The sequence below is a fragment of the Allorhodopirellula solitaria genome, assembly GCF_007859855.1.
GTDB classification, from domain to species: Bacteria; Planctomycetota; Planctomycetia; order Pirellulales; family Pirellulaceae; genus Rhodopirellula; species Rhodopirellula solitaria.
The window spans coordinates 576,021-691,363 of record NZ_SJPK01000001.1 but is presented as its reverse complement, the minus strand read 5'-3'; the positions used below and the strand labels follow the sequence as shown (position 1 = coordinate 691,363).

85 protein-coding genes (2 of these 85 cut by a window edge) are annotated in these 115,343 nt (G+C 58.2%); 43 read left to right on the top strand and 42 right to left on the bottom strand.

Annotated features, from left to right (window positions below):
- The 5 genes from CA85_RS02645 to glgB (CA85_RS02625) form a co-directional block, all read left to right on the top strand.
- Positions 1-275, top strand: the 3' portion of a protein-coding gene (locus CA85_RS02645; protein WP_146389714.1) for a DUF6384 family protein. It extends 157 nt beyond the left edge of the window; 275 of the gene's 432 nt are visible here — the last part of the coding sequence; its start codon lies off the left edge, out of view; it ends in the stop codon at positions 273-275.
- A 63-nt stretch (positions 276-338) separates the two neighbouring features.
- Entirely contained in the window at positions 339-1,760 is a 1,422-nt protein-coding gene (locus CA85_RS02640) for a hypothetical protein (protein ID WP_246112430.1), read from the top strand.
- Positions 1,761-1,765: 5 nt separating this feature from the next.
- Entirely contained in the window at positions 1,766-3,028 is a 1,263-nt protein-coding gene (locus CA85_RS02635; RefSeq protein WP_146389712.1) for a 1-acyl-sn-glycerol-3-phosphate acyltransferase, read from the top strand.
- Between the two features lie 115 nt (positions 3,029-3,143).
- Positions 3,144-4,601: a cytochrome c gene (locus tag CA85_RS02630; RefSeq protein ID WP_246112429.1), complete on the top strand. Its 1,458-nt coding sequence runs from the start codon at positions 3,144-3,146 to the stop codon at positions 4,599-4,601.
- A 37-nt stretch (positions 4,602-4,638) separates the two neighbouring features.
- Positions 4,639-6,612 carry a 1,4-alpha-glucan branching protein GlgB gene (gene glgB, locus CA85_RS02625; protein ID WP_146389711.1) on the top strand — a complete coding sequence of 658 codons (1,974 nt, stop codon included), beginning with the start codon at positions 4,639-4,641 and terminating at the stop codon, positions 6,610-6,612.
- A gap of 376 nt (positions 6,613-6,988) precedes the next feature.
- Here the strand turns inward: glgB (CA85_RS02625) and CA85_RS02620 are convergent, their stop codons facing one another.
- Both CA85_RS02620 and CA85_RS02615 read right to left on the bottom strand, forming a co-directional pair.
- Entirely contained in the window at positions 6,989-8,344 is a 1,356-nt protein-coding gene (locus tag CA85_RS02620; RefSeq protein WP_146389710.1) for a DEAD/DEAH box helicase, read from the bottom strand.
- A gap of 98 nt (positions 8,345-8,442) precedes the next feature.
- Positions 8,443-9,453 carry an ABC transporter substrate-binding protein gene (locus tag CA85_RS02615; protein ID WP_146389709.1) on the bottom strand — a complete coding sequence of 337 codons (1,011 nt, stop codon included), beginning with the start codon at positions 9,451-9,453 and terminating at the stop codon, positions 8,443-8,445.
- Between the two features lie 830 nt (positions 9,454-10,283).
- Here CA85_RS02615 and CA85_RS02610 point away from each other — a divergent pair.
- The 8 genes from CA85_RS02610 (at position 10,284) to CA85_RS02570 (ending at position 25,509) form a co-directional block, all read left to right on the top strand.
- Positions 10,284-14,057 carry a translocation/assembly module TamB domain-containing protein gene (locus CA85_RS02610; RefSeq protein ID WP_146389708.1) on the top strand — a complete coding sequence of 1,258 codons (3,774 nt, stop codon included), beginning with the start codon at positions 10,284-10,286 and terminating at the stop codon, positions 14,055-14,057.
- A 189-nt stretch (positions 14,058-14,246) separates the two neighbouring features.
- Positions 14,247-15,311, top strand: coding sequence for a CNNM domain-containing protein (locus tag CA85_RS02605; RefSeq protein WP_146389707.1), 1,065 nt, complete (start codon positions 14,247-14,249; stop codon positions 15,309-15,311).
- A 728-nt stretch (positions 15,312-16,039) separates the two neighbouring features.
- A complete protein-coding gene (locus CA85_RS02600) occupies positions 16,040-17,275 on the top strand; it encodes a DUF1559 domain-containing protein (protein ID WP_146389706.1) in 1,236 nt (411 codons plus the stop codon).
- A 64-nt stretch (positions 17,276-17,339) separates the two neighbouring features.
- Positions 17,340-17,525 carry a hypothetical protein gene (locus CA85_RS02595; protein WP_146389705.1) on the top strand — a complete coding sequence of 62 codons (186 nt, stop codon included), beginning with the start codon at positions 17,340-17,342 and terminating at the stop codon, positions 17,523-17,525.
- A gap of 15 nt (positions 17,526-17,540) precedes the next feature.
- Positions 17,541-19,316, top strand: a complete 1,776-nt coding sequence (locus tag CA85_RS02590) for a sulfatase-like hydrolase/transferase (protein WP_246112428.1) — start codon at positions 17,541-17,543, stop codon at positions 19,314-19,316.
- Positions 19,317-19,400: 84 nt separating this feature from the next.
- Positions 19,401-21,773, top strand: coding sequence for a glycosyl hydrolase family 95 catalytic domain-containing protein (locus CA85_RS02585; RefSeq protein WP_146389704.1), 2,373 nt, complete (start codon positions 19,401-19,403; stop codon positions 21,771-21,773).
- Between the two features lie 1,080 nt (positions 21,774-22,853).
- Positions 22,854-24,341 (top strand): vWA domain-containing protein, encoded by a 1,488-nt coding sequence (locus CA85_RS02575; protein ID WP_222435387.1) that lies wholly within the window; start codon positions 22,854-22,856, stop codon positions 24,339-24,341.
- Entirely contained in the window at positions 24,334-25,509 is a 1,176-nt protein-coding gene (locus CA85_RS02570) for an ARPP-2 domain-containing protein (RefSeq protein WP_146389702.1), read from the top strand. Before CA85_RS02575 ends, CA85_RS02570 begins: the two co-directional genes overlap by 8 nt.
- 146 nt (positions 25,510-25,655) lie before the next feature.
- On the opposite strand, the gene CA85_RS02565 is transcribed toward CA85_RS02570, so the two are convergent.
- From CA85_RS02565 to CA85_RS02545, 5 genes are all read right to left on the bottom strand, one after another.
- Positions 25,656-27,152: a DUF1559 family PulG-like putative transporter gene (locus CA85_RS02565; protein ID WP_146389701.1), complete on the bottom strand. Its 1,497-nt coding sequence runs from the start codon at positions 27,150-27,152 to the stop codon at positions 25,656-25,658.
- Between the two features lie 4 nt (positions 27,153-27,156).
- Positions 27,157-28,644: a hypothetical protein gene (locus CA85_RS02560; protein WP_186774695.1), complete on the bottom strand. Its 1,488-nt coding sequence runs from the start codon at positions 28,642-28,644 to the stop codon at positions 27,157-27,159.
- 8 nt (positions 28,645-28,652) lie between these two features.
- Positions 28,653-29,246: a hypothetical protein gene (locus CA85_RS02555; RefSeq protein WP_146389699.1), complete on the bottom strand. Its 594-nt coding sequence runs from the start codon at positions 29,244-29,246 to the stop codon at positions 28,653-28,655.
- A complete protein-coding gene (locus CA85_RS02550; protein WP_186774694.1) occupies positions 29,233-29,748 on the bottom strand; it encodes an RNA polymerase sigma factor in 516 nt (171 codons plus the stop codon). Before CA85_RS02550 ends, CA85_RS02555 begins: the two co-directional genes overlap by 14 nt.
- 283 nt (positions 29,749-30,031) lie before the next feature.
- Positions 30,032-30,883, bottom strand: a complete 852-nt coding sequence (locus CA85_RS02545) for a hypothetical protein (protein ID WP_246112427.1) — start codon at positions 30,881-30,883, stop codon at positions 30,032-30,034.
- A gap of 30 nt (positions 30,884-30,913) precedes the next feature.
- Here CA85_RS02545 and CA85_RS02540 point away from each other — a divergent pair, with 30 nt between their 5' ends.
- The gene (locus CA85_RS02540; RefSeq protein WP_246112426.1) at positions 30,914-31,504 is read left to right on the top strand and encodes an AlkZ-related protein; all 591 of its coding nucleotides are present in this window, start codon (positions 30,914-30,916) and stop codon (positions 31,502-31,504) included.
- A gap of 124 nt (positions 31,505-31,628) precedes the next feature.
- Here the strand turns inward: CA85_RS02540 and CA85_RS02535 are convergent, their stop codons facing one another.
- Complete coding sequence (locus CA85_RS02535) at positions 31,629-33,059, bottom strand: arylsulfatase (RefSeq protein WP_146389696.1); 1,431 nt, start codon at positions 33,057-33,059, stop codon at positions 31,629-31,631.
- Between the two features lie 198 nt (positions 33,060-33,257).
- On the opposite strand from CA85_RS02535, the gene CA85_RS02530 reads away from it, so the two are divergent.
- Positions 33,258-34,106, top strand: a complete 849-nt coding sequence (locus tag CA85_RS02530; RefSeq protein WP_146389695.1) for a sialate O-acetylesterase — start codon at positions 33,258-33,260, stop codon at positions 34,104-34,106.
- A gap of 168 nt (positions 34,107-34,274) precedes the next feature.
- Here CA85_RS02530 and CA85_RS02525 read toward each other — a convergent pair whose 3' ends face one another.
- From CA85_RS02525 to CA85_RS02505, 5 genes are all read right to left on the bottom strand, one after another.
- The gene (locus CA85_RS02525) at positions 34,275-35,639 is read right to left on the bottom strand and encodes an outer membrane protein assembly factor BamB family protein (RefSeq protein WP_146389694.1); all 1,365 of its coding nucleotides are present in this window, start codon (positions 35,637-35,639) and stop codon (positions 34,275-34,277) included.
- 2 nt (positions 35,640-35,641) lie between these two features.
- Complete coding sequence (locus CA85_RS02520) at positions 35,642-37,396, bottom strand: redoxin domain-containing protein (protein ID WP_146389693.1); 1,755 nt, start codon at positions 37,394-37,396, stop codon at positions 35,642-35,644.
- A 139-nt stretch (positions 37,397-37,535) separates the two neighbouring features.
- A complete protein-coding gene (locus CA85_RS02515) occupies positions 37,536-40,505 on the bottom strand; it encodes a DUF1559 family PulG-like putative transporter (RefSeq protein WP_146389692.1) in 2,970 nt (989 codons plus the stop codon).
- Positions 40,506-41,075 (bottom strand): hypothetical protein, encoded by a 570-nt coding sequence (locus CA85_RS02510; RefSeq protein WP_146389691.1) that lies wholly within the window; start codon positions 41,073-41,075, stop codon positions 40,506-40,508.
- The gene (locus tag CA85_RS02505; RefSeq protein ID WP_146389690.1) at positions 41,059-41,550 is read right to left on the bottom strand and encodes an RNA polymerase sigma factor; all 492 of its coding nucleotides are present in this window, start codon (positions 41,548-41,550) and stop codon (positions 41,059-41,061) included. The genes CA85_RS02510 and CA85_RS02505 overlap by 17 nt, the downstream gene beginning before the upstream one ends.
- Before the next feature lie 351 nt (positions 41,551-41,901).
- On the opposite strand from CA85_RS02505, the gene CA85_RS02500 reads away from it, so the two are divergent.
- Positions 41,902-43,467, top strand: coding sequence for a DUF805 domain-containing protein (locus CA85_RS02500; RefSeq protein WP_146389689.1), 1,566 nt, complete (start codon positions 41,902-41,904; stop codon positions 43,465-43,467).
- Positions 43,468-43,826: 359 nt separating this feature from the next.
- Here CA85_RS02500 and CA85_RS02495 read toward each other — a convergent pair whose 3' ends face one another.
- The 5 genes from CA85_RS02495 to CA85_RS02475 all read right to left on the bottom strand — a co-directional run bounded on the left by CA85_RS02495 (position 43,827) and on the right by CA85_RS02475 (position 48,537).
- Complete coding sequence (locus CA85_RS02495) at positions 43,827-44,516, bottom strand: ABC transporter ATP-binding protein (RefSeq protein WP_146389688.1); 690 nt, start codon at positions 44,514-44,516, stop codon at positions 43,827-43,829.
- The gene (locus tag CA85_RS02490) at positions 44,517-46,076 is read right to left on the bottom strand and encodes an efflux RND transporter periplasmic adaptor subunit (protein WP_146389687.1); all 1,560 of its coding nucleotides are present in this window, start codon (positions 46,074-46,076) and stop codon (positions 44,517-44,519) included. It lies immediately after the preceding gene.
- 3 nt (positions 46,077-46,079) lie between these two features.
- Entirely contained in the window at positions 46,080-46,610 is a 531-nt protein-coding gene (locus CA85_RS02485; RefSeq protein WP_391564837.1) for a hypothetical protein, read from the bottom strand.
- Between the two features lie 27 nt (positions 46,611-46,637).
- Entirely contained in the window at positions 46,638-47,792 is a 1,155-nt protein-coding gene (locus CA85_RS02480; RefSeq protein ID WP_146389685.1) for an ABC transporter permease, read from the bottom strand.
- 346 nt (positions 47,793-48,138) lie between these two features.
- A complete protein-coding gene (locus CA85_RS02475) occupies positions 48,139-48,537 on the bottom strand; it encodes a hypothetical protein (protein ID WP_146389684.1) in 399 nt (132 codons plus the stop codon).
- A gap of 263 nt (positions 48,538-48,800) precedes the next feature.
- Between CA85_RS02475 and CA85_RS02470 the strand changes: the two genes are divergently transcribed.
- From CA85_RS02470 to CA85_RS02450, 5 genes are all read left to right on the top strand, one after another.
- Entirely contained in the window at positions 48,801-49,295 is a 495-nt protein-coding gene (locus CA85_RS02470; RefSeq protein WP_146389683.1) for a hypothetical protein, read from the top strand.
- A 20-nt stretch (positions 49,296-49,315) separates the two neighbouring features.
- The gene (locus CA85_RS02465) at positions 49,316-50,794 is read left to right on the top strand and encodes a sodium:solute symporter family protein (protein ID WP_146389682.1); all 1,479 of its coding nucleotides are present in this window, start codon (positions 49,316-49,318) and stop codon (positions 50,792-50,794) included.
- A 117-nt stretch (positions 50,795-50,911) separates the two neighbouring features.
- Entirely contained in the window at positions 50,912-51,976 is a 1,065-nt protein-coding gene (locus CA85_RS02460) for an aspartate/ornithine carbamoyltransferase family protein (RefSeq protein WP_146389681.1), read from the top strand.
- A 36-nt stretch (positions 51,977-52,012) separates the two neighbouring features.
- Complete coding sequence (gene asnB, locus CA85_RS02455) at positions 52,013-53,935, top strand: asparagine synthase (glutamine-hydrolyzing) (RefSeq protein ID WP_146389680.1); 1,923 nt, start codon at positions 52,013-52,015, stop codon at positions 53,933-53,935.
- A 1-nt stretch (position 53,936) separates the two neighbouring features.
- The gene (locus tag CA85_RS02450) at positions 53,937-55,169 is read left to right on the top strand and encodes a Zn-dependent hydrolase (RefSeq protein WP_146389679.1); all 1,233 of its coding nucleotides are present in this window, start codon (positions 53,937-53,939) and stop codon (positions 55,167-55,169) included.
- A 507-nt stretch (positions 55,170-55,676) separates the two neighbouring features.
- Here CA85_RS02450 and CA85_RS02445 read toward each other — a convergent pair.
- Together CA85_RS02445 and CA85_RS02440 are read right to left on the bottom strand one after the other, a co-directional pair.
- The gene (locus tag CA85_RS02445; RefSeq protein WP_146389678.1) at positions 55,677-56,036 is read right to left on the bottom strand and encodes a hypothetical protein; all 360 of its coding nucleotides are present in this window, start codon (positions 56,034-56,036) and stop codon (positions 55,677-55,679) included.
- 52 nt (positions 56,037-56,088) lie between these two features.
- Positions 56,089-56,274 carry a hypothetical protein gene (locus CA85_RS02440; RefSeq protein WP_146389677.1) on the bottom strand — a complete coding sequence of 62 codons (186 nt, stop codon included), beginning with the start codon at positions 56,272-56,274 and terminating at the stop codon, positions 56,089-56,091.
- 267 nt (positions 56,275-56,541) lie between these two features.
- Between CA85_RS02440 and CA85_RS02435 the strand changes: the two genes are divergently transcribed.
- Complete coding sequence (locus CA85_RS02435) at positions 56,542-57,288, top strand: cysteine hydrolase family protein (RefSeq protein WP_146389676.1); 747 nt, start codon at positions 56,542-56,544, stop codon at positions 57,286-57,288.
- Positions 57,285-59,615, top strand: a complete 2,331-nt coding sequence (locus CA85_RS25560; RefSeq protein ID WP_146389675.1) for an exo-beta-N-acetylmuramidase NamZ domain-containing protein — start codon at positions 57,285-57,287, stop codon at positions 59,613-59,615. The genes CA85_RS02435 and CA85_RS25560 overlap by 4 nt, the downstream gene beginning before the upstream one ends.
- A 472-nt stretch (positions 59,616-60,087) precedes the next feature.
- Here the strand turns inward: CA85_RS25560 and CA85_RS02425 are convergent, their stop codons facing one another.
- The 6 genes from CA85_RS02425 to efp all read right to left on the bottom strand — a co-directional run bounded on the left by CA85_RS02425 (position 60,088) and on the right by efp (position 68,194).
- Complete coding sequence (locus CA85_RS02425) at positions 60,088-61,014, bottom strand: hypothetical protein (protein WP_146389918.1); 927 nt, start codon at positions 61,012-61,014, stop codon at positions 60,088-60,090.
- A 118-nt stretch (positions 61,015-61,132) separates the two neighbouring features.
- On the bottom strand, positions 61,133-63,337 hold the full coding sequence (glgB, locus tag CA85_RS02420; protein WP_146389674.1) for a 1,4-alpha-glucan branching protein GlgB: 2,205 nt from the start codon (positions 63,335-63,337) through the stop codon (positions 61,133-61,135).
- 93 nt (positions 63,338-63,430) lie between these two features.
- Entirely contained in the window at positions 63,431-64,156 is a 726-nt protein-coding gene (locus CA85_RS02415) for a ribonuclease H family protein (protein ID WP_146389673.1), read from the bottom strand.
- Between the two features lie 680 nt (positions 64,157-64,836).
- Positions 64,837-66,219, bottom strand: a complete 1,383-nt coding sequence (locus CA85_RS02410) for a hypothetical protein (protein WP_146389672.1) — start codon at positions 66,217-66,219, stop codon at positions 64,837-64,839.
- Positions 66,216-67,550, bottom strand: coding sequence for a B12-binding domain-containing radical SAM protein (locus CA85_RS02405; protein ID WP_246112424.1), 1,335 nt, complete (start codon positions 67,548-67,550; stop codon positions 66,216-66,218). Before CA85_RS02405 ends, CA85_RS02410 begins: the two co-directional genes overlap by 4 nt.
- Positions 67,551-67,624: 74 nt before the next feature.
- Entirely contained in the window at positions 67,625-68,194 is a 570-nt protein-coding gene (gene efp, locus CA85_RS02400) for an elongation factor P (protein ID WP_246112423.1), read from the bottom strand.
- 33 nt (positions 68,195-68,227) lie between these two features.
- Between efp and epmB the strand changes: the two genes are divergently transcribed.
- The 7 genes from epmB (at position 68,228) to CA85_RS02365 (ending at position 76,108) form a co-directional block, all read left to right on the top strand.
- A complete protein-coding gene (gene epmB, locus CA85_RS02395) occupies positions 68,228-69,352 on the top strand; it encodes an EF-P beta-lysylation protein EpmB (RefSeq protein WP_246112422.1) in 1,125 nt (374 codons plus the stop codon).
- A gap of 119 nt (positions 69,353-69,471) precedes the next feature.
- Positions 69,472-71,103 (top strand): ABC transporter permease, encoded by a 1,632-nt coding sequence (locus CA85_RS02390; RefSeq protein ID WP_246112421.1) that lies wholly within the window; start codon positions 69,472-69,474, stop codon positions 71,101-71,103.
- A gap of 52 nt (positions 71,104-71,155) precedes the next feature.
- Positions 71,156-71,959: a hypothetical protein gene (locus CA85_RS02385; protein WP_146389669.1), complete on the top strand. Its 804-nt coding sequence runs from the start codon at positions 71,156-71,158 to the stop codon at positions 71,957-71,959.
- Positions 71,960-72,255: 296 nt separating this feature from the next.
- Entirely contained in the window at positions 72,256-72,765 is a 510-nt protein-coding gene (locus CA85_RS02380) for a FixH family protein (protein ID WP_146389668.1), read from the top strand.
- A 495-nt stretch (positions 72,766-73,260) separates the two neighbouring features.
- Entirely contained in the window at positions 73,261-73,452 is a 192-nt protein-coding gene (locus tag CA85_RS02375) for a hypothetical protein (protein ID WP_146389667.1), read from the top strand.
- A gap of 312 nt (positions 73,453-73,764) precedes the next feature.
- The gene (locus CA85_RS02370) at positions 73,765-75,618 is read left to right on the top strand and encodes an alpha-amylase family glycosyl hydrolase (protein WP_246112420.1); all 1,854 of its coding nucleotides are present in this window, start codon (positions 73,765-73,767) and stop codon (positions 75,616-75,618) included.
- Positions 75,608-76,108, top strand: a complete 501-nt coding sequence (locus CA85_RS02365) for a nucleoside deaminase (RefSeq protein WP_146389666.1) — start codon at positions 75,608-75,610, stop codon at positions 76,106-76,108. The genes CA85_RS02370 and CA85_RS02365 overlap by 11 nt, the downstream gene beginning before the upstream one ends.
- A gap of 8 nt (positions 76,109-76,116) precedes the next feature.
- Here the strand turns inward: CA85_RS02365 and ccoS are convergent, their stop codons facing one another.
- The 9 genes from ccoS to CA85_RS02320 form a co-directional block, all read right to left on the bottom strand.
- A complete protein-coding gene (gene ccoS, locus CA85_RS02360) occupies positions 76,117-76,269 on the bottom strand; it encodes a cbb3-type cytochrome oxidase assembly protein CcoS (protein WP_146389665.1) in 153 nt (50 codons plus the stop codon).
- A 5-nt stretch (positions 76,270-76,274) separates the two neighbouring features.
- A complete protein-coding gene (locus CA85_RS02355; protein WP_146389664.1) occupies positions 76,275-78,776 on the bottom strand; it encodes a heavy metal translocating P-type ATPase in 2,502 nt (833 codons plus the stop codon).
- A complete protein-coding gene (locus tag CA85_RS02350; protein ID WP_146389663.1) occupies positions 78,773-79,627 on the bottom strand; it encodes a sulfite exporter TauE/SafE family protein in 855 nt (284 codons plus the stop codon). The genes CA85_RS02355 and CA85_RS02350 overlap by 4 nt, the downstream gene beginning before the upstream one ends.
- 10 nt (positions 79,628-79,637) lie before the next feature.
- On the bottom strand, positions 79,638-80,522 hold the full coding sequence (locus tag CA85_RS02345; RefSeq protein ID WP_146389662.1) for an alpha/beta hydrolase: 885 nt from the start codon (positions 80,520-80,522) through the stop codon (positions 79,638-79,640).
- Between the two features lie 133 nt (positions 80,523-80,655).
- Positions 80,656-81,267 (bottom strand): HAD family hydrolase, encoded by a 612-nt coding sequence (locus tag CA85_RS02340; RefSeq protein WP_146389661.1) that lies wholly within the window; start codon positions 81,265-81,267, stop codon positions 80,656-80,658.
- A complete protein-coding gene (locus CA85_RS02335; RefSeq protein ID WP_146389660.1) occupies positions 81,264-82,544 on the bottom strand; it encodes an NAD(P)/FAD-dependent oxidoreductase in 1,281 nt (426 codons plus the stop codon). The genes CA85_RS02340 and CA85_RS02335 overlap by 4 nt, the downstream gene beginning before the upstream one ends.
- A gap of 45 nt (positions 82,545-82,589) precedes the next feature.
- Positions 82,590-84,242, bottom strand: a complete 1,653-nt coding sequence (locus tag CA85_RS02330) for a putative manganese-dependent inorganic diphosphatase (protein ID WP_146389659.1) — start codon at positions 84,240-84,242, stop codon at positions 82,590-82,592.
- The gene (locus CA85_RS02325) at positions 84,239-84,814 is read right to left on the bottom strand and encodes a flavoprotein (RefSeq protein WP_146389658.1); all 576 of its coding nucleotides are present in this window, start codon (positions 84,812-84,814) and stop codon (positions 84,239-84,241) included. The genes CA85_RS02330 and CA85_RS02325 overlap by 4 nt, the downstream gene beginning before the upstream one ends.
- Positions 84,811-85,746: a sugar phosphate isomerase/epimerase family protein gene (locus tag CA85_RS02320; protein ID WP_146389657.1), complete on the bottom strand. Its 936-nt coding sequence runs from the start codon at positions 85,744-85,746 to the stop codon at positions 84,811-84,813. Before CA85_RS02320 ends, CA85_RS02325 begins: the two co-directional genes overlap by 4 nt.
- A 172-nt stretch (positions 85,747-85,918) precedes the next feature.
- Between CA85_RS02320 and truA the strand changes: the two genes are divergently transcribed.
- Positions 85,919-86,803: a tRNA pseudouridine(38-40) synthase TruA gene (truA, locus tag CA85_RS02315; RefSeq protein WP_146389656.1), complete on the top strand. Its 885-nt coding sequence runs from the start codon at positions 85,919-85,921 to the stop codon at positions 86,801-86,803.
- Positions 86,804-86,916: 113 nt separating this feature from the next.
- Here truA and CA85_RS02310 read toward each other — a convergent pair whose 3' ends face one another.
- The 3 genes from CA85_RS02310 to CA85_RS02300 form a co-directional block, all read right to left on the bottom strand.
- Positions 86,917-88,104, bottom strand: coding sequence for a ribonuclease D (locus tag CA85_RS02310; protein ID WP_146389655.1), 1,188 nt, complete (start codon positions 88,102-88,104; stop codon positions 86,917-86,919).
- Positions 88,105-88,192: 88 nt separating this feature from the next.
- The gene (locus CA85_RS02305; protein ID WP_246112419.1) at positions 88,193-89,860 is read right to left on the bottom strand and encodes a sodium:solute symporter family protein; all 1,668 of its coding nucleotides are present in this window, start codon (positions 89,858-89,860) and stop codon (positions 88,193-88,195) included.
- Positions 89,857-90,204 (bottom strand): DUF3311 domain-containing protein, encoded by a 348-nt coding sequence (locus tag CA85_RS02300; protein ID WP_146389654.1) that lies wholly within the window; start codon positions 90,202-90,204, stop codon positions 89,857-89,859. The genes CA85_RS02305 and CA85_RS02300 overlap by 4 nt, the downstream gene beginning before the upstream one ends.
- Positions 90,205-90,361: 157 nt before the next feature.
- Between CA85_RS02300 and CA85_RS02295 the strand changes: the two genes are divergently transcribed.
- The 6 genes from CA85_RS02295 to CA85_RS02270 all read left to right on the top strand — a co-directional run bounded on the left by CA85_RS02295 (position 90,362) and on the right by CA85_RS02270 (position 100,144).
- Complete coding sequence (locus CA85_RS02295; protein ID WP_146389653.1) at positions 90,362-92,170, top strand: SLC13 family permease; 1,809 nt, start codon at positions 90,362-90,364, stop codon at positions 92,168-92,170.
- 283 nt (positions 92,171-92,453) lie between these two features.
- Entirely contained in the window at positions 92,454-94,931 is a 2,478-nt protein-coding gene (locus CA85_RS02290; protein WP_146389652.1) for a DUF1553 domain-containing protein, read from the top strand.
- A 3-nt stretch (positions 94,932-94,934) separates the two neighbouring features.
- Positions 94,935-96,416 carry a DUF1501 domain-containing protein gene (locus tag CA85_RS02285; RefSeq protein ID WP_222435386.1) on the top strand — a complete coding sequence of 494 codons (1,482 nt, stop codon included), beginning with the start codon at positions 94,935-94,937 and terminating at the stop codon, positions 96,414-96,416.
- A 177-nt stretch (positions 96,417-96,593) separates the two neighbouring features.
- Positions 96,594-97,985: a hypothetical protein gene (locus CA85_RS02280; protein ID WP_146389651.1), complete on the top strand. Its 1,392-nt coding sequence runs from the start codon at positions 96,594-96,596 to the stop codon at positions 97,983-97,985.
- A gap of 475 nt (positions 97,986-98,460) precedes the next feature.
- On the top strand, positions 98,461-98,988 hold the full coding sequence (locus CA85_RS02275) for a shikimate kinase (protein WP_146389650.1): 528 nt from the start codon (positions 98,461-98,463) through the stop codon (positions 98,986-98,988).
- Between the two features lie 172 nt (positions 98,989-99,160).
- Positions 99,161-100,144 (top strand): SDR family NAD(P)-dependent oxidoreductase, encoded by a 984-nt coding sequence (locus CA85_RS02270; RefSeq protein WP_146389649.1) that lies wholly within the window; start codon positions 99,161-99,163, stop codon positions 100,142-100,144.
- 18 nt (positions 100,145-100,162) lie between these two features.
- Here the strand turns inward: CA85_RS02270 and CA85_RS02265 are convergent, their stop codons facing one another.
- The 4 genes from CA85_RS02265 to CA85_RS25555 all read right to left on the bottom strand — a co-directional run bounded on the left by CA85_RS02265 (position 100,163) and on the right by CA85_RS25555 (position 105,594).
- Positions 100,163-101,617: an anti-sigma factor family protein gene (locus tag CA85_RS02265; RefSeq protein WP_146389648.1), complete on the bottom strand. Its 1,455-nt coding sequence runs from the start codon at positions 101,615-101,617 to the stop codon at positions 100,163-100,165.
- The gene (locus CA85_RS02260) at positions 101,614-102,384 is read right to left on the bottom strand and encodes an RNA polymerase sigma factor (RefSeq protein WP_246112418.1); all 771 of its coding nucleotides are present in this window, start codon (positions 102,382-102,384) and stop codon (positions 101,614-101,616) included. The genes CA85_RS02265 and CA85_RS02260 overlap by 4 nt, the downstream gene beginning before the upstream one ends.
- 86 nt (positions 102,385-102,470) lie before the next feature.
- Positions 102,471-104,648 (bottom strand): protein kinase domain-containing protein, encoded by a 2,178-nt coding sequence (locus CA85_RS02255; RefSeq protein ID WP_146389647.1) that lies wholly within the window; start codon positions 104,646-104,648, stop codon positions 102,471-102,473.
- A 61-nt stretch (positions 104,649-104,709) separates the two neighbouring features.
- Complete coding sequence (locus tag CA85_RS25555; protein ID WP_246112417.1) at positions 104,710-105,594, bottom strand: pathogenesis-related transcriptional factor and ERF protein; 885 nt, start codon at positions 105,592-105,594, stop codon at positions 104,710-104,712.
- Between the two features lie 342 nt (positions 105,595-105,936).
- Between CA85_RS25555 and CA85_RS02245 the strand changes: the two genes are divergently transcribed.
- From CA85_RS02245 to CA85_RS02220, 6 genes are all read left to right on the top strand, one after another.
- A complete protein-coding gene (locus tag CA85_RS02245; RefSeq protein ID WP_186774692.1) occupies positions 105,937-108,072 on the top strand; it encodes a dockerin type I domain-containing protein in 2,136 nt (711 codons plus the stop codon).
- A 19-nt stretch (positions 108,073-108,091) separates the two neighbouring features.
- On the top strand, positions 108,092-109,039 hold the full coding sequence (locus CA85_RS02240) for an NAD(P)-dependent alcohol dehydrogenase (RefSeq protein ID WP_146389645.1): 948 nt from the start codon (positions 108,092-108,094) through the stop codon (positions 109,037-109,039).
- Between the two features lie 170 nt (positions 109,040-109,209).
- On the top strand, positions 109,210-110,316 hold the full coding sequence (locus CA85_RS02235; protein ID WP_146389644.1) for a DUF1570 domain-containing protein: 1,107 nt from the start codon (positions 109,210-109,212) through the stop codon (positions 110,314-110,316).
- A gap of 33 nt (positions 110,317-110,349) precedes the next feature.
- Entirely contained in the window at positions 110,350-111,078 is a 729-nt protein-coding gene (deoC, locus tag CA85_RS02230) for a deoxyribose-phosphate aldolase (RefSeq protein WP_146389643.1), read from the top strand.
- Positions 111,079-111,412: 334 nt separating this feature from the next.
- Positions 111,413-112,888 (top strand): hypothetical protein, encoded by a 1,476-nt coding sequence (locus tag CA85_RS02225; RefSeq protein WP_246112416.1) that lies wholly within the window; start codon positions 111,413-111,415, stop codon positions 112,886-112,888.
- Positions 112,888-115,343: the 5' portion of a PVC-type heme-binding CxxCH protein gene (locus CA85_RS02220; protein ID WP_246112415.1), read on the top strand. 58 nt of this gene lie beyond the right edge of the window; 2,456 of the gene's 2,514 nt are visible here — the first part of the coding sequence; its start codon is at positions 112,888-112,890; the stop codon falls past the right edge of the window. Before CA85_RS02225 ends, CA85_RS02220 begins: the two co-directional genes overlap by 1 nt.

The window sequence follows — 115,343 nt, the reverse complement described above, 5'->3', positions numbered from 1 at the left end:
GGCAGCAGCGTGAGAGCGCCGAGGAGATGTTTCGCCGCGACGAGGTTCGCGTGCGGTTGCGGAAAAAGCTCCTGCGGACTGCGGAGTTATCAGGGGACCGGGTCACCGAAGCCGAAATCGATGCCGCGATTGACCAGTATCTGGCGAACCTGCATACCTATGAGGCCCCCGAGCCGGGCATGAAGAAGTTCATCGCCTATTGTTGGATTTGGCGGTATCGAATCGCAGCGGCGGCGGCCGCGGTGGCTGCGACGGGCGCTTGGTTTCTTTTGTAGGTCGATCCGACCTTCTTCCTTCACCTGTTAATCGCCTTCCTCTTTCCACACTGCCGCGTTCCCATGCCGATCTCTGGCCCCCAAGCTCACCACCAGCTCATCGCAGCCTATAACCAAGCCGCCGCCAAGCTCGAGCAACTGCGTGGCCAGATGGGAGAAATTGAAAAACAACGCTACCAACTCGAGGACGATCGGGAGGATACGTTGCGGAAGTTGGCCGAGCACTATTTACCGGATCTCACACCCGAATCCGTGCAGAAAACGTGGGCGGAGATCCGTCCGCCGATGCGAGAGATCTTGCTTCGCAAAGAGGGGCGGATCCGTGAACTGCAGACGCAGCTCGCTAACGAGAACGAATTCCGTGAGAAACTTGAAGCGGGATTGCAGGATATCAACGAGCGACTCGACGCCGCAGAAAACCGTCAGGAGGAGTTGTCCGCTCAGGTGGAAACGTTTCTTGCCGAGCAACCGGAGTTTGTCGACCTATCGACGAGCGCGGGAATGGCCGAAGTCGCCTTGCAGCGTGCCCAGGATAATCTTGACGAGGTCAGCCAGGACGCCGCCCGCAAGCTGCCCGCCTTCGATGAAGACAGTCTGTTCGTGTACCTGAAGGAGCGACAATTTGGCACACCCGCATACACGCATCGCGGCTTCACACGGCGGATGGATCGATTCGTCGCCAAGCTCGTCGACTACACCCAGGCCAAGCACGACTACGACTACCTCACCAACACGCCGACGGCGATGCAGAAGATCATCGCCGAAGACAGTGCGGCGCTCGAGACGGTGATGAATGAGGTCCAGAGCGAGCGTGATCGCGCGGCAAACAAATTTGGACTGATCGACCAGATTGCTGCGGTCGAGTCGCTCGTCGTGGAACGCAAAGCGGCCGTGGATCACCTGGGGACTCAATCCGCTGAGTGTGAATCGATCCAGTCCGCGCTGACTGAGGTCGAGAGCCCCCGCTGTGAATTCTATCGCGAGGCGATCGATTTATTTCGGCAGGTGCTCGCTGGCAAGCAGTCGAGCGAACTGCGACAGGAGGCGCGGCAAACACCGGAGTTGACCGATGATCAGATTGTCGCGTCGCTGCGTGGGATCGAGAATCAAATGGATCATTCCGAACAGTCCTGCCAGCGTCACCAGGAGGACCTCGAGCAGGGTACGGAAGTCTACCGAGCATTGGGGAGGTTGATTCAGCGGTTCCGAGCCTCGGGGTTCGATCGGCAGCGAAGCCAGTTCTCGGATCGCTTCGATCTCTCCGCGGCGCTCGGTCAGGTTAGCCGTACGAGCGACGTCGATGCGCTATGGGATTCGCTCCGCCGGGCTCAGAATTGGGGGCATACGTCGAGGGGGCACGTGACCGGAGTGGCGACTAGCCCGATGACGCAGATTCTGGTCAATGCGATGGCTCACGCTGCGGCCGGCGCGATGAGTGAACACGCTCGACGAGCAGGCCAACGTAATTCGCGGCGGCGGAGATAGACACAGTGAGCGTCATCCTCTCCCGCCCCTACACCTTCGTGCCGCCGCACCGTGGCAATCTATGGCCAACGGCAATTCAGTCGCTGAGGCTGACCGATCGCCATTTGCGAAAACGCGAAAGCGTACTCGACTACGAATTGCGGCATGCCGACCGCTTGGCCGATTCCTTGAAATCAGGCCACGGCATCCTGCTGGCTCCGAATCATTGCCGCTATGCCGATCCCATTGTGCTCGGTTGGTTGGCCCGTGAAGTCAACACGCATTTGTACGCCATGGCGTCGTGGCACCTCTTCAATACCAGTTCATTCGAATCCTTCGCATTGCGGAGGATGGGCGCGTTCAGTATCTACCGCGAAGGCAATGACCGGCAAGCGATCGAAACGGCCGTCGATATTCTAGCGACCGCGGAGCGTCCCCTCGTGCTGTTCCCCGAAGGCACGACGAACCGTACCAACGATCTGCTCAAACCATTGCTCGACGGTGTCTCGTTCGTGGCCCGGACGGCAGCAAAAAAACGATTGAAATCAGGGCAAGGAAAGGTTGTCGTGCACCCGGTCGCGATCAAATATTTGTGCATCGGCGATGCCTGGCAGTGGGCTGACGAACAACTCCGGGAGCTCGAAAAGGCATTGAGCTGGCGGGCTGCGCCGGCGACGCGTGATTCCGCCGAGCTGATGCCGCGGTTGCTGCGCGTCTCCGAGGCCTACTTGGCGTTGAAAGAGATCGAACACGTCGGGCAGGCTTCCGCGGGTGATCTCCGGCCCCGACGCGACGCCCTGATCGAGTCTTTATTGGGGCGTTGCGAGCGGCGATACGGGCTCGTTCGAAAACCTGAAGAGAGCGTGCGTGAACGCGTTCGCAAGGTGCGGGCTGCGGTTGCGTCGGCTTATTTTTCGGGTGATCGCGCGACGGGCGAACTGCCCCAACGCGATCCAGCACCTTTTTCGCAGGATGCCGAAGCAGCGGATTTGGCTCAGTTCCTACTCGCGTTTCCCGATGAATATTTGATGCCTGGCCAGGTCACCGACACCCGGGTGGTGGAGACGATCCAGCGGATTCAGGAGGCCATTTATGGCAAGGCCTGTGAATCGATGCCGACCAAGGCGGTTATCGAAGTAGACTCGGCAATCGAAGTTTCGCCGCAACGGGGCCCACGGGGCGAACCCGATCCGCTACTCTGCCAACTCGACGAGAGATTGCGTACAATGTTGAAAGCGTTATCGAGTGAAGCACGCGATTTTGAGCAAGGGTCAGCACCTGTTCAGTAGCTTCGCGGCTCGAAATGTCGTTCGGACGCCTGCGACGGCGATGCGAGAAACTGAAAACGTCTCGACAGTTCCTTACTCCAATTGATTTCCCCACTGCTAGAATGCAGGACAGACCATGCTTTTTTCCACTCTCGCCCACCGTGTTCTCTCCACACCGATTCGCTCGGCTGCGGCTCAGTCGAGACCTGCCGATCGAGATGATCAGTCGTTCGGCCGCCGGGTGTGGGCGAACGTGCAGTCGTCCTTCGGGTTTCCTGCTGCGGCCGGTGGTCTCTCGCTAGCGATGTGCCTGTTCGCCGGTTGCCATCGTGAACCGCCTCCGCTCGAGTTTGAGCCGAATTTGGTGCATGCGATGAAGTACCAAATGAAGGAAGGCATCCCGATGGAACAGGCCGGTGAGGATGCGTTTTGGGTTGTCACCAAAATGTTTGGGACGCCTGAGAATCCGAAACTACCGACGATCGTTACCGAGGACGAAGAGTTCGCGTCCTTGCTCTCGCAAGAAAACCTCGTTCGCGCATCGGGGCGCATCGGCCAAGAGGGACGTGGCCTCTATCAAACGCACTGCGTGACCTGCCATGGGACCACGGGCAACGGTCGCGGTGAGCTTTCCTCGACGATGTCGCCCTACCCACGCGATTACCGTAAAGGCGTCTTCAAGTACAAATCGACGTCCCGCGGCGCCAAACCGACTCGAGAGGACCTGACCGGGCTGATCAAGAACGGTATCGATGGGACCCGCATGGTGGCGATCCCGAATATCAGTGATGAAGAGGTGCAGTCGCTCGTGGACTATGTCATCTATTTGTCCTGGCGGGGTGAACTTGAGCGGCAGTTGATCGATGACGCGGTATACGAACTGGATTTGGAAGCGGGCGACCGCATCATTGACCCCGCGGCTCAAGACGGGACCGGCGAAGCCAAAGAGATCTATGATGAATCTTGGGAGCTCGCCGAAGACTTCGCACTCGATATCGGTGAGGGTTGGCTCGAAGCACCCGACGAGGTCGTTGAGATTCCCGACCCGCCAGAAGACTTTGTCGTCCCCAATTCGCACGAAGAGTTTGTCGCTGCCATGCAGGACGATCGGGCAGAGACCCTAGCGGCGTCGGTAGAACGCGGTGGCAATCTGTTCCGGGGTAAGATCGCTTCATGCAGCAAGTGCCACGGTGAACAGGGCCGCGGTGACGGCCAGAACACCGACTACGACGACTGGACGAAAGAATGGACTCTCGGTATCGGGATCAAACCAGAGAATCGCGAGGAGCTCATTAAACTGCTCGCCCGTGGTGCCCTGCCCCCGATCAATGCAACGCCTCGCAACTTTGAACTCGGAGCCTTCCATGGCGGATCGACTGCCAAAGATCTCTATATGCGGATCATCGAGGGGATCGAGGGCACGCCGATGCCTGCGGTGACATTCGTTCCCGATGAATTTGAGGAAGATGACGTTTGGCACCTCATCAACTTCATTCGCTCGCTGCAGAAGGCCCCCGAAGGGCAGGAGGCAGACGAGAATGTCTCCGAAGACGAAGTTTCCGAGGGACAAGCCCCCGAAAAGCAAACTGCTTGAGATTCTCGAGCCTATTACTCTAACGGTAACCCGCGCGATGAAATCACCCGACTCCCGAGCATCGAATTCTCAATCCAAAACCGAGAAAACGGCGGAGGCCCGAGCGGAGACAACTCCGGCCGAAGCAGGTCACCGACGTCAGGCTCAATCGCCGAGGACTGTCTCGGAATCGCAGCCACGTAGCGAACGCTACGATTGGTTGGGCGCTCATCTCGAGTCGCGTGACGGCACCGCAGGAACACGCTTTGCGGTTTGGGCACCCAACGCAACCGAAGTCAGTGTCCTGACCGATGGAAATGGCTGGCAGCCCGGACGCGATGTGCTGCATGGCAGCGATTCAGGTGTTTGGAGCGGTTTCATCAGCGGTGCGGGTGAGGGCACGCGCTATAAGTACGCGATCAAAACGAAATCGGGCGAGGTTCTTGATAAAGCTGACCCGTTTGCATTTTCTGCTGAGCATCCACCGGCAACCGCATCGATCATTCACGGCTTGGATCAGTACCAATGGAATGACAGCGATTGGATGAATCGCCGCGGTCAAGTCAATTGGCTGCAGCAGCCGGTCTCTGTTTACGAAGTGCAGCTCTCCTCATGGAAGCGACCTTGGGACGGTCGTCGCTATCACACCTATCGCGAACTCGCCACGATGCTCGTCGACTACGTCAAGGAGCTTGGCTACACGCATATTGAGTTGATGCCGATCACGGAGTTCCCGTTTGACGGATCGTGGGGCTACCAGGTCACGAGTTTCTTTGCCCCGACGAGTCGCTTTGGCGGCCCGGATGAGTTCCGCTACTTTGTCGATCACTGCCACCGCAACGGCATCGGCGTGATCGTTGATTGGGTTCCCGCACACTACCCAGCGGACGATCACGGGCTGGCCCATTTCGACGGCACGGGGTTGTACGAACACAGCGATCCACGCCAGGGATTCCATCCGGATTGGAACACTCATATTTTCAATTACGGTCGCCAGGAAGTTCGTGACTTCCTGCATGCGAGCGCTCGTTTTTGGTGCCAGGAGTACCATATCGATGGGCTCCGCGTCGACGCGGTCGCATCGATGTTGTACCTGGACTATTCGCGCGAGGAGGGTGAGTGGGTCCCGAACCAGTTCGGTGGCAATGAGAATCTCGAGGCGATCGAATTCCTGAAGCAGTTCAACACGCATTTGCACGCGGACTTTCCGGGTGTGTTAACCATCGCCGAGGAATCCACTTCCTTTGGCGGTGTCTCGCGGCCGGTCTACACCGGCGGTCTGGGATTCGGGATGAAGTGGGACATGGGTTGGATGCACGACACGCTCGAGTATGTCAAACGCGATCCAATCTACCGCAAGTATCACCAGGATGAACTCTCGTTCCGCTCCGTTTATCAGTTCACCGAGAACTTCATGCTGCCACTTTCGCATGACGAGGTGGTCCACGGGAAAGGCTCGTTGCTGTCGAGAATGCCAGGTGACCAGTGGCAGAAGTTTGCTAACCTGCGGCTGCTCTATGGCTACCAGTACGCATCACCGGGCAAGAAGCTTCTGTTCATGGGCTGCGAATTTGGCCAGTCCTCGGAATGGAACGCCGAGAGCCAACTGGATTGGTCGTTGTTGCAGTTCGATGTTCACGACGGGGTGAAGCGTTTCATCGGCGACCTCAATCGAATCTACAAAGATTATCCAGCCCTGCATGAGTTGGACTGTGAAGAAGCCGGGTTCTCGTGGATCGCGGCGGACGATGCGGACAAAAGCATCTTTACGTTCTGTCGATTTGCCAGTGACGGGAGCGCGGTCGTCATTGTGCTCAATTTCACGCCCGCCCCGCATGTGGGGTACCGAATCGGGGTGCCGCAAGCCGGATCGTACACCGAGATCCTTAACAGTGACTCGGAACTCTATGGTGGCAGCAACGTCCGCAACCTTGGCAAGATTGCCAGCGAAGATGTCGCCGCTCACGGCCGCGAACAAAGCCTGCAGCTGAACATCCCACCGCTGGCCGTCGTGATGTTGGCGGTTACTTAGCAACACACGCTGATTAAGTGTCGGTTTAAGTAGTGCACGAGTCGACGAGCTGTTGATTACCCACGAGTCTTCGTACGCCGAAGGCGTTTTAGAAAATAGCCGGTGGTTTGAGCGCAAGCGAACACCACCGGATACGACGCGAAACGCAAGAGCCAACCCCGAATGGGGTTGAAGATCATGAATGACGAGGTCTGCGACCCACTTCGGGGTCGACGTTCCACGACTAACGAATCACCGTAGGTGGCGCTGCGCTGACCTGCGGCTATTCTCTCTAATCCCTAACGGGATACTTGTGGGTAATGACCAGGAGTCGACGAGTCCTGCGGCTTTGGGCTCGTCGCCTCGTCCACTGCGACAGAAATTGATCGTGCGTTGCTTAGCGTCGTCGTTTCTTCTTACGCGTCATCGGATTGAGACTGCGCCGCACTTCGACGACAGGTTCTTCTGGTTCAGGTTGTTGCTCGGCAGCGGTCGGAGGCGGCTCGAAGCCATCGAGTGAATCGCGAATCAGTTCTTTGTTGATCCGCCGCTCGATGCTGGTCAGCATTTCGCCTTCGCCGGGGACGACAAAGGTAAACGCGATCCCGTCGCGGCCCATTCGTCCGGTGCGGCCGACGCGGTGCACGTAGTCATCGCAATCTTGAGGGACATCGAAATTAACGATGTGCGAAATGGTTGTGATGTCGATACCACGTCCCACGACGTCGGTTGCGATCAGCAGTTTAAGTTTACGGTCGCGGAGGCTTTGCAGCACGCGGTCACGCTCTCGCTGTTGCAGGTCACCGTGAATGCAAGCACAGGCGCCGTGGTAGATCCGAGACAATTGCCGGCTCAATCGGTCCGTGCCGCGTTTGGTGCGACAGAACACGATCGCTTGCTCGGGATCTTCGCGTTCGAGCAATTGTTCAAGCAATTCGACTTTGCGGTTGTTCTCAACAGTAAAGTACCGCTGTTCGATCGTATCGACAGCCATCTCGTTCTGGCAGCAGTCGATCACTGTCGGATCGGACATGTAGCTTTCTGCGAGTCGGCGAACGACGGGTGGCAGGGTTGCTGAGAGCAGCAGGGTTTGACGATTACGCGGGCACTTGCGCATGATTCGTTCGATCTGCGGCCGGAATCCGATATCGAGCATCCGGTCGGCTTCATCGAGGACCACGCACCAGGCCTTGTCGAGCCGCAGTGTGCCGCGTTGCAGGTGGTCGTGAACGCGGCCGGGCGTACCGACGACGATCTGAACACCGTTCTCGAGTTGTCGCAGTTGGCGGTTCATGTTCTTGCCACCCGAGAGCACGGCGATCTCGGTGGGCACGCCGTGAGCCAATCTCGCCGTTTCACTGGCGACCTGGTCGGCGAGTTCACGCGTGGGCACGATGATGATCGCTTGCGGGTCGCGGCAATCTTCCAGCGAATCGAGCTGCTCGAGAATGGGGATGGCGAATGCTGCGGTTTTTCCCGTTCCCGTTCGGGCTTGGCCGATCACATCGCAGCCGTCGAGGGCGTAGGGGATCAACGCGGCTTGGATCGGTGACGGTTTGGTGAATCCGGCCTCGGCGACCGCTTCTCGCATGACCGGCGAGAGGTCCAACTCATCAAAGGATTCGGTTTCGGGCGGCAAAACGACAGGCCCGACCGACTCTAGAAGCTCGATGGCATCGTCGTTGTCTTCGAATCGCTGTGGTTTTCCACGGCGACTGTTGCGGGCGTTTCTGGGACTCTTGGTATAGCTCATCCCGAAAGTTTATCCTGTCAGTGCGGTTTGCGACACTCCCTGTGTATAGGGAAATCACGATTTGTTGCTCGCAGGCGAGCCGCCGCCGTGAGCGGACCTCAGGTCCGTGGCGGGTCGAGCAGTCGAGCGATGTTTTCCTCATCCTGATTTTCGGAAGTGGCGACGAAAATTCCCGTATCGACGAAGGGCTCGACCTGCTCGCCACGGATGGAGGCGGCGAGGGTTTTCACGGCGAGGTAGCCGATCCGGACAGGATCCTGCAATACGATTGCTGAAACGTGTCCGACCTTCATTCCCTCCCGCAGCGAATCGCTGCTATCAAAGGCGATTAATTTGACTTTCCCGGCCAGGTCACGATCCCGGATGGCTCGCAGCATGCCTTCGGCATTCGGCTCGCACGTGGTGAAGACGCCGTCGACCTCGTCGCCAAAACGATTCAGGAGCGATTGGGATTTATCGACAGCCGACTCGGTCGTCGTGCCCGCGTATTGATCGCTGCTGATGACCTCGATGTTGGGATACTTCGCGATGCCTTCGAGAAATCCTTGTTCTCGTTGATGCGTGCTCTCGCTGCCTTGTTGGTACCGTAGACAGATCACCTTGCCACCATCGTCGCCCAAGCTGTCTGCCATTGCGTCGGCTGCCATCTGGCCGCCACGAAAATTGTCCGTCGCCACATAGGAAACAAAATCTGCTGCATCGGCGTTCAATCCACTATCCATGATCACGACGGGCACGCCCGCTCGGCCGGCTTCCTCGACCGGTCGTACCAACGCATCGGCGTCCAGCGGTGCCAAGCAAATCCCATCGACGCCCGAGTTCAAGAAACTCTCAAAGACACTGATCTGCGCACTGCGATCGCTCTCTTTGGAAGGCCCTTTGAACGTGATCCGAACACCGGTTTCTTCGCCAGCCTGTTCAGCGCCACTGCGTATGGACTGCCAAAAAATATGGTTCTCTCCTTTAGGGATCACAGCGAAGTGCAGTTCGCCTTGCTCAGCCGTTGTCGGCGTCGTCTCCGCTTGGGGTGGTCGACAACCGCACACCAAAAGCAACAGTGCGAGCGAATGAATTCCGAGCGAAAGTTTCGGGAAGTTAACCAAGACCATGGGAGTGCAATCCAGACGGCGAACGAGTCGTTAAACAGTAAAAAGGTAAGTTTTAAAACGAACAGCTTACCGCATTTTTTGCTGGCAATTGTCTGGCAGCGGCCAGGAAAGAAGACAAGTTCAAAAATCTTTTTAAACTTGGCTTGACCCGCGAAAGCGATCCCGGCTAAGTTTCCCCCATCGTCGCAAGCGGGTTGTTTCGGCAAGTCGCTCGCGGCAGAAGATGTTCATAGAAAGGAACGTTTTTCGCATGGGTCACGTTGGCATGATTGCTGGCATGGCTGCGAAGAGAGTGAAGAGCATGGGGTCACGGATGGCACCATCTCATCATCGAGTTTCACTGTGTTCAGGTAGTTCGAGCGGTGCTAGCATGGATGCGATGCACTCACTCGAACATTTTTGCATCGCGGTATCAGCGACTTGCAACCCGCGAGGCTTTCAGCGATAATCGAGATCCTCAGGGAAGCCCTCTGAGGCACTCCGCAACTGCAGCGATACGCTCCGGCCTAGGCTGGCAATCGATTGCATCGTTAGCAACCATTCAGAAGCGACCACCGGCTCCCGGAACAGAAGCGCGTTGTCCTCCGCCCCCCTAGGACCTCGTACTTTCCGGGAGCTTTTTTTATGCGCTCTCGAAACGCGCTCTCGAAACTGAGCATCCTCTCTTGCGCTGGACCATCGCGTCTCGCTATAAGTGACCCTAACGGGACGGCGTTACTTGAAGTGGAAAGCTTTTGCGAAGTGGCGGTGTCCCTCCCCAAAACGCGGCCCGTGTTCGCACATGGTCACTGCGTAGAGATTCGCCACTCCCTTTTCAGCGAGACGCACGGATGCGACGCAGAGCGGTTAGCAGATACGATCTCCAGGTTCGCACGCGTAGGCAAACCGAGCAGACCACGCACCGCCGCGCCGACCGGTCTCGACGTCGCAAAAAGATTGCCCTGTGCGCGGCAATGTTCGTCGTGCTGCTGATCGCGGCAGCACCGAGTTTGGTGAGCCATTCGCCGATCGGCCGCTCGCTCATCGCCGAAAACTTGGCACAATACGGCTGGGTTGCAGAAGTCGAACGAGTCCAACTCGGCTGGGTGACGGCCCTTCATCTCACCAACCTTGAATTGACGGGAGAGCGGGCTGGCTCGACGATCGCGGTGGGCGAAGTGCAGACGACGCTGACACTGCCCGGTTTGCTATCCAGCCAGCTTGCCCGCGGCCGCTTCGGCGAGATCTTTCTGCGTGACGTCCAGGTGACCTGTGGCGTCGAGAGCGGCAGCAGCACCATCGAGAGAGACCTCACCGACCTGCTAGAACCATCGGATCCACCGCAAGAGATCCAGCCGGAAGGCTCGCTTCAAATCCAGGGTTTGCGAGTGGACGTGACCGACCTCGCCACAGTATCCACGTGGTCTCTCAAGCAGTCCAACGCGTCGATCGAGATCGATGCCGAAGCTTGGACCACAACGTGGCAGGGAGTGCTCAGCCAACCGGGCGGAGGAGAGGGCTCACTCCAAGGTGAGGCCGTTGTGAGCGGGACGCCGGGTGAAAACGCGGCAACGTCGTTGCAGATGGAAGCCGATTCTCTGCCGCTCTCTGTCCTCAGTCTGGTTGCGCGGCGGTTGCCCGACAGTAAATTGCCTGCTGAGATCACGGGAGATTTGACCGGCAGTGCGTTCGTGGACCTGCCTCCGTCGGGGTACCCTCGCGTATCGCTGCATCAAATTGAGCTGCGCGGATTGGCTGCCTATGATCCGGCGACCGAGACACGGTTGTGGAGCAACGAGCTGACATTGCTCGATGGCGAGTGGACCTGGCAGCCTGGCCGCATCGTGGCCCGGCACGTCTCGGCGAAAACAGACTTCGCGACTGTGTCGATCAATGGGACCTTCTCCGATTCAATCTCGCTCGCCGGTGCTGGATCAAATCCGCTGGCGTGGCTCGATCAAGTGGACGCGACAGCGGATGTGGCAATTGACCTGCCACGACTGCAAGCGGCGATGCCCAGCGTGCTGCCGCTTCGTCGCAGCGCGACGTTGCACCGGGGGACGATCCATGCGACGATCGAGCCGCTGCCCGACCACGATGTTGCTGCCGGCCAGGCTCGGTCGAGACGGCGTCGCTTGGTGATCCATACCGACACGATCGAAGCAACCGCGCAGGGCAAAGCGGTTGCGATTGCACCCATGGACGCGACCGCGATTGTCGCTAGCGACGCGGCCACTCTCGCGGCGGAACGCTTTGAACTCAATAGTCCATTTGCTCGGGTTGATGGTCAGGGCAGTCTCGCGTCAGGTGCCGCGGAGCTGAATGTCGATTTCGGGAAACTCGTGCAGATGCTGCAACCTCTGTTCGAACTTGACCAACAGGACTTGCAGGGTGACGTCACGACAACAGTGCGGTGGGACGCCGAGCCCGGCGGTCTGTGGAGGTTGCGGGGGAACAGTCGCATCGATCACTTGATGGTTCAATTCGATGCCGACCGCCGATTGCGACAGTCACAACTCACCTCCACGCTCGATATCGAGGGGCGCTGGTCCAGCTCGGCCGGGAGCTGGTCGCTCGATGAACTCTCACGCGGAAGTCTGCGAGTTCAATCCGATGGGGTTCAGACCGATGTCCAATTGGTGCAGGCCGTGCAGGCACCCAACCGTGAGCGGATGCTGCCGCTGCAGATTCACGCCGAGGGACGAGTCGAATCGATCCACGAGATGCTCCATCCATGGGTTCCAGATCTGCCAGCCGACATTCAAGGCGGTTTTGATACCTCGGCGAGCGTCCAAATCAATGGGGCGGGCGACGTGCTCCTGCAGAGCATGGAAGGCCAGCTCCGGGGGCTGCAAGTTCCGCTCGATGATCAGTTGATCAGTCAAGATGTTGTCAAGGTTGAGTTCCAGGGGAAAGCTCTTTGGCCTCGCCAGGAGTTGACGATTCGTGCGCTTTCGATCAACGGGGATGCGATCTCCGCAGCGGTGAAGGGGCAGTGGATCAATGACATGACCGATTTGGACGTCGTTTGGGATGTTGATCTCGACCGCCTGCAAGCCACAGCGACGCAGCGTATCGCTCGTCAGCCGCAGGAACATCATGCGGCCCACGGCGCCGGCTACGAGCATCCGCTCAGCAACCGGGAGACCGGCAGCCACATACAAACCGTTGGTTTTACTCAGAACCTGTCAACGGCGAGTGGTCCATGGAGCGTGGGAGGCAAGATCGCAGGGAACACGATCATTGTCGGTGACCGGCAAACGCTGCACTGCCAAACCCGGATCACAGGCCGTGACTTGAAGCTTCACGAGCGAGTCGCGGGGGCGAACCCTCCGCAAACTTCGCTGATATGGAGTGAGCCAGCGTTGAAGATCGAGGGCCAGTTTGAATTTCAGCCACCGGCTCAAAAGCTTGCGACCGAGTCGCTGCAGATTTCCAGCGATTGGTGCGCCGCCACCTTGGCGGGTGCTGTTTCGTGGCAGGATGCCGCCACGGACGTGCAACTGCGTGGGCCGGCGCGTTTCAAAATGGACGAGGTCGCGAGCCATCTCAGCCGTCTGAGCGGTGTCCCGATTCAGGCCGAGGGACTGCACGAAACGCAGCTGGAGTTGCTCTACGCTCAGCACGCTCCCGACGAGTACGCCTTTTCGATTCAGGGAACGCTGGGATGGGAGACCGTGGACACTGCAGGCATGCTTTTCGGGCCCAGCGAAGTTCCGTTTCGGATGACCGAGGATGTCGTGTCGATCGCCCCGAGTCGTATTCCGGTGTTGGGAGCGAGTCGACTGTCCACGCCGATGATCGGTCCCCAGGTGCCGCCGTTGACGGACACGCCTTCTCCCTCGCCGAGTGGCGAGATCCTGATTGCTGGCGATGTGCATTACCGCCCAGAGTTGTGTGTAGAGCTTCGCCCCGGGCCGATCGCTCGAGATGTGCAGCTCACCCCCGAGATGACGAGCCAATGGCTGAAGTACATGGCACCGATCGCTGCGGACGCGGCCCGAGTCGAGGGTACGTTCCACGCCGATATTGAGCACGCGGTGGTCTGGATCGACGATCCACGGCGCAGCGAGGTGCGGGGCCGATTGGATATTGAACGCGTGCAGATGAATGCCGGACCCTTGGCCGATCAAGTCATTGCAGGAGCGCGGCAGCTGCAGGCCTTGGCGGCGCTCGGGAACACCACCCAGCCACCGCAGACGGGACGGACACTGATTACCCTGCCCGCGCAGAGCGTCGAATTTCATGTTTCCCAGGGCGCTGTGACACATCGCGCCATGCTGCTCGATATCGACCGCGCACGCGTGGTGACGAGCGGGCAAGTTGATTTTGACGGACGCCTCGACTTGATCGCCCAGATTCCACTCGACGCGAAATGGCTCGGCAGCGATCTGCGTGGGCTCGCCGGGCAAACCTTGACGTTGCCAATCGACGGGACGCTCAATCGACCGAGTCTCGATTCAGACGGCATTCGCCGCGTGGCGGCCGATTTCGGAGTCAAGGCGGCTCAAGATGCAGCCGGCAACTATCTGCAGCAGCAGTTCGGTCGCGGCCAGCAACAACTCGAACAGGGGATCAATAAGGGATTGGAAAAGCTTCGCTTCGACAACCTCTTCGGTAACTGATGACGGTTTCCGCAATTGCATGTCGACTTTGATGCTGTTCGGATGTGAGCATCGCATTCGCTGCGAACCGGACTTTGCTCAAGTGCTTGATCGTATATGATCAAGCACCCTCGCCGATCGGTGGTGGCCAACGTAGACGGCGCTCAAGCCTGACTCCACACCAAGCGCGCTCCTTTTTGGAACAGCAATATGGATTATGTTCTCCTTTTTACTTACCTTTCCATTGCCATTGGTTTCTCCTTTCTCTGCTCCATTGCGGAAGCGGTATTACTATCGATCACGCCGAGTTACATCGCCGAACGCCGCAAGGATAAGTCGCAATCGGCCCAGCGAATCATTGCGTTGAAGGAGAATATCGATCGGCCGCTCGCGGCGATCCTGAGCCTCAATACGATTGCCCACACGGTCGGTGCAGCAGGAGTGGGGGCTCAAGCTGCCAATATGTTCGGCGATAAGTACGTTGGTGTCATCAGTGCGGTGTTGACGCTGCTGATACTCGTGCTCAGTGAGATCATTCCCAAGACGATCGGGGCACTGCATTGGCGAAAACTCGCTGGCGTCGTAGCGATATTTGTGCGTTGGTTGATCGTGCTGATGTTCCCGTTGGTGTGGCTCTCTGAGATTCTCACACGCTGGCTCGCCGGCAACGAGAAACAGAAACTGGTTACCCGGGCCGAGATCAGGGCGGTGGCGGAGCTGGGAACAAACGAGGGCCTGCTGAAGGAGAGCGAGTCTCGCATTATCGAAAATCTGCTGCGGCTCGAGTCGATTACCGTCGAAGATGTCATGACCCCAGCAACGGTCGTCATCTCGATGGAGCAATCCAACACACTTTCCGACGTGGTCGATGAGGTCTCGGCGCTGCCGGTCTCTCGGATTCCGCTCTATCATAATCGTCGTGACGCGGTGTCCGGATTTGCTCTGCGAAGCGATCTGCTCACAGCGGTTGCGGCAGGTGATCTCGATCGGACGCTGGAATCATTCTCCCGTGAGCTCCTTGCTGTTCATGAAGACGATAGCCTCACGAGCGTTTTCGATGCGCTTCTCGATGCCCGTGCCCACATCGCGATCGTGATGGATAAGTTTGGTGGCGTCGAAGGAATCGTCACGCTCGAAGACGTGCTGGAAACGTTGTTGGGGTTGGAGATTGTCGACGAGCAGGACGAAACCGTCGACATGCAGAAGTTGGCACGTGAGCGATGGAAGGAGCGCCTGAAGAAGCAGGGGATCCGGGCAGAGAGTGGTGACCACTGAGAGATCACCGCATCGTTAAGCAGGCGTTGCCCTGTCGATGACCCACGCGTACCCCGAACGGGATGATTTTCAACCCCATTCGGGGTTAGCACTTAAATGGCGCGTCGCATCCGGTGGTGTTCGCTTGCGCTCAAACCACCCGGCTATTATTCTTAACGCCTTCGGCGTCGAACAGCTCGTGGGCAAAGGACGGGGCGTTGCCTGGAATTATCTTGATTTCGCTGAAAAATCGCGCTCGATTTGAGAATTTCAGAAAAAAATCGGTGATGTGCGCTGCAGCGGCACCCGTTGAGAGTGTCCTCCCCCGCAGCCAGTGGCGGATCTTTCAAGTGGTGCCGTCGCAACCACTAGCTGCTCGGTAAGGGCGCCCCGACTCCATTTCGGCGTCCAGACGCGTTTTATTCGCCGTCGTCGCATTTGCCTTTTTGAAGGTGATCCATGCCCTCCCAAAATGCTATCGGACGCAAAACGTTACTGCGGCGACGCAAAACGTCATCCTAGAACAGGGATTTGTCTATTTAAACTAGATGCCTGTCATGGCACTCCGGTGGGGTGCTGTGCATGGATCTTTAGGAATCTGGTGATTAGACGGACCGTCTAATTGTTGCGAACCGGAGATGCTCGTGTCAGTTCTATGCAGAAAGTCTACGAGCGCACGGCACCGACCGCAGTTGGCGAGTCGTGAGGATTCATTCTACTTCTTTTGACTTATTTAGAGAGGCATTGAGATGAATGTTAGATCAATCAAACGTGGCTTCACGTTGGTAGAGCTACTCGTTGTGATCGCGATTATTGGAGTTTTGGTTGGGCTGCTGTTGCCTGCCGTCCAGGCAGCCCGCGAAGCAGCCCGGCGGATGAGTTGCAGTAATAATTTCAAGCAGATTGGCTTGGCGATTCACAACTATCATGCCACCTACCAGCAGCTTCCGGTGCAGGGCGGTGGAACGCAAGGCACCCATGCCGGACGGCACGAAAGTGGTCCTCGGGGTAACAACCGGCTGGAACGCTCGGCCTTGGTCGCGCTGACTCCGTTTTTTGAGCAGCAAGCGTTATGGCAGCAGATCAGCAATCCCTTTCAAACGACTGATAGCAGCGGAACGATTCGAACCTACAACCCAATGGGGCCTTGGCCTGGGATGCCACTTTCGGCTCACTTGAATTGGGGCAACTACGATCCATGGCTGACGAACATTCCGACGCTTCGTTGCCCGAGCGATCCCGGCACGGGGCTTCCTGCGACCGGACGGACGAACTATGCGATGTGCACGGGCGACTCGTGTGATACGGGGTACGGCGGTGCACTCAATCGTGCCACCGGGGCCACTCAAACCGGTGGTTCGCCTCCGATGAACTCACGCGTTCAAGCCTCACAGCGTGGAGCCTTCGTGGTCCAACTCGATTCTAAGTTTCGCGACATTCTTGACGGATTGTCCAACACAATCGTCGCTGGCGAAATTCTGACAGACTTGGGTGATCGCGATGCACGGACGCACCTCGCCGATAATGTTCCCATGAACATTCTCAACATGGGCGGCAATCTTGGTTGCCGTCAGAGTCTTGATCCGCAGCGACCCCAGTTCTGGGCTCAAGACCCTTCGCCGAACCGCTTGACGGGCAGTGGTGAAGAGCGTCGCGGTATGAAGTGGGCTTCGCTGCTTCCGATCTATTCTCAAATGGTGACGATCTTGCCACCCAACGCTGAGCTCTGCGGAAACAACTTCTACTATTCAATCGTCGTCGCCCCGCCGAGCAGTCGGCACCAGGGCGGCGTGCATGTGTTGATGGGCGATGGAGCAGTGAAATTTGTCACGGATTCCATCGAGGCTGGCAACCCTGAACGCGGTCAAGTGGGCATCCACGCCCAGCATACCGATCCCGAATCGCGGGCGGGGATTGGAAGTCCGTACGGCCTGTGGGGAGCGTTGGGAACTCGCGCGTCACGCGAAATCGTGCAGGATTTTTAACGATCCGCGCCTGACCGACCGTCGCTTCCCTTTTCAGATTTGATTACGATTGCAGGAACAAGTTATGAACATTCAATCACTGCCGCTATTGTTTTTGACCGCTTGCCTCGCTGTTTCTGGGTGCGGCTCGGACACGCCGACTGTGCCCACTGATCAAAGTGAGATGGAGGCATATCTGGAAGAGCATCCCGAGCTCGTTATTTCTGACGAAGAACTGAATTCGGAGCCAGAATCCGGTGATATCGATTGACGGTCTCAGGCGTCGGTGATTTCACTTTCTCATGACATCATCCGGAGCGACCTGTACATGTCCTTGCTGTTCACTCGACGCGACGTGCTGGCGTCGATCGCTATCTCGATCGCGTTCGTCGCTAACGCTCCGATAGGGGCGAGCGACGACGCCCCGCCGAACGTGTTGTTCCTATCGATCGACGATCTCAATGACTGGACCGGGTGTCTAGCCGGGCATCCCCAGGCGAAAACCCCAAATATTGATCGGTTGGCTGCCGGTGGAGTCCTGTTCCGCAACGCGCATTGTTCGTCGCCCTCATGCAACCCGTCACGGACAGCGGTGATGACGGGGATGCCGTGCTATCGGTCGGGGCTATACGACAACCGACAACGCATGAGAACGGTCCTCCCTGACGCGGAGTTGATCCCGCGGTACTTTTCGCGGCATGGATATTGGTCGGCAGGATCCGGCAAGATCCTGCATTACTTTATCGACCAAAACTCCTGGGACGATTACTTTCCGGATCGATCGACCGAGAACCCGTTCCCGCGGACGCTCTATCCAGAGAACCGTCCGGTTAGTCTACCGCGTGGCGGCAGCTGGCAATATGTCGAAACCGATTGGGGGCCGTTGGATGTCAGCGACGAAGAGTTCGGCGGTGACTGGTTGGTCTCGGACTGGATCGGCAAACAGCTTCGTAGGCAGCACGACAAGCCTTTTTTTCTTGCCTGCGGGATCTATCGGCCGCACGAACCCTGGTTCGTCCCGAAGAAGTATTTCGACCAGTTCCCGTTGGAGGAAATCCAACTGCCGCCCGGATATCGTGCGGACGACCTGGACGACCTACCTCCCGCGGGAAGGAAACGCGGCCCCAATCGCTACTTCGAACACATTCTTCAAGAGGACCAATGGAAGCGGGGCGTTCAGGGGTACCTCGCTTCGATCGCGTTCGCCGATGCCATGGTCGGCCGCGTTTTAGATGCGCTCGAACAAGGTCCCAATGCAGACAACACCATCGTGGTGTTATGGAGTGACCATGGATGGCACCTCGGTGAGAAACAGCACTGGCAGAAATACACCGCGTGGCGATTGTGCAGCCGAGTTCCTCTGATTATCCAAGCCCCGCGTGGAGTCCCTGGTCTTCCTCAGGGGACGACGGCCGGCCAAATCTGTGACCAGCCGGTGAGTTTGGCGAGCCTCTATTCGACGCTGACGGATATTGCTGGACTGCCGCCGAAAGAAGGTTCCACAGAACCCAGTTTGGTACCGATTTTGAAAGACCCGGAGTCCGCCTGGCCTCACGTGGCCATCACCCACCTGCAAAGGCCGAATAACTACGGCATCAGTGGCAAGCGATATCGGTATATCCATTACGATAACGGGGACGAAGAACTTTACGACATCCAAATGGATCCATACGAATGGACCAATCTAGCCGACGACCCTGCGTTCGCCGCTCAGAAGGCATCGCTGCGGGCCCGTGCGCCGCATGATTTCGCCCAATTCGTTCCTGCCGATGGGGGAACGCTACCGGCGTTGACGTGGCACACGGACATCGAGTCGCTTCCCCCCGCGATTCCAAATGACACGGAGTTGGAGATTTTCTTCCACAACAAAAGCGGTCAGCCCGTGGAAATTGTGCGGGTCGACGCTGACAAAAGCCGGCACTCGTACGGGATTCTCGAGACGGGCTGGTTCAAACCCTATACGAGCCGTAGCGGACAAGTTTGGTTGGTAAAGAGCAACAAGAACCAACTCATGGGGTACTTTCTCAGTGGCAATGAATCCGCTCAGGCAGTCATTCCCTAACCGCTCGAGACTCCCGCTGAGTCCGGCATTGCGGCAGATTGATTTCGCCAGACGTACCCATTCAACCAAAGGTTCATTGGAACGATGATTCACCGACTGCTCATTCTGCTACTCGCGTTCATCTCGGTGTCTTTGCTCTCGAGAGCCGGGGCCGATGATTTGGCTTCGCCTAAGACCCCTGTCACGGCAGACACCACACTCGAGGTGCAGCAGGAGTCGAACCCTGTGATTGACGAGGTGGACTGGGCTGAGATGCTCGCGGCACATGACATGATTTGGGAACAGCTACCACGCGGTTGGAAAGAGGCCCCGTTTTTGGGTAACGGAGAGCTGGGCACGATGATGTATCAGCTCGACCGGCGCACGTTGCGATGGGATGTGGGGTGCTCGGCCGCTCATGATCATCGCCCGTTGGAACAGGATGATCTCACCGAAAAGAATGTCACGGTGCTCAATCGCGGGCGGCACTTCATCGGGCATTTGGAGATGAAGTCTCCAGCGGTCCTGGCCGGCGGTACGGCGCGACTGGCGTTGTGGGACGCCGAAGCGACAGGGACGCTTCATTCCGCGGCGGGCAGTGCGGATTGGTCTGCTCTGGTGCATGCCACAGAGCCAGTGATGCGGTTGCAATGCAAGGCGGAGGGGGATCTTCAGGGCATGTCGTTTTCCTATGTCGCTGAGAAGGCAACCAATCCTCGTGCGATCCGCGCCAAGACCCCGCGGGTTCCCGCCAACCCGCCTGCAGTGCTCTCCGAACTCGCCGACGGGGTACAAACGGCAGTTCACCATCTGCAGGCCGGCGGCCAGACGGCTGTTGCGTGGAAACAACTCAACGTCGCCGGTGAGCAGCGGCTATGGTTGAGTGTGCAGCACAGTTTTCCCGGAGATGAGGCGTCAGCCAAGGCAATCGAGGCCGTCCGAAACGCGGTGGCTGCCGACGAAGACGCTTGGTTGCAATCCCATCGAACTTGGTGGCATGAGTACTATCCGGAAAGCTTTGTCTCGACCGGCGACCCCTTCTGGGACGCGTTTTATTGGGCCCAGCAGTACAAGATCGCATCGGCGACCCGCGACAAGGGTTGGATTCTCGATAACCAAGGTCCATGGCTGCAACCGACGGCATGGAATGCGATTTGGTGGAACCTCAACGCGCAGCTCTCGCATAGCGGATTCGCCACGGCCAACCGGCGGGCGATGGGCTCGGCGTTAAGCCATCAACTCGATATCCATCGTGACAACCTCGCGCGCAATGTCGCTCAGGAGTATCGCGCCGATTCCTATGCGATCGGTCGCAATACGTCGGGCTGGGATCTCTTGGGATACGCTGGCCAGCCTGGCACCGGCCGGCCGCCAATGGATCGATTGATCGGTCGCGAGTGTGGAAACTTGCTATGGGCACTGCACAACGTGGATCTGGAGTATCGCTACTGGCAGGACACCGAACTGCGCGACCAGGTGCTCTACCCGCTCCTCCTGCGGGCGGTGAATTACTACCGTCATTTTCTGGTCGAAAAGGACGACGGTCTATTGCACCTGCCGCAAACCTACAGCCCTGAATACAGGCTGGCCGAGGACTGCACCTACGACCTCGATCTATTGCGTTGGGGCAGCGGCCGATTGCTGGAATTGGCAGCGGAAAAAGGGCTCTCCGAGCAAGACCAACCCCTGATCGCGTCATGGACAAAGATCCAGCGAAAACTCGTGCCGAGTTACACCAATGAGACGGGGCGTATGATTGGGCGCGATGTCGCCCTTTCCGGTCCGCACCGTCATTGGTCGCATTTGCTGGCGATCTACCCACTGCGCAGCCTCACTCCCGAAACGCCTGAGGACCGCGAGATGATCACCATCAGTCTGAACCACTGGCATTCCTTCAAAGCGGGGCTGGCCGGTTACTCCGCCACCGGTGGCGCCTGCATGGCAGCGCTGCTGGGCGATGGCGATCAGGCCCTCGAGTTTCTCAATCGGTTGAAGCCCTTTCTGCATGCGAACACGTTCTATTCCGAAGCGGGCTCGCTGCCGGTTATTGAAACACCTCTGCACGGGGCCACCGCCATGCAAGAAATGCTGCTGCAGAGTTGGGGCGGCCGACTGCGTATCTTTCCTGGGGCGCCATCAGCGTGGCCTGGTATTCAATTTCACCAGCTTCGTGGGGAGGGCGCATTTCTCGTGAGCGCCCGCCGCGAACAGGGTGAAACAAAATGGGTGTTCATTGAGGCCACTGTCGGAGGCAGCGTGGAGGTGGATCCGAGCTTAGCTGCCGTAGAGTGGACGAGTTCCAAGAACGTGACTGTGAAAGAGGCCGGCGACGGCATCTATGAAGTCAATTCGCCGCCCGGCGGCTGGGTGGTGTTCTCTCCCAAAGGCGAACTCGACGCGAAGATGTCCGTCACCCCCGTGCCGGTAAATGGCCCCCCTCATCGCTTCGGAAAACCGCAGAAGAGACGTGTTCGCTGAGAGGCAGAGCTTCGTGCCGAAGGCAGATGGGGACTCTGATTGATCCAGTTAGTCAGTTACCCACCAATTCGCTCCCCCGTGTGACAAGCACACGGGGGAGCCAACTTGTGGGTAATCAACAGCTCGTCGCCTCGTCCACTACAAAAACCGAGACATATTCATCGTGTGTTGCTTACAGCCTTTCCAGCGTCGATCTGCTGGCGTTTTCAATTCTCTCGAATCAGTGACTTCGAGAGTTTGTTCTGCAGTGTGGCGAGGCGTCCCGCGTGTGTTGAGTCGATGCGGTACCATAGAACGCATCGTCACTATCACCTCCGCCGCCGCGCCCGTGAACTGCTGACAACGGACTAGCGGAACTTGCGTATCGTCGTTGCTAGAAACCGGCTATCGGGAACCGAGAATGACAAGGGTGCGCGCTGCACTATGCCGATGGTATCCACTCCGGAAAGTATGCCCGTTACATTTCAAACGAGCTAATGCACCCATCCAGCATCACTAATCGTGGCCGGTGTTCATGAATCCGTCGTGAGCGAATCCATTGTCTCATGGTCGTGCGATGGACGACTTCGAGATCGACCGATAGACGGATTCGAGTGTCAAGGATAGACAGAAGTTTGGAAGAAAGATGAAGGGCGAAGACATGGTCGCGATTGTTCGAGGAAACAGAGATGCTGGTTGTGAAGGACCTCGTGCGAAGCGCGCATCGGTTGGTGCTCGCGACGGGCGGAGCCGTCGGTCGACAATACAGCACTGCCCGCTGGAGTGCTCGGGGAGAATGAACTGAAGTGATTCCCTTTAAGCACATCAGGAACGCATTGGGGTCAGTACGCAGCGATCTCAGCTGAATTCACCCTGAACCTTTGACCGGGCGTGCGGCTCTTCGTGTGCAGGGACGCCCAATGCTAAGCAGGTCGGCTCACAAGAATTGTGTGGAATCATTTCTCCCGATGTGCTTATACTGCATACGGTTCGTCCGTGGGACTTTGGGGCAACTTCCGCATTAGCCTCTGAAGCTGAAGAGCTCGTTGTCCTATCCTATTCCCCGGGCGAACCATTTTTTGGGAGCCACGAAAGTCAGCTGTGAAGAGCGCATCTCAGATCCGAGACGAATTCTACGCGGCTCAGAAAGAGGCGAGCGAACGGGAAGATCTCGTCATGTTCATCAACGCGTGCTTCGCGGCGACTGGTCAGACCGAATACTACTCCGGTCGCGATCGCGGTCGCGTGTCAATTGACTTTCTACATAGCTACGTGCTGGCGAACTACCGCGCGGTCTATCGCCGCGTTCTGGCCGCCGGGGTCAATGATTTCAATCGAGCACGGATCGTCATGAAGCTTCTCGAGGCCGGAGCACCGAATGACGAGAATGATCGGGGCGAGGAAGGCAGACTGATCTCGGAGACGCTGCGCAGCCTTCCTGCCAATCGTGTGTTCGCGTTGTTCAACCGATTGCGAACCATGAAAATCAACAATCGTCGTAGCCGCGCGGTTGTTCGCGACTACATGAAATCGCGAGCCAATCCAGTATTCGATGCGGTGAAGTATCGGACGAAAATTCGCGTCGCGGCGCGCCATGCTCATCTGAAACTCGACGAGGAACAGGGGCAGTTTCTATTCGCACTGAAGTCACAGAAGCGGTTTCAATCGCCTCTGTTTGATTCGTTCTTGCGTGCACACTATTCCAAACAGGCGGTCTATGAGTTGCCCTACTCGGTAGCGGAAGGGTTTTCGGCGAGGCATGAAATTCCTCGGTCGGAGTTCATGCGGAAGATCCAACCGCAGATGACACATACTGAGAAGCAACGGACCCAATCGACTGCCGGGAGACTCGGCATTGACCCGCCCAGCGTCGATATGACTCGGACTCCGCTGACGAAGTTGGCGATCTATGTGATGGGGCTGTCGCTGGAGGAACGCCAGTGCCGGGCAGTCGAGTTACACGATTCGCTTCGCGTTTCGGCGGCGAGAGCCTCGCGAAAGCGCCCAGTTCAACTTGGGAAGGTTGCTGCTGTTCTCGATCGCAGCCAATCGACCTGGGGAACGCGAGAAAGGCGTCGGCGTCCTTTGGCTGTCGCAGTCGCTGTCCACTATTTGCTAGCTGCGAGTACGGATGCCTTGCGGACGTTTTGGACGCCATCACGTGTTGAACAGCCGAATTCAGCGTCGGGCAGTGACCACGTCTTTCTGATCGAAGCGGGTGGACAGACCGATTTGGCCTCCCCGCTGCTGGCCGCCATCGAGTGGCAACCCGAGAACATCGTCATCATTTCCGATGGGTACGAGAACGCACCCGTCGATGCAACGGATCAAATCATTCGCGTCTATCAGCAACGGCTCGCACGATCCCACGCAATCGCTTTCATTCACGCCAATCCTGTGTTCGATCCCGATCATTTTTCGCCCAAACCGCTCGGTCGCTCGCTGACCACGATCGGCCTCCGCGACGCCGAAGACCTGGGTGCCTCGATGGGCTTCGCCAAGTTCGCAGCTGGGGAAGCGTCCCAGGCGGAACTCGAGACCTACCTTGGGAATTTGGCTGCTCGTTTTATCGGAAATCACCATGACTGATCTCAAGCGAGTGATGAGCGGCCTACCATTGAGCGGGCTGACGCTGGCACCGCCGCAAGTGTTCGGCAGCGTTCGATTGGTGCCGCTGATTCGCACTGACAACCGCGACGACTTACGCTTGTCGCGACGTGTCTATCCCGAAGATTTCGCATTCGTCGAAGTCGATCCGAAGACAATCTACGCCAGCTACGTACCGCACGGGCTGGTGGCAAACTGGACGACCGATGGCGGAGCAGTTTTTGGATCGCAACTGGCGCGGGCAACGAAGAAGAAGGACGGCAAGTCGTACGGTCAATTTGTTACTGCTCGCGGATTGCGAAAGATGGTTCGACGCGAAGGCAAGACCCAACTTCGTTTTCTACCTTTGCACGTGGCCATGGAAGGATTGCTCGCGTTACATTTTGGTGGTCCTGATATTGCGTGGACCGAGTACTCTCACTCTGTGATGCGTTCCGGCTTGTCTCCTCGAAGCGAAGTCGTTGCGCCGGGCGAGCAGATCGCAGGCCTCGATGATGCGCTTCGATTGTTTGAAGTTCATGACAATCAAGTCGGCATGATAGTGTTTGTTGCTGAGACGCTGGCATCCGCGTTTGTCGTGCCTCATCCGGACGACTACACCAACCTGCACCGTACCTTGATTGCTGACTTCTACGGTGAGCTGATCTGGCAGCATGGTTTCTACGGCACCGAGAACGTGGTTCTACCTGATCCGATCGAGGTCGAGTCGATCAACAGCCTAGCGGATCTTCGTCGCGAGGTGGATTGCTTGCGAAGCCGGTGGGCCGAGATGAATGAGATGATGTCGCCGGCGTTGTTCGATCGTCCCTACCACAGCGAGCGTATTTATCGATTCAAGCCATTCCGTCTTGAGCGTTTTATCAGCGACCTTGATCCGACGGCGGAGAATCACCTTGGCGAAGCGATCTATGCCGATGATGGCACGTTGCAATACTTGAAAACGTACCGACTGTCATCGGCTCAAACGCGCCGAGCATACTTGTTGAGCCAGCTCGCAGGACACGATTGGAACTTGGCACAATGTGCTGATTCGCTTGGGTGCCGCAAGAATGACCTGATCCTGCGACTGGAAAATGCAGGTTTTGGATATCTGTTGCATCAGCACATTTTGGACGGGGCAAGAGCAAAGGAGCGAATGCTTCTGAGTTAGGGAAGACAGCGTGCCGCTCACCAAGTCTGTCCAGCTTTATGCCGCGTCTCCGAATTGAATTGCCATTCCCTATGAACACACGGGCAGTTCCGCTGCTTCCCCGGTTGGAGAAAGCGAAGAATCATCAAACAGTGATGGGGCGTAGCTCACCACTCCGCGACGTCGCGGCCAGCAATGGTCAGCAGGGCGCGGAGGTTCTTCTCGGTCATGTCAGACTTCTTGAGCCGGTTCACGGAACCGTCGAATATCAACACAAGAATCTCTTCACGATCGCCGAAAAAACTGCCCATTAAATCGTTTTCGTCCAGCCTCCACACCTCCGGTTTGGACCACGCAACGGCTTCATCGAGGGGAGCGATGGCGGCAGCGATCGTGTTGCTGGTTCCATCGGTGATGTCGCGAAACTGGAGCGACTCCCGGGTACCGTCCCACATCGACCCGGTAATCGCGGGCAAGCGGATTGCCGTCTTGCTACCTTCAACGCCTGGGGATCTGAACACCGGCACGATGGTGTCGGTGATTTGTCGGTTGGCTGCCGAGTCCCATGCCTGTGTTTTATCGAAGGCTCGATAGAGTGCCTCTTGCTCCAAAAACGGAAGCAACGCCACCCGCCAACTGAACAATGTGTCCCCATCAGCGTTCTCTATCGCTGGTGGCGGGAAGTGGTCAAACGCGTCGTAGTAGTTGTGCATGGCCAAACCGATCTGTTTCAAATCGTTCATGGTCTGGAGTTCTTGTGCCCGTTCACGTTGCCGCCGAACGATAGTGGACAATTCCTCGATCAGCAGTGTGAAGGCACTGGCGTTGGGCGGCGGGGCCGAGTCGAGCGTCACGGTGCTGTCGAGTGTGCTCACGCGGATCGCCGCGCTCCAGCGTTCATGAAGCGTGATAAAAGATTTTATCTGCTCGGCGAGCCGCTTGGCGGTTTTAGTGCTCGTGGTCTGCAAGGTCATGCTCATCGCAGCCTTGGGAGGTAGCGACCACTGCGCATCAACGATCGTGATGTCACGGACGAGCTGACGCGGTGAGACGTCGAAATCGATCGAGCCAGGCGGCCACTGGTCCGGCCACAGCGTGATCAAGTCCTCGCGGGATTGTGGCGGTAAGCTCACGATCAGTTGATGATCGAGCTTGCGATCAGCCATTGCTGAAGCAAACCGCTGGGTCGTTTTCCGATCCTGCCCGGTGATCCTATCCAGCTCCGTTTCGCTACCGAGCGATGCCCAGCCCAATGAGACAGAGATTCGAGACGTGTCATTTCCAAACATCCTATGAAACCAAGTGGAAAGCACCCGACGCAATTCCTCTGAGTTGGTCGTCGGCGCTTGAACGAGAGGCGTGCCGCCGAGTAGATCATTGGTTTGCCACGACAGAACGAGCCGATCGGTGCCAGTTTCCCGCAGTCGCTGGATCTCAACCTTCAAGTGAGCAAACAGCGACCCCATCTCTTCATCGGAGACACTCTTGAAATACGGACGCGCGGCTGCTCGCAGACCCGCAACATCGATCTCCGTCAGGTTGATTTCGAGGGCCGCGACCGTTGACTCGTCGAACGCGGGCGGCGGAGTCGAGTTGGAGTCTTGAGCCCCGGCCAGTGGAATCGGCACGAGTAACGCCGCGATCAGGAAGGTCAATCGGAACATAAATCTACTCCGTAAGTTCTAAAGAAAAAGTGGCTATGTCATCACCTGAATAGCGTTCCCTGCGGGTCAGCGTCGCGGTGTGTGGCGCACTTTGATGGTAGAGAAAGGGATGCCCGGTGATCGCATCCGGCCAAGCGGGCAGGTCGAGTTTGTTGAGCGATTCAGGCAACCGCTGGTGCTCGGCAGCGTAGTCACGGATCGCTTGCAAAGTCGCTTGAGTTGCCAATGCTTGTTTCCAGCGGTATTCGGTATGGCAGGCTGCGGACGTCGCGGGCAGAACCAGGCTGATCACGCAACTCGCCGGATTGATTTCGCCAGAAGTCGACTTGCCGAGACGACGCAGCGAGTCACTGCTGGAGTGGGCGTACTGCAAGCGGATGGAGTCGGGCAGCCAGGCCCATTTCAACACGTTTGCGGTCGTCCGATCGATTTCGATGGCGAAGGCACGCAGCACACATTCGCTGTCAGAAAGCTGCTGAGCACAATCTCGCCAGCGAGTTTCAGTTTGTAGGAAGTGCCGCGACTCATCCGCCAAAGAAACAACCACGAGCCCGGCTTGAAGCTGCACTAGGGATGGAGACTCGTCGTCACTGCGACCGTCGGCGAGCACCTTAAGTTTGCCAACGGTTTGGATGATTTCTCGAAGTTGGGCGCGAGCTGCCACTGCGCCGATTGGTGTGTCGGGATTCGTTTGGAGCCCACGAGCGAGTTTGTTCACCGATAGGATCTCTTGATCCAGCGCGTCGCGGACGGATAGAAACTCACTCGGCACCGACGCCAACGCCCAATAAAAATTCGGGCATCCTTTCAGCGACGACGCCTCTTCGATTGTCTGTAGCGTCATGTTGGCGATGGCGAGGCCAACCAGTCTGCTGACGAGATACTCACCGGCGTGACCAGCCATTTCCGACAAACGAAACAGGGTTTGCACGGTACGAGTGAAATCGTCCCAACGCTCCGCGTGCATCTCCAGCTTGGCGCGAAGTCGCAGCAGTCGGGCGAGAGAGCGGGTCTCTTGGACCTCCGGCAGTAAGGTCTCGTACATTTTGTCAAGCGCCATGGTGGAATCCACGATCGGGTAATCAATCTGCATCCGATCGGTGGCACGATCGAGTTCGGCGAGCGAGTTCCTGTACGGCTTCAGGAATTCGCGGAGTTCACCTTCGTATTCTGGTTGCCAGGGTGATTCGAACCATCGACGGTGGCGATCGTGGGTCAACTGATGTTCGCTATTTCCGATCCGCGTCGTCGTCGCCATCAAAACCGCGCGGGAGAAAAATGGCATTGCATTGGTGGGCTGTTGTTGGTCCAGCGGCGGCCAAAACTGATATCGCAATGCGTCGGCGGGTTCGTCCGCAGGCGACAGACGCAGCGAAATGACCTCCGACATGTCGGAGGTCTTATCGCCATTGGCTGCAGCGGTCCCCTTCGATTGAGCCCACACGCTCGCGCCGCTGGTGGTCACCAGCAACATGCTGGCGATTCGGATCATGAGTCGATTCATAAGGAGTCCTCCCAGGTGAGATAGTCCAAACGGGTTAGCTTCGAGACAAGTGTGTTGTGATCGTCGATGCCACCGGTCTGAGTGGATAGGGGCGAGCCAGGCGTTCTAGAAACAGACGCGCCATATGCGTTAATGGAAAGGTGCTCCCGCATGGGGGACTGCGACTCGATGAAAAACATCTCGCTGTGCAGTCGGCGGGACGCCAGCGATGAGGCCGACGCGGACGCGAGCACGTTTTCATTCAAGGCATCTTCCATCGCTTGCTCCGCAGGTGCCGAGCCGAGCGGGGCCTGGACGCTATGACGATCCTGCGATTGGGCGAAGTGTGAGGCGGGCGGTGAGGCTGGTGATGACGGGGCGGATGAGTATCCCGCCACAAACGCGATGAACAAACACGCCGCGACAGACGCCGCTGTAGCAAACCTCCGGAGTGTTCGGTGCGGTGGCGAAGTGGACCGTATCTGTCGCGCCGAAGCCGCCGCGAATCCCATTTCGTAAAACGCTCTCCGTGGATCCGATCCACCCACAACAGGTTTGCATCGGCGGAGGCTGTTGACCAAATCGGCCAATTCGGTTTCATCGCGCGACATGGGAATCCTCTTGAAATTGGTTTCGGAGAGTGTCGAGTGCTCGGTGGTAATGCCGGTGGGCGGAACTGCGAGAGAGTCCCAGCACCTCAGCAATAGATTCAAACGTCATTTCACCCCAAACGTGCATGGTCAGTACTTGGCGTGGCAGGTCGGGGAGTGACTTAATGGCGCGAGACAACTGTTCGGGTTCCAGCGGTGGTGGGTGATCCAAATTCGGCGGAGCCACAGGCGGGGTAAACCAACACTGTTCTCCGTGAGCGATTTCGCGTTGTTGGCGTCGTGACTCCGATCGCATACTGTCAAGCATGCGGTTGCGAGCGACCCGGGCGAGCCAACCCAGCACATCGTCCGGCTCGACCGCCCGTTTGGCCAGTTCGATGAACGCATCCTGGACGGCATCTTCGAGGATAGGAATTGTCACCCCGCCCGCGATCGAACGTGTGATCAGCAGCAATCGGGCGTGGTGGTCGTCCCAGATCTCGCAGAGCCGTTGGGGGGTCACTTCCGCTATTTCTCTCGTGCTTGGGATTTCAAAAAGGCAACCGCTATCACAAGGACGCCACGGCGCTGGTTTCATCCCAGAAATAAAAGCTCATCGGACGGAGGGGTACTTCGGCCGCAGGTGTCGATAGCTTCGGTCCATGCCATTGTGAGTGGGGACTGCGAGGATGCTGGCCTACCGAGGAAGCATCGCGGTCGCTGAACAAACTGAGCCATTTCGATTTACCGCCTGGAAAAACGCTCGTCCATCGTGCTGATGTGCGAGTCAGTTGGATGAGCGTACTTTACGGCCGTGATTCAGACTGGCTGATCCGATGGATCAAGTCGGTCACTGCCGGTTGGGATCGGCCGTGCGAGACGATTCTGACGTCGAGGCCGTGTTTGCGGTGCAGATTGAACGCGCGTTCGATGGCGGCGGTGATCCAATTGTCGCGGTTGCCAAAGACTCCGCCGCCAAGCAGGGTGAGGTAGAGCGTGGGGTTGCCGCTTCGGGCCGCGTTGAGAACCGCGGCGCCGAAGGTCGCTTCGTAAGCCGCGTCGAGGATCAGTTTGGCAAAGTCGGTCCATTGATCGGTTGGCTGGCGGCCGTAGGCGACTGGCAGTGCCGAACAGTACGCTTGGCTGACCCGGTGGCTGGCCCCGGATAGCGTCACGTCGGCTTGCCACTGCAAGCCGATTCGCAGTTGGCCGCGAAGATCGTTCCGCTCGTCTTCACTCGAGTTCTGCAGCTTCGCCTCAATCTGCCCGAGACCATCGTCGGACGGGAAGAGATAGCCGTTTCGCATCGTCCAGAGCTCACCGCCATCGTTGCCGAGTCGGTTTCCTAGATCAGAGGAGCAGTCGATTTGGTTGATTTCGCTTTGACCGATCGAGTCATTGACGGGGGCAAAGTAGTTCCGATAGATCGTTGAGCGTTTTGGTTGGAGATTGAGATCCGCGACGGATTGTCTGAGGTTGGAAAGTTTCGGTGTCTCAAGTTTTCCGAAAGCGATGCGTGTCCCGCCCGCGCAGATCAAATGCTCCCCCTCGACGGACAACATTCGGCGAACCTGATCGGGTGATTCTTCGTCGATTCCGGTAAGCTTGGTGAACCATGTCATGCGTTTCTCCTGATGTCGGGCCGCTTGTGGAGGCATCAGTCTACCGCTTTCCTTTGGAGTTTTCGATTGAGACAAATCAAAACTTTTGATGATGCTTACCAATTCGTGCTGGAACAGAAAGTCTGCACGGTCTTCGGGAGCAAAGGATCGCCTTACCCATCGTTGTGGGACGGCACTGCGTTGTCTGAAGCGAAACCCAAAGCGGGTGGATGGAGTCCCAAGGTCACTGCGGTTTGGGATTGGAAAACCCGTCTCCCTCAGACCTATCCCGACGAAGTCTTCTATGGCAAAGTCAGAGGCGGCGACGCAGTGCTGATGGAGATGCAGCACTTTCGTGAGGAACACTACCCGCAGTTCCACAAACCGGCCGAGCAGTTGGGGCAACTTGAGCAACAAATCTTTGAGATGGTTCGGTTGGAACAGGGCTACACGGGCGAGCTTCGCAAACGAGCGATGAACCGTCTTGCCTGTACCAAAAGCCAATTTGAAACGGCGCTGAAGAAGTTGCAAATCAGTCTCAACCTCGTCCGTTCAAACGACACTCACCACAAAAACGATTATTGGCTTCCTATGAGCGAAGTGCATTTGGAGCTTGTAGCTGACGCATCAGCAAATAGGGCCGCCCCGTTGGGGCTTCCGCCCGGTGGTGGCGTCTGAAACCCCAGGCGTTGCCTGGGGCTGTCATAGGACAGCCCCGTTGGGGCGTTGTCATGAGCTATCATCAGCCAAGACGATTGAGCAACGCACGATCAATTTCTGTCGTAGTGGAATAAACGTCTTGTCATTTGCTCGGGGGCAAGGTTTTTGGGCGATGGTGGGGCGCCTGGCGGCGATCTTTATTGATCCACTCGCGAGTGTAGACGGTGCCGGGTCGGATCGGCTCGTGAGCTTCCTCAGCGTCGGCAATCATTTGCTTGAGAATCTCGGGTCGATCGTTCGCAATATTCTGCTGCTCTTCGACGTCTTTGGAGAGGTCATAGAGTTCCCAGGCTCCGTTTCCCGGCTTGTACGCTTTCCACTGATCCATCCGCACGGCGGTCTGATTTTGGTATTCCCAGTAGAGGTAGGGATGTGTGGGCTGATTGGATTCCCCGAGCAGGGTTGGCAGGAATGACAGGCCGTCGGTTGGGGGCGATGTCGCTCCTGTCGCCTGGGCCAGCGTCGGCATGACGTCTTGGAAGCACAGCAAGTGATCCGAGACCGAGCCGGGTTCGATCTTGCCCGGCCAGCGGACGAGGTACGGTACTTTCAGCCCGCCCTCGTAGAGCGAGCCTTTGCCTGCACGGAAGCGTTCGCCCGTTTTCGGATTGAGATTGGGGGCAAAGAAGCCGTGGGGGTGATCCTCCGTCTTGAAGTAATCCTGCCCACCGTTGTCGCCACAGACCACAAAGATCGTATTGTCGTCGATCTCGAGTTCTTGCAGTAGGGATTGGATTTCACCAATTTGACGGTCGACCATGTGAAGGAAGGCAGCGTAGACTTTCGCATCTCGATCTGTATTCTGGCCCGCTGTCCATGGTTTGTCCTTGAACAATTGCCAGGAAGGATCATCCTCGTCGATGCCCCACAGGCCGTGTGGCGGTGTCCAAGGCAGATAGCAGAAGAAGGGCTGATCTTTGTTGTCATTGATAAAGCGAAGCGACTCTTTGAAGATCTCATCCTGGGCGTGAGTTTCCCCATCGTAGAAACTCTGTCCTGAATTGCCTTTCAAGGGCACCTCGCGGCTGTTGCGGATCAGATACTGGGGGTAGAAGTTGTGTGCGTGGACCTGGTGGTAATAACCGAAGAACTCGTCGAAACCGTGTTTTTCGGGGACCCCGGACGTGCCACGGCCGCCGATGCCCCACTTGCCAAAGCCGCCCGTTGCATAGCCACGTGACTTGAGCATGCTAGCGAGGGTCGGTTCGTCCTCGCGAATGGGCGCAGCTCCGTCATTGGCTCGCATGGACGTATGGCCCGAGTGCAGTCCCGTCAGCAGGACACAACGGGTAGGCCCACAGACAGGGGCGCCAGCATACGCGTTGGTCAAACGCATGCCTTCGCTGGCGAATTGATCGATATGGGGCGTTCGCAGTTCGGAATTCCCCATATGCCCGGACTCATAATAACCCCATTCATCGAGCATCAGATAGACGATATTGGGCCGATCCGATGCCGCTGCGCCCTGAAAGGAGAAGAGGGCCAATAAGCATAAAAAGCACAGTGATTTCATGGTTCTCAATCTCGTGGGGTACTGCAATGAGTCTCAGGGATCGGTGGCCTACTCACGATGATGCTGCGTGGTAGAACATGACCTCGGCCTTGCGCGGCGATGGCAGGACAGCAGTCTGATTCTATCGCGCCTGGCATGGTCTCGTCGACGACACCCTGCGAAATCACAGTCCCTTTCTGAAACCGAGGTGAACCCACAATGCAATTGGCGATCTCATTAGCGAATTTCCCCGCGCTCCTGCTCAGACTCTTGGTAGTGGCGATTTTGTCGGCGTCTGCCAGCCTCGGTGCTGCTGAGGACTATGACGTCTATCTGTTGGCGGGACAGTCCAATATGGATGGGCGCGGACTGGCGAGTCAGTTGTCACCCGAGCAACAGGCCCCGATCGACCAGGCCATCATTTACTATCGAAATGTACTACGCTCCAGCGACGGTTGGCAGCAACTCGGTCCTGGGTTCAGCGTACCGCCGAGATTCAAAGGTGAACTACCGTCGCCGACTTTCGGGCCTGAACTGGGATTCGCTCATTCCATGGTGCAGGGCAAACCGGACTTGCAGCTGGCCTTGATCAAGGGTTCCAAGGGGGGGACAAGTTTGCGATCCGATTGGAAGCCTGGCGTGAAGGGGGACCGCGAGAGTCAGGGGCCGCGTTACCGCGACTTCATCGATACGATCGAGATGGCAACAAAGCAACTGCGACAGCGCGGAGACTCCTTCACGATCCGCGGAATGCTGTGGCATCAGGGTGAATCGGACTCGAAGTCGAGCGCCGAGACCTACCACCGACGCTTGAACGAACTGATTACCCGCATCCGTGAGGACGTCGGCGTGCCGAACATGCCGGTGGTCGTCGGCGAAGTCTTCGACAACGGCAAACGCGACAGCGTCCGCGCCGCGATTCAGTCCGTCGCAGCCGAGAGTTCGACAGTCGGCTTGGTTTCCGCCGACGGTACGAATACCTCCGATCCCGGAACCCACTTTGACGCAGAGAGCCAACTGTTGCTGGGGCAACGCTTCTCGACTGCCATGAGCGCGCTGCTCGATTGAGCGAGTGTTGGGACGCGGTGTTAGCCGGCATTCCGCTCCCGGGCACTTGCCCTGTCGGTTCCTGACAGGGCTCATAGAGAACTGCCGTAGGTCAGCGCAGTGCCACCTACGTCAGCTCTTTTTGAGAACGCCTTCGGCGTAGGTTTATTATCCGCAACCGGCAGGAAGCTATCGCTCACTCGGTGCCGGCTCTCGCTCGCTGCTGCTGCTCGGATCGGTAACACAGTAGATTTGACTGAGGGTGCGAATGAGTAGCTTGCCGCCAGCGACACTCGGGGTGGTGATGCAGAGTTCGTCGAGCGGGTTGGTAGCAAGGATTTCAAACTTGGGGCCGGCCTTGATCACATAGGTGAGCCCATCTTCACTCAAACAAAATACCTTGCCGTCGTAGGCCCAGGGTGAGGCGGTAAAGGACCCTTTCGGTGAGAACCGCCGTTTGTCATAGACCTCCTCACCCGTCAAAGCGTTGTGGCAGGTCATGAAGCCTTGATCGTAAACCGTATAGAGGTAGTCGCCATAGACGATCTGGGTCGAGTTGTAGGAAGACGCCTGCGGTTGGTACCACTTGATCCAATCGCTGTCTTCGAACTTGCCGTCGACAGCGATCTCACCTTCGGCACCGGGGAGGATTGCGAAGGTCGGGCGATGTGCGTCACCGACGTAACCTGACGAGATGTAGCACATCCCGTGCGCGGCGAACGGGGATGGGATCACCAGCATGGACATATCACCGTTGAAACTCCACCGCTCCTTGCCATCGAGAGAATAGCTGCGATTGGCATTTTCGCCCGCCACAACGATCTCGGTGCCGGCATTGTTCTCCCATACGAATGGAGTCGCCCAAGAGCGTTTCTCCTCACGAGCTGTCCGCCACCGCTGCTTACCGGTCTCGGCGTCAAAAGCGGCGATCCACGAATCCTCCTCATTATCGTAGACCACGATAACCTGCCCTTCGTGCACGACGGGTGACGACGCCGCACCATAATCCATGTTGGTCTTCTGCGGCTGGATCATTTGCGACCAGAGCAGTTCGCCATCGAGCTGGTAGCAGTAAAGTCCGAGGTCACCGAAGAGGACGTAGAGTCGCTCGCCATCCGTGGTTGGCGTTTCGGCAGCATAGGAACTCTTGGGATGCCGCGGAACAACGGGGCGGCCGGTGTGGGCCTCGTGCTTCCAGACTTCTTCGCCGGTGTTGAGATCAAAACAGTACACCATCCAGTGATGGACTCCTTTCGCCGGGTCTCGCACACCCAAGCCCATGTACAGACCGCTCTGAGGTTTGAGGTTCTCCTCGTCGGCGAGGACGGACGTGACGAACACCCGGTCTCCCACGATGATCGGGCTCCCCCAGCCCTGGCCGGGGACATCGGCAACCCAGGCGACGTTGTCGGTTTTGCTCCACTGCGTAGGCAGCGACGGATGATCGTCGGCCACGCCCGTCGCGTCAGCGCCGCGAAATCGGGTGAAGTTATCCGCCGCTGACGCGGCAGTGGTCCATACAGCGAGCAGTGACAGCAGCAGGGCTCGATTCATAGCTAAAACTCATCTTCCACGGGCACGGTGTCGAGAAATCCGATCATCATTTCTTCAAAACTTTGCTCACCCCAACGCACCGGCTTCGTTGGGTCGGGATTGGTTAGATTGCTTTCGCTGTTGTCAAACACCGCGGTGCACTCGATGCGAGTTCCCTTGGGCAGCGTAAGGGGTTCTTCGAGAACGTATTTAAGCTGCCAATTGAAATCGTAGTTGGGGACGTTAAGCAGGGTCTCCTCGCGTCCGTCGGGGAAGCGGACATCATAGCGAAACGCTTTGCCACGCAGGTGCATGTGAGGCGTCATGCTGAGCAGTTTCTCGTCTCGCCGCGCGACGTAAGTTGCGTCGACAACATGATGGTCATCGCCGGCGGGGATCTCGAATCGTTGGTTGATCGCGAGGCCGCCGCGAAGCCGCTTGCGCACGTTGGACTTGTCGGTAAACTGAACCCCTAGGTAACTCAGATCATTGGCGGGACTGCCGTTGGGGGTGTAATGCATCTCAAATAGCAGCTTGCTTCCAGCCTTGACCTCCAAGGCCACGCCGTCAGTTAGCGCTAGCGGTGGCATGCCAGGAGCGTAGCCAGCGACCACTTGTCGAAAGTCACGACGTTTGTTGCCAGGTGGGATCACGTAAACGAGGATGTGGTGTACGACGCCGCGTTGGTCCGGCCGCGCCTCCGCAGCAACGATGTACTTATCTTCCTGCCAGCTGGGGTCAACGACGAAGTGTTGGTAATCGACAACCCCTTCGGCGGGCACCGTGAAGGGTTTCTCAGCCATGGCGAAGACTTCATCGGGCTGCGGCATCTGCCATCCCTCGGCGAACACGGGTGGTGTGGGGAGATCGTCTGGGTTGCCTTCGGGCATGCCGTTGTCGACCCAGGTTGAAATCAGATCACGCTCCTTTTGGCTGAGCCGAGCATCGTTGGCGAACGTGCCGTGCTGTGGGTCGGCGTACCAGGGCGGCATGCGGTTGTCGGCGATCACTTCGAGGATCGTATCCTCCCATCCCAAGACGTCATCGTAGCTCGTCAACGTGAAGGGCGCGATCTCGCCGTCGCGGTGACAGCTCACGCAGCGGTTATTGAAGATCGGAGCGATGTCTTTCGTGAACGTCACATCCCCACTGGGCGCGATCTCACTGGCCCGGCCGATGTAGCAACCCACCGCCTCGGTTTCGGGGACTTCAATGGCTTGGCCATTCAACAGCGAATCGATTGCCAGGGTCAGTTCGGGCTTGGCATCGCGCTCTTTGGAGTAGCCCACGCCGTACTGATCGTCGATCCTGCCGTGGTAGCGAACGATCCGTTCCTGATCGAGCAGGAAAACCTCGGGGGTGCGTTCAGCTCCCATGGCATCTGCGACGCGATTACCAGGATCCTTCAGCACGGGGAAGTTGATTTCGTGCCGGTGCACGTACGCAGCCAGCTCCGTCAAGCTGTCTTGTTTGTTGGAGTTGATCCCGATGACCTGCACGCCACGTTTGGAATACTCACGCTGAATCTTGGACAAGCGGGGCCCGTAGAGTTTCGCCAGCGGGCATTCGGTACCCAAGTAGACGATGGCGATCGCCTTGGACGAAGAAAAGTCATCGAGCGATACCGCCTTGCCGTAGCAATTGTCGAGCGTGAACGGCTCGACCGATTGGCCCAGGCCCCGTGCCGATTTCGCATCGGCCGCGTCGACCGATGAATAATGAAACAGTGCGAGGGCGAGTACAACGAATCCCAGTCTCGACATCAAATAGACTCCCATGGTGCTGCCAACTCGTTTGGGCCGGAAAATCGGCTCAAGCGATGTGCACCATTGGACTCGAAAATGGGGGGCAGTACCACAGCGGTTGTGTGTCGGTTTGTATCGCAGTGGCACCGATTTGTTGCCCCTCGGACTGCAATCAGTCGCTTGTGTCACCCAGGTCGACTCTGATCGGTTCACGCCCGTTGATCGTAAACATCCCCCGCCAATTATCGTCGCCTTGGTCGATGGGAACGATTCCCGTCCAGCCGTCACCCAAGGCAATCACGGTTTTCCCATCCCGGGTCATCAACCCTGCCACGGGATCCTGATTGTCGTAGACATAGTCGGCCGGTTGGGTCCACGGCACCGCGAGTTCCGGGCGAACTTCGACGATGGCGACCGTGTTGGATAGCCCATCAGAGATGTGCCGGAAACCATGCTCTTGCTGCCCCCCGAGGAACCGCGCCGACGTTCCTGCTGGAGCAAGCAGTGTCGTCTGGCCTACCTGCGGATCCGAATCGTTTATCGGCAGCGGATTTTGGTAGACCTCCGGGATCTCTTTGACTAGGGCCAGATTGTGCTCGCTATCCCAGGGCTCATCGAGACGAAACTTCTCGAACAGCTCAGATTCCCCGACGAATGGCAACAAGAACACTCGCCAGCTCAGGCCCAAACGCTGGGTGTTGTCAGCGAACTGAGCAAACGGCGGCAGCCGATCATAGGCGGAATGGTAGTTGTGGGTGGCCAGTAACAATTTCGCCATTTTCGCTTTGATGCGAGCATTGAGCGAACTCTGATACCCCACGCTGAGCAATCGAATCAGACGGACGATCCCGTCGTCATCTTCCCCACCGCCGCCGGCAGTGAAGGTCACCCGATCGCCAACGATGACGCTGGCAAAACCTTCCCTCTCTGTGGCGGGGAGTTCGTCTGCTGCCGGATCGACCCAATGACGGTACATTGCCAAGACGAGATGCGGGAGTTGATCCTGTACCTTGGCTGCCGAATCCTCGCCCCTGCACTGAACGATGGTTTGGACGATTCCCTCGTCTGGATCCACGCCAATCCCAACCCAGCGAACGTGTTCGATCCAACCGAGGGAGTGCTGCGGTGCCGAATCCTGATCGATGGCAGGCTGGACCTCCGCAAAGACTTGGCGAAAGGACCTGGGGACGGACACGACCCAGCGGATGGGGTAGTCCGAAACCGCATCGAGTCCCGGTTGCAAGGAGGCATCGAGTTGCGAGGGCGGCGCCTGCGGTGGGGCATCGTGTAGGTTTCCGGCCTGAGGCAGGAGCGGTGCCAAAATATCGGCGAGCAGCTCCTGACCGACCGCGCCCTCTTTGCCCGGCACGCTGTTGAGCTTGCGTTGCAGTGCTTTCCAAACGCCACGATCCGTTGGCGAGAGCTTTCCAAGAGTGCGATCCGATAGGAGCCACCCGTTGGTCGGCTGCTCGTCGATCTGCAAGGCCGAGTGCCACTGGGAACCGGAAGGTTGGGGAGTGGGAAGCGGACTCGAGGTATCGGACCCCGGCTTCTCCGTTTCTCCCTTCCGCAGAACAATCTCCAGAACTTCGCCTCCCACGGGGCGTGCGGTGAGTGTGGCAGCGTCACCCTTGATCGACCAAGCCATGGGCTCGCCCGAGACCGGATCGTGCGGAGCGGGCAGGGCGAGATCACTCAGTCGCTCGGGCCACTGGGAATCATGAGTGGCTAGATGGTCACGGATCGCCTCGACTGTTTGCAGGATTGCCAGTCGCTGTTGGAGACGCCAGCGTGGCTGAACGATAAGAGCAGTGTTCAGGATTAGCTGCCCAATCGTGTCATGCAGCATCGGATATTCTGTGGCATTCCGATCACGACGTTCGCGAGAACGGGCGATCCTATCGGCCTGGACGGATGCGGGGGCACGATAGAGTTGAAGTGCTTCTTGGGCGGATGCCTCGTACATTCGTCGCACCGCCAGAAAGAAGCTTTGCGTGGCGGGCATTGCCGTGAACTGCTCTGTGGTGACACCGCATTCGTTGAGCAGATACGCTTCGACTTCTCGCCCTGCTGCCGCGATGAACAACGTAGCCCCGAGCAAACCGGAGTCTTGGAATCGTTCGACGAGTTCGCATTCGTGCCCCAACATCGGCAGGACTGCTTGCAGAAACTTGGACCAATCTTGGTCGCTGAGCGGCGTCACGCCAATTTCGCGGAGCGGGCGTACTTGATGGAACAGCATGTCCATCTCCAACTCGACCGCCCGCGTCGGATCGACCAACGGATTGGGGAGTGCCGCGATTGCCTGATAGAGATTCGGGCTATCTGGCTCGGCGACCAAGTAGACAGCATCGTCGAAACTGGATCGTGCGATTGAGATTCCCACGAGTGTCGAGACGACGAACGGCTCAGCGGAGAGATGGTGGGCGAGCTGCAGGTTTTCACCGATCGTGATTCTTGCGGTGGCGAAGTCCTGGTCCGCGATGGCCAGGCGTGCACGGAGGGTTTGATTCCGACTGAGTTGTCGCAGGGCTTGGATCTCAGGTATCAGGAATCCGTACAGGTCGTCCATTTCATAGATGTTTCGATCGAGATCAAAATTGCGGCAGCGGGCAGCGCGGTGCATCAACCGACGCTGGAAACGGGAGTAGGTGAGGTATTCTCTCACCTCGGCGATCGGCAACTCATCCGGTGCGGTTTCCAGCCATATCCAAGGGGCCGCCTGGCCACTGGCGTTTGTCGCTCTCTGCTCGGCTTGTTCCGAATGAAACCGCTCCATCGCTTGTCGCGCCGCTGTCTGCTCGAGAAAGCCCATCGCCTGGAGGTACCAAAGGGCGGCATTGGCATCCCGCATCTCCTCATCCTCGGGTAGCAAGCGGATCGAATCCGATGCTGCGTTGACGGCTGCGGGATAGATGGTTAGCTCGCGGCGAAGCAGTCGGCCACGTGGGGAGTCGTATTCTTTCCACCCGTCTTCCTCATGCCGCAGAATCTCATCGGCCTCGCCGGACGATTCTGACGAAACCTGAACCGGCTCCATCGCAGGTGCTGATGCGATCGCCGCGGTGAGCAATAACAGACTCACGAAGCCGCGAGTCAAAATCGCGTCGACAGAGTATTGGGTCGGTGGCCACTTCATCATTTATGCCTCATCCAAGAGTTCGTCCATGAGTTCTCGCCGTGTCATTTGCTCGGCAGAACCCGATGGACTCGGGACAGTGTTACGGGGGGCAGCTTCGTTGTGGTCTGCGGGCGGACCGCGTCGACCGGGAGGAATCGAGCGATGGTTTCGCAGCACGCTGGGGTATCTACCCACCGTGAGAACCTCCCGGTCGCCCGCATGCCGACGTCCAAACTCGCGAGCGACTGGAACGGCAATCAAGCGATCCGAGGGCGGCTCCTCGGTTGCCGCTGCGATGGGGAAATCCCGCTCAGGGACGCGTGGTCCAGCGATGGGGGCACTGGGCGTAGACGGCTCCGGCGGCGATCCCAACCAGGGAGCCAGGATCAACATCGCGGCCGCACCAATCGCAAATCCGCTCGCCCAAATGCCGATTAGGGCAGCGTGGGAGGGCGCCGCGCGGGGTTCCCCCCTGGGACGTGCCGACTCGGCATCAAGCAGCCGCGCCTCGACTGCAGCCCGTGCGTCGTCGGAGAGTGGGCGCGGCGTGGATCGTTTTAGGTCATTTTCGAATTCATTGATCGGTGGCATTTTCAACCTCCAATTGTCGGCGTAGTTTTGCAATCGCGGCGTGATAGCGGCGGTGGACTGCCGAAGTGGAACAGCTCACCAGGTCTGCCAGTTCCTCGAGTTTCATCTCACCCCAGACCCGGGCAACGACGATCTGTCTCTCGTCAGGATCGAGTTGCTCCAGGGCGGTTTGCAACTCTCGTTGATCGATAACAGGCGACCGGTGGGAGTCAGAAAACCAGGCGTCCTGTGCATGTTCTGCGACCCGTTGTTGCCGTGTCGCGCGGCGACGCTCCGCTCGTCCCAAGTTCTTGGCTTTGTTACGCGTGGCGGCGTACAACCAGGCTCGTGGATTATCGGGCCAGACAGGTACGTCGACGAGATCGATGAACGCCTCCTGAACGGCATCATCGGGCCAGTGACACCACTGGGTAGCGAACAACCTGAGGGCCGCCCCTTCTGATTCGAGTAAGTCGTGGATTTGCTGACGCCGCATTGAGTTGGTCTTCCTGTTCGTTTCCGCAACGCGAGCACTATATCTGGCGAGTTTCAAAGTGGCGTAAGCTTCCAGCTTGCGATGTCAAGCTTCCCGCTTGCGATGTTGCTCAGCAAAGTGGGCTGTTCATGGAGTAGTCACCACCAACTCGGTGAAATCCCACAGACTTTTCCGCAAAAATTGCCGGCGTTCCCCGCTCACGGACTCGTTTTCTGTCGCGGATGCTGTTGTGCGTCACTTTCTACTGCGGTCGGTAGTGTAGCGTGCCCGAACGTGTTCGCCTGGTGTGCCCATCGGCGATTCGCATTCTGAGGTCAGGCGATCGTTATCATTTCGATTGGGATTTCTACGATGGACGAAACCGCATCCGATATCGAGCGACAGGATGAGTCAGTGCTTTTTCACTGGACACGATGGTTCTGGATCGACGGTCCGGTCTCGCGGTACGAATACGTGGTGCTCGGCTTTGGGTTGGCGCTGCTCAAGTATCTGATTGAGCTATCTGTGTTCGTGATCTTGACAGGGAGATTTTTCACGCCACTGAACTTTCTCAACCCCTGGCTCAATAGCAAGGCCGGGGTGCTCGACGCCTATCCTGCCGTGGCGATGGGATGGCTGCTGTTCACATTGCCCTTTGTGGCGATTGCGGTTTCGATGAGTGTCCGCCGCGCCGCCGATGCGGGATGGAGTCCCTGGTGGGGCCTTTCGATGCTCGTCCCGATCGTGAATTTTGCGTTCATGGCAATCCTATCGATTGCGCCAGGCCGCGATCGAGCCCTGGACGCGATCGCTGACGAGGAAAGGGCACAGGTCAGCACTGCCTTCGCGCCACCGGCGATATCAGACCATCCCAACGACGCGTTTACGCGACGCCTGTCGGAGCGTGAACCCGACCAACCCGCCGCAGCAATGGCCGCGATTGGCATTGGGTGTGCGGTTCAGGTGATTGTCGGCTTACTCAGCGTATGGGTGTTCCGCGAGTACGGTTTTGTGCTGTTCTTCACCACTCCGATCATTGCCGGAGCGATCTCGGGTGCGGTTTACAATCGCCACTGTGCGTTTGGTTTGGGCGGCCTCTTTGGGCTGATTGCTCTGATGAATATCGCTTCGTTTGCACTCATGCTCGGCGTGGGGCTTGATGGTGCGATCTGTTTGTTAATGGCGTTCCCTCTGCTGTGGCCATTGAGCTTCTTCGGTGGGTTGGCCGGGCGTGCCATTTCGGTGGCGAGACTTCGGTACCGTGATGAGCGGCGAGGAATGATCGGTACGATGCTGTTGTTGCCATTGGCGATACTACTCGAGCCTTTTGACGATCATCGAGTGCTGCACCGCGTCGACACGACGGTCGTGATCAATGCGCCCGCAGATCGCGTCTGGGAACAGGTTATTGCGTTTCCCGAGATAACGGAAAGGCCTGCATGGTTCTTTCGTTTAGGCATCGCGGCACCGATCCGTGCCCGGATTGATGGGGAAGGCGTGGGGGCGTGCCGCTATTGCGAATTCACGACTGGACCGTTTGTCGAACCGATCACCGTTTGGCTGCCCCCGTCGCCGAGCAGCAAAGCTGGACGACTCGCTTTCGATGTCGCCGAGCAACCGCAACCGATGCGTGAGTGGACTCCTTTCTCGGGATTGCACCCACCGCATCTCGAAGACGGTTTCGTCAGTCGACGCGGCCAGTTCTTGCTCGAGCCGATGCCGGGCAACCGGACCCGCTTGACTGGCACCACGTGGTATGACATCGATGTCCGGCCGCGGCTCTATTGGCAGGCATGGGCCGCGCCGACGATCCACGCGATTCACTGCCGCGTGCTCGACCACATCAAACGAGGTTGTGAGGAGCGATCGATGGAGCTGATTCCGGCGGTCTTGGAGCGAAGCCGCAGCGAAACCGGCGAACTAAGCAACGCACGATGAATAAAAGTCGGTTTTTGTAGTGGACGAGGCGAGGAGTCCGTCTTTACCCACAAAACCGGATCCCCTGTCAGCTTGTCTGACAGGAATCTCCGTTTTGTGATTAGATAAAGATGGAGCGTTCACCCCGCTCCCATGCGGGCTTGCCCCGCATGACAGCAAAGTTTATCGACTTGGTTTCCTGTCAGACAAGCTGACAGGGGAACGTGTGTCGATACCACGGTTTTCTAATTTGAAAACGTCGCTTCCCGTGTGACAAGCACACGGGGGAGCAAACTTGTGGGTAATCAACAGGAGGCGAGGAGTCCGGCGGCTTTGGACTCGTCGCCTCGTCCACTACGACAGAAATTGATCGTGCGTTACTAAGCGGGTTGTTGATTCCGAGGCAGGAACTTGCCTCGATCGAGAACGAGTTGCCGCGACGCGATGCCGGCGACATCTTGATCATGGGTAACCATCAGCAGGGTGATCCCAAGTTCTTGGTTCAGTCGCTGCAGTAAGACCTGGACCTGCTCACTCGTCTGCGTATCGAGGCTACCGGTGGGCTCGTCGGCAACAACGACCTTGGGGTGGGCCACGATGGCTCGAGCGATCCCGACGCGTTGTTCTTGGCCCCCAGAGAGTTGGCGCGGATAGTGGTCGGCGCGGTCGCTCAGTCCCACCGCTTCGAGAGCGATCTGTACCCGTTGCCGGCGCTGGGCGCTGGAAAGCTTCAGTAGCAAGGTCGGTAGCTCGATATTCTCGTAGGCGGTAAGCACGGGGATCAAATTATGAGTTTGAAAGATATAGCCGAGATTCGCAGCCCGCCAGTCCGCGAGTTTGCTGCGTGAGAGCTTGGTGACCTCCGTCTGGTCGACGGTAATCGTGCCTGCATCCGGTCGATCGATCCCGCTGACGAGATTCAACAACGTGCTCTTGCCGGTACCACTCGGTCCCATCAGCGAGACGAACTCACCTTCCTCGATATCGAGATCGATGGCGTCCAAGGGAGTAATCGTTTCGTCGCCTTTGCGAAAGCTTTTCGAGACGCCACGCAGTTCTACCAATGCCATCTATCTGATTCCCATGGTTGCATCGTCCCCGGTGACTTCGACCGCGGTACCTTGTTCTAGACGATCACGTCCGCTGCTGATTATCTTGTCGGTTACCTGAAGGCCCGATTTAATTTCCACCAACCCATCGGGGCTCTCGCTGCCGATCTCGATGCGCCGTTGTTGTGCGGTTTCATCGGCGTCAACGATCCACACCGATGCGCCGTCGTCACCCTGCGTCACCAGGGAACTTGGCACGAAGACCCGTTCGGTCGCCTCGTCCTGTTGAAGTTCTTGGTCGGTCAGGGGCGCTAGGAACGTCGCCGTGACGAGCATTTGCGGGCTGACGGTCACGGGTGGATTGAGCAGTTCCACTTTCACCTCGAGAGTGTTTTTCTGGATATTGGCAGAGCTTGTCGACTGCAGAACCCGGCCCTTGATCACTTGCTTACTCGAAGCGGTTTCGATCTCAACTTCTTGTCCCTGAATCACGAGCGGCACGTCTTCCAATCGCACGTCGACACGCACTTGCAATCGCTCGGGATCGTACATTTCGACCACTGTGCTCGAACTATGAGACGCGAGTGAATCCAGTCCCATCACCCGCGCTCCGGGGGAGGCAACGAGCCGCAGCACGCGGCCGCTCAGCGGAGCGACGACGACGTTTCGTTGGAGTTCCAGTTCGGCTTGGCGGAGTTTCAGCGCCGCTTCGCTCTTAAGCGCCGCGGCGGATTGTAGTTTCGCCTTGGCGGCTTGAATCTGCCGCGTCTCTTCGACCATCAAGTCGAGCTGCCGCTCGAGGGCCTGCACCTTGTCAGCGAGTGCATCGGCTTCGCTTTGCAGGTTGGGTTTGCGATTGCGGAGTTCGAGCAGATTGGCGTTTGCGGATGCGTAATCGCTCTCCGCCAGAGCGATCACACGATCGGAGACCGCGCCTTTGGCAGATCGTTTGCCGTCCCGGCTGTCCAAGGCGTAGGCGAGTTGCGCTTCGGCTGCCTCAATCAGGTACGGTAATTTATCAATTTCTGTTTTGGTCTTTGCCAGCAAACTGCGAGCGTCGGCAAGGGGCGCCTGCAGATGCACCGGATTCGCGAATCGGATCTTCGCCGCCTCAACTTCGGCCTGAGCGCCTTCGAGTTCACCCTGTCGAATGTCAAGGGACGTTCTCGCTTGCTCGACCCTCAGCTCCGCATCGATGGAAATCAATCGAGCTACTGGTTCTCCCTTTTTAACGAACTGTCCTTCGACAACGAGCAGTTCCTGGATCACGCCGGGAGCGAGAGCCGCGACACTGATAGCGGTGGGGCGAGGCTCGATCCAGCCGGGGGCCTGAAACAACTGAGTCCCGGCCTGCTGGACAACAGACCGTTTGACGATCACGGGAACCACAGTGACTTCCTGGCGCGGCATCAAACCACGGCCGGCCGCAGCAACGAGCAATACTAAAAACCCCAGTAGGATGGTAGCGGGTAGCAGGTACCTCGCCAGCCATTGGCGACGTCGTCGGGGCGACGCGGATCGCTCGCCCTCGGGTGAGCGATCGAGCGCCAATTGGCTGAGGTCCAAAGGAGCGTTGGTCATTGCTTAGGCACTTGGACGGACGAAGACTTCGCTGGTGGTGACCGAGAGATTGCCTTGGTCATCACGCTGGGCTTTGCCCTTGACGACAACGGTCGACAACTCTTTGACGTCGAGAATATCCCGGGCATCTTGAGCAACGGGTGCGCCAGACGCATCGACAATCTTGACCGTCGCGATGTTGGTTTTGACGTCATCGGTTTGGCAGCAATAGTCCCAGGGCGTGGGGCAGCCTTCTTCGGCAGCACAGTAGGGGACCTTGGGATCGACAATCGTGAAGGCAGCCAAGCCTTCGACGAACGGTTCGCTCGAGCCACCGACCAAGCCCACGAGGGTAATGTCTTGCCCGTCCTCCGAGTTTTCGCGTGCTTCGCCGACTGGCACTGCGTCGGCCGGTTCAACGTCCACGGCGTAGGCCGATCGAGGGCTGGGCGAATCGCCTCCCTCATTCGATGCCACGTCTGCGCCTTGCTGGCAACCCGACACGACGGCCAATAACGCGGCAAGCCCCAGGCCTGCAGTCCAATTTGTCAACATTCTCATCATCAGTTCTCCGAAAGGAAATTAAACAGCTTTCAAACTCGTTGCGACTTCTGCTCGCAACGCTTTGAGCGCCGGGGGCAACGCGCCCAAGACGCCTAACAACAAACCAACGCCGCACCCAATCAGGATTGCGACGCTATCGATGCGTAATGCAAACGCACCCATCGTGAACCGCACCGCCATGCCATTGAGCATCGTCAGTGCGATCACACCTGAGAGAAGCGACCCGGCTGCTGCCAGCAGGACGCCTTCTTGAATCAGGCTGACTAGGATCGCCCGACGGCGAAACCCGATTGCTTGCAAGGTCGCGATCTCGCGAATCCTGCCGGCAACCGCTCCGTACATCATGTTCAATCCAGCAAAAACACCCGCGCCCGACACCAGCACGACCACGAACCAAGCGAGTATCCGAACCGGTTTGTAGTGTTGTTGCAGGGTCGCGTAGTAGTCGGTTTCACGGATGGCCCTGAGTTCCAAGTCCGTGCGTTCTTTACAAAATAATTTAACCTCCGCGGGCGAACCGCTGGGTGAGAGCAGCATCGCGGCGAGACTCAGGTCCTGGCGTTTGGTCGCCGTCTGGAAATCGTCCAGTGGGCACCAGAGTTCCGATTCGTAGGCGGCACCGCCCGCAGCAAAGCGGCCCACGATCGTCCAACTGCGGCCCTCGAACTCAATTCTCTTTCCAATGCTCATGGCCGCGTTCGTGCTGCCGAGTTTCGCCGCGGCCAATCGGCCGACGATCACCTCGCCATCCTCTGGCCAGTCGCCTTCGATCAATTGGACCGAACGACGGACCAGTGGCGCTGCGAGGGTGACGCCGCGAACCAAGCCTAAGCCTTCGTCACCCGCTGAACTGGTCACCCGAGTACCCAAGTACAACTCAGGAGAGATGTGATTAACACCGAAACGATCGACCACCGAATCGAAGCTGGCCGAGATCAATGACGGGGTGCGGGCGGCGATGGATGAATTTTCGATGTTTTCCTCTGAGTTCACTGAATAGACCAAGACGACGTTTTCATCACCGCTAACGGCGAGGGACCGCTCGAGGCCGCGGATGAATCCCACCACGACAAACACCAACATCACGACCGTCGCCAAGGCGACGAGCGTTAAGGCTGTTCGCACGGGCCGGCGGGCCAGATTGCGAACTCCGTATTCCCAAGGAAGAAGCATGGTGCGGAAACGAGAGAGCTAGGAACGGGTGAATGCGGAAATCGCCTGAAACCTCAAGTTCGGGAGAAGCCGAAGATCAAGGCGCTGTCCGCCGAGCTGGTGCGTGCGAATTGTTCGATACCATTGCCGGTGGGCACTAATGCCGGTTCTCAAAACGAATTGCGTTTGGCGGGGAAAACTGAGGCTACCGCCCCGGCCCCATTGGGTTTGCCCCGAATGACTTTCCGGCCTGCATGCGAGCGCATCGATCGCCTCAGCATGAGGACCGATTTGGCTCTGTCACTGCCTGTGGAACCGCTACGGAGCGATCCACTCGGTGATCAATGGCCACTGGATCATGAATGGCTCAGAGCAGCCAAGATTGCAGCGATTGGCGGACATCACGCCCGCCCAGAAGTTGCCCCGTCGGCAGCACCGGCCGCCAAGCCCAGGCAGTAGAAACGACGCTCGGTGTGTTCCTCACGATCAATCCTGGCAGATCCGCGTCGTAGCGGCTCACCGGATCGGAAAGCTGAACATCCGCGTTGACGATCGCACCCTCGCAGATGCAGTTCGGGCAGTCGCAGCCATCTTCGCAGGGTTTGGGCGCATTGGGTGACGGGGCACCGACGTGCTCCGAGCAGCAGTGGCAAGCAGCAACCCTCGGTTCCTCCGCCGACGTTGGATTCGCATCGCACGAATGGCAACGCAGCGGACACATCAACAAATTGATGATCAGCAGCAGAGAGAGGAGCACAGGTTTCATGCCAAAGATTCTAGTCAACGCGGCGTTCGAGATCAAGATCGTTGGAATCTTCTGTTATGCTGTGGGTTCGCTGCGAAGGGTCGAGACACCGCGGCGGTTTCGCGGTCGTCGAGATCGTGTTAGCCTGGTGCCGAAAACCAATATCATCCCTGAGTTCACTGTTTTTTGTGGTTCGCCGGCGGACGAAACCACTTTCACCATTCACCAAGGTACGTGTTTTTTACTGCTCAGACGCTGGGTGGTAAAGCTTTCACATCGCTTCCATGCGACCGCTCCATCTCGGTCTAACGTTGTTGCTGTTCTTTCAGGCGGGGTCTGTGGTCGCCCAAGGTACGTCGCGGGATGCACCTCCGTCGGGCATGATGGCGTTTAAGCAAGTCGAGTTCGACGATGTCCGAGCGGGCTACGTGACGCTGGAGTGGAATGATATTCTCGACGAGGCGGAGTTTGAATCGAGTTACCTCGTTAAAGATGGTGAGGGGACGACGTACTACCGCGGCCATTTGCCAATGGCGTTCATTTCTGGGTTGCCCGACGGTGAGTACCGTTTTGACGTTTGGGCGGTCGATAGCGAGGGCAGCATTCTCGCCCGGGGTAGCGGGCCGGCTGTCGTGCGAGTCGAGCATTGGTCCCTGACGCAAGCGATGTCGCTGTTCGTGATCGGGCTGGTAGTCTTTCTGATTTTGGTGGGAGTGATTGTCCACGGCGCGGTCCGTGGACGCTCTCCGAAACGGTTCGCAGGAGACGTCCTGCGGTGAATGCAATGGGAGACGGGTGGATGATCGGTGCCGCTCCGATACTCTCGCCAATGGCGGGGTATGTGCTGTTGGCTATTTTCAGCGTGTTGTGGGTCGCGTTAGGGGTTTGGTGGGGCAGGCGAGCGAATTCCTATGAAGGATTTGCGGTGGCGGGCCGCAATGTTGGCTTGGCGTTGGGGACCGCGACAGCGGTTGCGACATGGATCACGTCCAACACCACGATGCTCGCGCCGCAGTTTGCTCTGCAACTCGGTGTCTGGGGGGCTTTGGCCTACAGCACCGCGAGTTTCGGACTCTTCGCGTTCGCGCCCATGAGCGGCCGGATTCGCCAGTTGATGCCTGAAGGCTACACCGCCGTGGAGTTTGTGCGGCGTCGCTATGGCGTGGTCGCGACGGGGCCTTTTTTGTTGATCTCATTGTTCTATGCGATCACGTGGTTGATCTCGATGTCGATGGCCGGTGGCAAGTTGCTCGAGGTGCTCGCGGGGATTCCCTATGAGGTCGGGATGACCGTGGTCCTCTTGGTCTGCGTTGCCTACACGCTCTTCGGCGGGATGTATGCCGTCATCGGCACGGACTTCATCCAGAGTTTGATCATCATGATCGGGCTCGTGGTGGTCTCTGTTGCCGTTCTCAATCAGGTCGAGATCGCAGACGTGCATGAGAAGTTGCGAGCTGACCGTCCGATGTTGCTTTCGATTTTCTTCCCGGCGGCGTTGATGGCGATTTTCAACAACATGCTGTTTGGTTTTGGTGAGATTTTCCATAGCAACGTATGGTGGAGCCGTGCTTTCGCGATGCGCGAAGGCGTGGGGCCAAAAGCCTACGTGCTCGGGGGCTTGCTCTGGTTGCCGATCCCAATCGTGGCTGGCTTTTTAGGGTTGGCGGCCCCTGCGTTGGGAATCGGAATCAGCCAGCCGGACACGGTCGGGCCGTTGGTGGCCGCGACGCTGCTCGGGGATGTTGGCGCCCTATTGGTGTTCATTGTTATTTTCTGTTCACTCGCTTCGAGTATCGATTCGCTGCTGGCGGCGACCTCGGATCTCATCGTCAATGATATTGCCGGACCGTTGGTCCCGGGCGGTGCGACGCAGAAGCAAAAGCGACGCTGGTCCAGCCTGAGTATCGTCGCCCTGGGCGCTTTGGCGTGGGCGGTGGCGCTGCCCAATGTTTCGGACCTTGCCACCGTGCTGTTTTTCGCCGGTCCGCTGGTGGGCAGTTGCATTTGGCCCATCGTCGGCGGTCTCTACTATCGACGTCCCGGTGGCATTGCGGCAGCAGCGGCGATGATTAGCGGCAGTCTCGTTGGATTGCTGGCATACTACGCGATCGGTTGGATGGTGGCGTCGCTGGTCGGAGCAGCGGTGTCCGGGGTCGTGTTCGCGCTGTTGGTTTGGTGGCAGCCGGACGATTTCGATTTTGAGTTGTTGTCGCAACCGGCGCCTCAACCGAGCGACGATGTCCGTCACATCGAACCCACTACCGCGGCGGGAGCCTAGTATCATGTTTCCTTTGTGGCTGCTTCAATTTCTCGTAGTTGGTGGATTGATCCTCACGTGTGTGGGGATTGTTCTGCTGATCGTTTTCCTGGTACTCGACACTCGAGGCAAACAGATATGGTGAGTCCGACTGAGATGGCGGCCAATTCCAAAGGGCCGCGATTGTGGCCTGAGCCTCTGTTGGCGGTTACTGACGGAGCGGTGGATCGCGAAGCGCTCAGTGCGTTGGCGGGCACGTCTCTGCTCAATCCCAGGCAACTCGATCGCCGGACCGTGACAGCGATCGCTCAGCTCGCGGCGCTCCTGGAATCAAGAAACGTCGAGATGGATAAGCCACTCGATGGGAAGATTGCGATTACCGCTTTTTTCGAAGCCAGTACGCGGACCCGGTTGTCCTTCGAGAGCGCTGTCCTGCGGCTCGACGGGAAGGTGCTGTCCGTTCCCGATGGGCAGGTCACCGGCATCGCCAAAGGTGAGTCGATTGCCGACATCGGTGAAATGTTCAACACCTACGGTGACGTCGTGATCATGCGACATCCCGACACGGATTCCTTGGAACAGATCAGCAAGAATCTGCATCGGCCCCTCATCAATGCCGGCAATGGCTCGGGGCACCATCCCACGCAAGCATTGATCGATTGGTACGCATTGCTGAAGTGGCGTCCGGACCTATCGCGGGTGATCTGTCCTGCTGAAAAGCAAATCCACATCGGCATCATCGGGACGCCAGGCTCGATGCGGACGGTCAAAAGTTTCCTGCGTCTGGCGTTGATGTTCAGCGGATCGGTCAAGAAGATCACGATCATTTCTGAACTCGCCGATCCAGTCGGGTTGGATTTGACCGAACCGATCGAAGAATCGCCGATTGAGATCGACATTACCAATGACGTGCAGAGCGTCTTGCCACAGCTGGACGTTGTGTACATGAACTCCATCGCATTCCTCGGAGACAGCTACCGCAATCTCGATGCGAGATATCAATTGGACTGCGATAGCGATCTGAAACCGGGGGCCGTGATCCTGCATCCGTTGGCACGCAATCAAGAGCTGTCGGTTGAATTGGACGAGACGGATCACAACCTCTACTTCGCTCAAGCCGCCGGTGCCGTGTTTGTTCGCCAAGCGATCCTCGCATCGATCCTCGATCGCCTCGACCGCATCAGCGGCATCAAATCAGTCTAGCTCTCTCCCACTTTTCCCTCTTTCCCCCTCTTGCTCATGTGCGGCATCACCGGGTTCTGGAACCCTCAACGCAATAGCGAACGCGACCTCCGCTCGACACTCGACCGGATGCTCGATGTGCTCGATCATCGCGGTCCTGATGAACGTGGCAGTCGATTGTTTATCGATCAGGGGCTGGCCCTGGGGCACACGCGGTTGTCGATCATTGGACTGGATTGCGGCCACCAACCCATCTCCACGGACGACGGTGACTATGCCGTCACGGTCAACGGCGAACTCTACAACTACAAACGCATCCGCACCCAATTGGCGTGCGAGAGCCTCGAGTGCAACGGCAAGAGTGATAGTTCGATCGCTTTGCCGCTGTACCTTAAATACGGTCTCGCAATGGTCGAGCACCTGCGTGGTGAGTTCGCGATCGTGCTCTACGATCATCGCGAACAACGCTTGATCCTGATCCGGGATCGGTTCGGAATCAAACCGCTCTACTATGCCGCCGGTGACAACGGGCTCGTGTGGGGTTCCGAGGTCAAATCGATTCTGCAGCATCCCGATGTCCCCGCCAAGCTTTGTCCCAAGGCGGCTGTGCATCAGATGATGCAAGTGATGGTGCCGGGATCGACGGCGTTTGAAGGTGTCGACGCGCTCCAGCCGGGGCACATGCTGGTCGCTCAATTGCGAGACGGCCGGCTCGAGATTGACACGCAGCGTTGGTGGGATTTCACGTTTCCCGAATCCCATGATCCCAATCCGGATCCCGCCGAGTACGTGCAGGGTGTTCAGGACCGGTTGATCGATGCTGTGGCGACGCGGTTGGAGGCAGACGTCCCCGTGGGCTGTTATCTCTCCGGCGGCATCGACAGCTGTTCGATCCTCGGCTTGGCAACGACGTTGATGCAGTCGTCGGTCAAGGCGTTTACGATCGCGTTTGATAGCGACGAGTACGACGAATCCAACATTGCCAAACGGATGGCAGAGCGTACCGGTGCGGAACAAGAACTGCTGCGTCTGACTGAGAAGGAACTCTACGGTCCAGCCTTCGAGCGGGCCACATGGCATGCCGAGCGAACGTTCTACAACACGCTCGCGGTGGCGAAGTGGCACATGAGCCGCCGGGTGCGGGCGTGCAACTACAAAGCCGTGGTGACGGGCGAGGGAAGTGACGAATTGTTCGGCGGGTACCCCTTCTTTAAACGCGATTGGCTCGGCCGCGAGGGAGAAGAGGCGGGTGTGTTCGCTGGCGCGATCCTCGCCGAAGAGGACCAGAAACATGCGGCCTGGCAAGACCTCTGCGGATTCACCCCGTCATGGTTGCAGCCCTGGATGCTCGTTCTCCAACGTTGTTCGCCACTGCTGTCGAGCGATTTGAAGGATTTACTCAATGAGTACGATCCCATCGCCGAGATCGCTGACGCTATCGATCCAGCGGCAGTGCGAGGACGCCATCGGCTTGACATCTCGCAGTACACGTGGAGCAAAACGATGCTCGAGGGCCAGATCCTGACTTGGGGCGGTGACCGCATGGACATGGCCAATTCCATGGAGGCCCGACCGGCGTTTTTGGACCATCATCTCGCAGAGTATGCCACCACGATCCCACCAGAAGTTCGGATTCGCGACGGAGTGGAAAAATGGGTGCTGCGGGAGGCGATGGTCAACGTGCTGCCACGCGAGTTGTATGAACGCAAGAAGTTCGCGTTCATGGCGCCGCCTGCCCATACCGACCCGGTTAAACGGGCTGCCGTTCAAGAGATGATTGATCACTGGTTGACCCCGGAACGCGTCGCCGAAGTCGGGTTCTTTGACCACAGTGCGGTCGAGCGTTTCATCCACGACGCGTGGCGTGAAACCGACGGCACGATTGCTCGTCGCAACGACATTCTTATCAATCACATGCTGCAGCTACACATGCTGCACGGCCAATACGTCGAAGGCCAACCTCTCCCAGCGGTGGACTGAGATGCACGTTAACCTCGAACGCATTAAATCCGACATCCTCACCTTGGCGGAGATCGGCCGTCATGCCGATGATCGCGGTATCTACCGGATGGCGTTCACCGATGCGGATATGGAAGGCAAGCGTTGGTTGACGCAGCGAATCGAGTCAGCGGGCTTGCAGGCCTCGGTCGATGGGGCTGCCAATATTTCAGCGATCCGGGCCGGCACATCCGATTCGCCTCGTGTGCTCGTCGGCTCGCATATCGACACCGTTCCCTGCGCAGGCGCTTTGGACGGGACGCTCGGTGTGATCGTCGGGCTGGAATGCCTCCGGCGGATCCACGAAGAGAACGTCTCGCTGCGGAGGACCCTCGAACTGATCGCCTTCAGCGATGAAGAAGGACGCTTCGGCGGGATGTTCGGATCGCACTCCGTCTGCGGTTTGATTAATCCCGAACTGATCGCAACGATGGACGACCTCGATGGCATCAAGCTAGCCGATGAGATGCATCGACACGGCTACGAGCCGCTCGCTGCTCTCGAAGCGGCGCGTGACCCCGAATCCATCGCCAGCTACCTGGAACTGCATATTGAGCAGGGGCCAGTGCTCGACCACTTAAAGAAACCTATCGGGATCGTTGATGAAATCACCGGACTGTTCACGTGGTCGGTATGGTTTCGCGGAGAAGCCAACCATGCTGGGACGACCCCGATGGAAATGCGCAAAGATGCGTTCATGGGGCTCGCCGATTTCGCCCATGAGGTGCCCCGCATCCTGGATGAGAACGGTTCCCCTCGCAGCCGGGCGACGATCGGTAAAGCACAAATCTTGCCGGGGGCGGCCAACACCGTGCCCGGACTAGTGGAGTTTTCGCTCGATGTCCGCGACACCTCTGAGGACGTCTTGAGGGAGCTGGCCGAGTCGTTTCGCAAAGCTCTCTCGGCAATCGCCCGTCGCCGTGGATTGATGTTTGAGTTCCAACAGAAAAGCTATCTGCAACCGGTCCAGTGCGGTGGTGAACTCGTCGAGGAACTCACTCGGCAGAGCGAACGACTCGGACTCGAGGCCAATCGCATGCACAGCGGGGCTGCCCACGACGCTCAAATCATGGGCCGGATGGTCCCCGTCGGCATGATCTTTGTCCCGAGCAAGGGCGGACAGAGTCACTCGCCCGCTGAATGGACGGCCTGGTCGGATATCGAGGCAGGAGCGAACCTGATGCTGCATACCCTGATGAGCATTGCCGATCAGTAGTGAGCTATGAATCCACTGAATTTGATGCGACCTCTGTGGAGCGAGATCAGTGAGGGCCAATAGCGTTGCCGTGCTCGGAGGGGTTGCACAATGACCAAACAAGTGAGCGGCAAGACGCTAGCCGTCGGTATTGCACTGACACCGGCGGCTAGCGCCTTACCGCTCACGGGAAAAGTGGCAATGAATTCGGGGATTGATTCCTGGGTGACCTGCACAGGGTGGTGGATTTTCGAGGCACCTACTCCTGCGTCCACTGTTTTTTGCATTGTTCGAGAGCAGACGGTGCACTGACTTGTGCCGGGGAAAACGGACTCGGGCAGTGCTGGGACGCGGGCCTGGGAAGGGATATTTCGGCTGACAGTGCGCCAATGGTGCGACAAGTTCTCGACGGGGAAACTCTCGTCGAAGACTTCCTTATTTTGCTCATTGGACGCGGGAGTCAATGCCTCGAAAATCCAACATCCTCGACTGCAGCCACTAGCATCCGTGAAGACCTAGTCGGAAGAGCTATTTCTTCTTGCCTTTTTTGCCCTTGCCCTTCTTATCTTTACCCTTTTTCGCTTTGGAATCTTTTCCCTTCTTGCCCTTGCCTTTCTTCTTCTTCTTACCCTTGAGCTTCAGGTCTTTGGTGTTCTTGCCCTTTTTCTTGTTTTTGCCTTTCTTGGACTTGTCCTTCTTGCTTTTCTTGCCAGCCATTTTCATTTCTCTTTCAAAAGGATACCGACGGCGACTGCCGGCGGTTTGGATTGCGTCAGAGAGAACATCGCCTCTGACGATTCGACTTAGCAACACACGATGAATAAGTGTCGGTTTTAGTAGTGGACGAGGCGACGAGTCCAGCGGCTTTGAACTCGTCGCCTCGTCCACTACGACAGAAATTGATCGTGCGTTGCTTATGCATCGCGTGTCCATCGCGGTGTCACAAGTCTTCTGAGAGCTGACGGCGTGCTTCCCGCACGAGGACTCGTCGAGCCCAGTTGCTGAGCGACCGTTCATCCTGGCTGCATGCCGATTCGAGCAATGCGAGTTCTTTCTCGGAAACCCGCAAGTTGATTCGCTCGGTAAGCTTTTTCTCGGATTTAGTCTTGTCTTTCTTTTTAGCCATGATTGGATACCGCCTCAGTTCAATGAAGCATACGCTGTATGACAAAGTCAGTCAAGGGATGCTGGGGCGCACGCGATGGCGGCTGCTTGCTCCAAGCGGAGTGTGAGGCAGGCTGGGCGGTCGGGTGTGAAATTGCTGGGAGTGTTGTAGGGTAGGACATCGAAATCGCTCCACGACGCTCCCTATGCTTTGGCCTGCCGTTCGGTAAGTCATCAGGGGAGCCGAATCGGATTCACTTTGCAGATTCACTCTTCTGAGTTACCCCCTATGATTCAACCCGACCCCTCCTCGCCCGATTCCATCGACCCGCTGCGTAGCGTCTATCATCAATCGATGATCGACATTGCGTTGCATCGCGAGTTATTGATTTCGCACAACGCGGCTCTGCTGTGCATTGATCTGCAGTATCTCGATGCGGCGCCCGGTCATGGCGTGTTTGCGACGCCGGATCAAGGAGGGGTGTCGGCAGAGGGGCAGGCCTACTACTTCGATCGGTTGGAGAAACGCGTGCTGCCGGGAGTACGGAAACTGCAAGACGTTTTCCGTTCGCATGATCTGGAGGTGATCCACACGCGGATCCAAGCCTTGACGCATGACGGGCGCGATCGCAGCAAGGGGCACAAACGGCTGAATCTTTTGGCGGCTCCGGGATCTCGAGACGCGGACTTCCTCGAACAGGTAGCCCCGGATCCGGAGCGAGATGAAATTGTGATCAACAAGACCGCCAGCGGCGTGTTTTCGTCGACGAACCTGCATTATGTGCTCAACAACATGGGGATCGAGGCGTTGTTCATCGTCGGGGTGTACACCAACGAGTGTGTCGAGACGACAGTCCGAGACGCCTGCGACCTCGGTTACTTGGTAACGGTGGTGGAGGATTGCTGTGCGACGGTGACACCGGAGCTGCATGACGCGTCTCTGGCGACGCTCCGTGACCGGTACGCACGCGTGACGACACTGGGTGATACAATCGGCACCGTCGAACGTTTAATTCCTGAGACTGAGACCCCATGATGCTTGATTTAAGATGGACCGCTGTATTTGCATTTGCCATCCTGTTGATCTCCTTGGATGAGGCGCGATCCCAAGGCTTGTCCGCCTCGACGGCTGCACCGGTTGGCATGCAGACCGAGCGGCTGGCGGCGATCGAAGGGTTGATGAGTGAGGGAATCTCGCAGGGGAGACTTCCCGGCGGCGTGGTGTGTTTCGGCCGGCAGGGCGAGGTCATGTATCTCGAAGCATTCGGTAACCGCCAACTCGGTGACGCCCCCGAGGCCATGACCGTTGACACTGTCTTTGACCTGGCGTCGTTGACCAAGCCTGTGGCGACAGCGACGAGCATCATGAAGCTGGTTGAGAATGGAGAGTTGCTGCTGCGTGACAAAGTGGTCGATCATCTCCCGGAGTTCGCCCCGTACGGCAAAGATGAGATCACCGTCCAGGATCTGTTGCTGCATGAGAGCGGGTTGATCCCTGACAACGCCATGGCGGATTACCAGAATGGACCCGAAGTGGCGTGGGAAAAGATCTGTCAGTTGAAGCTCGTCTCACCCATTGGCGAACGCTTCCGTTATTCGGACGTCAACTTCATTGTGCTGGCCAAGCTAGTCGAACGGGTGACGGGCAAGAGCATCGATGTCTTTTCCCAGGACGAGTTGTTTGCGCCGTTGGGGATGGACGAAACAGGATACAACCCACCGGAGTCCTTGAAACACCGGGCCGCGCCGACGCAGAAACGTGATGGGGATTGGATGCGAGGCGAGGTGCACGATCCGCGGGCGCACGCGTTGTCCGGTGTCGCCGGGCATGCGGGATTGTTTTCCACTGCCACGGATATTGCCGTTTACGCGCAAATGATGTTGGGCAATGGAAGCGCGGACACCGCTGATGGAGAAGCCCGGGTATTGTCACCGGCGACCGTTTCCAAGATGACTGCGGCCTACCGGGTCTCTTCGGGCATCCGCGGTCTGGGCTGGGACAAACAAACGGCGTACTCAAGTAATCGCGGTGATCTGCTCTCTTCCAGTGCCTTCGGCCACGGTGGGTTCACGGGGACGGTATTGTGGATCGATCCGGAACTCGATCTGTTCTTCGTCTTTCTAAGCAACCGCGTGCACCCCGACGGTCGTGGCAGTGTCAATCACTTGGCAGGCAAAATCCTCAATGTCGTGGTGAGTTCTCTCGTCGAGCAGCCGCGCCGCGTGACGCACGACGTGCAGCCCGGGATCGACGTGCTGCTTTCGAACGGCTTTCGGGCACTCGCGAATCAGCGTGTGGGGTTGATCACCAACCACACCGGCCGCAGTGCTGACGGAACCAGTACGGCCTCCATCCTGCAGTCGGCACCTGAGGTTGCTTTGACGGCATTGTTCAGTCCGGAGCACGGGATTGCCGGTCGGCTCGATCATTCCAATATCGCTAACACGAAAGATGATCAGACCGGCCTCCCCGTGTTCAGCCTCTATGGTGAGACGCGGCGACCCACACCCGAGATGCTTGCGGAGATCGATACACTCGTCTTCGACATTCAAGACATTGGCACCCGGTTCTACACCTATATCTCGACGATGGGCGAGGCGATGGTAGCGGCCGCGGAAGCGAAGAAGCGTTTCGTGGTGCTCGACCGTCCGAACCCTCTCGGCGGACTCAATGTCACGGGCCCGATGCTCGATGAGGGCAAGGAATCCTTTGTGGGCTACACACGCCTACCGGTGCAGCACGGGATGACGATTGGTGAGATCGCTCAACTCATCCGCGCCGAGCACGATCTCGATTTAGATCTCGAAGTGATTCAGTGTCAGGGTTGGCAGCGAAGTGATAGCTGGGATGAAACCGGTCTGACCTGGATCAACCCTTCTCCGAACATGCGTAATCTGACGCAGGCGTTCCTCTATCCAGGGATCGGATTGATCGAGACCACGAATGTCTCGGTGGGGCGGGGAACCGATACGCCCTTTGAAGCCGTCGGCGCCCCCTGGATCGACGGCCGCGAGCTGGCGAGGCATCTCAACGAACGCGAACTGCCGGGTGTGCGGTTCGTGCCAATTCAGTTCACTCCAGATGCGAGCAAGTACAGTGATCAATTGTGCGGCGGTATTCAGATCATGGTCACCGAGCTGGATCAGCTCAATGCGGTCCGGGTCGGTCTCGAACTAGCAACCGCATTGCATCAGCTCTACCCAGACGACTGGCAGACCAAAAGTTTGAACCGGCTGCTCGGCAACGATCAGGTCTATGACAGCATCACAGACGGCGACGACGCGATGACTACCTGGATGAAATCGCTCAGTGGCGTATCGCAGTTCCGCGCGTCACGCCCGCAGTACCTACTGTACGAGTAGGACAACGCTCTTATGGGAGAACGCTATGAAGCGTTGTTTTGGGCTCATCCGATGGAAGCGTGTGCGGAGCGCAGGGGAAGGTTTTTCTGGTTCTTCTCGGCATGGCTGGCTTGGTAACCCGATGCGTCTGCGAGCTAGGAAAATGCAGTGCTTTGCATGGTCAGCAGATGTTCCTCGCTCACCATTACCGGTAGAACGCCGACTAAATCAACACGCCGTCACGCGTCGGGGTAGTAAGACCGCTTCGCAGACTAAAGTCAGGAGCGGGAAGGAATAAGTGTCGTATTGGACGAATCAACGAGCTGCTCAATATCCAGAAGTATCCCGTCAGGGATGATAGAAAATAGCCGGTGGTTTGAGCGCAAGCGAACACCACCGGATACGACCTATTGATGACGCGTTGCTAAGCGGAATTCGGCGGGACGCCCGCGTACCGGTTCTCGGGCGTCCCGCCCTCCCACGTCAGCAAGCATTAAGCTTGATCTGGCTTCGTGTAGAACTTGCTCAGGTCGAATTCTTGCCGCTGCTCCTGCTCCATCAGCTTGATGCGTGATTCGAGTCGTTCGATTCGGCGGAGCAGTGCGGGGATCGTATCACGATCTTTTTCGATTTTGATCGGGCGTGGGACGGGTGGATAGTCGAGGTGACGTTGCATCGCACCGAACAGATAGACCGGGTCTTTGCGGCGGTTAGCCAAGGCGATCCGGCCTTCCTTCTCACCGAATAGAAACGGCCCCTTGCCCTCAATATCCAGTCCTTCGGCGATCAATCGGCGGCGATACTCGTCGCTGGCGAGGAACAAGAGATCAGCGAGGTCGACCAGCCCGACGTTGGCGCGAAGGTCGAGCAGCCATTTGGACCATGCCGTATCGTAGACAGGGTCATTGCTCATCGCGGTCAATCCCGCGTCGTAGCCGAGTCGATTGCGGGAAAGCACTTCGAATTGGAAGAAGAAGGAACCGCTGCGGGCTCGCTGGGCCATCCCCTCTGGGGTCAGTCGGCCTCCGCGCGGGACCGATTGAAAGGATTCACCGAGATTCCCCGCCTCATCGATCGACTCCAATCGGGCCGTGTAATCGGCTCGCAGCTTCGCGTCGGCTTGGAGAACCTGCAGCGCGAGATGAATCGAAAAGCGTCCTGTTTCCTTTTCCGATTCGCTGATCAGGAAGGTTTGGAAGGATGCAAAGTAGTGTCCCAACCGTGACATCGCATGGCCCATCAAGCCCGAGTGCCGCAGCTCGGTGAGCATGTACTCGATCGCCATCGGTAACCGAGTCGTCGCCAGCAGTTCGTGACGGAGTTGGCCGAGGAGTTCCTGCATCGGAACGCCCTCTGCTACCCGCTCCCGCAGCAGGTCGAAGAGATAGGCCTGTTCAACGTATTCTGCGTGATCGAGCATGAAGTGACTTTGCAGCAGTTGTGTCCGCAGAGGAGTCTGATCCTCTCCGGCGAGGCTGTTAAAAACCATCTCAAATGGCTCGCCTCCCAAGGGTCAGACCCCTTGCTCGGATAGGCTCTTATTGATCGAGCCGAAAGATCGTGGTTCCCAGAGGTGGCAATGTTACCGCGATGCTATCGGGCCGATCATGATGGCCGATTCCTCGCGATTGGCAACCGGGATAGTTTCCCACGTTGCTGCCGCCGTAGGCTTCGCCGTCGCTGTTGAAAACTTCTTTCCAGAATCCCGCCTGCGGTACGCCGATGGGATAATCCTCGCGGACGACGGGAGTGAAGTTGCTGCACACGAGCAGGGGCGGATCGTTATCGGTGCCTTTGCGGAGATACACCAGGACGCTGTCTTGGGCATTCTGGCAATCGACCCATTCGAAGCCCTCGGGTCCGAAATCGAAGTGATGCAGCGCCGGGTTCTCATTGACCAGCAGGTTGAGGTCGGAGACGAGTTGCTGCACGCCGCGGTGGGTCGCAAAGTCGAGCAGCAACCATTGGGGGCCATCGTCTTCGTTCCACTCGTTCCACTGCGCCAATTCGCCGCCCATGAACAAAAGTTTCTTGCCGGGATGCGTCCACATGTAGGAATAGAGAAGCCGCAGATTGGCAAACTTCTGCCACATGTCACCCGGCATCTGGCTGATCAGAGATCCCTTGCCATGGACCACCTCATCGTGCGATAGCGGCAACATGAAGTTTTCGGTGAACGCATAGATCAGGCTGAACGTGAGTTCATTCTGGTGGTATTGGCGATGGATGGGTTCCTCACGCATGTAACGCAGCGTGTCGTTCATCCATCCCATATTCCATTTATAGGTGAAGCCCAAACCACCATCGCTCGTCGGTTTAGAAACACCTGGCCAGGCCGTTGATTCTTCGGCGGCGGTGACCACGCCGGGATAGTTTTCGTGCACGGCATTGTTGAATTCACGCAAGAAATCGATCGACTCCAAGTTCTCCCGGCCACCGTAGCGGTTGGGCACCCACTGGCCTTCCTCACGACTGTAATCGAGATACAGCATCGAGGCGACGGCATCGACGCGGAGCCCGTCGATGTGGTATTTATCGAGCCAGAACACAGCGTTCGCGATCAGGAAGTTACGAACTTCGTTCCGCCCAAAGTTGAAGATCATCGTGCCCCAATCGGGATGCTCGCCCTGGCGTGGGTCGGCATGCTCGTAGAGTGGCGATCCATCGAATCGTCGCAGCCCGTGATCGTCTTTAGGGAAGTGCGCGGGGACCCAATCAACGAGCACCCCGATGCCATTTTGGTGCAGGTGATCGACGAAGAACATGAAATCCTCGGGGCTGCCATGGCGGCTCGTGGGAGCATAATAGCCCACGCTCTGGTAGCCCCACGACCCCGAGTAGGGATGCTCACTGATCGGCATCAACTCGACATGGGTGAAGTTCATGCGGTGACAGTAGTCGGCCAAACGCTTGGCGAGGTCACGATAATCCAACCACCCGTTGGTCCGCCCCGGCCCTTTCTGCCAGCTGCCCAGGTGAACTTCGTAAACGTTCATCGGCGCGTGCAGGGGATCAAACTCGGTCCGTTTGTCCATCCAGTCGCTATCGCTCCATGAATAGGAGTTGATGTCCGAGATGATGTTGGCCGTCAGCGGAGGCAGTTCGGAAGCGAACGCCATCGGATCACATTTGTCCATCCAGTGGCCTTGCTCGCTATGGATGCGGAACTTGTACCGCTGGCCGATGCGGGCTGCCGGAACGAAGATCTCCCAGATGCCGATGTTGGGGAGTTGGCGGGCGCCGTGTTGGCGTCCATCCCAGCCATTGAAATCGCCAACCACCTGGACGGCTCGCGCATTGGGTGCCCAGACGGCGAAGTTCACACCATCGACACCGTTGACAGTGCGTAGTTGAGCGCCCAATCGCTCATAAATTTTGTGATGACGACCTTGTCCAATTAGATAGCGGTCAAAATCCGTTAGCAGGCTCGGCGTGGCGTAGGGGTCAGCGGTCTCGGTCGTCTTGCCTTTTTTATCCATCATTTCGACCTTGTAGTGGCTCTCAGGAGATTCATCGAGGATAGCTTCAAACACACCCTCGGGGTGCAGTCGCCGCATAGGGCGTCGCAAACCGGATGCCGAATCGATCAAGCAGATCGAATGGGCCTCGGGCTGGAACATACGAAATGCGGTTGCCGGAGTACCACGATAGTCCACCGGGTGGCGACCAAGCAAACTGCTGGGGTCGGCGATACTGCCGTCGACGAGCGACTGAATTTTCGAGAGGGAGAGCTGCGTGTTCATAGCGGGCGAGCAAGCCGGAAAGGAAAGGGGCCGAAGGTGCGTGATGAGAATGTGGTGATCGGAACGGGAGATCGCGTCTTGGACGCGGAGTCTCTAAGAGCCCGCTGGGCCCATCATCGCGATGCGATGTGCCCGATGGCTGGTATCGACTGCTGATTGCAGCAGCCAATCGCGGAGTCGATTGCCGTTATGGGAGAACGACGGCTCTTCGTGTGGCGAATCGATTCGCGTCGGTGCGACATGCCCTGTCGGATTCGGGGTCGCAGGGACGGTTAAACTGTTCTTGGGAGCGACCGCTGCGGGACGGCTGACCATCCTCGCCGTCAGCAGGCACGCTTGCACCTCATGAATACTCAGAGCGTGATCGATCCGTCGCCACAGGTCCGCGTGTTGGACTTCGACCCGCCGTCCAAAATGATCCCAGACAAAATCGCTGCGTCGCCAACGGGGCAGCGAATCGGTCAGCGAGCGGATCAGATAGCGATTGTGACTCAGTAACGTCACTCCGGATGGTCCGTCAATAGCCTCCAAACCACGGACCGCCGCTAGCAGGGTCAAGCGGTTCAGATCGCCCCGCTCGCAGTCCTGGGCCTCGAGAATGGGCTCGCCAGCGGCGGTTTCGATCGCGAACTGCCAGCGTCCGTCGTCCAAGGTGCTGCTCTGCGCCGAGACGACTAGGAGTAGCGACGCGAGGTTCGGTGCCGGAGTGCTCTCAACATCGTCGTCCGACCGGAGCGACTCAGCGACCGCACGTTCGGCATACTCCAAGCGATTCAGGGCCAGAGAATCGGAAGCAATTTGGATGGAATGTTGAGTCATAGCAGGTTTCCGTCCGCCCGTCGGCGGTGTGCATGCAAAGAAATCAGTGTGCTCGAAAAGTGTCGGCGGCGGCCCGGGTCAAGTCGGAGGGGGGTGAACTCGAGACGCAGGCCGCCGCCAGCGATCCGTCGACCGACGGATCAGGGCACGTTCATCTCCAAGTGTGCGGGAGGGATGCACAATCTGGAGGTGAACTGTCTGAGCAACGATTGGGTGCCACCGTTGCCTCGACACAAATAGCATTCGACAAACTCAGCGTGTTCCCCCAAGTCCGCTTGGCTAAAAAGCACGACCTAGCTTGCCCGGGGACCGGATCACCGGCAGAGACCGTCTAACCCGTCAGGTCACCGGTAGCAAATAGAGCCGCCCAGGTTGGGGCTACCGCGAGGTGGGTCTAACAAGTGTCGCATTGGACGAAGCAAAGAGATGCTGGATACCCAGAAGTATCCCGTCAGGGATTAGAGAGAATAGCCGTAGGTCAGCGCAGCGCCACCTACGGTGGTTCGTTGGCCGTGGAACGTCGACCCCGAAGTGGGTCGCAGACCTCGTGGTGAATGATCTTCAACCCCATTCGGGGTTGGCACGCGTGCTTCTCGGCGTTTCCGGTGGTGGTCGCTGCGCTCGACGACCGGCTATTGTCTAAAACGCCTTCGGCGTAGGAAAACTTTTGGCGCGAGCTTCTAGCTTGCGATCGGGCAGAAATCGCAAGCTGGAAGCTTACGCCGCTCACCAATTCGCCAGCCAGCGGTCTCCAACGACGTGTCCGGACCGACGTCCGGGCTCGCTGCGGGTCGCTCGCGTTCCTCTTCACCCGACTCTTCGAGGTTCTCTTCGAATTTCGCTTCGAGGGCTTCGAGCAGGGCGGTGCGGTGAGCGATCGTCTCGTCATCACCCACCTCCAACTCCTGCAGCTTGCGTAGTCGCACGATCGTGCGACGAACCCGCTCGTTGCCGGCACTGAAGAACTGGCGTTGGAGGTAATCCAGATCACGGGTTCCCTGGTGCCAGCCTTCTTGGCGTAGCGCAATCTCGTCGGCCTGCACCAACAATCGATCGATGATCCATCGTGGGCACTGCGTCTGTTCGATCGCCTCCATGAGATCGTCGATCAGTGGTAATTGGCTATCGCGATCAGGGAACCGTGGAGGCGGATCCCACACGACGGGAAAGGCATCCTCGCCATGTTGCCGCATCTGTTCGATCGCCTCCGCCACTTGCCCGCGGCGGAGCATGCTGTCGACTTCGGTGGCTCGGTAAAGTCCGGGCTGGAACTGGAAGGCTGCGGCGATCAAGCAACAGGTTGCCGCGACAGGCAGCCACCATACCCGGCGATGAATCCTTCCGTTGAGCCGACCGATCTCTTGCTGCGAATCATGCTCGCCACGCAGCATTCCGATCGCCACCAAACCCAGCACGAGTATGGGGATGACGCCATAGAAACAGATCATTGCGACCGCGCCTTGGTAATCGACAAGCATCTGCTGCGTCTGCGTCAAACGGATTCCACCCATGATCGAAACCATCGACAGCGTAGCCGCCATCAGAGCCAAAAACGCGATAATCATGCAGGGCAGTAATACCCAGGAGAGCACCGCGAGCATCGGGACCGCAAACTGGATCGCGACAATTCGACTAAACAACAGCACTCGCCAAACGGAAACGATCGACAGCATGGTCAGGTTCCATCGCAGGGCCGTGACTTCGTCCGTGATGGTTTCAATCGGAAAGGCGTACAGCCAGGCCAACGGGGCGGTCATCCAGTAACCGGTCATGAAAACGCGATAATCCCGCCACAGACTCTCGGTTTTGCGGCCAATCGAGAACATGCCGATCATCATGAACACGAAAACAATCGAACCGATCAACAGCGATGCTGCAAACGGAGCCAACAGATCTCGTGGATGGTGCAGCCAACTGACAGCGTCGTACTCTCTCGCCAGCGCCGCGGTCGCGACCAGAGCGAGTGCTAGCCAGATCGCGCGTGGGCACCGCAGGACGCGCACGATCGATGATCGGACGCCCAACAGCAACAGCAGAGGATCGCGGAGCCGCATGGTAATCATTGTCGTCTCGCAATCGCCCGGATGGATTTTTGAATAAGGTCGCGTCGCTGTTGTGCGTCGTCACGAAAGACTCGCGAGATCAACTCGTGAAATGCGTTTTGTAGCTCGTCGGCGGTCATTTGATCGGGACGGTAGACAACATCAAAGAGAGTGTAACATGAAAAATCACCTGGTAAGAGCCGTCTATTGGCCTGTAGGGAATCATACAGGCTCGTGCCGGGGAACGGGGTCTGCAGTGTGAGTTGCACTTCGCCCATGGGTGCGGTTTCCAAAAAATCACCGAGTCGCTCGATCGACGCGGGGGTTTCTCCATCGGCGCCGACGATGAAACACGCATTGACCACGATACCGGCAGATTGGATCGCTTCGACGGCATCGATCATCCGCTGCCAGTCTGCTGTTTTCGCGCCCATTCCGCCGTATCGAAACACGCTCGACTCCAACCCGATCAGAATTTGCCGGCAACCGCTCGCCGCGATCTGGCGCAGCAGATCGGGTCGAAGGGCAATTCGCCAATCGGATTCTGTGAACCAACGGGCACCGTAGCGGCGCAGGGCGTCCAGCATCGGGCCATGGTCCCGGTCGCTAGCGAACGTATTGTCATCGGCCAATTCGAGCCACGGTCGCGGCCGGATGCGGGCGATGGCGGCGAGCTCCCGTTCGATTTGCTGATCCGATTTCGTGCGGGCAGGGCCGAGCAGGCGACTGGCGGCGCAAAACGAACAGGCCCACGGGCAGCCCCGCATCGTCTGCAGAGTGTAGCGAGGCGGGGCCTCCGGTCCGAGCAGTTCCCAACGCGGCGTGGGTGATTGAGCGAGCGCGTAGGAACCGTCGGCCCGATAGCGATGCTGCAACCGGTCGGCGGCGAAGTCTGCGAGTACCCGAGGCAGCGTGCTCTCGCCGTCGCCGCAGGTGACGACATCGAAACGAGTTTGGCACCAATCAGGAGCTGCCGTCGCATGCAGCCCGCCGACGACGGTGACCACCTGATCGCGGCAACTCGGTTGAGAGCGAATCAGCTCGCTAATTCGAGCTGCTCGGTCCGCTGCCGGCGTCAGGCAGGAGAACGCCACGATGTCAGGTTGATGGCTCTGGATCTGTGCGGCGATGGCCGACTCATCACCCACACCATCATCACTGACGAGGCTCACCTGCCAGTCCGGTGGTGCCGTAGCGGCGATCGTCAGCAATCCCAGAGGCGGCAACTGAGAGAGCGCCGAAGCACGCCGAGAGAGGCCTGGCAGACTCATCCCGCGGGCGAGCAATTCGCTGTGCCCGACCCGTAGCCCGCTCATGGAGACGAGCGTCAGGCGATGCTGCTTTCCGCTCACAAGATTGGCTCATCCGTTGGAAGCGTCCGCAGCCAGCCGGCTATGGACCTCGCCGAAAACTCACTGATAGATGCCTAGTTGCTAACACGTTCGACGTAGTCACCGGTGATCGAGCTGATCTTCACCACATTGCCCTCTTTAATAAATCCGGGCACGAGGAACTCAGCGCCTGTTTCCATTTTGGCTGGCTTGGTCACGTTGGTGGCGGTGTCGCCTTTGGTTCCAGGTGCGGTTTCGATCACTTCGAGCTGCACGTGCTGGGGCGGTTCGACAATGATCGCGCGGCCGTTGTAGAGCGTCATGGAGCATTCCATGCCGTCCTTGAGGAACTTCCAGATATCGCCAGCGACTTCGGAGGCGACCTCGTACTGTTCGAATGTCTCCCCATCCATGAAGACGTAGTCCTCGGCTTGGCGATAGAGGAACTGCACGGTCGTAGTTTCGACGTCAGCGGATTCGAGCGAGTCGCCGCCCTTGTAGGTACGGTCAAGGGTCGTGCCACGAATGAGATTTTTCATCTTGCATTTGTACATGGCGTTGCCTTTGCCGGGTTTGACGAACATCATTTCAGTCATCAAATACGGTTCGCCATCGATTTGAACCTTTAGGCCTTTGCGAAAATCGCTAGTGTTGTAACTTGCCACAGACGGCTCCACTCCCAAACGGAAAAATAATCAGTGATTGTGAATCGGACGGCGCAGAGTTTAACGAGCGAGGGTCGGGTTGTCCCACCCCAGAGTAGCAAAGATTTTGCGGCGTCCCGGCAGGCTGGCCAAATCTCGCCGCCGCCCGGCCCTGCTGGGGACGATCGCTGGCTCGACTCGATGCGCCGAGCCATCCGCTCGGCCGCCGAACTGCGACACGTGCTGGGACTCGAATCGCCGGGGCCCGAAAATGGGGCCAGCGGAGAGAACCCGTCTGGTAGAGAGGTGGATTATGATTTCCCTGTCTTTGTCCCCCGTGAATTTGCCGCTCGGATGCAGCCCGGGGATGACTCGGATCCGCTGCTGCTGCAGGTCATGCCGAGTTCAGCGGAGGGAGTCGAGGTGGCCGGATTTGACGCCGACCCGGTGGGTGATCGTGAGGCCAATGTCGCTCCTGGGGTGCTGCACAAATACGCTGCCCGAGCGCTGATCATCACGACGGGTGCCTGCGGTGTGCATTGCCGGTATTGCTTTCGCCGGGCGTTTCCCTACCACGAGGCTGGCTCACGCAGCCAAGCCTACGCCCCTTCGCTGGACTACCTGCGGCAACGAGACGATATCGACGAAGTGATATTCAGCGGCGGTGACCCGCTGACGATGACCGATTCAACTCTCGAGACGCTGATCGGCGAGATCGAAGCGATCGAGCATGTCAAGCGGCTGCGGATCCATTCCCGGATGCCCATCGTCATCCCGTCTCGCGTGAATTCCTTCTTGGTCGAGCGACTGCGCCACTCGCGGCTGTCGGCGTGGATGGTCGTGCACAGCAATCACGCGGCAGAGATTGACGCGGAAACGTCGTCGGCGCTACAGCGGATGGTCGACGCCGGCATTCCCGTGCTCAACCAATCCGTGCTGCTGCGGGGCATCAACGACTCGGTCGCGGCCTTGGAGGCGTTGTCGCGATCACTGATCGATTGCCGTGTGATTCCCTATTACCTGCATCAACTCGATCGAGTCGCGGGGGCCGCCCACTTTGAAGTTCCGCAGGAACGTGGTCTCGAGTTGATCGCGCAGTTAGAATCGCGGTTACCCGGCTTCGCCGTCCCCCGCTACGTCCGCGAGATCGCGGGCGAAAAATCCAAGACGCGGTTGTAGACGTTCTCCATGACCACACCCTAACTCATGATCACACCCTGGCCCACTCAGAATACGTGAACGCGCACGCGCCTCGATCCTTGCACCCAGCGCACTGGAACCTGCTCTCAAGGTGGGGGTTGAAGAATAATCCAGTCCTGCAGCGGGAACTGCTTGTGAACCTTCGCACCAACCGCTCGTTCATTTTGTTGGCGGCTTACCAGCTCCTCCTCGCGGCGGTCACCTGGATCGCTTGGCCGAGTGACGATCGATTGGACCTGACCCAGAATCCTCCCTCGGCGCGGCGGTTGGTGGATCTGTTCTTTCTCGGCCAGTACGTGATCGCGTCCTTGATCGCCCCCAGCTTCGCGGCGGGAACGATATCGGGCGAGAAAGAGCGTCAGACCTACGAGATGTTGTTGGCCAGCCCGCTGCGTCCAGGCGCGATCGTGATCGGAAAGCTCGTCGCCGCCCTGACCCATTTGGCGCTTCTGATCGTGGCGTCGCTGCCGATCATCGTGCTGTTTCTTCCTTTGGGTGGAGTCAGTGTTTACGAGGTCGCGGCTGCGTACCTAGGTCTGTTCGTCTCGGTGATCTTGTTCGGTTCGATTGGCGTTTTCTGCAGTAGCTATTTCTCGCGGACCAGCAATTCGCTGGTCGTTAGCTATTTACTGATCCTGCCTCTGGTGATCGGCGGTGTGCTCTTGTGGCAGTCGCTCGCCGGTGACGGTTTGCTACGACTCAAGGTGATTGTGATGGTGGTGCCCGCCTTCGCGATCGCCGCTGTGATTCTGATGAGCGCTGCCACTGCCAACCGTTTGCTTTATCCGCCTGACGTCGGTAGCGAGGGCAAGGAGATCATTGATCTCGAACAGGAGGCTGCCGAAGCGGTGGGTTTGGTGATCCAACCGGACCAGTTCCCCGATCGCTTGTTTGCGCCGCCCCGACGTGACACTCTGATGGAGGATGGTGCCAATCCGGTCTACGACAAAGAGATTCACGGCGAAATCTTCAGCCAGGGTACACTGATGCTGAGATTGGTTATCCAGATCAGCATTCTGTTAGCGATTCCGCTGATGGGCGTCCTGTTGTTCTGGCGTACAGGCTGGGCCCCCTGGTTCGCCGTCTATGTGATCGTGTTCAACCTGTTGGTCGGACCCGTTTTTCTGGCGGGGACGTTCACGAGTGAGCGAGAGCGTCAGACCCTCGATCTGTTGCTGACGACGACGCTTTCACCGTGGAGGATTTTCTGGGGTAAGTTCATTGTGGGGTTTCGGGTGGCGTTTGTCCTGACCAGCTTTCTGGTGTGGCCGATGCTGCTCGGCTTGTTGCTTAATCCTGATTTCTATTCCAATTGGGCGTTGATCGTGGGGATGTTTGCGATTCCCGTGATGGTGGCAGTCGTCAATGCGTTCGTCGCCATCACCGCGTCCTTGTACCAGACGCGGACCTCGATGGCATTGATGACAACCTATCTCGTGCTGATTGTGCTGTATGTCATCCCGGCGGGCCTGAGCACTTTGGCGAGCACGCTGAACCTGCCTGAAAAGGCGCAGCGAGTCATCGATTGGCTGGGCGTGAGCAGTCCTTTTCGAGCACTTTTCGCGTTGCCGATGGATCACCAAATTCTGCGCAGCGACGAAGTCTCCCAGAGCCACGCGGGCAATCCGATGTTGGTGCTCGGATACTTTGCCTGCAGCCTCGCGATCATCGCCATCACGATGATCCTGATTGCGGCCAAGATGAAGCGACTCGGCGGCCACTTGGAATAGTGAAAGTGCGAGCCCAACTTTCCCCTCTCGCGAAGCCGAGGCTTTTCCATTGATGTTTTGTTTCGCACGACTTTCCCGCTTCCCGGCTGTCGCGGTATCGCTCGGGGTGGCAATCTGCATTTCGGCCGGATGGGGTTCCGCTACAATTCTTCGCGCCAGCGACGCGGTCAATCAGCATGGTCAACGCGAGCTCCGGCTCGACGAGTTACCAGCACCCCCGCCCGAAATCCGCGCCTGGCTCGAGCGTGGCCAGGTGACTTTCCTCGTCGGTGGGAAGCGGCCGTCGGTTGCTCAACCGAGCCGCTCGACAGCTGCCGAACCCCGGCATTTCGCAGCCGAGACACGTTACCGGGCAACGCATTCCTTCCGAAGTCGCTGCCGCTGGGTGTGGCGCAATCCATCGAGTGCGCAGCGGCTGGCAATTAACGTGCGGTACCAGAAGCTGCAGTTGGCGGTTTCCCACCAAGTGTGGCTGGAGGAGATGCCGGATGTGGAGACGTTTTGGGAATCTGCCTTAGTCCTACATGAGCTGGATCACGTCCGATTGTCGAGTGATCCGCGATTGAAGGCGAAATTCTTAGCGGCAGTGAAACAACGAAGCCGAATCGAGTTGACGCGGGAACAGACGCTATCGGTGCTAGAGGATGCCGCCCGGCGGAGCCAGATGATTCGGGGGCGGAGCCAGCCACTGATAAACAGGCTCGGCAGCGAGGAGGCTCAGGAATTTCTCGACGAGGCGGTGGACGCCGAGTTCGAGAAAATCGTCCAGTTGGTGGAGATTCGCTATCGAGAGCTCGATCGGCAAACCGACCACGGCCGACAACCGATCCCCAAGGAGAGTTCTCTACAGCCCTGAGCCGAAGGACGTAGGTCCTCAGGTGTCACACAGCTCAAAAAACCATGCCTCCCGCGTTCGTGCACCCTGGGGCGGGGTAAGCCACGACTCAGCGGATCGTGGCGCATGCTTCTTGCAAATCGCAATCGAATTGCGTGAGTCGAACAGGCGGTGTAACCTTGCTTGACGTCTTCGAACCTTTTGCGAGCGATCCCGCATGGGCGGAAGCAACCCGATTCGCGGCAATCGCATGACATCTTCACCGTCTGCGGTATCGGGAGATGTCGAGTGCCCCTCCAACTAACGTCTCTCAAACAATGTCCTCCAAATCAGACGACGAGATCCAATCCGAACGCAAAGCCAAACGGTTCTATATCGGTTTGGTGCTGCTGCTCTTCGCGATCCAGTTCACGATTCTCGGCACAGCGTTGAAACTCGCGATCGGTGATCCGGCGCTCGCCGTGGTGCCCGACTACCACCAAGCGGCGCTGGATTGGGACGCCATCCATGCCGCTTCCAGTGCGGCAGCCAAACAGGGCTGGGACGTACAGATCGATGTTTCCGATGTGGCCGATGGTCGCGGCCTGAGGGCGGTTGATCTCAACATGAGCGATGATCGAGGCCAACCGGTCACTAACCTGACCGTGGTGGGTAAGGTCTACCATCACGCTGATGCGGATCGAATCGAACGCTTTGAAATGCAAGATGTGGGCGGCGGACGATACCTGGCGACGCCACCGATGGCTCGGCCAGGGTTGTGGCAACTCGAACTCGACATCCGTAATGCCGGAACGCCGATGACCCTTTCAAAAACCTGCGAGTTTTAACAGCCGATCGAAGCGAGCCTGTGGCTTGTCTGACAGGAAACTACGCCGTCAGACTGGGGAGTGCCTCAAGGTGCTGGTGGAACTGTACTGTACTGGCGTAAGCAAGAAACGCCGCGATACCGAAGAATTCGGGCTGATCCGCCGGAAGCGTGCGCCCGAGGTTTTCAAGGCATGGCTCCCGTATCGAAGGATTTATTTGTGGGATGTGATTATCAATGTTAGACTGGCACTGCCGGGAGAAACGGAGCCGAGCTCTGCAGAGGTGCTGGCTTGGCAAGGGATATCTCGGTCGCCAGCGTTTCCCTGCAAAAGCGGTACGCCAATGGTGTTGTCGGTCCCTGGCGAGCGTTTGTTCGTCAGGGACGCATTTTTGAACGATCATTGGATACGAGAGCCATGCCTCAAAAAACCTTCCGCTGTGCTCTGCGCACGCTTCCGTCGGATGAACCACTCTTAAGCCCTTTTTCTGCCTGAGTACTCCTGGAAAGTAAAGTCATGTTGAAGCAAGCGTATGTACGGGGCGCTCTTGCAGTTACAGCGTCAGTGATGATTGCCGTCGTCTCTACCGGTTGTGATCGCAAGGAAACAGTGCTGGATGTCGACACGCCCGGAGGCGGGGGTGTTGAGGTTGAACGCAACAAGGAGACGGGTGCGGTCACTGTGGATGTGGATGAATCCAATCCCTGATCCTCAGAGGTCGGTGGTACCGTCAATTCTGTGTTAGTTGCTTTTGTTCCGCACCTTCAGTGCGAAGGCCGGCACAGCCCCGTCCGTTAATCTCACGGGCGGTCGATTTATTGAGCCGAGACGCGTTACCGGCCGGGTGGGTCGCGCTACCCAGGGCCTCACAGCCCTCGTCTCAACATTGGGAAGCTAACGGCAAGTTTCGCCTAATTGTCTACCAGCCCGAAGGGTGACGCAGCGTCCGGTGTGTCGACCTTCGGGCTGGGTCCGTTGCTGTAGAATTTTCATTTCATCTTCCTCCCTTGAGACCACGCCGTGACATCTTCTCACTCGCTTGAAGCAGCGAACACATCTTCAGCCACGACGCAAGCCTCTGGGATGGGGCCGATTGTGCTTGATCGCGGCGTGGCTTTCCGGGTGTGGGCACCGCACGCGAACTCGGTCAGCGTGGTGGGCGATTTTAACGACTGGGATGGCAAGGCCAGTCCGATGGAATCCAGCCCGAGCGGTGATTGGTATGCCTACGTTGAAGATGCCAAACCGGGTGATCAATACAAGTATGAGATTTCGAACGGCGAGAAAACGTTCTGCCGGATTGATCCGCGGGTCAGAGAGGTGACCAATTCCGTCGGTAACGGGATCATCCATCAGCCTGCGTTCGATTGGCAGGATGATGAATTCGTGATGCCCTCGTGGAACGAGCTCGTCATTTACGAAACACACATCGGAACGTTTAGTCGGAGCGAGGACGACCGGGTAGGAACCTTTGAAGACTACATTACTAAGTTCGATTATTTGAAGCGTCTCGGCGTCAACGCGTTGCAGATCATGCCGCTTGCCGAGTTCGCTGGCGATTATTCATGGGGCTACAACCCTGCCCACCCGTATGCGGTCGAAACGGCGTATGGGGGCCCAGTTGGGTTCAAGACGTTTGTGCGGGAGGCCCACAAGGCTGGATTCGCCGTGATTCTTGACGTGGTTTACAATCACTTCGGTCCGAGTGATCTCGATCTTTGGCAGTTCGACGGTTGGAGCGAGAACGGCAAGGGTGGCATCTATTTCTACAACGACTATCGTTCCACGACACCGTGGGGAGACACCCGCCCTGATTATGGGCGTGGTGAGGTTCGGTCGTATATTCGCGACAACGCCATGATGTGGCTGGAAGATTTCCACGTCGATGGCTTGCGATATGATATGACGCTCTACATTCGCAGTGTCGATGCGAGCGGCCAGCAAGAGATCCCCGAAGGCTGGGGGCTGACCCAGTGGGTGAACCGGGAGGTACACGCCTACAAACCCTCAGCAATCACGATCGCTGAAGATCTTCAGAACAACGCCTACCTCACCAAGCCTGAGAGCGAAGGCGGAGCAGCATTTTCCACCCAATGGGATGCTGCCTTCGTTCACCCGATCCGTGATGTGATCACCCAGAGCGACGACGCAGGCCGGGATATGAACAAGGTTCGCGATGCGCTTTATCACGCGTATGATGGCGACGCGTTTCGACGTGTGATCTATACCGAGTCGCACGATGAGGTCGCCAACGGGAAGGCACGTGTCCCCACCGAGATCGATTCGGATGATCCCGATGACTGGTACTCTCAAAAGCGTTCTACCCTCGGTATCGCTCTCGTTCTCACCGCCCCCGGGATTCCCATGCTGTTTCAAGGGCAGGAGTTCTTGGTCGATGGTTGGTTTCAAGACGGTGACGAACTCGATTGGGATCAAGAGGGCGAGCATGAAGGAATCGTTCGACTCACTTCGAGGCTAATCGACCTGCGGCTCAATCGAGATGGAGTTACCAAGGGGCTGACCGGTCAGCGCATCAACGTTTTCCATGTCAATCATCGCGACAAAGTCGTCGCTTTCCAACGCAGCTATGATGGTGGTCAGGGCGACGACGTTGTCGTGATAGCGAATTTTGCTAATCAGCATTTCGAGCAGTACGAGTTTGGCTTGCCAGCGAGTGGACAGTGGCGTCGGCGATTTAGCAGTGACCGACGAATCTATAGCAACGACTTTGCGGGGCAGGCCAGTGGCGATATTGAGGGGCGATCGCAGCCCTATGACGGACTGCCTTCTCGCGGACGTATCGAGCTGCCCCCATACACTGTACTGATCTATTCTCAAGACGCCGGTGAGGAAGGCAGCACCCATGATCAATGAAACCGAGAGACAACCGGAGTCGGTAACCGACACCGAACTCACGCAGTGGATGAAAGCGGCGTTGGCCGATGGGCAGGCGGGAGTGCAAGCCGGCGAGAACCCGTTCGGCGCAGCAGTCTACTTGCCATCGGGCCGACAGATTGCAGTCGCGCACAACACAGCCGTCTCCGATACGAATCCAACCGCTCACGCAGAGGTCAACGCAATTCGAATCGCCTGCCAAAGTCTCGGCAATCCCAGCCTCAAGGGATGCTGGCTCCTCGCTACCGCACAGCCTTGTCCAATGTGCTTCTCAGCAGCCCTGATGGCTGGGATAGAGCACATTGTTTTCGGTGCCGACCAGGCTGCCGTTGAGCAGGCCGGTTTCGGTGGCCTCGGCGTGACGAGCCGTGAGTTGGCGGAGCAGTGTTCCATCGACGTGACCCTCCGTGGCTCGATTCTCAGCGAGGATTGCACTCGTTTTCTGCTGGACAATCGGAAAGACGGCTGAGCGGACCCTCAGTCCTTGGACTTTTCTTCGTCGATCAGCATCCGCACTGCTGGCGTGTCGAGATCGTCATATTGGCCGCTGCGAATACACAACAGACAGGCAATCAGGCCGCCTCCGCCGAGGACCAATGCGAGGGGAACGGCGACGTACAGAACACTCACTCGGCTCAATTCCTGCGGGAGGTGGTGGGACGGGATGGATAGGTTGGCCAGATCAAGGTCACCGCCAACACACTGACGCTACTCAACGGCATCAGGATCGCCGCGACAAGAGGACTGATCCGGCCGCACATCGCTAGCCCGACAGCAATCACATTATACAGCAATGATACCGCGAGGGCAGTCCGAATCAGCCATTCGGTGCGGCGTGCCGAATCCACCAGCTCGTTCACACCCGCCAGATTATCGTTGGCTATAAATACTGGCGCTGCTTGCAAACTCACCTCCACGCCACCGCGGACGGCAATCCCGACATCGGCTGCGGCCAATGCAGCAGCGTCGTTGGCGCCGTCGCCCACCATCACAGTGGTTGATTCGACCGTCCCGCTCGAGAACCTTTCATCGCCGCGCACGGCTGCCAGTTTGTCCTCGGGGCTGAGTCCACCAAATGCGAGGTCTGGCGGTACGCCCAATGTTGTGGCGACGTGGCGGACGATGTCCGGATGGTCCCCTGACAAGATTCCCACCTGCCAACCGCTCGCCTGCAAGCACGCGACAGTTTCAGCTGCCTCGGCTTTGATCGGATCAAAGATCGCAACGACCGCTTCGACGATTCCATCGCGAGCGATCACAATGGGACTGGCCGCGTTCTCGGTACAATCGTCAATTGCATCCCGCACGACCTGCCCCAATCCAAAGCCTTGCTCGCGAAGAAACGAAGGGCTGCCCACAAGCACTTCGCTGTCTTGAACATGCCCCACCACGCCCTGTCGATGGACGCGGTCAAGAACGGCATCGGATAGCGTCGCCGTCCCAAGCCGGCGACATAAACGACCCAGTGCATCAGCGACGGGATGACGACAGTGTTGCTCCACTGCAGCGGCAGCAGCGACACTCTCCGAATCTCCCCAAGCGATCCACGCATCCGGACGCCCTGAGGTCAGCGTACCCGTTTTATCGAACCAGATTCGTCCCGTGCGAGACAATTGCTGCAGCGTCGAACCGTCGCGTATCAAGACCTTATGCTTCGCTGCACGACCGAGTGAGACGGCAATCGCTAGCGGGGTTGCGAGAGCCAATGCGCAGGGACAGGCTACGATCAAGAGCGCTGTCGCGGTCGATGCGGATGTGCGCCATCCCGCGGGCAGCCACCAAAGGAAGGTGGCAATGGCCAGCAACGTCACCACCACCACGAACACACCACCGATCCGATCAGCGAACTGCACGATCGGGATCTTGTCATTCATCGCGTCTTCGACCGACTGCATGACGCGACCGATTCGGCTCTCTCGTCCGGTCGCGGACACGCGAACGTCAATGGGTTGCTGCAAATTCAGTGTCCCAGCGGCTACCTGGTCTCCCTCGGCGATGTCGACGGGCACGCTCTCGCCAGTCAACAACGACCGATCGATCAACGATTGACCGTGCAGGACCTCTCCGTCGACAGGAATGTTTTCACCCGCATCGACGCGAACGCAATCGCCTACCTGAAGAATATCCACCAAGACGGTGTCGGTCGTCTCATCGGAATTGACTCGCAGCGCATGACGCGGAGTGATCCGTAATAACAGATCGACTGCCTTGGCGGCGCGGTGCTGCTGGTGGAACTGGATCCAGCGGCCGATCAGTAGCAGGAACACGAGCACAGCGAGCGAGTCAAAATACAGATGCCCGCGGCCAGAGATAGCATTGACGATGCCTGCAACCGTGCCGACGGACAGCCCCAACGCGACGGGAAGATCCATGTGAGGGACGCGGGTTTTGATCGACGCCAATGCGCCCACGAAAAACGTCCGCCCCGGAATGACAACGGCTGCGACACCCAAACCGGTGCCCACAAGTCCGAGAAACCAGCGATGGTCAACCTCGACACCCTGCAGTTCACCCGCATAGAGCGCCACGGCGATCCACATTGCATTTGCTGCACAGAATCCAGCGATGGCAATGCGCATCAAATGGCGACGGTTTTCACTCTGGAAATGCGTGTCCCGCTCCGCCGAGATCGGTGCTACCTCGTAACCGAGCCGGTCGAGCAGCCGAGCGATCTGGCTGAGAGCCGTGGATTGCGGATCGTAAACGACTCGCAGAGTATGGTCGCTCATCTTCACACGGGCGGCCCGCCAACCTGGCGTGCGCTGTGCCGCGTTCTCAATCAACCACGCGCAAGCTGCGCAGTGCAGTCCGTGCACCGCGAGTTCGCTGCACATCAATCCGTCCTCTTGCGGTCGCGGTGTCGATGGGCCGAGGAACTCCTCACTGTCAAAACGCTCGTAGCGAGACGACTCCTCCTTGACCCGTGGTGCCGTGCCGCTGCCGAGCTGATCGCGAAGACCGTAAAACGATTCCAACCCCCAGCCGTGGATAAGCTCGTAGGCACCACGGCAGCCACCGCAGCAGAAAATCTCGTCGGCAGGCTGTTCCGCGTAGCTATCGGTCGGCTCACCACAGTGGATGCACGGGCGCGAAATGCGTTGGTGGCGGTCAGCCGACGGAGACGTCGATGGATTCACTTGGTCGGATCCACGCTCTGCGGTTTCAGCAGCGCACCGATCCGCTGCATGATCCCACTGGATGCTCTCTGACTCGCTCCACCATCGCAGAATCCGGCCGGTATCGGATTCTCGCTATCAACGGTCCACTCACCGGCACTGTGGCCACTGAGATCGGATAGCGAATTGAGGTTGGCAAAGCCACGGCCCGAAGCGGTGAAACCGCCCGCGACGATGAGTAAAACAGCAGTCACGACGGGAACAATCCGAACAAACTCGCGAGATAAAGTTTGCGTGCCCGCGATCAACGCCGTCAAGGCAGGCACCGTACCGAGCCAGAATGCCGCCATCGTGAGGCCGCCCATCACGACGCTGCCAGTGCCCGCTGCGATCAACGCGAACAGATACAGCCATCCGCAGGGCAGCAAAGCTGTCAGCAAGCCGATCGATACCGCACGGCCGTGCGGAGGCAGTGACAACACATACGGTCGCAGTCTTACCAGCAGGCCGCCCATCCGAGAGGGCACCGGTGGCGATTTCACTGCGATGCGGCTCGCCAGCAAAATCTTTCCCAGCTTGGCGATTCCGATGATCACCATCAGTGCGCCGACAACACGAGCGGCGGCGAGTTGAAATCCAAGCGTTTGGCCGCCCACGTCCACCAAACTGCCAATACCGCCAGCGGCCAGGCCCACCATCGTGTAGGTCAGGAATCGACCGAAGTGATAGAGCGAGGTCGATACGATGATTTGTCGCTGAGAGGTTTTCATGCCCGCCCCGCTCGCCCAAATCGCTAAGGGGCCGCACATGCCCACGCAGTGCATACTGCCCAGCAGGCTGGCGGTGAGGACGGCGGTAACGAGTAGAAACATGATCGCAGTGTTACTCGATAACTCCCAAACCACGCATCCATGCCTCGGCGTATTTCGGCCACGACTGGGGGGCTCGCTCTGAACCTCGCAAACCGTACCCATGACCGCCCTCGGCCAAGAGGTGCATCTCAGCAGCAACCTGCGACTGTGTCAGTGCCAAGTAATAGAACAGACTGCCTTCGACGTGCACGCCATCATCCTGGGTTTGAAACAGAAAGGTCGGCGGCGTGTCCTTGGTCACTGTCAGTTCTGGGGCCAACTCCGGCCCGCGTTTCTTGGTCAAATAGGCTGGGTAAATCAACACGGCAAAGTCGGGCCGACAGCTGACCGTGTCCGCCTCGTCGATTGCCTCATAGGTCCGTTCGCCATAATTTGTGCTGGCTGCCGCCGATAAATGGCCACCTGCTGAAAACCCCAACACTCCAATCCGCTCCGGGTTCAGATTCCACTCGTCGGCGTGCCAGCGGACCAATCCCAAGGCGCGCTGAACGTCCTGCAACGGTGCTTCATGGGGTGCGCGTCCCTCTCGACGAGGCACGCGATACTTCAGCAAGACCGCGTTGACCCCGAGGGTGTTGAGCCACTGGCAAACCTCGGTGCCCTCCAAGTCCATTGCGAGGATATGGTAGCCGCCACCGGGGCAGACGACGACAGCGGAACCGTTATCCTTCTCGGCCGGTGCTCGGTAGAGCGTGATGGTCGGTTCGCTAACATTGCCGAGCCGAATCACACGATTGGAGGTTTCGTCGGGACTCGTCTTGTCATGTTCTGGGCCCAGTTCACCCTGGTCGCCCGGCGCGCCGTCGGGCCAGAGCAATTGGGGTTCCGATGCCTCGGCGGAGACAAGCGTCAGACAAAGTGCCAGTGGTATGGCGGCAACAAGGAGCGTTCTCATAAACCTTTTCCAATCAGAGTGGGGTCCAGCAATGCAGCGCTGGAAGCAGTTCAGTCAAATGTCGTCGTTGGTACATCTCGAGTCAACGTCGCGCGGTCCAGATTGAGCGTTCGGGCTCGCCAGCGGTCGCGAATCAGCTCGTCTGCGGACGAACATCGACATACTGCATCCCCGCTCGCACAGCGGCCTCAAAACCCAGCGGGGAATCTTCAAAAACGAGGCACCGCTCGGGTGCGATATTGAGCAACTCGGCTGCCAACAGGAACGCATCCGGTTCCGGTTTGTGGCCGACGGTATCCTCGCTGGTGACCAAGGCGCCAAACCATTCTGAAATCCCTAGCTGCTGGAGTTGTCTCGAAACGATAGGCCGAATCCCGCCGCTGGCGACCGCCATGGCCATTCGGTCGCGATGCCGAGCGGCGACCTCGCAGACCAATTCGAGCGGTTGCAGGTCATCCATCAACTCCTCGAAAGCCAACTCCTTGGCCGCAGCGGTTGCATCAACATCGACGCGAACGTCCTGCTCTTGAGACAACACCGAAATGATCTTCTCGGTCGGCATCCCGCCCATCGAGTAAAATCGCTGTTCGGGGAACTCAACACCGCGCGCCGACATCGTGTCACGCCAAGCGATGTAGTGCAGCGGCATCGAATCCGAGAGCGTGCCGTCGCAATCGAAAATCAATCCATCAAAACGATCCGCGAGATCGTCTTTCCACCAACTCAGTTCGGTCAATTCGCTCACGTGTTCATCTCTTTGGCTGCAGCAAGTTTCTGTTCACGGGCCGATTCAATGCTGCGATTCATATCGGGAAACATTTGCCCTGCTTCTTCGCTGAAAATTCGACCAATCAAGAGGTCGGTCACATTGCCTCGGTATTGCGGGTAGTCTCGCATGAAACGCCCGATACTGAAGTCTTCGTCATAAAACGCGTTAACGAGTTGTCGCAAACGATCCACACCCGCCTTGAAATTATCCGACCAGTTCGCAATCTGCTGCGCTGACACGTCATCGCTCTGCAATCCTTCGACAATCGCATCGCCCGCGCGAACCCCCATCTCTAAGGCAAAATAGACCCCTGATGAATAGACGGGATCGAGGAACCCGAAGGCGTCTCCGATCAGCACCCAGCCTGGCCCGGCGTGCTCGCGAGACATGTACGAGAACTCCTTTGCCGTTCGGAATTTACCTACCCGTGTCGCGTTTTCGAGCCTCGGGATCAGGCCGGGGCAGCGTGCCAATTCATCGTTAAAGATCTCTTCAGGCGTCCCACGGCCCTTGAGCAGATACTGGTGATCGGCCACGCAACCAATACTGGTGATCCCTCGGGATTGAGGGATGAACCAGAACCATGAATTCTTGTTCTCCGAATTCAAGACAATCGTCGCGCCTTCGTTGTCACCTTCGCCGCGCACGGCGTCTTTATAATACGTCCAAACCGCAGCCTTCTTCAGCCGAGGATTGATCTCTTTCAAGCCCAATTTGCCAGCGATAAAACTCTGTTGGCCAGTCGCATCGACAAGCACTCGACAATCGATGCGATGCTCATTGCCCTCGCAGTCGCGGACAACGACAGCTGTGGCTCGAGGTTGCGCATCCTCGGATGCTGGTGGATCGAAAACCACATCGATCAAACGCGTGTTGTCACGGCAATCTGCGCCGAGTTCCGCTGCACGATCGAACAGCAATTTGTCAAATTCACTTCGCTCAACCTGCCAGGTCGTGCTGCACTCACGATCGTCGTGGTTGCGAAAGAAAAACGGTTCGGATTCCTTGCCCGAATGGGAGACGAACTGCACGCTTTTCTTTGGCTGCCACCCGGACTGCTTCATCTGCTCGATCAAACCGAGTCGCTGTAGTGGCCAATAGGCCTCGGGCATCATCGATTCGCCGACGTGGAAGCGAGGCATTGGCTCTCGTTCGATCAGCAATACACTGTTTCCGCCCTCAGCGACAATCGATGCAGCGGCGCTACCCGCAGGCCCCCCGCCGACAACGACACAATCATAAGATGATTTCATGGTTTTGGATCCAAAGACGAAGGAGAGGTTTCACGCCCGGGCGTACTACGGCATCGAAGCCGATTCGAGCAGGCTACTGATCAGCGGTAAGAGCTGTTTCTTGCGGCTGACCACGTTATCGAGTTTGTAGAGCCGATCTTCGAGTTGGGGATAATTAATTTCATCCCAACCGACCGGTTCGCTGCTCATCAACAGCAAGCTGCCATTGCTGGAGATATCCGTCACCATCAGGGCGGAAAAATCCAGAGAATTCTCGTCTGCCAGGCCGCTGAGAGCCTGTGCCAACTCATTTTGACGCTGCCAGAACAGATCGAAACCGATCTCCTCGATCTGCGAGATAGAAAACCGCTTGTCACCCTCTTCGAACTGCTTGCAATCTTCCCGTACGACCCTGTCCGGAGGGCTGGAACGCAGCGCCGATCCGACCTGGAAGAAATCCGTCGCGAACTGTTCGAGTGGCTGTTTGACGAACTTCTGCAGCCAATCGAGAATGTCACGATCGACGTCGGTCGTGGTCGGCGAGCGCAGATAGAGCGTGTCGCTGATGATGCCTGATGCCATGCAAAGAGCGATGCCAGGCTCCGGTTCGATGTCAGCCTGGCGGTACATCCGCGCCACCAGGGTGCAGGTCGAGCCAACTGGGTCCATCGTGAACCGGATCGGACCAGTCGATTTCAAGGAGCCCCCGAGGCGGTGATGGTCGAGCACCTCGATGATATCTGCCTCCTCGACACCCTCGACCGCTTGGCCGAGCTCGTTGTGATCGACCAAGACGAGTTGCGGACGGGGCGGATGAACCAAATCGCTCTTACTCAAAACGCCGACTAACTTCTTGCCCTCCAAAACGGGAAAGACGGGCTGCGATGAACGATAAATTTGATTCTTCGCAGCCGTCACTGGCATTTTGGCCGGCAGCACCTCACACGCCCGATCGATGGCGCCCTCGATCATCTGAGCGGCTTTGATGCGCGTGGTCGTCGTCGCGGTATCGAAATCACTGCGAATGACTGCGACGCCGCGGTTGCGTGCGAGTTCCGCCAAACCACTCGACAACTCGAATCCACCGGTGACGACCAACGCTCGGACGCCCATCTCGAGAGCCGGCAATTGGATCGTCGGTCGATCGCCACTGACGACGAGCAGGCGATCGGGCGGAAATTCGCTGAGTCGCTCTGTAAACCCGCCCGCGCTCATTGCGCCCACGGTGACAATCAAGTCTTCAGTGCGATCAGAATCAATTTCGTGCTGGAACTGGCCGCCGAGAACCGAGACCACGTTACGAAGCGTCGAACGAACACCTCGCGACTGGCTCGCCTCCATTCCACCGCGGAACACGAGGTCGAGCATCCCGAGCAGCGTTGCCAGGCCGAGGAGACAATCGTTTTCATCGAGCACGGGGATCGAACGCAACCCGTGCTTGTTCATACGCGTGTAAACGTCGTAAAAAACGTCCGTGGGCCGCGCGTAGATCATCTCCCGGTTGCAGATGTCGCGGAGTTCCGGACGGACATCCATGATGATCCGTGGCAGACTTACTTTTGCTTGCCGCAGAGCGAACTCGGTCCGCTCGTTGGGGGCTCCGCAACAGGCCGCGACCGCGTCCGGACGGGTTGTCCGGCGCAAGAAATCCGCGTAGGCAATGGCGCTGCAAATGGCGTCGGTATCAGGATTACGGTGTCCGAAGACGTGGACAGTCATGAGTGACTCGGGCCAGACAAAAAGAGTGCATTGATTTCAGAGATGATCTTAGCCGGTTCGCTCATCCGGCCGGTACCCTGGACGCGACAACTCAGCCAACCTTTTTCTGGCCCGATCAGGTGACAACCGTCACCGCGTAGTATTTCCACGTTCCGCTGCACACTCGCCTGATTCCACATCGGATCACTCATGGCCGGGGCCAATACGACGGGTGCAGTGTTCTGGAGATACAACGTACTGAGTAGATCATCTGCCGCCCCGTGGGCAAAGTGACTTAATGTCGCAGCCGTCGCGGGCGCCACCACGAAGGCATCCAATTGACGCGCCAATTCGATATGGGGTCCCAGCGGGAAGCCCGCGTCGAATCCTCGGGTGACGACGGGCCGCCCCGAGAGAGCAGCCAACGTCGCTTCGCCGATGAACTCCAACGCGCCAGCGGTCATCACAACTTGCACGTGATAACCGGCCTGGGCGAGCTTGCTGCATAGGTCAGCGCTCTTGTAGGCCGCGATCCCACCGGTGATTCCCAATAAAATTCTCTTCGGCGACGGCGCGCTCGGCGATGGGTTCATGCCAATTGGTCGCGGACTCGTTCGAGCAACGCTTTCGTGGCGCGGATTCCAGCAAACTCGTCCAGACGACCACCCTCGTACTCAATCCCAACATAACCGTGGTATCCGAAATCGGTAACGATCTTCATCATTTTCAGGTAGTCGATCGTCGTTTCGTCGCCCTGATCATTGAAATCGTAGCTCTTGGCGCTGACCGATTTGGCATAAGGCATCAAGGCTTGAACGCCCATGTAACGGTCAAAGGTTTGGGGGGTGTCGCCGCCACGGATCCGGAAGTTGCCGAAATCTGGCAGCGTGCCGCAGTTGTCCATTCCCACACGCTCCATCACCACCGCTAGCCAAGCCGCGTTGCTGCTCAGGCCTCCGTGGTTCTCAACGATCACGTTGATATCTTGCTTGGCGGCGTATTCGCTCAGCTGACGCAATCCATCGGCAGCGTAATTCAACTGATCAGCGTAGCTGCCACCACTCGCTGCGTTGACGCGAATCGAGTGGCAACCCAGAGACTTCGCTGCGTCGACCCATTGATGGTGATTCTCAACCGCCTTCTTTCGATTGGCTTTATTGGGGTCGCCGATCTTGCCTTCGCCATCGACCATGATCAACAGACTTTTCACTCCCACATCGCTGCAGCGCTTCTTCAGATCGTTGAGGTAGTTCTCGTCACGGGCTTTGTCTTTGAAGAACTGGTTGACGTACTCAATACCATCAATTCCAAATTCCTCCTTCGCGACGCGGGGGAAGTCGAGGTTCGTGATCCCCGACGACGCGTTGAACAACGACTTGTGAAGTGACCATTCCGCCAACGAGATCTGGAAGGGCTGATCGTCGTGGCCACCCTCATGGGCGAATGCAGTGGAGGACGACAAGCCGGTGACGGCAGCAGTGGCAGCGAGAGTTTGTAGGAATTGACGACGAGGCAGTGTGGGCATAGCTCAAGATGGGATCAAAAGGGAGAGAACCCGAAACTCTGGCGAGCTGCGGGACAGGCAAAATACACGTAGCAAACGATCTAATAGGATACACGCTGGTGACCCGGGAATGTATCGTGTTGCTACTGAATTCTACTTCGGCGACATCTTTGCATTTCTTCTCCCTGGACTCATGTCTCGCACCTTCCACCTGACAATCGCTTACGATGGAACCGATTATTCGGGGTGGCAGGTGCAACCGGGCCAACGCACCATTCAAGGCGAACTCGAACAGGCTGCCGCCACACTTGTCGGCGACAACGCGGCCCTCGAGACGGCCTCCGACGCGCGTTCGCCGCTGCGAATACTCGGTAGTGGACGCACTGATGCTGGCGTCCATGCTTGGGGGCAGGTCGCCCGTTGTGTCCTGCCGGGCTGGAGAGCGGATTGCACTGCGGTGCTGCGTGGATTGAATTCAAGACTCCCCGCTGACATCGCCGTTCTTGATGTGCGGGAAACGGCTTCGAGCTTCCACCCCATCGCGGACGCCATCGGCAAGCGATATCGCTATCAAGTTCAGCTCGGTGGCCAACGCGATCCATTCTCGCTTCGGACCTGTCACCGCATTCACGCCGCCATCGATCCTGAGCGATTGCAAGCCGCTGCGAGCCGGTTCATTGGTGAACGCGACTTCGCGGCCTTTCAAGCCAGCGGGGCGCCGCGAAACTCGACAGTGCGAATCATTTCCCATAGTGCTTGGTCTCGTGATACCGCGGCTGCTGAGTCGGGTCAGACCGACCGCGGCGGTGAGTTTGGATCGCGATGGTACTACGAAGTCGAGGGCAACGGCTTCCTATACAACATGGTTCGTAATCTCGTCGGCACGATGCTAGAGGTCGCACGCGGGCGACGCCCACTGGACTGGATCGATGAGGTTTTGCAATCGGGGGACCGCACCCTCGCTGGCGCCACTGCCCCCGCGAACGGGTTGATCCTGGTCCGTGTGAACTACCCAGACAGGGTATTTAAGTCTCGTCCGACGCAAGCGTGCGCGGAGGACAGGGAAAAGTTTTTCTAGGCATGGCTCTCGCATCCAATCATCTTACAAAAATGCGTCCCTAACGAACGAGTGTCCGCCAGGGACCAGCAACACCATTTGGTTTGCCACCGAACCGTGATCCCAGCGTGCGGTTAAGTCGACGTCTCGCAATCGAAGAACTCGAGCGGTTGGTCTTCACTCAAGTCCGCCACTCGAATGGCCAGATCACCGGCGAGTATCTTGCGGAAGTTCTTGCCCACGATGTCTCCCCGCCAACCCTCGAGAAGCGCTGGTAAAGTCGCACCACGTCGAGGAGTCAATTCGTAGGCAAGCAGATCCTTGACATCGTCCGAGTTGCCAACAATGGCCGGTGCGATCTTGTGCTGTCGACTGATACATGCAATCGCTGTCGAAAGAAACTGGCTCAGCATCGGCGAGGCGGAGCGAATTCGGCCGCGTGATCGGCGTGGCAGGTCGTCTTCGGGAACGCGTAGTCCAGTCTCGATCGCAGCGGCGATTTCATCATACTGATCACGGAAATTGCGTCGTTCGAGTCCTCGGATACTGCGAATCTTAGCAACGTTGGAGGATCCGCGTTTGGCGAGTTCGACGATCAAATCGTCACGCATGATCCGACGTGGAATGCGATCTTTGTCTTTGGCGACCGCTTCCCGCCACCGCCAGAGTTGGCGGACAATCTCCAGTTGACGTGGCTTCAATCCCGAACTGCCACTGACGCGTTGCCATTTTTCAGCAGATTCGGAGTCGATGACCTTCTGTTGCAATCGCTGAGTTTCCTCCTCCACCCAGGACATCCGGTCGAGTCCATCAAGATCAGCGCGGAGCAGATCGTGCATCTCGCGGAGTTTGGTGACATCATGCAGTGCGTAGGTCAACTGCTCGGTCGTCAATGGACGATGGCGCCAATTCGTTCGCGCCTCACCCTTGGGTAACGTCACCCCGCAGAGTTTCTGCACCAACGTTCCGAGGGACGCTGGGTATTCGATACCCACGAACGCCGCGGCGAGTTGTGTGTCGAACAAACCCGCAATCGGTTTGCCGGTGAACCGATAGGCAAACCGAATTTCTTCGCGTGCCGCATGAGCCACCACCGTCCGTCCCGGCTGCACCAACAGATCCCAAAAGGGTTGCGTGTCGCCGGTGGGATAAGGATCGATGATCGCGAGGTGCTCTCCCGCGGCGACCTGAATCAGGCACAACTCGGGTCGATAGCAATCCTCCGACACAAATTCCGTGTCGAACCCGATCACGGGCTCCTCCGAAATTCGCTCGCAAAAGTCAGCAAGCTGTTCCGCGGAGTGGATGGTTTCGTAGTTCACCAGGAATATCTCGGTCGGTTGAATGCATAGGTCGGTCGAGGTGAGGCACCCAAACCGCGAAAAGAAAAATCAGCCATTGGCAACGGTATCAAGCTGGCTTGAAGAACTTTGCCAAGGTCTCTTGATTGGGTTTCGGAGTCACCCAGGAGACGACGACAGTTGTGATCAAGCAGCTGAAGAACATCACCACGACCGGCATGATCAGATACTCCTCGCCCCCGATACTCACGGGGAACTTGAACTCGCGCAGTCCTTCGGGTGAATGAACACCGTGGTAGAACAGCATGCTCCAACTAATAATTGCTGCGAACACGCCGCTGATCGCGCCAGCAGCGCTGAGACCACGCCAATACAGGGCCAAGAAGACGACTGGGAATAGGGCGCTGAACCCACTGAAGCACCAGACACCTAAGGCGAAGACGCTCGTCGGATTGTCGAGGCTGAGGAAATAGGTCACCGCGACCACTCCGATGATGAACATCCGCGTCGAGAACACCTGTTGTTGATCGCTGACATTCTCCGCGCCACGGTAGTGCGTGTAGATGTCGTTACTAAAAATCGTGCCGATACACAGAAACTGACTATCCAAACTCGACATGATCGCCGCCAGAATGCCTGCCGCGAGGAGCCCACCAAGCACGGGGCCGGTCTGGGTTTTCACCAGGAACGGCAACACTGCATTCGCGTTGACTTTGTCGGTTCCAGGAATCAGCGGCAGACTGGGTGCCAATTCGCCTGTGGCCCAGACCCCGACGAGCACGCAGGGGACCCAGACGATCATGATGAACAGCGGGTGACAAATCAGCGGAATCTTGAACGAGGCGGCGCTCTTGGCCGTCATCCAGTGCTGGAATAAGTGCGGGAACATCCCCACTGATAACGGGATCAACAGGTAAGTGAAGAACAGGCTCTTGCTCATCTCCGATCGCGTCGCCCGGTTCTCAGGGATCGACTCTCCCAAGACCCGTAGGTTGTCCATAAAGTTGACTTGGCCGCCGAGCCGATTGGCGATCATAATGAACGTCACCACACCGAGAATCATGAACACCATCGTTTGAAACGTATTGGCCCATGTCGTTCCTCGCATCCCGCCCATGAAGACATAGACGAGCACGACGCTGCAAATCAATAACGCACCGAGCCAGGGCGGGACTCCGCCGTGGACTCCGCGGTTGGGTGACCCGTCGGGCAACAGGACGGGGAACCAGTCCGGTGACAACCCCGCGGTCAGCGTTTGGATCACGGTTCCACCACCAATCACGCCAACGAGCAAATAGGGGATGACGAGTCCGACGAGAATCGGAAAGAGCAACAAGCCGATGAAATCGCTATCGAGCCGATCACGGAAAAACTCGATCTGTGTCGTGTAACCACGCACGCGAGCGACTTTCCAAACTTTCACTCCGATGACAAAGAAGCAAAGCGAGTGGATGATCCCACTGCTACTGGCGAGCATCCCGTACACCCCGATGCCCTCCTTGAACGCTTCACTGCTACTGCCGACGAGGGCAAATGCCGTCATCGTTGTGCCAAAAATGCTCATCAACAACAGGAACGGGCCGATCGAATGGCTGGCTACCTGATAATCCTCCTTTGTCCCCTTAAACAGACGACTGGAGAAAACCCCCAGCAACAGCAGCAGGGAAAGATAGATCAGGATGATTATGAATTGAGGCAAGCCTCGATGGGCCAACCAGCCACCGTCGGCGGCTGCGGCTTGGGCGATGAACGCTTGAAAATGACTAAGAACCATCATTTCTCTTCCCCCTGTCCGGCGGTTTGATCATGCGGGGCGGTCGAGGCCGGCGCGTCGGTATCAGGAACCAGGACCGACTCCAGCTCCGGATCGATCGGCCAGGCGATCTTGGTCGAGAGAAACCACGTCAGCGATGCACCAATCGAGATGCAGGCGTGCCAAAACAGTCCGATGGGAAGGAACCCGAACACGAGTGTTCCGTCGGTCCAGAACCAATTGTCCTGGTGCAAGATGAGCAACAAAATAACGAGGGCGGCAATGATCCATGGACCGCGACGCGATGTTTGCGCCGGACTGGAGCTCAGCGGAGCAACCGCTGCAGGAGACTGAGGTGTTTCAGACATGAGGCGGGCGTTGGGAGGGAGGGAGAGGGCGGTAGAGGGTCGGGGGCTAGTTTAGTGACAATTCAGAGGCGACGATATCGGGGTTTTGAATTAAGCTGTGTTCCGAGAGCACTGCCACCCGATTATCTTGCCCTCCCCTCCTAGAAACACTCGATTGATGATGCTACCGACCGATTGGCAGATGTGGTTGACGCTCGCTGTCGCCGCCGGTTTGTTGGTCAGTCTGGCGATGCGATTGGCTGCGACCGATCTGCTCGCGTTGGCCGGTTTGGCAGTCCTGGTGTTGGCCCAAGACCTTAGCGGCACCGACAAACTGCCCTCTCCGAGCGAAGCTGTCGCTGGATTCGGCAATAAGGGGCTCGTCACGATTGGCCTGCTGTTCGCCATCGTCTCAGGTCTGGAGCTGACCGGTGGAACAGAATACGCCACCGGCTGGTTGCTCGGAGGTGTCAAAGGGCTGCGAAGCGCCCTGATACGGATTCTCGTGCCGGTTGCCGCCTTGTCAGGGTTTCTTAACAACACCCCGGTCGTCGCAGCGTTGCTGCCCGTCGTGCACGACGTTAGTAAACGGATCGGGGCCAGTCCCAGTCGTCTGCTGCTGCCGATGTCCTATGCGGCCATCTTGGGGGGGATGTGCACCTTGATGGGGACCAGCACCAATTTGATCATCCGCGATCTTTTCGCCGAGAAACAAGTCGAGGGGGCCACATTGGGCTTCTTCACCCCTGCGATCGCTGGCCTACCGGCAACCCTGATCGGTCTGATCTACTTGATCTACGCGTCGAAATGGATCCTGCCCGAACGCAAACCACCGGTGAGCGTCAGTGATGACCCTCAAAAATACACGGTGGAAATGCAGGTCATTCCACTCGGGCCGCTGGTTGGCAAGACGATCCAACAGGCCGGTCTGCGGGCTCTGCCCGGGCTCTACGTGGCCGAGATCCAGCGGGCAGATGGTCGTATCGAAGCCGCCAAACCGGACCAACGGATCTATGGTGATGATATCCTGATCCTCGTCGGCGCTCTCGAGAGCGTCGTCGACCTGAGGAAAATCCGCGGCCTGACGACCCCTGACGAGCAATCCAGAAAGCTCGAGGTTCCCGCTTGGCAGCGCACCCTGATCGAGGCCGTCGTCAGTACCCAGTGCTCGCTGATTGGCAAAACAATCCGCGAAGGAAAGTTTCGCTCCAACTACAACGCTGCCGTTGTTGCGGTTGCCCGTGGTGGACGGCGGTTGATGGGGAAACTCGGCGATGTCCGGATCGAGCCCGGCGACGTGCTTCTGCTCGAAGCCTCACCGTCATTCGTGCATCGCCAACGCAGTTCGAAGGACTTCTATCTGGTCAGCCGCGTGGAGCGTGGTGAAGTTCGCCGGCATGAAAAGGCGATTCTTGCGATCACGATCACAACCGCCATGGTGCTCGTCGCGGCACTGGGGTGGATGGAGATCCTGACCTCCGCCATGCTCGCAGCCGTCGCGATGATCGCGTTCCGATGCTGCACGACGAGCGAAGCGAGGCGCAGTGTGGACTGGTCCGTGCTCATCATTATCGGCTCGGCCATCGGGATCGGTGAAGCGATGCGAATGAGCGGCGCGGCGGAGACAATCGCTGGCGGGCTCCTGCAGTTTGCCGGCGGGAACCCGTTGAAAATGCTGGTTGCCGTCTACATCGCGACTGTGTTCTGCACGGAACTGGTCACCAATAGTGCCGCTGCTGTCATCATGTTCCAGATCGCCTGGTCCGCCGCGACGGGACTGCACATGGATCCCACGCCGCTAGTCGTCTGTGTGATGGTTGCGGCATCAGCGAGTTTCCTGACGCCATTTGGATATCAAACCAATACGATGGTCTACAGCGTCGGTGGCTATGAGCTGCGAGACTACCTCGCTCTCGGCTTCCCACTGAGCCTACTCGTGTTCGTCACCACCATGGTGACGCTCTCGTGGTGGTACGGATTGGTCTAAGCCTGGCACGCAACCGGCTCTCGGCGCGTAGCACGTCGGAAATGGCACAGTCGGTGCGGGTGAGGCTGCCAACGGAGACGCCGCGCCGGATGGCTTGTCTTCTCGAGGGCACGCTCTCGCCGTATCGATGCAAAGCGAGAATCGCGGCAATCGAGCAGAGAGTTTCCGCTACAATCAGGTGTCCGAACCGATTGGGCGGCGTCAATCTATCCCAGTCCGCCGCACTCAAAATCAAACCTGCCGCGCGTTGAAGTCCGTGGGCTCACCGCTAGAATAGGCCAGCATGAATACTCCCCTTTGTCGTTTTCGAGCCAGCCGTTTGGGCCAGGCCGCTGGCATCTGCACAGCGCTGGCGGTAGCCGTCGTATCCATCTCCGTCGATGCAGACGATGCCTCCCAAATTTCGGACACTTCGTCCGAGGCCGCTCAGGAGTCGCCCGCGACCGACACAGCGGTATCATTTGGACGTGATATCCGACCGCTGATCTCGGAAAAATGCTTTGCCTGTCACGGCCCCGATGCGGAGTCGCGTGAAGCGGGGTTACGTCTTGATATGCCTGACGGCGATGAGGGGGCGCTGAACTACGCGATCGAACCAGGCTCCCCCGAGGATAGTGAGGTTTGGAACCGGATCAGCACCGATGATGACGAGATGCGAATGCCGCCGACGGATTCGCATTTGGAACCGCTGACCGCCGAAGAGCAATCGCTGATCCGTCGCTGGATCGAACAAGGCGGTGAGTACGAACAATTCTGGGCGTTTTCACCTCCATCGGCTCCCGAAATTCCGACTCCTGAGAACAGCACTTGGAGCGATTCCCCTGTCGATGCCTTTGTGCTCAATCAACTTGAGAAGAAGGGTTTGCAACCGGCCTCGCAAGCCGACCCCCGCACCTTGATCCGGCGTGTGACCTTCGATTTGACAGGTTTGCCGCCGACGCTTTCGGAGGTCGACGAATTCCTCGCGGCCTACGAGGACTCCCCCGAGCGGGCTTGGGAAGAATGCATCGATCAACTGATCAGCCGCCCGGAGTACGGCGAGCACATGGCTCGGTATTGGTTGGACTTGGTGCGTTTCGCCGATACCAACGGCATGCACAAGGACTTCTATCGCAACAACGTGGCCTATCGCGATTGGGTCATTCGTGCATTCAACGACAATTTGCCCTACGACGATTTCCTCCGCTATCAGATCGCCGGAGATCTATACCCGGAACCGTCCGATGACCAATTGATCGCCTCGGCGTTTAATCGTTTGCATCTGATCATCGACGTCGGCACGGCGTTGCCGGAGGAGAGCCAGTTCAAGAACGTGGTCGACCGCATCACCGCCGTCAGTACCGCGTTCATGGGCCTGACTGTGCAGTGTGCCCAGTGCCACGATCATAAGTTTGATCCGATCACGCAGAAGGATTTCTACTCACTTTACGCTTTTTTCGACAACATCGACGCGGCACCTGAGACGAGGGCTCGCCCCAAAAACGGTCTACAACCGCCCTTTGATTCCTTTCCGACGCCAGAGCAAGCAGAGCGGCTTGCACAACTTGATTCTGAACTCGCCGCAGTGCAGCAACAGATCGACGAATCGCAGGAGGACGCAGAGTCCGAAACGCTCAACAGTAAATTCAAGGAGCTGCAAAAGCAGCGTGAAAAGGTTGACGGTCAAGTCACCCGAGCGATGGTGATGAAGGAACGCAGCGAGGTTCGGCCGACGTACGTCCGCACTCGCGGCCAGTACGACGTTCTCGGCGAGCAGGTCACACGCGGCACCCCAGGTTTCCTCCCGCCGCTCGAGACTGCGGGCGACGTGGCCAGCCGCATGGACTTGGCCGAGTGGTTCGTTGAACCGGAGAATCCGCTTACCGCTCGCGTGGCGGTCAACCGATTCTGGCAGCAGTTCTTTGGCGTGGGGCTCGTCAAAACATCGGAGGACTTTGGCAACCAAGGTGGTGTGCCGAGTCATCCCGAATTGCTCGACCATCTGACGGTGGAATTTACCGAGTCGGGCTGGGACATCCAGTCTCTCGTCAAGCAAATCGTCATGTCGGAGGCCTACCGCCAGGCATCCGATGCGAGCCCGGAAGAATTCCAAGCGGACCCTGAGAATCGCCTGCTCGCTCGCGGATCACGTTATCGCCTCGACGCTGAAATGATTCGAGATCAGATTCTCGCGACCAGTGGATTGCTATCTGAGAAGATGTACGGACCCGCCGTAAAACCACCGCAACCCGCTGGATTGTGGAAAGCGGTTTCGATGACCGGTCAAGTCTTTCGGCCCGACCAAGGCGACGCGATCTATCGCCGCAGCGTCTACACGTTTTGGAAGCGTGCAATGCCGCCACCACAAATGACGATTCTCAATGCTCCCAATCGAGATGCCTGCATTGCTCGGCGGGAACGTACTAACACACCGCTGCAAGCATTGTTGTTGCTCAATGAACCCGAGTACCTCAAGGCGGCTGGTCAATTGGCAGCGAAAACCCTCGAGCAACCCGAGCAGGATCGACTTGAGTTTTTATGGGAAACAGTCACCGCGCAACTCCCCGATGAGCAGGAAAAGGCGGTGTTGCAAACCCTGCTCGACGATCTGACTGTGAAGTATCAGACTGCCCCCGATTTGGCCGCCGATGTCTGTCGGGATATCACCCTCGCTACCACCACTGAATCGGCAGTAGACGCGGATAGCCAGGCTGAACTCGCAGCGTGGACGATGCTCGCGAGCACCCTGTACAACCTCGACATCACCAAAACCAAGGATTGAACGATGCTCTCTCGAGAAAATGGGATCACTCCCGAAGGTTTGGCTGTCATGGACAACCGTCGCCGTTTCCTCACCAATGCCGGCATGGGACTGGGGACGGCCGCGATGGCGTCGCTTTTGTCTCAGTCGGCTAACGCACGCGGATCGGCGGCTCCGGGGGCATCCAATCTTCCCCACGGTTGTCACCACACTCCCAAGGCGAAACGGGTCATTTTTCTGTTCATGGCGGGCGGACCGAGCCAGATGGATTTGTTCGATTACAAACCCAACCTGGACAAGTTCTTCAAACAGGAACTGCCGGCGTCCGTCAGCCAGGGGCAACGCGTCACCGCGATGACGAAAGGGCAGTCGCAACTAATCGCGTCGACCAAGTTTAAGTTTGCGCGGGCGGGAGAGTCGGGGCTCTGGATGAGCGAGTTGCTGCCGCACCTGTCGACGCAGGCTGATAAGCTCTGTTTTATCGACTCGATGAACACCGACTCGATCAATCACGATCCCGGCAAGACGCTGTTCAGCACCGGATCGGAGATTCCAGGCAAACCGAGCATGGGAGCATGGTTGAGTTATGGGTTGGGCACGCTGAACAAAGATTTGCCCGATTATGTTGTGATGCCGTCCGCGTTTTGGGGCGGCAAGGTGAACGTACAGGGGCTGTATTCACGCTTATGGGGCAGCGGGTTTCTGCCGTCGAAACATCAGGGCACCAGCTTTCAAACGGCAGGGGATCCGGTTCTCTTTCTATCCAACCCTCGGGGTGTCGATGCCAATGTCCGCCGCCGGATGCTCGACAGCCTGGGAACCCTCAACCAGAAACACTTTGGCGAGATTGGTGATCCCGAGATCCAAACCACGATCGCTCAACAAGAGATGGCGTTTCGAATGCAGACGTCCGTTCCGGAATTGACGGACATCTCCGGTGAATCCGCTGAGACGCTCGCGATGTACGGCCCGGACATCGATAAGCCTGGTTCGTACGCCCGCAACTGTTTGCTCGCCCGCCGGATGGCGCAGCGTGACGTTCGTTTCATCCAGCTCTTCCACCGGGGCTGGGACCATCACAGCAGCCTGCCGCCGAACTTGATCGCCCAGTGCCAAGACGTCGATCAACCGACCAGCGCCCTCCTGACTGACCTGGAACGTCACGGGTTGCTAGAAGACACGATGGTGGTCTTTGCCGGCGAGTTCGGCCGCACGATCTATTGTCAGGGCCAGCTCACTCACGATATTTACGGCCGCGACCATCACCCCCGCTGCTTCACCGCGTGGATCGCAGGCGGCGGTGTTCGAGGCGGGATGCGGTACGGCAAAACAGATGAGTTCAGTTACAATATCATCGAAAATCCCGTGCATGTTCGTGATCTGCATGCGACCATGCTTCACCTGCTCGGGATCGATCACTCTCGACTCACGTTCCCCTACCAGGGGCTCGACCAGAAGTTGACGGGGGTGAACCCAAGCCGAGTGGTGACGGAGATCATTGCCTGAGCGGTGAATTGCAGCGGCTCGTTCTGGGCTCCCTCGAGCTTTCATACTTCTCAGACAGCGGCAGTGGCGACCCCGCTGATCCAGGACTTTGCAAATCCGGTATTCCCGTGGACAACGGCCTTGGAGTAGTTTCGGGGGCACCTCCTCCCACTCGTTTCCGCTTAGAACGGATTTGCCATGCACGAACGGACGACGCGGGCGATCGCTCGATGGCTGTTCGTTGGCTGCTGCGCCGCTCCCACGGCTCTGACGATGCTGGCGATCCTGGTCACGTGGACGCCCTGGTACCACGCGCGGGCGCGGCGAGCGATCGAGTCCCAGGTAGCCCTGATGACGGGGTTGCGCGTCGAGATTGGCGATTTTGAACGTGCCGACCCATCGACCTGGCGGCTATCCGAGGTGCGTTTGAGCGATCCGGAGACACTGCAACCTGTCGTCTCGGTCCGCTCGCTGCAGTGGATCTCACAGAGCGAGAACACAGTGATTCGGTTGAGCCAACCGGAAATCCGCGTCGAGTCGCTCGAGCAGGTAGCCGGCCTGGTGCACAGCCGCTTCATCTGCCGCCCCGATCAAACCCGCGTGCCAGTCCGAATTGCCGCCGACGACGTGACCCTGCGAGGTAGCTCAACAGCCCAGACAATCCAGGATTTCGATGCCTGGTTGGAAACTCGCGACGACGTGGTCTGGGCGACGGTTCGCTGCATACCGGCCGGTTACCGCCCGGACAGTGACGGGGTTCACCTCGAGGTCACGCGAGATCGGTCAACCTCTCCTCCCACAACGAGCTGGTCGATGCAAACCGGCGAGGTGCAGTTGCCGTTAGCGGTGCTGAGCGACTATTACCCATTTCTAAGCCGCCTTGGCGACGAGGCAATGTTCGATGGCAGTGTCTCTGGAACTCGCCAGGATGGGCTCACACGACCCGCATGGACGCTGAATCTCGCCGGCCATTTTCGAGAGATCGATCTCGGACAGCTTACCCAAAGCCTGCCGCATCGCGTGACAGGCAAAGGGACGGTTTCAGTGGATCGCTGCCAACTCGATCAAGATTGGTCGGTGAACGTCGCCGGCCAGCTCGCCGCCGAGGAGGGCTGGATGTCAGCGTCACTTCTGCCGAGGCTCGCCGAGGATCTCGGCTGCGAACTCACCGTCAATACGGATCAGGATTTTGGCTTTGACGCGTTGGCTCTTCGCTTTGATTTGTACGCCGCTCAACTTCGGGTCGAAGGGGTCTGCCGGTCACTCCCAGGACGGGAATGGCTGCCCGCTGACGTTGTCGTCTCTGCAGGTGGGCGGCCGATCGTGATGTCGAGTGGAAATTGGACGGACTCTCTCAATCTCGCTCGCTTGATCGCGCCCTCGCATAGTGTATGGATTCCCCTGTCGGGACAAACCAGCGGACTGCTCTCGATTCTGCGGCCACCGAGTCATCCTCTGCCCCAAAACGGTGCCGGCCAACGCGCCCAGGGGGCCGATGCGGTCGCGTCAGAGGTTTCCGAGCCGGCTGCGCGAATCGGACGTTTGCAACCGAGACGGGATGAGACGAGCCCAATCTCGCAGCCCCGCTGAGCCGCTCGATGAAGCATTGCGGTCGTTGTCCTGTGCCGGTCGATGGTCTAAAACACTCGTGCGTGTTGCCCGCATCGGTTGATAGCGCAGTGGTAAGCAACGCACGATCAATTTCTGTCGTAGTGGACGAGGCGACGAGTCCAAAGCCGCAGGACTCGTCGCCTCGTCCACTACTAGAACCGAGACGCGTCAGCGGCCGGGTGGGCGGCGTTACCCGGGGCCTTACCGGCGAATGCCACTTGCTGTGACCCCGTTTGGGGCATGGCTGGGTTGGTAAGCCGATGCGTCAGCGAGGGAAATGCAGTGCTTTGCGTGGTCAATAGATGATCCTCGCTCACCGTCGTGTTACCAAGAGCGCTTCGAAAAATAAAATAAGTGCCATTCGGCCTTACGATCCTCGGCTCAACATTGCCGGGGCATTGATCGAGCTGCCGTCGATCCAATGAAGAATCATTGTTTACGCGTAGAAGTGAATATGAAATCACAGCATCTCTATTTGACTGGGTATCGTGGATGCGGCAAGAGCAGCGTTGCGAAACAGCTGGCCGAACAGCTCGATCTGCCCTGCGTGGACCTGGATGATCTCATTGAGTCGGAAGCCGGATGCTCGATCACGGAGATTTTCGAGGCTGAGGGTGAGTCGGGATTTCGCGAACGCGAATCACAAGCTCTGCTCACGCTGAGCGATTCCCCATCACACGTGATCGCTTTGGGTGGTGGAGCGATCTTGCGGGCGGCGAACCGAACCGTCATCGCCGCAACGGGCTGGTGTGTGTGGCTCGATGCCGACCCCAAGGTGATTGCCGAACGACTCGCCGGCGATGATTCAACGGGTGCTCGTCGCCCATCGTTGACTGGCATGTCGCCAACCGATGAGATCGTCGCAGTCATGAGTCAGCGTGAGCCGCTATACCGCCAAGCTGCCGACTACAGCATCGATACAACCCACCGGTCGATTTCGGAGATTTCGCTGGAAGTGGCTGCCGCGTTTCGAGGCTTGTGAAAGCCGCGTTCGCGGACCGCGCCCGCCGGTTTTCAGCCGGGCCGGGATGTGGAACAATCTCCCGGATCGCCGCTTACCACCTCAGCGTGGGGGGCGTGCAAGTCCGATCAGCTGCGGTGGGTGCTTGCATTTTTCTTACTCTGCTTTTTTCCAATAATCTTCTGACGACTCCATGAATCATCCTTCCCTGCGTGGTGCCCATTGTCTCGTTACTGGAGGGGCCGGATTCATTGGGTCACATCTGGTAGCCAAATTGCTAGGCGCTGGCGCCAAAGTGCGCGTACTCGACAATCTATCGACGGGCTTTGCAAAGAACCTCGAGGGCTCGCAGCAGGGCGAGCACGCTGATCGGCTAGAGTTCATCCAAGCGGATGCTTCCGACCCCAACGTAGCCCGACGCAGCGTCGACAGCATCGATCATGTTTTTCATCTCGCAGCGATGGCGAGCGTCCCCCGCAGCATGCGCGAACCTGGGTTATGCCATCAATGGTGCGCCACGAGTACGGTCGAACTGCTCGCCGCCGCGGCGGAGGCGGGCACCCAGCGTTTCGTGCTGTCGTCGACGAGTGCAGCCTATGGTGATTCAACGTTTGTCTCCAAGCGAGAAACCGATCCACCGGCGCCGCTGTCGCCCTACGCAGCCTCGAAGCTCGCAGCGGAGGGCTACTGCGCTGCATTCAATCGTGAGTTCGATATCGAGACAGTCGTACTGCGGTATTTCAATGTGTTTGGCCCCCGCCAGGATCCGCAGAGCGAATACAGTGCGGTCATCCCGCGATTCGTCTCAATGATTCTCTCTGGAGAGCGCCCCGTCATTTACGGTGATGGGCATCAATCGCGAGACTTCGTTTATGTCGGCGATGTCGCTGATGCCAATTTGCTCGCGGCGACGCAAACCGGTGTCGCAGGAGGAACGTTTAACATTGCCCGCGGAGAGCAGACAACGCTGCTGCAGTTGCTCGAGACGCTGCGCGAACTGCTTGGACGCGATATTCAACCCATCCACGAACCGGCCCGCGCTGGAGACGTTCGCGACTCGTTGGCCGATATTATCCAGGCCCGCACGCGACTGGGGTTCGCCCCCTCGGTTACGATCGCTCAAGGACTGCAGCAGAGTATTGAGTACTACCGAGAAATCTGTTCGGAGAACGCCTGAACAACAGATGCTGGCCCATTAAAGTCCTTCAATCAGGATCTTTCGAGCTTCCTCGGGAGGCGCGAGGTCCAATCGTTCGCGTTGTTCGGGCGGCAGAGACTCGTAATGCTCGGCCATGGACAGCGGTTTGGCTTCGCCTCGAATCTTGCGTCGCACCGCTTCAGTCGCCCATTCACGCAAGATGATGCTTTGGATCCACGGATCCGAAACGTATTGCTGCAGCATTTGCAAATCTTTGCTCGGCAACATTGAGCGAATCGTTTCCAGCTCACGGTGATTGAGTGGAGGGACTTTGTCTTGCAGTGACTTGCTTCGATCGTCACGACGAGGCCAATTCGGGTCCCGGACGAGGGTATTCAAAGCAAACCAACGATGGGCGTGGCGGTCGTTGTCGCCGCGGAACCGTTCAGGAATCGAATCCAAGAACTGCTGGGCGGGCGAAGGTTTTCCTCTTTTTGAGTTTTCCTCGTCGAGTCGTGATTTGACGAGCTGGAGCACGGTGAAGTCAATCCGTTCAATGGCGTCCTCGCTCAAGTTCCGGCGGGTCATGCGTCCGATCGACGAAATCATTTCCCCGATCGCCGCGTCGATCGCCAGCATCCGCTCCTCGCGGGTTCCATTTTCAATCTGGGCTACGGTTTGGTCACTGAGTTGTTCTCGCATGCGGATGTACCGTCGCAGTGTCTCGAGCCGCATGGCGGACTCGTCACTCGCTCTGAGCCGCTCGGCTGAATCTCGCAAGGTAGCTTGGGAGCGCGGGTCCAGCAGATCAAACCGGTCCCAACGTGCCAATGCGATCATTCGCTGCTCGGCGGGCACGTCTTTTAAGCGGGCGGCAAGTTCGCTCGAAGAGGGCGTCTGGATCCTACCGCCGGATTCTTCGTAGAGCGATGTCGGAGACGTCAGGTCGACGGCTGCATCGACCTCGGGCGTAATCGATCCGCCGACGACCGAGCTCCACCGCGGCGCCGCGATCAAATCGTCGATCAAGCCGGGTTTCTCACTGAGCCGATAGGCGTCCATGTCCAGAGCAATGGGAAAGTCAGCAACCTGGCGGGTTAACTCACGGCTCTGATTCCACCGCGACACGGCGAAGACGACCGCCGCGACGACCAGCGGCACGCCCAGCCAGAGCAGTGGCGTGCTACGCAGCCTCCTCGCGGACGGACGCTCGGCGCTGGACGCCAAGCCGTCCAACGACACGGGTTTCTTGGTCGAGATGCTCCCCTCGCTGCCGGTCAGATCGGCAACAACAAGCTTCAAGGTCGTTTCAACCGAGTTTTCGTTCAGCGTTGGGCTGGGTAACCAATCGAGCAGGTCCCAGCTGCGCTGCAGATTCTGCAGCCGCACACGCAACGAATCATCTGCCACAAGACGATTTTCGATCTCGTCACGTTCCGCCCGGGACAACTCTCCATCGAGGTAAGCGACGAGCGATTCATCATCGGTATCGAGCTCTTCAGCATCATTCATGAGTCACCGCCTGACGGCTTGTCCGTCGGATCGCCTGTTAAATTGCCGCCTGGGTCGGGGTCGGATGGACCAGGTTGGTTGGGATGTTGGAACTGCTCGAACATGCCTGATGCAGTCGGCAACGACTGCGAGACATGAAGCTCGTCATCGAGAACGCCGCTCTGCATGTACGATTCGAGTGACTCTTTCAGGCCGACTCGTGCGCGGCTGAGTAGCGACTTGACCGCCTTGGTCGTCAGTCCCATCGTCTCAGCGATTTCGACATAGTTCATGTTCTCGAACCGAGATAAGATCAACGCCATTCGCTGCCGTTCACTCAGTGAGGCGACGGCCGCGCGAACCAGTCGGGCTCGTTCGTCGCCTTCTGCCAGTCGCACGGGCATCATCCCGCTCGCGTCCAGCGCGGTCGTCGCCAGCAGCGGTCCTGATTGATCTTCGGTCCCGCTGAATCGCGGCGCGTCCATCTCACTGACCTCGTGACGTCGCGACGCCGTCCGTTTGGCGTTGCGAGCCACATTGCCCGCTATGGTGAACAACCATGTGGAGAATTTGGCTCCGGGTTCGTAGCGTTCGCGAGCGCGATAGACGCGCAGGAAGGTTTCCTGGGCCAAATCCTCCGCCAGATCCGTGTGCGGGGCAAGCGTCTGCATCAAACGCACCAATCGGGCTTGGTAGCGACGCACCAACTCCTCAAAGGCTCCGGCATCGTCATCGCGCACCCGCAGCATCAACCGGACGTCCGGGTCGGTTTGCGTATAACGCAGCATAGTGGAGTCGGAAGCAGACAACGGAGAGACGCGAGTGTTCAGGGAGCGCGAGACGTGGATTCGCCAGCGGGGAAGGGATGAAGGAGCTAGCAGCTTTTTCCGGGCATGAGGATGCCATAGACTTCCGTGATATCGCCATCATCATCGACGACGGGGCGACCGCGTGTAAGCAATGAGCGATAGTTGCCGTCGTCATCGCGAAAACGGAAATGCAGCTGAAAGGATGTCCCCGTTTGTAGTGTTGTTTCGATGACCTCACGAAATGGCTCACGGTCATCTGGATGCATATTCGCCATGAGCTCCTCATAGTTCGGTTCGGATTTGCGCCGGTCACGCCCGACGACCCGAAATGTCTCCTCGGACCAGTGCACGGAATCGGTACCCGGCTCGAAGGACCAAGCACCTAACCCCGCCAGTCGTTGCAGGTCTCGCAGTCGCCGCCGACTTTGCTCTAAATTTCGTTCGACGCCTCGCCTCTCAGAGATGTCGCGAATCGTCGACATCAACATCTCCACTCCGTTGACGTTCACGGTGCGGGCACTAATCAGAACGTCGATTTTGCGGTCGGCCAACTCGGAATTTCGTAGAAACTGAGTTTCAAAATTCTCGATACCACCGTCACGTGTAATTGTATCGAGAAATTGTTCGCGCCGCTGCGAGCTGGCCCACACCTCCAGGTCCGACATCGATCGACCGACGAGGTCGCCGACCTGGTAACCGAGCAGAGTCAAGCACGCGAGATTGGCTTCGAGCACGATGCCATCGGACCATCGGACCAGCAGCCCGGCTTCGGGTGACTGCGTAAAAAGGGCGGAATATTTGGCTTGGCTTTCACGCATCCGGTCGCGCTGGTCCCGCTCCCGCCGAACTCGCACGGCGGCTTCGCAATCGCCCTGACCGGAGGCATCGTAGAGTCTCAGCGACAGATCGAGGTCTCCCTGTGCCGCCGCAAAGCGGGCAAACTCCAGTTGAATCTGCTCCAGCGTCCGTTTGGCGCGAGCATTCTCGGGCCACAGCTCAATCGCTTCGTAGAGCAGGGCTTGTCCGACTCGAAATCGCTCGTACGTTCCCTCCGCGGAGTCGTCGCGTTTTCCCGACGCCTCATCATCAGGCCACACCCGGCGTCGGGATCGGCGAACCAACCGCTCACTCTCTTCGTGGGTGCGATGATCCTTGATCGAACGGATGAACTCCTCGACGTTGGGAAATCTCTTGGCCGGATCGGACTCCATGGCTCGCATCGCGGTGTCCATCAACTCACCGACCACGTCGGTGGACGGAATATCGTTGTGGGCCGCGGCTTGGATACACTGCAACAGGTTCTTTCCGCGGTGCGGCGGTCGGCCTGTTAGGATTTGGTAGAGGATCGCTCCGAGCAGATAGACGTCCGTCAGGATGGTGATCGATTCGAGCTGCCCGATCGCCTGTTCCGGCGCCATGTAGGCAGGCGTGCCACCGATGGCGCTGTTGCTGTCGGGGACTGCTGAGGCGATTGCTCCTTGAGATTTTCCGCTGAGCTGGAGAGCGAGTCCCCAGTCGGCGACCAAGGCCTCACCGAATCGACCGAGCATCACGTTTTCCGGTTTGATGTCTCGATGGACCAAAGCCCGTGAGTGAGCATAGCGAATGGCGTCGGCGACCCGGAGCAGAATGGTCAAGTTCTCCTCCACGCTGAATTGGCTGATCTGTTGATCCCAACTCGCCCCATCGATCCGCTTCATCGCATAGAAAAGATGCCCCTCGCCATCGATGCATAGATCGTGCAGCGCGATCACATTGGGATGGTCGAGCGACCCGATGACCCGAGCCTCGGTCAAGAAGCGTTGACGCGATTGCCGGTCGCTGGCCAATTCGTGTCGCAATACCTTGACCGCGACCTCGCGGTCAATCGCACGCTGGTGAGCTTGGTAGACGATCCCCGTACCACCACTGCCGAGCTTGCCGATCAGACGGTATTCCGCTTCGTCGCTGTTGACGACAGGCGCTTTGCTATCCTTGTGATCTGACGAAGCCAAACCCCAGGAAACGACATTCCGGCCGGGCACGAAACCCTCGTCACTGCGCAGCGAAGCGAAATCGGCGGGCGTGTCGATCGTCTGCTGCAGGCACTGTTCGTCCGAGGCGTCTGCTGACCAGTTCGGGTGGTGCAGGTCAAGGCCGTGGTCGGCAAACGACAACGTGAGTGTCTTGCAGTCCGATGGCATCGCGGCCAAACGTTGCGCCAATGACTCATCATCCGATATCGTATCGAGCAGCGTGGCCATGGAAATCCTTCAGTCCCCGAAAATATCAAACCTTGCCTGCGACCGATCCTGAGGGCGAAGGCTAACGACGCCGCGCGCTCTTCTTGGCGGTTTTCTTACGCCCACTCTTCACTCCAGACTTTTTCTTGACTGGTTTCTTCGTCGCTGCCTTTTTCGTCGTTTTCTTAGCGGTCTTTTTCTTCACGCGTTTCTTCTTAGCAGCCGCTTTCTTAACAGCCGATTTTTTGGCTGTTTTCTTCGTTGTTGTCTTCTTCGTCGCGGCCTTCTTGGCTGCCGGTTTCTTGCCTGCCGCCTTCGTTTGCTTCGTCTTCTTTTTAACTGATTTTTTCGCGGCGCGTTTCACCGACTTCTTGGCTGGCTTTCGAGCCGACTTTTTAACACGTTTTTTGGCCGTCTTTTTGGCCTGAGACTTCTTCGTATTCCGTCTGCTTGATTGAGTTGCCTGCTTAGACGCTTTCTTGCTGCGTTTGGTTCGTTTGCTCCCGGTGGAGCCCTCATAGAGCGCCACAACTTGGTCGCGATCGGTGATCTGGTGCTGGCGTGCCAAAATAGCGAGCTCGAGGGCGTCGTCTTCGCCGTACTTGTTCCAAGCAAAGCTAGCTTTCTCACGTTTGCCAGCTTCGGTCACCCACGACGCACAATACGCGTAGTACTCGCAGCCGGGGTAACGATTGTCTTGAGAATAGGCAACATGCACGCCAACGATGCCGGTTGTGTTGCGTGAGGTGAGTTTGTCGCGCGTCGAGTTCTCCGCGGGCCCCATCTCTTCGAGCAAATCTGCATAGGCAGCCTTGGCGGCGGCGAGAGCTTTGCGTTTCCCCCCATACTTCGAATCGGAGAAGTATTGATGCACGCGATTCCCACTGCGGGCGATCCGTACCATGTACCCTCGCCGGTTCTCGAGGTCGAAGCGAGTGATCCCTTTGGCAACAGTCTTGGTTGGCATAGCAGCGGGGTTCCAAACGGGGGTAGAAAGGCGAATGCACGGCGATTCGGGCGGATTGGAATCGCCGGACTGAGTGATCGATGACCTCCTATTAAAATCCCTCCCCCCCTGGATTACAAGACGTTGAACCTGAGCAAACCCCAACTCGAGAGCCGCCATTGACCGGGACGGGCCGTCAAATGGCTCAACGAGTTGCTGGGCCTAATGAGCGTTTCGAACCGGTTTTGGGTTCCCAGCGGCAGTGTGCGAGCGGACGGATCGAGATTGTCGGCATCGATTCGCGTCCGTTAGCATGCTACGATCGGTCCACCATGACCACTCATGCTCCGCGAGGCCGCATTGATGAACCCTAGGCTACCCCGCCGAAGTCACAGCAACCCCGGCAGCGAAAAACGCCTGGCTCGTCGCCGCACTCTGCGGATCGAGTCACTCGAGTCACGCCTCTTGCTAGCGGGAGGATTGTCGGCACCCGCCCTCGAAAACGCGAACACCGTGCAGTTTCGCTTCGATTATTCCAACGACACCGGCTTTTTTAACGATCACCCTGAACGCCGAGCGTTGCTCGAGCAAGCCGGCCGGATGATCACCGATCGGCTTAACGATACGCTCGACGCGATTCCCCCATCGAACTCGGCGATCCAGTGGGAGGCTCACTACACCCACCCGGCCACGGGCGCGAATACGAAGCTACCGGCCGGATTTTCCGTCGCCGCGAATGAAATCGTGGTCTTTGCAGGGAGCCGCAACCTGCAGAGTCTGGATTTTCCTGGCGGCGGCATGGTGCGAGCTATTGCCGACGGCGTCAACACACCATTCAGCTACTCGTGCCCCGCGACCACGCAAGCACAATGCACGGCGTTTGGTGAGACAATCACGACCCGCGGCGAGGGGGTGACGTTGGGGGCCAATGCAGTGGATTTTGCGCCCTTCGTGGCCTCGCTGACTTTCGATAGCCGCAGCGAGACGATCGACGCTTGGAACTTCGAAGACGGGCCCCTGTTAACCAACCAGGTTCGATTTTTGAAGCTTGCCCAGCACGAACTGGCCCACGTCCTCGGCTTTGGGGTCTCCAGCTCATTCATCGCGAGGGCAAGTTCGGGAGAGTTCATCGGTCCGCAAGCAGACGCAGCCTATGTCGGGGCGGGACATCTACCTCTCAATGGCGGGCACATCGCTCAATCGGTGCTGGATGAACAGCCCACGATCATGACCTCGAGTATCCAGTCCAGCGGTCTGCTCAGTGAAATCGACTTCGCCGTCCTCGACGACGTCGGCTGGCAGGTATTGGAGGATCAGCGGCCGGCCGTCTCAATCACGTCCTCCGCTGATGCGCTTCCCGAGGACGCGGGCGCATTCGAACTCACGGCGACCCTTTCGTCGCCCCATCCCACTGCCATCTCCATTCCAATCTCGCTGCGGGGCACGGCGAAGTGGCAATCGGATGTGGGGTCGACCTCAGGGCGATTCGACTTCGCCGCCAATGAGACATCAGCGACACTTTCACTCAACTTGGTCGATGACGAGGTTTACGAGGCGGCCGAGACTCTCACGATTGAGATCCTCGACAGCGTGCATGCCAAACTTGGCCATCGCTCCCATCTACCCCTGACCATCTATGATGACGACGGTTTTGACTTGGCCTACGTGCCGCAAACCGATCCCGCAACAATCGGCAGCCGATGGTCGGCTCCCGGCGACAGCCAACCGCATGGAATCGTCTTTCGCGCTGGCGCCACGGAGACGCTTCGCGTGCAGGCGATTGGCGCGGATCCGATCAAGGCGGGTGTGCTCTTGTACGATCAAAATCACGACATTGTCGGATCTTACGGAGCAATGGGGTTGGACTCGGCTCAGTTAACCGCCGGAGACTCCTACGTCTTGGTCTTTTACCCAAGAACCACTGCGGACGAATTCCAAATCGATCTCGCGGGAGGACTGAACTCTGTTCCCGCGCGTCACAATGTGCTCTTGCCAGCCGACGTCAATGGCAGCGGTAGTGTTACGGAGGTGGACGCCCTGCAGGTCATCAACCAGCTCAATCGATCCGGCGACGACGCCTCGGTCGACGCCCCTGCAGTGACCGGAAGTGGCTATTACGATGTCAACGGCAACGGCCTGATCACCGCAGTCGATGCCCTCCGGGTAATCAATTTCCTCAATACGATCGCCGTGGCGGCCGAGCCTCTGGCAGGCAGTCTGGTGCCAATCGCAGCGACTGTCGGTCTGGTGCCGATCGGTCAGTCCCGTGAATCGAATCCGGTTCGGGATCCTGAACCGGACCGAGGTCTTCCCGTACCGTCGCAGCAGAACGTCTCACCGCCCGCACCCGATGCAAGCGCCTCCGGCTGGATCGATTGGGATCAGGCGACTCGCACGAAGTCGATCGATCACATTTTTGGCATGTCTATTGCTGCCGACCCCAGCAAGGAATCTGGCCCGTTCGAGGCCAGTGATTTGACTGGGGCACTTACATTTTAGTTCTTGCGAGGATGTTGCGATGCGAGCGATGGTTTATGACGATTACGGGGACGCCAGCGTTCTGCACGAGGCGGAGGTCGAAACGCCAGAGCGAATTCCCGGGCAGATTCTGATCGAGATGCGTGCGGCGAGCATCAATCCGATTGATTACCGGATCCGCAGCGGTGAACTCAAGGGGCTGCTGCCGGGTGGGTTTCCTCGCATCCCGGGCTATGACGTTGCGGGCGTCGTCGCGGATTGTGCTGACGACGCTCCATTCAAGATAGGCGACCGAGTGATGGCTTTCCTCGATGCTGCCCGGGGTGGTGCCTGCGCCGACTTCAGCGTCTGCGCGATCGATTCAGCAGCCAGGATTCCCGATGAACTCTCCTTCGAGCAAGCCGCTGCGATACCACTCGCGGGGACTACATCGCTACAGTCGCTCCGTGATCATGGTGAGATGCAGCAGCACGACCGAGTGCTCATCAACGGTGCCAGCGGCGGGGTAGGCATGTTCGCTGTGCAAATTGCGAAGGCAGCGGGATGCCATGTTGATGCGGTCGCCAGCGGCGAGAATCGAGAGTTCTGTATGGCACTCGGTGCGGATCATTTCTATGACTACGAGCAGGTCGACTTCACCGATTCAAGCGAACGCTGGGATCTGGTTTTCGATGCGGCCGGTAAGTCCGGTTATTGGCAGGCCCGTGAGGTGATGAATTCCGGCGGCCGATACGTGTCGACCGAGCCGGACGTCAAAGGCATGTTGATGACCGCGATGACTTGGCCGCTCTCCAAGTCGGGCACGATCATGCTGGCGCGGCCGCGAGCCGACGACTTGCGTGAGCTGATTCGGCTGCACAGTGCCGGCCAACTGCAGATCACAATCGACAGCCGCTTCCCGCTGGGAAGCCTGGCCGACGCCCATCGCCGGATCGAGTCAGGAGTGGACCGTGGGAAAGTCATTGTACTCAATGAACCGGTTGGCTAACCCCCAATAGGAGGCTGCCCCTTCCGCCGCTGAACTCAAGCTAGGGGCGTCTCGTAATATCAGTCAGCTCCCTGCCCCGAAAAGGGCGGCTCGGTATAATTCAAGCTGGGGTTTGGCTTGCCGGCCGAACAGGGTGTTTTTGTACTGGTTTACTCTACTCAGCGGTTTGCATGCCTTCGCAAAGTCAGAAGTTCGAAGTGCTCGCGTTGGCGTTTCTTCTCTTGTTAGCCCCAAGTGTCCTCGTTCAGCGGGCCGCGGGGGACGAGTTTGTTTTCCGTGATTTGGTAGATGGAGAACCTAGTGGTAAGAAGCATCGCGTCGACGGCGAAGTGGTCGTCGAGGCTGTCGACGGCGGTGTTCTGGTCTGCGGCGATGACGGGCGGATTTGGACGATCCAACCCGAACAGATCGTGCATCGAGAAGCTGGGCCGCCGCCACAACCAATCACTCAGGACGAGATCGAAGAGCGAATGCTCGCTGATCTCCCGGCTGGGTTTACTGCTTTTCGTACCGCCCATTATGTGATCATGCACCAGGGCAATACGGAATATGCCCGCGATGTGGCGATGCTCTTTGAGTCCCTTTATCGAGCGTTCTTCGCGTATTGGAAGAACCAGCACGTCAAGATTGAGCCGCCCAAGTATCCTCTCGTGGCGGTGGTGTTGCACGATCGGGAAGCGTTTCTCAAGCACGCGGGTGCGGAAATCGGTGATACCGCTGCGAACGTGATCGGTTATTACCACCTCGCGAGCAACCAGATGACGACCTACCGGGTGGGCAATATGGAACGCAATATCGCGACCATCATCCATGAAGCCACTCACCAACTCGCCTACAACTGCGGTCTGCAGACCCGCTTTGCCGACAACCCGATGTGGGCGAGCGAAGGTCTCGCCATGTTCTTTGAATCCCCCGACCTGAGTAACCCACGCGGCTGGCGCGGTATCGGTCGGGTCAACCCAGTTAACCTGCGTCGCTGGCGGATCTACCAAGCATCGCGTCCCGCCGATTCACTCGTTACGATGTTCGCGGATGATTCCCGGTTCCGCTCCGCTGCAACTGCTGAGGACGCCTACGGAGAATCATGGGCGTTTACATACTTCGCCATCCGCACCATGAAACAAGAGTATATCGACTACCTGCAGCAATTGCGTCAGTGCAAAGCACTGCAGGAACTCACCGGTCGTGAACGCATCGAGATGATCGAATCAGCTTTCGGCATGTCGGTCGAGGAACTCGATAAAGAATTTGTCAATTACATGCGGCGGGTTCGGTAGTCAATTTTTGCACAACGGCACGGGACCGAAACGATGAGCTCCGAGTTTAGCTACCAAGACATCGCCAAGATGATCGACCACTCGCTGCTAACGCCGACGTTGACAACGGCTGAATTGGAAGCCGGCACGCGACTGGCCATTGCCTATGACGTCGCGAGCGTCTGCATTCTCCCCTACGCTCTGTCTCGTTGCTGTGACCTGCTCGCTGGGAGTACGGTTGCTCCATCGACGACGATCGGGTTCCCGCACGGCGGGCATCATACAGCGATCAAAATCGCCGAGGCCGAACAAGCGATCGCCGATGGTTGCCAAGAGCTCGACATGGTCGTCAACATTTCGAAGGTGCTCAGTGAAGACTGGGGTTATGTCCGATCGGATATTGACGCCGTTGTGCAACTCGCTCATGCAAAAAGTCGGCGGGTCAAGGTGATTTTTGAAAATTGCTATCTGGACAACTCGCACAAGATCAAACTATGCGAGATCTGTGGTGAGTTAGGCGTCGATTGGGTGAAAACGTCGACCGGATACGGCAGTAGCGGAGCGACAATCGCGGATCTTCGACTGATGCGCCAGCACTCTCCGAGTTCTGTCGAGGTCAAGGCCGCCGGCGGCGTGCGGGACCTCGACTCCATTTTGGAAGTGCGCGAGCTAGGCGTCTCACGGGTCGGTGCCAGCCGCACGAAATCCATGCTCGACGAATGCCGCAGCCGCCTGGGGTTGGCGGTTATCGACATCGACGATGTGCCCACCGGCGGCTACTGAGGGAAACGTTCAGCGTCGAGCAGACTGGACCGATCCGATCCGATTCGATCGAGCGCGTTCGTCGCGGTGTCGCGGTTCAGCTCGCTGCATTTTTCAGTCGGCGACGGTTTCGCGCTTCACCAAATCATGCACCGAGGCAATCCAGGTATCCCAGCAAGAACGTGCTTGGAGAACTGGCTGACGATGGCGTGAAATTCGGGGCAGCCCGCTGCAGGCCCACCGGATCTTCCGATTCGGCTATGCTGTACGTTCGACCAACAATCGTCACCTTGGAAAAGTGGCGAGTTTCCCCGCCTTCCATCCCTCCCCTCGTGCGCTTTGGAGCATCTTCTCGATGATCGATCCTCTCGCAATCCGATCCGGCGTCGCTGAGCATCTCACCCGGACGCCGCTGAAGACCAGCATCTATCTCACCCTCTTGCTTTGCTGTCTCTCGATTTCGCCGGCCTCTGCCGCAGCAGACAAGGCCTCCGGAGATCAGCCCCCCCACGACTCGCTGTCGATCGCCAAGTTCGACATCGACGCCACTCCGCCGGTCGGCTTCGTGATGGCCTACGACCGCGTGCGAGCTGTCGGTGAACTCGGACTGCGATGCCGCGGTATTGTCATTCTAGGAGCAGGGCAGCCCATCGTTTTGTGTGCTGTCGATTGGATCGGGATCAGCAACCAGAGCCACGACGCGTTCCGCGAACGTCTCGCTGAAGCCGCCGGGACGACGCCTGAACGGGTTGCCGTTCACACACTGCATCAGCACGATGCTCCGCGAAGTAACTTTGGAGCCGAATCGCTGCTGAATCAGAAGGGTGCTACCGACTTGGGGGCCCACGACGGCCGGTTTGCCCGTCAAGTGATCAATCGCCTGTCAAAAGCCGTGAAGGAATCGCTCGCATCGGCCCAGCCAATCACGCATGCCGGTTTCGGTACTGCCGATGTCAAGCAGATCGCGTCCAATCGCCGTATTCAAGATGCGACCGGCAAAGTGGTAACCAGTCGATACACAGCCACGAAGGATCCAGCGATTCGAGCCTTGCCTGTCGGGACTGTCGATGCGGAACTCAGCGCGCTATCGTTCTTTCATGATGATCAGCCGGTTGCGGTTCTGACCTATTTCGCCTGCCATCCACAAAGCTATTACCGGACAGGGATACCCAGTCCCGATTTTCCCGGGATCGCGCGCTTTATGCGAGGGCAGGATTTGCCCGCAGCCCTGCATGTTCACTTCAACGGTGCCGGCGGCAACATTGGTGCGGGCAAGTACAACGACGGATCCCACCCAAACCGGATGGTTTTGGCCAATCGGATGGCCAACGGAATGCGCCGGGCGTTTGAGAACACACAAAAGTTTGCGATCACGCCGGACCAAGTCCAATGGGCGACCGAACCCGTTCGTCTGCCCGTTGCCTCGCATCTCGATCGTGATGAATTATTGGAATCGCTTGAGAACTGGGACGGGGTTCGTTACTGGGGACACCCGGATAAGCTCGCCTGGGTGCTTCGCTGTGAAAGCGGCCATGCCATCGACCTGGCCTGCCTCAGTGTGGGTGACGTCCGTGTCCTGCACATGCCGGGCGAACTGTTCGTTGAATATCAACTCGCCGCCAAGGCGATGCGACCTGACCTAAACGTCGCCATGGCCGCGTATGGCGATTACGGACCGGGCTATATCGGTACCGAACGCGCCTATGCCGAGGGCGGCTATGAAACGAGCCAATCGGCATCCAATGTAGCTCCAGAAGTAGAGGGCGTTCTCACCAACGGCATGCGAACCCTTCTGAACGCTCCGGCCGCGGATCAGAAGGAGGCCCGTTGATGCGGTTTGCATGGAAGTTCGCACGGAACCGAAATCGCTGGCAGAAAGACGCTCCCACCTCCGCGGCTGCGAAAGCGGTGAGTCGTTACGTTGGATTCTTCGTTAGCGTCGTCGTCGGTTCCATCGGCTGCGCCGAGACACCAGACTATTCGGACGAGTTGCCGCGGATCACTCCCACACCCCCCGTCGCTGCGATCTCTACTCTCGATGTCGCCGAGGGATTCGAGATGGAGTTGATCGCGGCAGAGCCACTCGTCACGAGTCCAGTGGCGATGGAGTGGGACGCGAGCGGCGCGTTGTTCGTCTGTGAGATGCGAGGCTACAGCGAGGATCGACAGCAGGGTATGTCTCGGATTGCGCGGCTTCGTGATCGTGATGGGGATGGCGTCTACGATGAACGCACCACGTACGCGGACGGATTGTTTTGGCCGACGGCGATCTTTCCTTATGATGGGGGGCTGTTTGTTGGTGACGCGCCCGACCTGTTTTACTTCAAGGATACTGACGGAGATGGTGTTTCCGATCGCAAGCAAAGAGTACTGACTGGGTTCGGAACTTCTAATGTCCAAGGGTTGTTGAACTCGTTTCGCTGGGGACTCGATAATCGCATTCATATTGCCTGCAGCAGTGTCGGAGGCAGCATTCGCCATCCGCACGCCGCTGGCGATGACGGGGGCCAGAACATCCGTGGCCGAGACCTCGCTTTCGATCCCAAGACCTACCAGTTCCAAGCGACCAGCGGTGCGGCACAACATGGCATGTGTTTCGATGACTGGGGACATAAGTTTGCGTCTTCCAATAGCGATCACATCCAACAGGTGATGTATCGTGACGCTGATATTGCCGCCAACCCATTCTACTCCCCGCCACCATCACGACTGTCGATCGCTGAGGATGGTCCTCAAGCGGAGGTTTACCGTGCCAGCCCTGTCGAGCCATGGCGGAAGGTGAGGACGCGGCTGCGTGTTTCGGGACGCGCCAAAGGACCGATCGAAGGCGGCGGTCGGGCAGCAGGATATTTTACAGGCGCGACCGGTGTCACCATCTATCGAGGCGATGCATGGCCTGCGAAATGGAAGGGAACCGCTATCGTCGGTGACGTCGGCAGCAATTTGATCCATCGCAAACGACTCCAGCTGAGCGGGTTGGAATTCATCGCCCGTCGAATCGACGACCAGGATGAGTTTGTAACGTCGACCGATATTTGGTTTCGCCCGGCCCAGTTCGCCAATGCTCCCGATGGCACGTTGCACGTGATCGATATGTATCGAGAGGTTATCGAACACCCAGCATCGCTGCCGCCGGAGATCAAGAAGCATCTGGATTTGACCTCGGGCCGCGATCGTGGCCGGCTCTACCGAATCGTGCCAACTGGATTTCAGCCTCGCCCGATCGAAAACCTCCATGCAGCCTCCACCGCCCAACTCTGCTCGCTCCTCGCTCATCCCAATGCCTGGCACCGCGAAACGGCGGCGCGTTTGCTGTACCAGCGGCAAGATCAGTCTGCCGTACCGCGATTGGTTTCGTTGATCGAGAACAGTGCTTCGCCACTTGGACGCATGCACGCGCTCTACGCGCTCGATGGGTTGGGGCACTTGGATGCGGCGACCCTCGATCTCGGGCTCACTGATTCGAATGCGCATGTTCGCCGTCATGCCGTGCGGCTGTCGCGAGCGTTTCAGGACGTCCCCTCCGTCGGCGAGCGGTACGAGGAGTTGGCCGCCGATGAGTCGATCGAGGTGCGGTACGAATTGGCGTTCGCACTCACCGACGCAGTCCCCCAGCGGCGCGTCGCGGCATTGACCAAAATACTCCGGCAGGATCCATCGGACCGCTGGATCCAAATGGCCGTGCAGACCGCGATCGGCAGCGAAGCCAAGGCACTCGTCGAGATCCTCCGGAACGATGAGACACTCGCCGCGCAAGTTGGCGAAGATTTTGAACATCAACTCGTCGCCCAGGTGCAGACCCGAGCCCGCAATCCTGATGCGGCTACCCTCAAAATGGCTGCGAGCACGCCGACAGCAGTCCCGGCGCGTTCTGCTGAAGAGACTGCAGAGCGGGCGGCAGTCGTCACTCGCTATCTCGGTGCCCTGGACCGGGACGGCAACCGAGATCGAGGACAAGAGGTTTTCAAAAAGAACTGCAGTCAATGTCATCGCGTCGACGGGATCGGACACGAGTTGGGGCCGAACTTGGCCGCCATCGCGACGCGGGGAGCAGCGACGTTGATCACCTCGGTGATGGACCCGAATCGTGAGGTCAACCCGCAGTACCTTAACTACATCGTTCTAACGGACGACGCCCGCGTTGTTTCAGGAATGATCGTTGATGAAGGTTCCACCAGCGTGACACTCCGTCAGGCCGACAACGCAACGGAAACATTGTTGCGCGTCGAAATAGATGAATTTCACAGCTCGGGCAAATCATTCATGCCCGAAGGTCTCGAGTCCGC

Excerpts from the sequence above, each read along its gene's own strand:
- CA85_RS02410 (WP_146389672.1), bottom strand. The coding sequence starts at position 66,219 with ATGATTACCATGCGGCTCCGCGATCCTCTGCTGTTGCTGTTGGGCGTC.
- CA85_RS02265 (WP_146389648.1), bottom strand. The coding sequence starts at position 101,617 with ATGAATGATGCTGAAGAGCTCGATACCGATGATGAATCGCTCGTCGCT.
- CA85_RS25555 (WP_246112417.1), bottom strand. The coding sequence starts at position 105,594 with ATGCCAACCAAGACTGTTGCCAAAGGGATCACTCGCTTCGACCTCGAG.
- asnB (WP_146389680.1), top strand. The coding sequence starts at position 52,013 with ATGTGCGGCATCACCGGGTTCTGGAACCCTCAACGCAATAGCGAACGC.
- CA85_RS02460 (WP_146389681.1), top strand. The coding sequence starts at position 50,912 with ATGGTGAGTCCGACTGAGATGGCGGCCAATTCCAAAGGGCCGCGATTG.
- CA85_RS02365 (WP_146389666.1), top strand. The coding sequence starts at position 75,608 with ATGATCAATGAAACCGAGAGACAACCGGAGTCGGTAACCGACACCGAA.
- truA (WP_146389656.1), top strand. The coding sequence starts at position 85,919 with ATGTCTCGCACCTTCCACCTGACAATCGCTTACGATGGAACCGATTAT.
- CA85_RS02275 (WP_146389650.1), top strand. The coding sequence starts at position 98,461 with ATGAAATCACAGCATCTCTATTTGACTGGGTATCGTGGATGCGGCAAG.
- CA85_RS02285 (WP_222435386.1), top strand. The coding sequence starts at position 94,935 with ATGCTCTCTCGAGAAAATGGGATCACTCCCGAAGGTTTGGCTGTCATG.
- CA85_RS02225 (WP_246112416.1), top strand. The coding sequence starts at position 111,413 with ATGATCGATCCTCTCGCAATCCGATCCGGCGTCGCTGAGCATCTCACC.
- CA85_RS02240 (WP_146389645.1), top strand. The coding sequence starts at position 108,092 with ATGCGAGCGATGGTTTATGACGATTACGGGGACGCCAGCGTTCTGCAC.
- CA85_RS02465 (WP_146389682.1), top strand. The coding sequence starts at position 49,316 with ATGATCGGTGCCGCTCCGATACTCTCGCCAATGGCGGGGTATGTGCTG.
- CA85_RS02500 (WP_146389689.1), top strand. The coding sequence starts at position 41,902 with ATGGACGAAACCGCATCCGATATCGAGCGACAGGATGAGTCAGTGCTT.
- CA85_RS02570 (WP_146389702.1), top strand. The coding sequence starts at position 24,334 with ATGACTGATCTCAAGCGAGTGATGAGCGGCCTACCATTGAGCGGGCTG.
- CA85_RS02480 (WP_146389685.1), bottom strand. The coding sequence starts at position 47,792 with ATGCTTCTTCCTTGGGAATACGGAGTTCGCAATCTGGCCCGCCGGCCC.
- CA85_RS02425 (WP_146389918.1), bottom strand. The coding sequence starts at position 61,014 with ATGCTCGATCACGCAGAATACGTTGAACAGGCCTATCTCTTCGACCTG.
- CA85_RS02600 (WP_146389706.1), top strand. The coding sequence starts at position 16,040 with ATGAATGTTAGATCAATCAAACGTGGCTTCACGTTGGTAGAGCTACTC.
- deoC (WP_146389643.1), top strand. The coding sequence starts at position 110,350 with ATGAGCTCCGAGTTTAGCTACCAAGACATCGCCAAGATGATCGACCAC.
- CA85_RS02295 (WP_146389653.1), top strand. The coding sequence starts at position 90,362 with ATGATGCTACCGACCGATTGGCAGATGTGGTTGACGCTCGCTGTCGCC.
- CA85_RS02255 (WP_146389647.1), bottom strand. The coding sequence starts at position 104,648 with ATGGCCACGCTGCTCGATACGATATCGGATGATGAGTCATTGGCGCAA.
- CA85_RS02270 (WP_146389649.1), top strand. The coding sequence starts at position 99,161 with ATGAATCATCCTTCCCTGCGTGGTGCCCATTGTCTCGTTACTGGAGGG.
- CA85_RS02475 (WP_146389684.1), bottom strand. The coding sequence starts at position 48,537 with ATGAAACCTGTGCTCCTCTCTCTGCTGCTGATCATCAATTTGTTGATG.
- CA85_RS02245 (WP_186774692.1), top strand. The coding sequence starts at position 105,937 with ATGAACCCTAGGCTACCCCGCCGAAGTCACAGCAACCCCGGCAGCGAA.
- CA85_RS02615 (WP_146389709.1), bottom strand. The coding sequence starts at position 9,453 with ATGGTCTTGGTTAACTTCCCGAAACTTTCGCTCGGAATTCATTCGCTC.
- CA85_RS02620 (WP_146389710.1), bottom strand. The coding sequence starts at position 8,344 with ATGAGCTATACCAAGAGTCCCAGAAACGCCCGCAACAGTCGCCGTGGA.
- CA85_RS02585 (WP_146389704.1), top strand. The coding sequence starts at position 19,401 with ATGATTCACCGACTGCTCATTCTGCTACTCGCGTTCATCTCGGTGTCT.
- CA85_RS02490 (WP_146389687.1), bottom strand. The coding sequence starts at position 46,076 with ATGACCAACGCTCCTTTGGACCTCAGCCAATTGGCGCTCGATCGCTCA.
- CA85_RS02300 (WP_146389654.1), bottom strand. The coding sequence starts at position 90,204 with ATGTCTGAAACACCTCAGTCTCCTGCAGCGGTTGCTCCGCTGAGCTCC.
- CA85_RS02630 (WP_246112429.1), top strand. The coding sequence starts at position 3,144 with ATGCTTTTTTCCACTCTCGCCCACCGTGTTCTCTCCACACCGATTCGC.
- CA85_RS25560 (WP_146389675.1), top strand. The coding sequence starts at position 57,285 with ATGATGCTTGATTTAAGATGGACCGCTGTATTTGCATTTGCCATCCTG.
- CA85_RS02350 (WP_146389663.1), bottom strand. The coding sequence starts at position 79,627 with ATGTTTCTACTCGTTACCGCCGTCCTCACCGCCAGCCTGCTGGGCAGT.
- CA85_RS02530 (WP_146389695.1), top strand. The coding sequence starts at position 33,258 with ATGCAATTGGCGATCTCATTAGCGAATTTCCCCGCGCTCCTGCTCAGA.
- CA85_RS02375 (WP_146389667.1), top strand. The coding sequence starts at position 73,261 with ATGTTGAAGCAAGCGTATGTACGGGGCGCTCTTGCAGTTACAGCGTCA.
- CA85_RS02515 (WP_146389692.1), bottom strand. The coding sequence starts at position 40,505 with ATGATGAAGTGGCCACCGACCCAATACTCTGTCGACGCGATTTTGACT.
- CA85_RS02435 (WP_146389676.1), top strand. The coding sequence starts at position 56,542 with ATGATTCAACCCGACCCCTCCTCGCCCGATTCCATCGACCCGCTGCGT.
- CA85_RS02555 (WP_146389699.1), bottom strand. The coding sequence starts at position 29,246 with ATGTCGCGCGATGAAACCGAATTGGCCGATTTGGTCAACAGCCTCCGC.
- CA85_RS02380 (WP_146389668.1), top strand. The coding sequence starts at position 72,256 with ATGTCCTCCAAATCAGACGACGAGATCCAATCCGAACGCAAAGCCAAA.
- CA85_RS02525 (WP_146389694.1), bottom strand. The coding sequence starts at position 35,639 with ATGAATCGAGCCCTGCTGCTGTCACTGCTCGCTGTATGGACCACTGCC.
- CA85_RS02495 (WP_146389688.1), bottom strand. The coding sequence starts at position 44,516 with ATGGCATTGGTAGAACTGCGTGGCGTCTCGAAAAGCTTTCGCAAAGGC.
- CA85_RS02335 (WP_146389660.1), bottom strand. The coding sequence starts at position 82,544 with ATGAAATCATCTTATGATTGTGTCGTTGTCGGCGGGGGGCCTGCGGGT.
- CA85_RS02505 (WP_146389690.1), bottom strand. The coding sequence starts at position 41,550 with ATGCGGCGTCAGCAAATCCACGACTTACTCGAATCAGAAGGGGCGGCC.
- CA85_RS02535 (WP_146389696.1), bottom strand. The coding sequence starts at position 33,059 with ATGAAATCACTGTGCTTTTTATGCTTATTGGCCCTCTTCTCCTTTCAG.
- CA85_RS02450 (WP_146389679.1), top strand. The coding sequence starts at position 53,937 with ATGCACGTTAACCTCGAACGCATTAAATCCGACATCCTCACCTTGGCG.
- CA85_RS02280 (WP_146389651.1), top strand. The coding sequence starts at position 96,594 with ATGCACGAACGGACGACGCGGGCGATCGCTCGATGGCTGTTCGTTGGC.
- CA85_RS02595 (WP_146389705.1), top strand. The coding sequence starts at position 17,340 with ATGAACATTCAATCACTGCCGCTATTGTTTTTGACCGCTTGCCTCGCT.
- CA85_RS02235 (WP_146389644.1), top strand. The coding sequence starts at position 109,210 with ATGCCTTCGCAAAGTCAGAAGTTCGAAGTGCTCGCGTTGGCGTTTCTT.
- CA85_RS02415 (WP_146389673.1), bottom strand. The coding sequence starts at position 64,156 with ATGACTCAACATTCCATCCAAATTGCTTCCGATTCTCTGGCCCTGAAT.
- CA85_RS02330 (WP_146389659.1), bottom strand. The coding sequence starts at position 84,242 with ATGACTGTCCACGTCTTCGGACACCGTAATCCTGATACCGACGCCATT.
- CA85_RS02560 (WP_186774695.1), bottom strand. The coding sequence starts at position 28,644 with ATGATCCGAATCGCCAGCATGTTGCTGGTGACCACCAGCGGCGCGAGC.
- CA85_RS02290 (WP_146389652.1), top strand. The coding sequence starts at position 92,454 with ATGAATACTCCCCTTTGTCGTTTTCGAGCCAGCCGTTTGGGCCAGGCC.
- CA85_RS02345 (WP_146389662.1), bottom strand. The coding sequence starts at position 80,522 with ATGAGAACGCTCCTTGTTGCCGCCATACCACTGGCACTTTGTCTGACG.
- glgB (WP_146389674.1), bottom strand. The coding sequence starts at position 63,337 with ATGAACACGCAGCTCTCCCTCTCGAAAATTCAGTCGCTCGTCGACGGC.
- CA85_RS02325 (WP_146389658.1), bottom strand. The coding sequence starts at position 84,814 with ATGAACCCATCGCCGAGCGCGCCGTCGCCGAAGAGAATTTTATTGGGA.
- CA85_RS02510 (WP_146389691.1), bottom strand. The coding sequence starts at position 41,075 with ATGCCACCGATCAATGAATTCGAAAATGACCTAAAACGATCCACGCCG.
- CA85_RS02605 (WP_146389707.1), top strand. The coding sequence starts at position 14,247 with ATGGATTATGTTCTCCTTTTTACTTACCTTTCCATTGCCATTGGTTTC.
- CA85_RS02305 (WP_246112419.1), bottom strand. The coding sequence starts at position 89,860 with ATGATGGTTCTTAGTCATTTTCAAGCGTTCATCGCCCAAGCCGCAGCC.
- CA85_RS02320 (WP_146389657.1), bottom strand. The coding sequence starts at position 85,746 with ATGCCCACACTGCCTCGTCGTCAATTCCTACAAACTCTCGCTGCCACT.
- CA85_RS02470 (WP_146389683.1), top strand. The coding sequence starts at position 48,801 with ATGCGACCGCTCCATCTCGGTCTAACGTTGTTGCTGTTCTTTCAGGCG.
- CA85_RS02260 (WP_246112418.1), bottom strand. The coding sequence starts at position 102,384 with ATGCTGCGTTATACGCAAACCGACCCGGACGTCCGGTTGATGCTGCGG.
- glgB (WP_146389711.1), top strand. The coding sequence starts at position 4,639 with ATGAAATCACCCGACTCCCGAGCATCGAATTCTCAATCCAAAACCGAG.
- CA85_RS02520 (WP_146389693.1), bottom strand. The coding sequence starts at position 37,396 with ATGGGAGTCTATTTGATGTCGAGACTGGGATTCGTTGTACTCGCCCTC.
- CA85_RS02485 (WP_391564837.1), bottom strand. The coding sequence starts at position 46,610 with ATGTTGACAAATTGGACTGCAGGCCTGGGGCTTGCCGCGTTATTGGCC.
- CA85_RS02565 (WP_146389701.1), bottom strand. The coding sequence starts at position 27,152 with ATGTTCCGATTGACCTTCCTGATCGCGGCGTTACTCGTGCCGATTCCA.
- CA85_RS02385 (WP_146389669.1), top strand. The coding sequence starts at position 71,156 with ATGTTTTGTTTCGCACGACTTTCCCGCTTCCCGGCTGTCGCGGTATCG.
- CA85_RS02545 (WP_246112427.1), bottom strand. The coding sequence starts at position 30,883 with ATGCCTCCACAAGCGGCCCGACATCAGGAGAAACGCATGACATGGTTC.
- CA85_RS02610 (WP_146389708.1), top strand. The coding sequence starts at position 10,284 with ATGCGACGCAGAGCGGTTAGCAGATACGATCTCCAGGTTCGCACGCGT.
- CA85_RS02640 (WP_246112430.1), top strand. The coding sequence starts at position 339 with ATGCCGATCTCTGGCCCCCAAGCTCACCACCAGCTCATCGCAGCCTAT.
- CA85_RS02440 (WP_146389677.1), bottom strand. The coding sequence starts at position 56,274 with ATGGCTAAAAAGAAAGACAAGACTAAATCCGAGAAAAAGCTTACCGAG.